This window comes from Chryseobacterium lactis (genome assembly GCF_003815875.1).
In the GTDB taxonomy this organism is placed as follows: Bacteria; Bacteroidota; Bacteroidia; order Flavobacteriales; family Weeksellaceae; genus Chryseobacterium; species Chryseobacterium lactis.
Genome location: NZ_CP033924.1, coordinates 2,594,984 through 2,710,326, shown reverse-complemented (window position 1 = coordinate 2,710,326; position 115,343 = coordinate 2,594,984). Strand labels below are relative to the sequence as shown.

Annotated in this window: 108 protein-coding genes (1 of these 108 cut by a window edge); 58 read left to right on the top strand and 50 right to left on the bottom strand. The window is 36.2% G+C overall.

Annotation, left to right across the window (positions count from 1 at the left end; all coding sequences use genetic code 11):
* Positions 1-33 precede the first annotated feature (33 nt).
* The 3 genes from EG342_RS12075 to EG342_RS12065 all read right to left on the bottom strand — a co-directional run bounded on the left by EG342_RS12075 (position 34) and on the right by EG342_RS12065 (position 4,316).
* Complete coding sequence (locus tag EG342_RS12075; RefSeq protein WP_103294378.1) at positions 34-1,110, bottom strand: GNAT family N-acetyltransferase; 1,077 nt, start codon at positions 1,108-1,110, stop codon at positions 34-36.
* Entirely contained in the window at positions 1,107-2,108 is a 1,002-nt protein-coding gene (locus tag EG342_RS12070) for a polysaccharide deacetylase family protein (protein ID WP_103294377.1), read from the bottom strand. Before EG342_RS12070 ends, EG342_RS12075 begins: the two co-directional genes overlap by 4 nt.
* Before the next feature lie 69 nt (positions 2,109-2,177).
* Positions 2,178-4,316 carry a S46 family peptidase gene (locus tag EG342_RS12065; RefSeq protein ID WP_103294376.1) on the bottom strand — a complete coding sequence of 713 codons (2,139 nt, stop codon included), beginning with the start codon at positions 4,314-4,316 and terminating at the stop codon, positions 2,178-2,180.
* A 233-nt stretch (positions 4,317-4,549) separates the two neighbouring features.
* Here EG342_RS12065 and EG342_RS12060 point away from each other — a divergent pair, with 233 nt between their 5' ends.
* Entirely contained in the window at positions 4,550-5,041 is a 492-nt protein-coding gene (locus EG342_RS12060) for a copper resistance protein NlpE (protein WP_103294375.1), read from the top strand.
* 36 nt (positions 5,042-5,077) lie between these two features.
* Here EG342_RS12060 and EG342_RS12055 read toward each other — a convergent pair whose 3' ends face one another.
* Positions 5,078-5,725, bottom strand: a complete 648-nt coding sequence (locus tag EG342_RS12055) for an MgtC/SapB family protein (protein ID WP_103294374.1) — start codon at positions 5,723-5,725, stop codon at positions 5,078-5,080.
* Positions 5,726-5,910: 185 nt separating this feature from the next.
* Here EG342_RS12055 and EG342_RS12050 point away from each other — a divergent pair, with 185 nt between their 5' ends.
* The 3 genes from EG342_RS12050 (at position 5,911) to EG342_RS12040 (ending at position 7,556) form a co-directional block, all read left to right on the top strand.
* Positions 5,911-6,309, top strand: a complete 399-nt coding sequence (locus tag EG342_RS12050; RefSeq protein WP_103294373.1) for an immunity 22 family protein — start codon at positions 5,911-5,913, stop codon at positions 6,307-6,309.
* 124 nt (positions 6,310-6,433) lie between these two features.
* Positions 6,434-6,895 (top strand): hypothetical protein, encoded by a 462-nt coding sequence (locus tag EG342_RS12045; RefSeq protein ID WP_246008780.1) that lies wholly within the window; start codon positions 6,434-6,436, stop codon positions 6,893-6,895.
* 73 nt (positions 6,896-6,968) lie between these two features.
* Positions 6,969-7,556, top strand: coding sequence for a hypothetical protein (locus tag EG342_RS12040; protein ID WP_103294371.1), 588 nt, complete (start codon positions 6,969-6,971; stop codon positions 7,554-7,556).
* A gap of 59 nt (positions 7,557-7,615) precedes the next feature.
* Here EG342_RS12040 and polA read toward each other — a convergent pair whose 3' ends face one another.
* From polA to tssO, 15 genes are all read right to left on the bottom strand, one after another.
* Positions 7,616-10,450 (bottom strand): DNA polymerase I, encoded by a 2,835-nt coding sequence (gene polA / locus EG342_RS12035; RefSeq protein ID WP_103294370.1) that lies wholly within the window; start codon positions 10,448-10,450, stop codon positions 7,616-7,618.
* Between the two features lie 259 nt (positions 10,451-10,709).
* Positions 10,710-11,123: a type VI secretion system tube protein TssD gene (gene tssD / locus EG342_RS12030; protein ID WP_084086641.1), complete on the bottom strand. Its 414-nt coding sequence runs from the start codon at positions 11,121-11,123 to the stop codon at positions 10,710-10,712.
* A 271-nt stretch (positions 11,124-11,394) separates the two neighbouring features.
* Positions 11,395-12,678 (bottom strand): hypothetical protein, encoded by a 1,284-nt coding sequence (locus EG342_RS12025; protein ID WP_103294369.1) that lies wholly within the window; start codon positions 12,676-12,678, stop codon positions 11,395-11,397.
* Positions 12,671-13,381, bottom strand: coding sequence for a hypothetical protein (locus EG342_RS12020; protein ID WP_123868088.1), 711 nt, complete (start codon positions 13,379-13,381; stop codon positions 12,671-12,673). The genes EG342_RS12025 and EG342_RS12020 overlap by 8 nt, the downstream gene beginning before the upstream one ends.
* A 298-nt stretch (positions 13,382-13,679) precedes the next feature.
* Positions 13,680-14,744 carry a LysM peptidoglycan-binding domain-containing protein gene (locus EG342_RS12015; RefSeq protein ID WP_103294367.1) on the bottom strand — a complete coding sequence of 355 codons (1,065 nt, stop codon included), beginning with the start codon at positions 14,742-14,744 and terminating at the stop codon, positions 13,680-13,682.
* 85 nt (positions 14,745-14,829) lie between these two features.
* Entirely contained in the window at positions 14,830-16,989 is a 2,160-nt protein-coding gene (locus EG342_RS12010) for a type VI secretion system Vgr family protein (protein ID WP_103294366.1), read from the bottom strand.
* 223 nt (positions 16,990-17,212) lie between these two features.
* The gene (gene tssD / locus EG342_RS12005; protein WP_103294365.1) at positions 17,213-17,626 is read right to left on the bottom strand and encodes a type VI secretion system tube protein TssD; all 414 of its coding nucleotides are present in this window, start codon (positions 17,624-17,626) and stop codon (positions 17,213-17,215) included.
* A 386-nt stretch (positions 17,627-18,012) separates the two neighbouring features.
* Positions 18,013-18,879, bottom strand: coding sequence for a lytic transglycosylase domain-containing protein (locus EG342_RS12000; RefSeq protein ID WP_103294364.1), 867 nt, complete (start codon positions 18,877-18,879; stop codon positions 18,013-18,015).
* 76 nt (positions 18,880-18,955) lie between these two features.
* Complete coding sequence (locus EG342_RS11995) at positions 18,956-21,451, bottom strand: ATP-dependent Clp protease ATP-binding subunit (RefSeq protein WP_103294363.1); 2,496 nt, start codon at positions 21,449-21,451, stop codon at positions 18,956-18,958.
* A gap of 277 nt (positions 21,452-21,728) precedes the next feature.
* On the bottom strand, positions 21,729-22,400 hold the full coding sequence (locus tag EG342_RS11990) for a hypothetical protein (protein WP_103294362.1): 672 nt from the start codon (positions 22,398-22,400) through the stop codon (positions 21,729-21,731).
* 194 nt (positions 22,401-22,594) lie between these two features.
* Positions 22,595-23,002, bottom strand: coding sequence for a type VI secretion system tube protein TssD (gene tssD, locus EG342_RS11985; RefSeq protein ID WP_103294361.1), 408 nt, complete (start codon positions 23,000-23,002; stop codon positions 22,595-22,597).
* Positions 23,003-23,377: 375 nt separating this feature from the next.
* Positions 23,378-25,783: a type VI secretion system protein TssR domain-containing protein gene (tssR, locus tag EG342_RS11980; RefSeq protein ID WP_103294360.1), complete on the bottom strand. Its 2,406-nt coding sequence runs from the start codon at positions 25,781-25,783 to the stop codon at positions 23,378-23,380.
* 47 nt (positions 25,784-25,830) lie between these two features.
* Entirely contained in the window at positions 25,831-26,742 is a 912-nt protein-coding gene (locus EG342_RS11975) for a PKD domain-containing protein (protein WP_103294359.1), read from the bottom strand.
* 51 nt (positions 26,743-26,793) lie between these two features.
* A complete protein-coding gene (locus tag EG342_RS11970) occupies positions 26,794-27,318 on the bottom strand; it encodes a type VI secretion system transmembrane protein TssO (RefSeq protein WP_103294358.1) in 525 nt (174 codons plus the stop codon).
* Positions 27,319-27,331: 13 nt separating this feature from the next.
* Positions 27,332-27,865 (bottom strand): type VI secretion system TssO, encoded by a 534-nt coding sequence (gene tssO / locus EG342_RS11965; RefSeq protein WP_103294357.1) that lies wholly within the window; start codon positions 27,863-27,865, stop codon positions 27,332-27,334.
* A gap of 248 nt (positions 27,866-28,113) precedes the next feature.
* On the opposite strand from tssO, the gene EG342_RS11960 reads away from it, so the two are divergent.
* The 5 genes from EG342_RS11960 to EG342_RS11935 all read left to right on the top strand — a co-directional run bounded on the left by EG342_RS11960 (position 28,114) and on the right by EG342_RS11935 (position 32,961).
* A complete protein-coding gene (locus tag EG342_RS11960; RefSeq protein ID WP_246008779.1) occupies positions 28,114-28,716 on the top strand; it encodes a response regulator transcription factor in 603 nt (200 codons plus the stop codon).
* 262 nt (positions 28,717-28,978) lie between these two features.
* Positions 28,979-29,269 (top strand): HU family DNA-binding protein, encoded by a 291-nt coding sequence (locus EG342_RS11955; RefSeq protein ID WP_002984212.1) that lies wholly within the window; start codon positions 28,979-28,981, stop codon positions 29,267-29,269.
* A 368-nt stretch (positions 29,270-29,637) separates the two neighbouring features.
* Positions 29,638-31,197: an Rne/Rng family ribonuclease gene (locus tag EG342_RS11950; RefSeq protein WP_103294355.1), complete on the top strand. Its 1,560-nt coding sequence runs from the start codon at positions 29,638-29,640 to the stop codon at positions 31,195-31,197.
* A 421-nt stretch (positions 31,198-31,618) separates the two neighbouring features.
* Positions 31,619-32,086, top strand: a complete 468-nt coding sequence (locus EG342_RS11940) for an OsmC family protein (RefSeq protein WP_103290522.1) — start codon at positions 31,619-31,621, stop codon at positions 32,084-32,086.
* Positions 32,087-32,310: 224 nt separating this feature from the next.
* Positions 32,311-32,961, top strand: a complete 651-nt coding sequence (locus EG342_RS11935) for a response regulator transcription factor (RefSeq protein ID WP_246008778.1) — start codon at positions 32,311-32,313, stop codon at positions 32,959-32,961.
* Positions 32,962-33,157: 196 nt separating this feature from the next.
* Here EG342_RS11935 and EG342_RS11930 read toward each other — a convergent pair whose 3' ends face one another.
* The 6 genes from EG342_RS11930 to EG342_RS11905 form a co-directional block, all read right to left on the bottom strand.
* Positions 33,158-34,669: a carboxypeptidase-like regulatory domain-containing protein gene (locus tag EG342_RS11930; RefSeq protein ID WP_103290525.1), complete on the bottom strand. Its 1,512-nt coding sequence runs from the start codon at positions 34,667-34,669 to the stop codon at positions 33,158-33,160.
* A gap of 11 nt (positions 34,670-34,680) precedes the next feature.
* Positions 34,681-36,045: a CsgG/HfaB family protein gene (locus EG342_RS11925; RefSeq protein ID WP_103290527.1), complete on the bottom strand. Its 1,365-nt coding sequence runs from the start codon at positions 36,043-36,045 to the stop codon at positions 34,681-34,683.
* 23 nt (positions 36,046-36,068) lie between these two features.
* On the bottom strand, positions 36,069-36,482 hold the full coding sequence (locus tag EG342_RS11920) for a curli production assembly/transport component CsgF (protein ID WP_103290530.1): 414 nt from the start codon (positions 36,480-36,482) through the stop codon (positions 36,069-36,071).
* Positions 36,483-36,493: 11 nt separating this feature from the next.
* Positions 36,494-37,225 carry a curli production assembly/transport protein CsgE gene (locus EG342_RS11915; protein WP_246008777.1) on the bottom strand — a complete coding sequence of 244 codons (732 nt, stop codon included), beginning with the start codon at positions 37,223-37,225 and terminating at the stop codon, positions 36,494-36,496.
* A 10-nt stretch (positions 37,226-37,235) separates the two neighbouring features.
* A complete protein-coding gene (locus tag EG342_RS11910) occupies positions 37,236-37,634 on the bottom strand; it encodes a hypothetical protein (protein WP_246008776.1) in 399 nt (132 codons plus the stop codon).
* Between the two features lie 133 nt (positions 37,635-37,767).
* Positions 37,768-38,586 (bottom strand): hypothetical protein, encoded by an 819-nt coding sequence (locus EG342_RS11905; RefSeq protein WP_103290532.1) that lies wholly within the window; start codon positions 38,584-38,586, stop codon positions 37,768-37,770.
* A gap of 403 nt (positions 38,587-38,989) precedes the next feature.
* On the opposite strand from EG342_RS11905, the gene EG342_RS11900 reads away from it, so the two are divergent.
* Genes EG342_RS11900 through EG342_RS11885 form a run of 4 tightly spaced genes read left to right on the top strand, consistent with a single transcriptional unit; the run spans position 38,990 to position 42,250 of the window.
* Positions 38,990-39,619: an NUDIX hydrolase gene (locus tag EG342_RS11900; protein WP_103290535.1), complete on the top strand. Its 630-nt coding sequence runs from the start codon at positions 38,990-38,992 to the stop codon at positions 39,617-39,619.
* A gap of 27 nt (positions 39,620-39,646) precedes the next feature.
* Positions 39,647-40,453, top strand: a complete 807-nt coding sequence (locus EG342_RS11895; protein ID WP_045493822.1) for a lysophospholipid acyltransferase family protein — start codon at positions 39,647-39,649, stop codon at positions 40,451-40,453.
* A 15-nt stretch (positions 40,454-40,468) separates the two neighbouring features.
* The gene (locus EG342_RS11890) at positions 40,469-40,906 is read left to right on the top strand and encodes a hypothetical protein (protein WP_103290537.1); all 438 of its coding nucleotides are present in this window, start codon (positions 40,469-40,471) and stop codon (positions 40,904-40,906) included.
* 6 nt (positions 40,907-40,912) lie between these two features.
* Positions 40,913-42,250: a UDP-N-acetylmuramate--L-alanine ligase gene (locus EG342_RS11885; RefSeq protein ID WP_103290540.1), complete on the top strand. Its 1,338-nt coding sequence runs from the start codon at positions 40,913-40,915 to the stop codon at positions 42,248-42,250.
* Between the two features lie 152 nt (positions 42,251-42,402).
* On the opposite strand, the gene EG342_RS11880 is transcribed toward EG342_RS11885, so the two are convergent.
* Both EG342_RS11880 and EG342_RS11875 read right to left on the bottom strand, forming a co-directional pair.
* On the bottom strand, positions 42,403-43,464 hold the full coding sequence (locus EG342_RS11880) for an NAD(P)H-dependent flavin oxidoreductase (RefSeq protein WP_103290541.1): 1,062 nt from the start codon (positions 43,462-43,464) through the stop codon (positions 42,403-42,405).
* Between the two features lie 172 nt (positions 43,465-43,636).
* Positions 43,637-44,512: an aldo/keto reductase gene (locus EG342_RS11875; RefSeq protein ID WP_103290542.1), complete on the bottom strand. Its 876-nt coding sequence runs from the start codon at positions 44,510-44,512 to the stop codon at positions 43,637-43,639.
* 1,002 nt (positions 44,513-45,514) lie between these two features.
* Here EG342_RS11875 and EG342_RS11870 point away from each other — a divergent pair.
* Positions 45,515-45,949, top strand: coding sequence for a GNAT family N-acetyltransferase (locus tag EG342_RS11870; RefSeq protein ID WP_103290544.1), 435 nt, complete (start codon positions 45,515-45,517; stop codon positions 45,947-45,949).
* Between the two features lies 1 nt (position 45,950).
* The gene (locus EG342_RS11865) at positions 45,951-46,415 is read left to right on the top strand and encodes a GNAT family N-acetyltransferase (protein WP_103290546.1); all 465 of its coding nucleotides are present in this window, start codon (positions 45,951-45,953) and stop codon (positions 46,413-46,415) included.
* On the opposite strand, the gene EG342_RS11860 is transcribed toward EG342_RS11865, so the two are convergent.
* Genes EG342_RS11860 through EG342_RS11850 form a run of 3 tightly spaced genes read right to left on the bottom strand, consistent with a single transcriptional unit; the run spans position 46,395 to position 48,612 of the window.
* A complete protein-coding gene (locus EG342_RS11860) occupies positions 46,395-46,913 on the bottom strand; it encodes a GNAT family N-acetyltransferase (RefSeq protein WP_103290548.1) in 519 nt (172 codons plus the stop codon). The two genes, EG342_RS11865 and EG342_RS11860, sit on opposite strands and share 21 nt — an antisense overlap.
* 9 nt (positions 46,914-46,922) lie before the next feature.
* On the bottom strand, positions 46,923-47,825 hold the full coding sequence (locus tag EG342_RS11855; RefSeq protein WP_103290549.1) for a LysR family transcriptional regulator: 903 nt from the start codon (positions 47,823-47,825) through the stop codon (positions 46,923-46,925).
* A 40-nt stretch (positions 47,826-47,865) separates the two neighbouring features.
* Positions 47,866-48,612, bottom strand: a complete 747-nt coding sequence (locus EG342_RS11850; RefSeq protein ID WP_103290552.1) for a metallophosphoesterase family protein — start codon at positions 48,610-48,612, stop codon at positions 47,866-47,868.
* Between the two features lie 254 nt (positions 48,613-48,866).
* Here EG342_RS11850 and EG342_RS11845 point away from each other — a divergent pair, with 254 nt between their 5' ends.
* From EG342_RS11845 to EG342_RS11830, 4 genes are all read left to right on the top strand, one after another.
* Positions 48,867-49,484, top strand: a complete 618-nt coding sequence (locus tag EG342_RS11845) for an NAD(P)H-dependent oxidoreductase (protein ID WP_103290555.1) — start codon at positions 48,867-48,869, stop codon at positions 49,482-49,484.
* Positions 49,481-50,365, top strand: coding sequence for an NAD-dependent epimerase/dehydratase family protein (locus EG342_RS11840; RefSeq protein WP_103290557.1), 885 nt, complete (start codon positions 49,481-49,483; stop codon positions 50,363-50,365). Before EG342_RS11845 ends, EG342_RS11840 begins: the two co-directional genes overlap by 4 nt.
* Before the next feature lie 14 nt (positions 50,366-50,379).
* The gene (locus tag EG342_RS11835; RefSeq protein WP_103290560.1) at positions 50,380-50,670 is read left to right on the top strand and encodes a putative quinol monooxygenase; all 291 of its coding nucleotides are present in this window, start codon (positions 50,380-50,382) and stop codon (positions 50,668-50,670) included.
* 312 nt (positions 50,671-50,982) lie between these two features.
* Positions 50,983-51,966: an aldo/keto reductase gene (locus EG342_RS11830; RefSeq protein ID WP_103290563.1), complete on the top strand. Its 984-nt coding sequence runs from the start codon at positions 50,983-50,985 to the stop codon at positions 51,964-51,966.
* Positions 51,967-52,142: 176 nt separating this feature from the next.
* Here EG342_RS11830 and EG342_RS11825 read toward each other — a convergent pair whose 3' ends face one another.
* The 3 genes from EG342_RS11825 to EG342_RS11815 form a co-directional block, all read right to left on the bottom strand.
* Entirely contained in the window at positions 52,143-52,586 is a 444-nt protein-coding gene (locus tag EG342_RS11825; protein ID WP_103290566.1) for a carboxymuconolactone decarboxylase family protein, read from the bottom strand.
* A 7-nt stretch (positions 52,587-52,593) separates the two neighbouring features.
* A complete protein-coding gene (locus EG342_RS11820) occupies positions 52,594-53,025 on the bottom strand; it encodes a DoxX family protein (protein ID WP_246008775.1) in 432 nt (143 codons plus the stop codon).
* Between the two features lie 63 nt (positions 53,026-53,088).
* Positions 53,089-53,661: a Crp/Fnr family transcriptional regulator gene (locus EG342_RS11815; protein WP_103290571.1), complete on the bottom strand. Its 573-nt coding sequence runs from the start codon at positions 53,659-53,661 to the stop codon at positions 53,089-53,091.
* Positions 53,662-53,725: 64 nt separating this feature from the next.
* On the opposite strand from EG342_RS11815, the gene EG342_RS11810 reads away from it, so the two are divergent.
* From EG342_RS11810 to EG342_RS11795, 4 genes are all read left to right on the top strand, one after another.
* A complete protein-coding gene (locus tag EG342_RS11810) occupies positions 53,726-54,091 on the top strand; it encodes a DUF1304 domain-containing protein (protein WP_103290574.1) in 366 nt (121 codons plus the stop codon).
* Between the two features lie 546 nt (positions 54,092-54,637).
* Positions 54,638-55,888 (top strand): quaternary amine ABC transporter ATP-binding protein, encoded by a 1,251-nt coding sequence (locus tag EG342_RS11805; RefSeq protein WP_103290576.1) that lies wholly within the window; start codon positions 54,638-54,640, stop codon positions 55,886-55,888.
* A gap of 1 nt (position 55,889) precedes the next feature.
* Positions 55,890-56,717 carry an ABC transporter permease gene (locus EG342_RS11800; RefSeq protein WP_103290579.1) on the top strand — a complete coding sequence of 276 codons (828 nt, stop codon included), beginning with the start codon at positions 55,890-55,892 and terminating at the stop codon, positions 56,715-56,717.
* Position 56,718: 1 nt separating this feature from the next.
* Entirely contained in the window at positions 56,719-57,573 is an 855-nt protein-coding gene (locus EG342_RS11795) for a glycine betaine ABC transporter substrate-binding protein (RefSeq protein WP_103290582.1), read from the top strand.
* Positions 57,574-58,107: 534 nt separating this feature from the next.
* Here EG342_RS11795 and EG342_RS11790 read toward each other — a convergent pair.
* Positions 58,108-58,485, bottom strand: coding sequence for a winged helix-turn-helix transcriptional regulator (locus EG342_RS11790; RefSeq protein ID WP_103291699.1), 378 nt, complete (start codon positions 58,483-58,485; stop codon positions 58,108-58,110).
* A gap of 105 nt (positions 58,486-58,590) precedes the next feature.
* On the opposite strand from EG342_RS11790, the gene EG342_RS11785 reads away from it, so the two are divergent.
* The gene (locus EG342_RS11785; RefSeq protein ID WP_103290584.1) at positions 58,591-59,580 is read left to right on the top strand and encodes a quinone oxidoreductase family protein; all 990 of its coding nucleotides are present in this window, start codon (positions 58,591-58,593) and stop codon (positions 59,578-59,580) included.
* A 3-nt stretch (positions 59,581-59,583) separates the two neighbouring features.
* Positions 59,584-60,054 carry a cupin domain-containing protein gene (locus EG342_RS11780; protein WP_103290587.1) on the top strand — a complete coding sequence of 157 codons (471 nt, stop codon included), beginning with the start codon at positions 59,584-59,586 and terminating at the stop codon, positions 60,052-60,054.
* A 955-nt stretch (positions 60,055-61,009) separates the two neighbouring features.
* On the opposite strand, the gene EG342_RS11775 is transcribed toward EG342_RS11780, so the two are convergent.
* On the bottom strand, positions 61,010-61,471 hold the full coding sequence (locus EG342_RS11775) for a redoxin domain-containing protein (protein ID WP_103290590.1): 462 nt from the start codon (positions 61,469-61,471) through the stop codon (positions 61,010-61,012).
* Entirely contained in the window at positions 61,468-63,537 is a 2,070-nt protein-coding gene (locus EG342_RS11770) for a TonB-dependent receptor plug domain-containing protein (protein ID WP_103290593.1), read from the bottom strand. The genes EG342_RS11775 and EG342_RS11770 overlap by 4 nt, the downstream gene beginning before the upstream one ends.
* A gap of 121 nt (positions 63,538-63,658) precedes the next feature.
* Here EG342_RS11770 and EG342_RS11765 point away from each other — a divergent pair, with 121 nt between their 5' ends.
* The 9 genes from EG342_RS11765 (at position 63,659) to EG342_RS11725 (ending at position 73,750) form a co-directional block, all read left to right on the top strand.
* Positions 63,659-64,810, top strand: a complete 1,152-nt coding sequence (locus EG342_RS11765) for a homogentisate 1,2-dioxygenase (protein WP_103290596.1) — start codon at positions 63,659-63,661, stop codon at positions 64,808-64,810.
* 182 nt (positions 64,811-64,992) lie between these two features.
* Positions 64,993-66,504, top strand: coding sequence for a succinate CoA transferase (locus EG342_RS11760; protein ID WP_103290599.1), 1,512 nt, complete (start codon positions 64,993-64,995; stop codon positions 66,502-66,504).
* Between the two features lie 222 nt (positions 66,505-66,726).
* Positions 66,727-68,001, top strand: coding sequence for an acetyl-CoA hydrolase/transferase family protein (locus EG342_RS11755; protein WP_103290601.1), 1,275 nt, complete (start codon positions 66,727-66,729; stop codon positions 67,999-68,001).
* 137 nt (positions 68,002-68,138) lie between these two features.
* Complete coding sequence (locus tag EG342_RS11750) at positions 68,139-68,930, top strand: hypothetical protein (RefSeq protein ID WP_103290603.1); 792 nt, start codon at positions 68,139-68,141, stop codon at positions 68,928-68,930.
* Positions 68,931-69,167: 237 nt separating this feature from the next.
* Entirely contained in the window at positions 69,168-70,298 is a 1,131-nt protein-coding gene (gene hppD, locus EG342_RS11745) for a 4-hydroxyphenylpyruvate dioxygenase (protein WP_103290605.1), read from the top strand.
* Between the two features lie 72 nt (positions 70,299-70,370).
* Positions 70,371-70,838 (top strand): hypothetical protein, encoded by a 468-nt coding sequence (locus tag EG342_RS11740; RefSeq protein ID WP_103290608.1) that lies wholly within the window; start codon positions 70,371-70,373, stop codon positions 70,836-70,838.
* 58 nt (positions 70,839-70,896) lie between these two features.
* Positions 70,897-72,144 carry a fumarylacetoacetase gene (gene fahA, locus EG342_RS11735; RefSeq protein ID WP_103290610.1) on the top strand — a complete coding sequence of 416 codons (1,248 nt, stop codon included), beginning with the start codon at positions 70,897-70,899 and terminating at the stop codon, positions 72,142-72,144.
* 162 nt (positions 72,145-72,306) lie between these two features.
* On the top strand, positions 72,307-73,128 hold the full coding sequence (locus EG342_RS11730) for a flavin reductase family protein (RefSeq protein ID WP_103290613.1): 822 nt from the start codon (positions 72,307-72,309) through the stop codon (positions 73,126-73,128).
* A 13-nt stretch (positions 73,129-73,141) separates the two neighbouring features.
* Positions 73,142-73,750, top strand: a complete 609-nt coding sequence (locus tag EG342_RS11725; protein ID WP_103290617.1) for a hypothetical protein — start codon at positions 73,142-73,144, stop codon at positions 73,748-73,750.
* A 96-nt stretch (positions 73,751-73,846) separates the two neighbouring features.
* Here the strand turns inward: EG342_RS11725 and EG342_RS11720 are convergent, their stop codons facing one another.
* Both EG342_RS11720 and EG342_RS11715 read right to left on the bottom strand, forming a co-directional pair.
* The gene (locus EG342_RS11720; protein ID WP_103290619.1) at positions 73,847-74,365 is read right to left on the bottom strand and encodes a hypothetical protein; all 519 of its coding nucleotides are present in this window, start codon (positions 74,363-74,365) and stop codon (positions 73,847-73,849) included.
* Positions 74,366-74,431: 66 nt separating this feature from the next.
* A complete protein-coding gene (locus EG342_RS11715) occupies positions 74,432-75,274 on the bottom strand; it encodes an alpha/beta hydrolase family protein (RefSeq protein WP_103290620.1) in 843 nt (280 codons plus the stop codon).
* A 71-nt stretch (positions 75,275-75,345) separates the two neighbouring features.
* Between EG342_RS11715 and EG342_RS11710 the strand changes: the two genes are divergently transcribed.
* The 3 genes from EG342_RS11710 to EG342_RS11700 are packed head-to-tail and all read left to right on the top strand — an operon-like array spanning position 75,346 to position 77,543.
* On the top strand, positions 75,346-76,119 hold the full coding sequence (locus EG342_RS11710; protein ID WP_103290622.1) for a HipA family kinase: 774 nt from the start codon (positions 75,346-75,348) through the stop codon (positions 76,117-76,119).
* Positions 76,106-76,489 (top strand): DUF3037 domain-containing protein, encoded by a 384-nt coding sequence (locus EG342_RS11705; RefSeq protein ID WP_103290623.1) that lies wholly within the window; start codon positions 76,106-76,108, stop codon positions 76,487-76,489. The genes EG342_RS11710 and EG342_RS11705 overlap by 14 nt, the downstream gene beginning before the upstream one ends.
* Positions 76,490-76,511: 22 nt before the next feature.
* Positions 76,512-77,543 carry an alpha/beta hydrolase gene (locus tag EG342_RS11700; protein ID WP_103290625.1) on the top strand — a complete coding sequence of 344 codons (1,032 nt, stop codon included), beginning with the start codon at positions 76,512-76,514 and terminating at the stop codon, positions 77,541-77,543.
* A gap of 64 nt (positions 77,544-77,607) precedes the next feature.
* Here EG342_RS11700 and EG342_RS11695 read toward each other — a convergent pair whose 3' ends face one another.
* The 5 genes from EG342_RS11695 to EG342_RS11675 form a co-directional block, all read right to left on the bottom strand.
* The gene (locus tag EG342_RS11695; RefSeq protein ID WP_246008774.1) at positions 77,608-80,394 is read right to left on the bottom strand and encodes a TonB-dependent receptor plug domain-containing protein; all 2,787 of its coding nucleotides are present in this window, start codon (positions 80,392-80,394) and stop codon (positions 77,608-77,610) included.
* A 287-nt stretch (positions 80,395-80,681) separates the two neighbouring features.
* On the bottom strand, positions 80,682-83,012 hold the full coding sequence (locus EG342_RS11690) for an ATP-dependent helicase (RefSeq protein WP_103290628.1): 2,331 nt from the start codon (positions 83,010-83,012) through the stop codon (positions 80,682-80,684).
* Between the two features lie 138 nt (positions 83,013-83,150).
* On the bottom strand, positions 83,151-83,975 hold the full coding sequence (locus tag EG342_RS11685) for a peptidase associated/transthyretin-like domain-containing protein (RefSeq protein ID WP_103290631.1): 825 nt from the start codon (positions 83,973-83,975) through the stop codon (positions 83,151-83,153).
* A gap of 583 nt (positions 83,976-84,558) precedes the next feature.
* On the bottom strand, positions 84,559-85,122 hold the full coding sequence (locus tag EG342_RS11680; protein WP_123868087.1) for a DUF6705 family protein: 564 nt from the start codon (positions 85,120-85,122) through the stop codon (positions 84,559-84,561).
* A 17-nt stretch (positions 85,123-85,139) separates the two neighbouring features.
* The gene (locus EG342_RS11675; protein WP_123868086.1) at positions 85,140-86,483 is read right to left on the bottom strand and encodes a hypothetical protein; all 1,344 of its coding nucleotides are present in this window, start codon (positions 86,481-86,483) and stop codon (positions 85,140-85,142) included.
* A gap of 176 nt (positions 86,484-86,659) precedes the next feature.
* Here EG342_RS11675 and EG342_RS25715 point away from each other — a divergent pair, with 176 nt between their 5' ends.
* The 5 genes from EG342_RS25715 to secG all read left to right on the top strand — a co-directional run bounded on the left by EG342_RS25715 (position 86,660) and on the right by secG (position 91,246).
* On the top strand, positions 86,660-86,770 hold the full coding sequence (locus EG342_RS25715) for a helix-turn-helix domain-containing protein (RefSeq protein ID WP_103291701.1): 111 nt from the start codon (positions 86,660-86,662) through the stop codon (positions 86,768-86,770).
* Positions 86,771-86,917: 147 nt separating this feature from the next.
* Positions 86,918-87,061: a hypothetical protein gene (locus EG342_RS25155; RefSeq protein ID WP_164465176.1), complete on the top strand. Its 144-nt coding sequence runs from the start codon at positions 86,918-86,920 to the stop codon at positions 87,059-87,061.
* An 87-nt stretch (positions 87,062-87,148) separates the two neighbouring features.
* Positions 87,149-88,462 carry a M16 family metallopeptidase gene (locus tag EG342_RS11665; RefSeq protein ID WP_103290642.1) on the top strand — a complete coding sequence of 438 codons (1,314 nt, stop codon included), beginning with the start codon at positions 87,149-87,151 and terminating at the stop codon, positions 88,460-88,462.
* Positions 88,463-88,470: 8 nt separating this feature from the next.
* Positions 88,471-90,501, top strand: a complete 2,031-nt coding sequence (locus EG342_RS11660; RefSeq protein WP_103290643.1) for a M16 family metallopeptidase — start codon at positions 88,471-88,473, stop codon at positions 90,499-90,501.
* A 391-nt stretch (positions 90,502-90,892) separates the two neighbouring features.
* Positions 90,893-91,246 carry a preprotein translocase subunit SecG gene (secG, locus tag EG342_RS11655; protein WP_103290646.1) on the top strand — a complete coding sequence of 118 codons (354 nt, stop codon included), beginning with the start codon at positions 90,893-90,895 and terminating at the stop codon, positions 91,244-91,246.
* A gap of 108 nt (positions 91,247-91,354) precedes the next feature.
* Here the strand turns inward: secG and EG342_RS11650 are convergent, their stop codons facing one another.
* Positions 91,355-92,188 (bottom strand): glycosyltransferase family 2 protein, encoded by an 834-nt coding sequence (locus EG342_RS11650; RefSeq protein WP_103290649.1) that lies wholly within the window; start codon positions 92,186-92,188, stop codon positions 91,355-91,357.
* Positions 92,189-92,190: 2 nt separating this feature from the next.
* The gene (recR, locus tag EG342_RS11645) at positions 92,191-92,802 is read right to left on the bottom strand and encodes a recombination mediator RecR (RefSeq protein WP_103291702.1); all 612 of its coding nucleotides are present in this window, start codon (positions 92,800-92,802) and stop codon (positions 92,191-92,193) included.
* 318 nt (positions 92,803-93,120) lie between these two features.
* On the opposite strand from recR, the gene EG342_RS11640 reads away from it, so the two are divergent.
* From EG342_RS11640 to EG342_RS11615, 6 genes are all read left to right on the top strand, one after another.
* The gene (locus tag EG342_RS11640; RefSeq protein WP_103290651.1) at positions 93,121-93,726 is read left to right on the top strand and encodes an LURP-one-related/scramblase family protein; all 606 of its coding nucleotides are present in this window, start codon (positions 93,121-93,123) and stop codon (positions 93,724-93,726) included.
* A gap of 19 nt (positions 93,727-93,745) precedes the next feature.
* Positions 93,746-94,237 carry a hypothetical protein gene (locus EG342_RS11635; RefSeq protein ID WP_103290653.1) on the top strand — a complete coding sequence of 164 codons (492 nt, stop codon included), beginning with the start codon at positions 93,746-93,748 and terminating at the stop codon, positions 94,235-94,237.
* A 122-nt stretch (positions 94,238-94,359) separates the two neighbouring features.
* On the top strand, positions 94,360-95,802 hold the full coding sequence (locus tag EG342_RS11630; protein ID WP_103290655.1) for an aminoacyl-histidine dipeptidase: 1,443 nt from the start codon (positions 94,360-94,362) through the stop codon (positions 95,800-95,802).
* 60 nt (positions 95,803-95,862) lie between these two features.
* Positions 95,863-96,387, top strand: a complete 525-nt coding sequence (locus EG342_RS11625; RefSeq protein ID WP_123868085.1) for a hypothetical protein — start codon at positions 95,863-95,865, stop codon at positions 96,385-96,387.
* Between the two features lie 3 nt (positions 96,388-96,390).
* A complete protein-coding gene (locus EG342_RS11620; RefSeq protein ID WP_103290661.1) occupies positions 96,391-96,972 on the top strand; it encodes an LOG family protein in 582 nt (193 codons plus the stop codon).
* Positions 96,973-97,091: 119 nt separating this feature from the next.
* Positions 97,092-99,242, top strand: a complete 2,151-nt coding sequence (locus EG342_RS11615; protein WP_103290664.1) for a prolyl oligopeptidase family serine peptidase — start codon at positions 97,092-97,094, stop codon at positions 99,240-99,242.
* Between the two features lie 78 nt (positions 99,243-99,320).
* On the opposite strand, the gene EG342_RS11610 is transcribed toward EG342_RS11615, so the two are convergent.
* Positions 99,321-99,650 carry a 2Fe-2S iron-sulfur cluster-binding family protein gene (locus EG342_RS11610; RefSeq protein WP_103247743.1) on the bottom strand — a complete coding sequence of 110 codons (330 nt, stop codon included), beginning with the start codon at positions 99,648-99,650 and terminating at the stop codon, positions 99,321-99,323.
* A gap of 12 nt (positions 99,651-99,662) precedes the next feature.
* Positions 99,663-100,718: an NAD(P)/FAD-dependent oxidoreductase gene (locus EG342_RS11605; protein WP_103290667.1), complete on the bottom strand. Its 1,056-nt coding sequence runs from the start codon at positions 100,716-100,718 to the stop codon at positions 99,663-99,665.
* Positions 100,719-100,871: 153 nt separating this feature from the next.
* On the opposite strand from EG342_RS11605, the gene EG342_RS11600 reads away from it, so the two are divergent.
* Positions 100,872-101,639 (top strand): DUF3108 domain-containing protein, encoded by a 768-nt coding sequence (locus EG342_RS11600; protein WP_103290670.1) that lies wholly within the window; start codon positions 100,872-100,874, stop codon positions 101,637-101,639.
* 274 nt (positions 101,640-101,913) lie between these two features.
* Here EG342_RS11600 and pheS read toward each other — a convergent pair whose 3' ends face one another.
* Positions 101,914-102,924 (bottom strand): phenylalanine--tRNA ligase subunit alpha, encoded by a 1,011-nt coding sequence (pheS, locus tag EG342_RS11595; RefSeq protein ID WP_103290673.1) that lies wholly within the window; start codon positions 102,922-102,924, stop codon positions 101,914-101,916.
* Positions 102,925-103,051: 127 nt separating this feature from the next.
* Positions 103,052-103,711 carry a YceI family protein gene (locus tag EG342_RS11590; protein WP_103290676.1) on the bottom strand — a complete coding sequence of 220 codons (660 nt, stop codon included), beginning with the start codon at positions 103,709-103,711 and terminating at the stop codon, positions 103,052-103,054.
* 75 nt (positions 103,712-103,786) lie between these two features.
* Between EG342_RS11590 and EG342_RS11585 the strand changes: the two genes are divergently transcribed.
* Positions 103,787-104,722, top strand: a complete 936-nt coding sequence (locus EG342_RS11585) for a sulfate/molybdate ABC transporter ATP-binding protein (protein ID WP_103290678.1) — start codon at positions 103,787-103,789, stop codon at positions 104,720-104,722.
* A gap of 282 nt (positions 104,723-105,004) precedes the next feature.
* On the opposite strand, the gene EG342_RS11580 is transcribed toward EG342_RS11585, so the two are convergent.
* The gene (locus EG342_RS11580; protein ID WP_103290681.1) at positions 105,005-105,349 is read right to left on the bottom strand and encodes a zinc ribbon domain-containing protein YjdM; all 345 of its coding nucleotides are present in this window, start codon (positions 105,347-105,349) and stop codon (positions 105,005-105,007) included.
* A gap of 416 nt (positions 105,350-105,765) precedes the next feature.
* Here EG342_RS11580 and EG342_RS11575 point away from each other — a divergent pair, with 416 nt between their 5' ends.
* The 8 genes from EG342_RS11575 to EG342_RS11540 form a co-directional block, all read left to right on the top strand.
* Positions 105,766-106,971 (top strand): RsmB/NOP family class I SAM-dependent RNA methyltransferase, encoded by a 1,206-nt coding sequence (locus EG342_RS11575; RefSeq protein WP_103290686.1) that lies wholly within the window; start codon positions 105,766-105,768, stop codon positions 106,969-106,971.
* Positions 106,972-107,134: 163 nt separating this feature from the next.
* The gene (locus EG342_RS11570; RefSeq protein WP_103290688.1) at positions 107,135-108,802 is read left to right on the top strand and encodes a GLPGLI family protein; all 1,668 of its coding nucleotides are present in this window, start codon (positions 107,135-107,137) and stop codon (positions 108,800-108,802) included.
* Positions 108,803-109,121: 319 nt separating this feature from the next.
* On the top strand, positions 109,122-110,792 hold the full coding sequence (asnB, locus tag EG342_RS11565) for an asparagine synthase B (protein WP_103290691.1): 1,671 nt from the start codon (positions 109,122-109,124) through the stop codon (positions 110,790-110,792).
* A gap of 270 nt (positions 110,793-111,062) precedes the next feature.
* Positions 111,063-111,875, top strand: coding sequence for a hypothetical protein (locus EG342_RS11560; protein ID WP_103290693.1), 813 nt, complete (start codon positions 111,063-111,065; stop codon positions 111,873-111,875).
* Positions 111,876-112,015: 140 nt separating this feature from the next.
* A complete protein-coding gene (locus EG342_RS11555) occupies positions 112,016-113,419 on the top strand; it encodes an MFS transporter (RefSeq protein WP_103290696.1) in 1,404 nt (467 codons plus the stop codon).
* A 130-nt stretch (positions 113,420-113,549) separates the two neighbouring features.
* On the top strand, positions 113,550-114,425 hold the full coding sequence (locus EG342_RS11550) for a pirin family protein (protein WP_103290700.1): 876 nt from the start codon (positions 113,550-113,552) through the stop codon (positions 114,423-114,425).
* A gap of 144 nt (positions 114,426-114,569) precedes the next feature.
* Positions 114,570-114,881, top strand: a complete 312-nt coding sequence (locus EG342_RS11545; RefSeq protein WP_103290702.1) for a GNAT family N-acetyltransferase — start codon at positions 114,570-114,572, stop codon at positions 114,879-114,881.
* 54 nt (positions 114,882-114,935) lie between these two features.
* A protein-coding gene (locus EG342_RS11540) for a pirin family protein (RefSeq protein ID WP_103291703.1) crosses the window boundary here: on the top strand, positions 114,936-115,343 show its start. It continues 492 nt past the right edge of the window; only the first 408 of its 900 coding nucleotides appear in the window; its start codon is at positions 114,936-114,938; its stop codon lies off the right edge, out of view.

The window sequence follows — 115,343 nt, the reverse complement described above, 5'->3', positions numbered from 1 at the left end:
TTTTTATGGTATCAATATCAACTAAAAATTATATCAGGTCATCATACAATCTCCGTCTCCATCCTGGTAATGCGGATCAAAATTTTCAGGAAGATCTTTCAATAGCTGTTTGTGGAAAAGATATTCTCTTTTAAAATCACGCTCATGAATTTTAGGAAATGTCTTCGAATGGCCGATTGCCTCATTAAGCGAAGTCTGATAACAGGTGAAACCTTTCACCTTATTTTTAGTAATAAAATAATTTAAAAATTGAATGACCCTTTCAAAACCTGTTTGGGTAAAGAGATAAGGTATTTTAAGATATCCATTCCGAAGCTGCAGTAGTACACATGCGGTAAGCTGATTGTTTTCGTCGAAAATTTTAATCCAGAAGTATTTAAAAACGTTTGCATAGCTTGAAAAGAGATACTTTTCATTCTTCTCCCCTTCCAATACCCACGGATGTTCTATAAAAGTATTGATTTCTTCCGGCGTACGATTGGATGAGAATTCACTGATAAAATCTGAACTTTCCTTATCGATATGGTTAAGAATCTCATAATGAAAGTCCGGTTTTCTCACCATCATATTCTTTACTGAAATGAATGAATTGGCAACAACGTCCAGGGTTTGAAATAAAGGCTTCAGCTTTTTTGTCTTAGGTTTTTTCTCCGGAATGATCGCTGCTGCATCAGCTCTGAAGTAATATCGTTTTCCTTCTTTGGGAAAAACATATTCAAAAACGCCCATAATATTATAAAGCGCCTCGGCTTCTCTGGTAAACTCTGTGATTACAATTCGGTCCTGATATTCTTCAAAGACTTTTTTCAACAATGCTTTTGCCGGTCTTTTTTTTCGAAATTCGGGATTTGCATACAGTGTGCTGAGCCACGCATAGCGGATCTTCTCGCCATCAACGATAAAATAGTCGGGAAAGCAACCGACGTAGCCAATCAGTTTTTCTTCATCAAAAGCAAGAATCAGAAGAGTCTGTTCATCTGAAGCTTTGGGATTATTAATCTGAGAAATCGCCCGATGCCTTGTAATAGGTAGAAAATCGTACTGCTCAAAACTACCGGATGATATGAATTCTTCCAGTTCTTTTTTATTGAATGTCTTCAGCTCTGTCATTCCCGTTCAATGGTATTTTTATGGATCAGTTTTTTCAGTTTAAAATAGGCAATTTCTTTTTTCAATATTGTTTCTGCACTTTCACCCATTTCCATTGGAATTCGTTGAAAATTTCTTTTAACGCTATCGAGTTTCACCCCAGCACATCCAAAACTACAGTATATTTCTTCATTTTTAAAAAGCTCATTAAAAAAGTCTCTTTTAACCCCAAAATCCGTGAAAGGAAACGCAAAGCTTTCATATAGAAAATTATTTTCTTTTAAATAGGTAAAAGTTTTGTCCGTGGTTTCCATCTGCTGTTTCAAAGATAAATCTTTATATTTTGGATGATCCCAGCTGTGAGAGGATATCCCGAAACCTTTATCGGTCAGTTTTTTTAATTCTTCCGTGCTTAAATACGGACTATGCTCTTTTGAGTATGCTTTAAAATCAACCATAAGCTTTTCAGCAAGCTGTTCCAGAATCTCTTTTTCCTGATACTTTATTTTTAAAATATGTTTTTGTAAAGTTTCATTTGTTACCGTATTTTCAAGAGATAATAACCGATATACTTCCGGATTGATGGTCTTGACTTTCTGAATGGCGTCCACAAGAAGGCTTTCCTTACACCGGAACATCATATCTTTATTGTCTATGAATGCAGGATTTACAAAGTTACAGGCATAAATTCCCTTACGTTCTAAAATAGGAGCTATTGTGTGGTAAAATTCGCCAAACCCATCATCAAAAGTAAGAAGGGCAATCTTTTTCTTTGGTTTAAAATTCCCGGAAGTAAAATCTTTGAACTCTTCCCAGTTTACAAATTGAAAATGTTTTGAAAAACAGTCCAGGTCTTCTTCAAACTGCTTTGTACTTTTATAATCAATTACATGTTTGATGTGTGGAAGATCTTTATCAGAAACACTATGATAAAGCGGCAGGCAGTAATCTAGCGGAAATGATTTCCCGATATGATCTGTTTCAAAGGCTGCCAGCAAATTGATGATTCTGTCTTTCATCCTGTTAAAATAAAAAGAATCTATTCAAAATAAATTTAAATAGATTCTTAAAGGTATAACTTTTAAAGTTTATTTTACAATCTTCATCTCATCAACAATCCACTTTGAATCAGCAAATTTATCAATGATGAAAAGGATATATTTGGTATCTACCATAATGTTTCTGCTGAAGCGAGGGTCATAATTGATATCACTCATCGTTCCCTCCCACTGTCTGTCGAAGTTCAGGCCTACCAGATTTCCGTTCGCATCAAGTGCCGGACTTCCGGAGTTTCCTCCTGTTGTGTGGTTGGTTGCAGTAAATCCTACAGGAACATCACCGGTTTTATCTTTATAATTTCCAAAATCTTTTTTGTTGTAAAGATCAATCAGTTTTTTTGGAACATCAAATTCATAGTCTCCAGGGACATATTTTTCCATTACTCCTGCAAGGTGCGTCTGATATCCGTAAGAAACGGCATCTCTTGGTTCAGAACCTTTCACTTTTCCATAGGTTACACGAAGCGTTGAGTTGGCATCCGGGAAGAATTTTCTGTCTTTATCCGTTTCCATCTGCTGAGCCATAAATTTCTTCTGCAGGGCATCAATTTTTGCCTGAAGTGAAGAGTATTGAGGATCCGCAGTTTTCATATATGTTTCTCTCATGGTAACATATAATTGATAGATAGGATCTTTCTTCAGTGTTTTAATCAGTTTATCCTGATTAGAAAATGCTTTATCAATATCGGTAGTTAATGCAGCACTGTTTACAGCGGTTCTTCCGGTAATGATGGAATTTTTAGACATATCCTCTACTACAGGAATATTTGCATTTTCATCTTTATATTTGTTGAAACCTGCCGGTAAAAACTGTGGAGCTGTTTTATTGACATAGAGAGCCAATAATTTTGCTGTTACTTTAGCATCCAATTCTGCACTGTAATCTTTGTAGAAAGAAGTTAATTTCGTTTTCAATTTTGAAAGTTCCTTCTCATCCATTCTGCCTGCTTCTACAGAAGTTACAAAATCATAATAATCACCTGCTAACTTTAATGTTTCAGCATTTCTGATGACCTCAGTGTAATAGGCATTATTTAAAGCAAAAGGAGCCTGATCGTTGTACAATTTGTTCAACTGATCTAAAGTCGTCTTAATCTGCGAGTTTTTAGCTACCAAAGAACCTTCGTACATTATTTTCTTTTCAACGGCATTGGATTTTTTCAACCCTTCTACTTCACCGATCCATTTTTTCCAGTAATTGGCTACTGAAGCGTATTTAGAAGCATATTTGATACGTGTTTCATTGTCTGCACGCATTTTTTCGTCCAATGTTTTTAACGCTACATCACGTACAGCAATTCTTGCAGGATCTATCTCTTTCATGATTTTATCCACCGCTACAGCAGGAAGATATTCTGTAGTTCTTCCCGGGAATCCGAATACAAAAGTGAAATCATTTTCATTTTTATCTTTTATGGAAACCGGTAAGTAATGTTTTGGAACGTAAGGCACGTTGTCTTTTGAATATTCTGCCGGTTTATTGTCTTTCCCTGCATAGATTCTGAACATCGAGAAATCTCCTGTATGTCTTGGCCAAACCCAGTTGTCTGTATCACTACCGAATTTACCGATACTTTGAGGCGGAGCCCCTACCAAACGGATATCTTTATAAGTCTCGATCGTGTATGCATAATACTTGTTTCCATAATACATCGGCTTTACGAGGATCGATTGGTAAGATTCAATTTTCTGAGAGTTTTTGTATACCTCGATATTGTTGTTGATCTTTTTCGTCAACTCAGGTTCTGTAAGGTTGTCTGTACCTTCCAGTACCTGATTGGTAACTTCTTTTATATCTACAATAAAGTCTACTTTTACACCCGGATTAGGAAGTTCTCCATTGATATTCTTCGCCCAGAATCCATTTGAAAGAAGGTCATTTTGCACTGTAGAGTGTGCCTGAATCTGGCCAAAACCACAGTGGTGATTCGTTAATAGCAGACCTTTTGGTGAAATAATCTCTGCGGTACATCCACCATTAAATTGTACTACTGCATCTTTTATGCTCGGTTTCTGAGTGTTGAAAATGTCTTTGGCAGAAATCTTCATTCCCAAATCCTTCATTTCCTTTTCATTCAGCTCTGTAGGAATCCACATTCCTCCATATTGTTGTGCAAATGCCATTGCTGCCGGCAAAAGAAATACGGATAAAAGTATCTTTTTTGTCATAATCAAAATTTTGCCCGAATTTACGAAGAAAAATAAGAATAGACTTTATAAAAAGGGTTGAAAATTTAAAACAAGAATAGAGTTGTTAATTGCTATAAATTTGCCTGCCACGGATTTCAAGTTTCAAATTATAGATCTTAAAATCTCACATTGGCATTTTCTATTCGCTGCATGGCTCGGTTTTTGTTCCTAGCTAGTCATTCAAATTAAAAAACATACTTAAATTTATTACGATGAAAAACAAAATGTTTATAGCAGGAATGGGAGCGGCTTTATTACTTGCCTCGTGTTCCAAAAAAGAAAAAACTACTGAAACGACGGGTGCTGCAACAGATTCTACAACGACTTCAGTGCAGCCTGCAACTACAGACAGTGCAGCCCATCCTGTAACCAGTGTTATCGGTGATACTTCTGAAAATGCAGTAGACTGGAATGGTACCTACGAAGCGGTAGTTCCTTGTGCAGACTGCCCGGGAATAAAAACGTCTTTAACATTGAATAATGATAAGACATTCAGCATCAGTGAAGAGTATATCGACCGAAATTCGAAGAACCAGGATAAAGGATCTTTTACATGGGATGCTACAGGAAGTATTATTACTTTAAAAGGGAAAACAGCCAACTACAAATATAAAGTAGGTGAAAACGCCCTTTACCAGCTGGATATGGAAGGAAAAGAAATTACAGGTCCCAACAAGGACTTATATATATTTAAGAAAAAATAAAAATAAGGGCTTCGGTCCTTATTTTTTTGCATTATTTTAAAATTGGTAAGCGATAATTTTAGGATCGTCTACAAGATTTTTCATCAACTCTTCATGATGGGTATTATTTCCGGTAAGCCTCCAGGTAACGGTTAAATTCCCCTGCGTATACTGCTGCTTGATCTTCATGTATTGTAAGTGGTATTTTTTAAAAATGTCCTCGCAGTGCTTCACATCTACCGCAGCAATGACGGTAATTCTATATTCTCTGATTTTATGGTAATTGTCTATAAAACTCTGAAGATAGGTAAGAGCACTCAATACAATAAGAACCAGAGCAGTTCCCAACAACGAAAAATAGACGTATCCGGAACCTATGGCCATTCCGATAGATGCGGTAGCCCAGATGGTGGTGGCAGTGGTAATTCCTTCAATTTTATTTTCTCCTTTAAAAATTACTCCTGCTCCAAGAAATCCTATTCCGGTAATGATATTGGCAGCGAGACGATCCGGGTTGGCCACACCAATTTTGATAGACAGAATGGTAAACAGGCACGAACCAAAACAAACTAAGATAAAAGTCCGAAGACCTGCCGATTTATTGCGATACTCCCGTTCTGCACCAATAAGCAGCCCGAGAATAACAGAAATAAATATCAATACCAGTTCATTTTTAACGGTATAGTGATCCTGAAGAAATTCCATTTTTTTAAAATTTAAGCTTAGAATAAAATTACAATAAAAAATTTACCATTCATTTCGATTGTTACACTTTGTTTCTGCCCTGAAGATTTTATTTGCCTAAAAAACTTTCGTAATATTACACTTTCAATAGGTATTGGCATAGAAAACCAATACATAAAAAATTAAAACAATCAATATATTTTCCCATGGATAAAGAAATTTCCCACTTCTGGTTAGGGTATTTTAAAAATGAAGAGGACTTTTATGACTTTGTAGAAGAGGATGAAAGTTATTATATGGAAGAGGAAACAGATGATCAATATGTTTCAAAATTTGCCGAATCACAAAACATTAAATGGTTTGATGATGATTTTATAGAATACGGTTTTGAAGACGAAAGACTGGGGCTTTATGAAAAATTTTCAGAATATTCGTATGCGGATGAATGGCTTCCTATTCTGGAACAAAAGCTTAATGAAATGAGTCTTGATACCCCTGTAAATGCTATTATTTTCGCCAGCAGATTTGTGATCCCAAATCCTGTTTCTGTGGATGGAGAGGAAAACAAGCTGTATTATGTTGGTGAGATTGAGTTTGCAGTATAATCATCATCAAAAAATATAGGTTTTAAAATACCTTGTTTCAATATTTCAATTAAAACAAGGTATTTTTCTTTATGAATACTTCTACAAATCTAAGATTACCATATCAATCCTTAGAAGCAATACCTTGAATAGCACAGAATCAAAATATCCTAAACTAATTTCCTTTTTAAAGAGGATCTCCATCAGCATACTCATTATCTTCATGATCACCTTGGTAGAAATCTACTGGTCTATGGGAGCGCTTTCCAACCAGATTTCAAGTGGTTGTATGACCTGTAGCTTTTTGGAAGATGCCTTAATGATGGCGTTTTTTACAGGAATATTTCTGTCTGTTGTCTTTGCATTATTATATAAGGTCAAAAAGTTTTTTATAAAGGCTATTATTGAGTTCTTACTGCTTGTTATCCTTTGGTTTTTCTGGAACTACTCTATTTTCGTGGATAGAGAATCTTCCTGGAGCACTTATGACCTTCGTTCAGAAATGTACTATACGATTACTCTGTCGCTTTTCCCGGTTATTCTTCTTGGATCTGTCTGTATTTTACTGTTGAATTATAGAAACGTATTTCAAAAAAATAAAAATTAATGATCAGATTATGGTAAACCGTAAGTAATTTTTTTATGTTAAAAATATTTTTGCACATAAAAAAATTATAATTATGTCATTAACTAAATGTCCCCAATGTCAGAATCAGGTAAATTCTACTGATATTTTTTGTGCCGAGTGTGATTATTTACTCAAAGATCATTCAACAAAGCAAACCTCAACGATTCCCTCTCCTCAAACTCCCAAAAAACAAAATAACGGATGTGGCATTGTGATGTTATTTATAGGCTTACTTTTCATGGTATTTTTAATTAAAACTTGTTCTAAAACAAAGGATGAGTCTGATTTTAGTACAAACTCGGTGACTCAATTATCAAAGGAAGACAGCATTAAAAATAAAGCCCGAATTGACAGTATAGATAATCAACAAAAAATTGAGGATGAAAAGTTCTCAAAAACCAAAGCAGGGAAAATTCATAAAAAACATCCCGAATGGTCAAAAGAAGATTGTGTTAGCATTTCTCAACATAAAATATGGATAGGAATGCATTACGACATGTTGGTCTATATGAGAGGTAAACCCGATAATGTAAATACTTCAAATTACGGACATGGTCCCAATTATCAGGCCTGTTGGCATGATTATGACGCATCATGCTTTTATTTTGATGAAAGTCAAATTATTACTTCATATAACTAAAAAACAAAGGTGAGTCTAAGTGACTCACCTTTGTTTAATTTATCATTATACGATAAAAATTAATGTGCTTCTAACCAGTTGTCACCAACTCCAATCTCTACCAGTAACGGAACTTGTGTTTTTAAAGCACTTTCCATTTCTTTTTTAATTAATGCTGAAGCCGCTTCAATTTCGTCAGCAGGAGATTCAAACACCAATTCGTCATGTACCTGAAGTAACATTTTTGTTTTCAATTGTTGTTCTTCCAATTCACGGTTTATTTTAATCATCGCCAATTTCACGACATCAGCAGCACTTCCCTGTACAGGAGCGTTTACCGCATTCCTTTCCGCATGACCTCGTACTACGAAGTTATTGGAATTGATATCTTTTAAATGACGTTTTCTTCCTAAAATAGTTTCCACATATCCTACCTGACGGGCTTTGCTAACCTGCTCAGCCATATATTCCTTTAATTTTGGATAGGTTTCAAAATAGGCTTCGATCATCTGCTTGGCTTCCGTACGGGATAACCCGGTTTGCTCTGCTAACGCAAAAGCACCTTGTCCGTAGATAATTCCAAAGTTTACAGTTTTAGCCTGGCTTCGCTGTGTTTTGGAAACTTCCTCCAACGGGATTTTAAACAGTTTCGCAGCGGTAGAAGCGTGAATATCTTCTCCATCCTGGAAAGCCTTTATCATATTGTCCTCGCCTGAAATTTCTGCAATAAGACGAAGTTCAATCTGGGAGTAATCGGCAGAGATAATCTTTTTTCCTTCTCCTGAAACAAAGGCTCCACGAATCTGCTGTCCTCTTAATGTTCTGATCGGAATGTTCTGCAGGTTAGGATTCACACTGGCCAAACGACCCGTTGCCGCCGTCGTTTGTGAGAAGTTGGTATGTACTCTGTTATCTTCTTTAGCAATCTGTGAAGGCAAAGCGTCCACATAGGTTGATTTTAATTTCTGATAAGTTCTGTATTCTAGAATATGGGCGATAATCTCATGTTTTGAAGAGAGTTTCTGGAGTACATCTTCTGAGGTTGCATATTGCCCGGTTTTTGTCTTTTTTGCTTTGGGATCAAGCTGCATTTTTTCAAACAAAATTTCTCCCAATTGCTTTGGAGAGTTCATATTGAATTCTTCACCTGATAGTTCAAAAATCTTGGATTCCAATTGTCTGAGATCATTTTCCAGGTCTACACTCTCCTGTGCCAGCCATTTTTCGTCAAGGGAAATTCCTGCCAGTTCCATTTTTGCCAATACTTCCATCAGAGGCATTTCGATATTGTAGAAAAGTTCCTCCAGATTTTCTTTTTTCAACTGGGGAGCAAATAATTCATACAACTGGAAAGTAACATCTGCATCCTCTGCAGCGTAATCTGTCTGCGTTCTAAGATCAGCATCTCTGAAAGTTCCCTGATTTTTTCCTTTTTTTCCAATGATTGTTTCAATGGAAACCGGTTTGTAATTCAAATATACTTCTGAAAGATAATCCATACCGTGTCTTCCGTCCGGATTCAACAGGTAATGGGCAATCATCGTGTCAAACATTGCACCTTTTACAGTGATGTCATATTGTTTTAAAATTTTATAATCGAATTTTAAGTTATGAGCTACTTTCAAAACCTCTTCTTTCTCGAAAAAGGGTCTGAAAATTTCAAGCGTTTGCAAGACTTCGCCCCTGTCTTCCGACAATGGGATGTAGTAGGCAAGTCCTTTTTTATAAGAAAAACTCATTCCCACCAGTTCTGCTTCCAACTCGTTTAATGAAGTCGTTTCTGTATCAAAACAAACTACTTTTTGTTGCAGCAGGTTATCAACCAGCTTTTTCTGAGCTTTCGGGTTGTTGATAAACTGGTATAGGTGATCATTATGGTCAATTGAAGATTTTGTTGAAGTCGCCTGATCCAGTTCTTCGAAATTGGCAAAAAGATCAAGCTGCATCACCTGTCCTTTCACTTCAGTACCTGTTGGAGTTTGTTTTACCTCCACCTCACTTACCACAAGGGTTTCCGTTGGTGCAGGTGCAAAAGCTCTGTACAGGTTTTCATACAATCTTCTGAATTCAATTTCATCAAAGACTTCTTTTACTTTTTCAAAATCGGGAGTTTCAAGATCATATTGTTCCTGATGGAATTCTACGGGAACATCACAAATAATGGTTGCCAATTTTTTGGACAAAATTCCACGTTCCGCTGAAGCTTCCACTTTCTCTTTCAGTTTCCCTTTCAGTTTATCTGTGTTGGCCAGTAAGGTTTCAATATTACCGAATTCTTTAAGGAACTTCATCGCCGTTTTCTCTCCTACACCTTCCAGTCCGGGAATATTATCCACTGCATCTCCCATCATTGCAAGGAAATCAATAACCTGTTTAGGATCTTCGATTTCATATTTTGCTTTAACCTCATCTACCCCCAAGATTTCTATATCCCCACCTTTTAAGCCTGGTTTATAGATTTTGATTTTGTCGGTAACCAGCTGTGCAAAGTCTTTATCGGGAGTTACCATAAATGTGGTGTAGCCTTCCTTTTCTGCCTTGCAGGCTATAGTTCCTATCACGTCATCTGCTTCATAACCTTCCACTCCTAAAATCGGAATATGCATCGCCTGCAAAATTTTGTGAATGTATGGAACAGCAATTTTGATAGCTTCAGGGGTTTCACTTCTGTTGGCTTTATATTCTGAATAATCATCAGTTCTTACGCTTGCCTGTCCAACATCAAAAACAACCGCTAAATGAGTAGGTTTTTCTCTTCTGATTAATTCAATCAAAGAGTTGGTAAACCCAAAAATAGCAGAAGTGTCCAATCCTTTGCTGGTAAGTCTCGGGTTTCTGATCAATGCGTAATATCCTCTGAAGATCATCGCATAAGCATCGATGAGAAAGAGCCTTTTATCTTGTGTTGCGTCCATATTTTCTATAATGAACAAAGATAATAAAATAGGAATAAAATTGAGCAGTTCGGGAGTGGAGTTTGAGAGTTTGAGTGTGAGAAAGTTTGGGAGTGAAGATCTTTGAATGCGAATGGTTCATCAGCGGGATTTATCATTTTTTAATAGATCCGAATAAAATAAAAACTGAGGTACAATAGAGTTTTATCTTATCATTTCAACATAAAAAAGCAGTATACCCGGTTGGATATACTGCTCTATTTTTTTAATTTTATCCGGCTTATTTACCTGATGAAGGCCAAAGTCCAGCGTACTGAGAAGTACCGTAGTCAATAGTTTCAGCACTAATAACGAAGCTGATCAACATACTGTTGCTATCTACTGCGTCAAAGTCTACTTCGTGTTGAATTACATATCCGTTTTCCCAGTTCAAAGTGATCAATGTTCCTTCTTCGTGAGATTTGTTGAATGTAATTTCACCTTTTGTAGGCTTGTATTTACCGTTTAGTAAGCTTTCAAGGATGTCTGATTTTTCAGTAGCTTCTACTGTCACCTTGATTAATGCGTTAGAAGGATCTGATGCTACACGTCCTGAAACGTCTGTAGATCTAGATACACTGTAGTTCATTTTTAACAGTTTCTGTCCTTCTCCTCCGTTGAATTTTAAAATTCCTCTTGAATTTCTTTCTGCCATGATTGTAAATTTTAATCGTTAGTAATAAATTGTAATTCAATAATTATATAACAAAGATAAAGTCATTGATTTTGAAAAAAAAGCTTTTGAATGGAAATCTGAAAAATTGTAGTAGTTCTACGATTTCTTGTCGTAATTCTACGACAATGGACTTAAGAAACCACACAACCTATTAAAAGTAAACATTTTAACAATATTCTTAATTACGCAGTAAAATATCACTTAATACACTATAAAGAGAAATAAGACTTTATAAAAATCCCTTCTTACATTAATTTTGCTTGGCCGCAATTGTAAATCCACCTCCGGATTGGTTGGCATAAGAATCTGCCAATACTTTGAAAGTCCATTCGCTGAGAGGAGTTACCAGTAAAGGAAGTACAAGACCTACTGCTGCCATTCCTCCAAAGCCTTTGGAAGCTTCACTTTTCATTCCTTTGTTGGTTTCAGCTCTATGTTCATTAATTACTTTATTTCCTTTATTGCTTGTTTTTACTCTTGGAAGGATTTTGCCACTACCCTTTCGCTTCATTGCTTCTACTGCCTGAGCTCCGGATCGTGTTTTCTTCATTTCAGCAACTATTTCTGCGGTTCTGGCCTCACGTTCTGCACGGGTACCCTTCAGATTCATGATTTCCTTGATATACTTTTCATTCTGATTTTGTCTGTACTTATCATAGGAATGATACAAAAGCTTCTCACTGGCTCCGGTCTGAGCTGTTCCAATATAGGGATCGTCCGGCGTATCTACCGTAAAAGGACTTGACATTTCCTGACGGGATTCCAACATCTTATCATACGGAGTACTTCCGTCATCACTGCTGTACAAATATTGCATTCCCTCGCCCTCCAGATAGGCAAGGGGTTGATATACCAAATAGGCTCCTACGAATCCCACACCAACTTCGGCTCCACCTGCCAATAATCCACTTCCAAGGCCTCCTGTAGATCCTGCGGCAAGACCTACTCCAAAACCGAACAGTCCGGAAATAACAGCGGTAAGTCCCAATTCTCCCATATTTCGAAAGGCAACATTTTTCGCTGCTGATTTCGCTTCTTCTTCATCTATGAACGGTGTTAAAATTCCCGGCCCTACTGAACAGGTCATAAACGAAGATAAATTAACTGCTTTATTTCCTTCAAATGCTACGGAAGGGTGCGGGTTTTTCCATTCGACAAGATTGGGATTACATTTTGTAGCATTTGATTTCAGGGCAAATGTAAGCCCCGCGCCAATTACTGCAGTTGCTACTACTCCGATAATTATGGCTCCTACTCCAAAGGTTAAAACAGAAAATGCTACTGCTAGTCCAATCGCAAGTCCTGTGATTAATCCACCCCAAAAGAATCCCCATCCTACGGCTTGTCCCCAGTTGGATTTGCATTCAAAGTCATCTTTAAGAAGTAAATCGGCTTCAGTTAGTAACGGCTTCTTTTCAGATTTATAAACTACAGAAAGATTCCATAAATCCGGATTTGCCAAAATATTACCCGGCGAGGTGTTTACCTGATGCGAGCAAACAATAAATGTTTCTTGTGGAAGATATTTACTCATGAGTGTATTTTTTTTTCATTAACGAACTGCTTTCGGATCCAATTGTAGTGCTGGCCTTTTCAATATCAATGTCAAAATTTTTCACGTATGAATTGATAAATTCCTGATAGGCCAGATTGTCTTCATTTTCACATAAAATCATATATCTTGTACCGTTCTTCCGTTCTATAATAAGCCATTTGGATAAATGAGTAAGTCTGTTTATAAAGAAAATAGATTCTTTAACCTCATTTTTTTCAAACACATATTTTTTGTTGCCTAAGGAAGCTATGAGCTGGTTTTGTGACCAATTTACCTTTATCAGTTGTTTTCTCAATATGGTCTGTTGGTATAAATAATACATTACCAAAAAGAAAACTGCCATAAAAGGTACGGATATCATGATCATCAATAAAGGACTCCTGGCTCTGAAGAGTACCTGCAACGCTTCCATATGAGGAAACAATATTTTGTAAATGCCTATTGCAAAGGCTATATAAAACACAAAACCTAGAGCTAAGGATATATATAAAACGGATAGTGGCAATATAGAACCGGAAAAGGAGTTTTCCGCAGACTGCTGTTTATTTGCTGTAGTAAGATATTGTTCAAAAGATCGGACAGATATCCCTTTTGGATGCTTCCTTAATGTTGTATCTAAAATACCTTTTATTTTAAAACTTTTATCACCAACAAACTGGAAATCATCTTTTTTAATTGACATTTCGTTTTGATTTTTGGCACTGACGGTAAATTGATCATTATCTGTGGTACTGATATAAAAGTCTTTGCACAATCTATTGAATAACAAAATATATAAAATACAGAAAAGGGATATATAAAAAACCAGCAATATCCCCAAAGGAATATACTTCCCAAAGTGATCTTCAAGAGCATCCAGATGAGTATTCAGATAGTCCCATCCCGGGATTATGTATGAAATAAGTCCACAAAAAAGAACGGATATAACCAAGATGATTATCCTTTTAAAAAAATCAGGGTACGCCCGAAATATGAATTTATTAACCGTCATTATTCAATCTTTTTAGGTTAAATATGCATTCAGATTTTATATTGTTTTCTATGTTCTCAATAATAGTTAGCTCTGCTTTTTCTAAAATTTTTGTCTTCACATTGTAGGTGAAAAGATTTCTCATATCCAGTTTATATTCGGAAAACTTATATTTTATCAGAGGCTGATGATACCTTTCATACCCCTGGCTTACTTTTTCCAGCAGCTCCTCAGATTCTACTGTTTCCCATACCTTTCTGACGGTAATAAGATCTCCTTCTTTTTTCAGAATATCATACCTCATCTTCATAGGCACCTGTACATCAGGAAAAAGTTGCGACTGATAGGTATAGTCTTCTCTTCCCAGATTATCTTCATCATTGTAAAGATATTTGTCTAATAATGCCAGGTAAAAAATATCTCTGTTGTAATCTTTTTCGTCATTATATAGATCGGAAAACTGAAAATCTCCTTCTTTCAAAAGGTTCTCATACTCCTCCGGTTTGGTCTGTCTGATAACTTTTACAAATTCAATTTCGTTGAGCTTGTTCTTTTTAAACTGCTCCCAGTTTACCTTTAGTTTATTTTTATCAACAATTTTTGAAAATCTTCCGAGCTGGTTAATTTCAACCGTACAGTCATTTCTTATATAATCAACTTCAGATACAAAATCAAAAACCTTCGAAAGTCCCGGTGGATTAAATTCATAAAAATAATCGCAAAGCTTAACCTCTACCCAATGCTGAGATAAATTGAATTTTACATCATATTCTTTTTTAAGTTGCGAGTAGGTCTTTATATCATCCTCAATTCGGGTTATATTCAGCTGTTCGGTTCTGTATTTGTTTTTTTGATCAAATGTTTTATAATCAATATTCTTTTTCTCTTCTTTATTTTTTTGAAGAGGTATGATCACTTCATTGATATGAATCGGCAGGTAATCTCCAAAGAACTGTTGGGTAACAGGTGAATGTGAGTTGTGAAAAGCCAGCAGCTCCTTCCCTGTCATTTTATATTTTTCTGCTATCGATTCTAATGTGTCTCCTCTTTTTACCTGATGTTTACTATATTCCATAAATGGATTTCTGATTATTTTACAATTAAAAGATATAAATAATATTCCAGCTCACCGTTGCGTCCGGAAGTTATATTTATATGGGTTAATTTATATCTACCTGACCTCCTTTGATGGTAACATTATCATCAATTACCATTCCCGGGGTTCCATTTTCTCTTCCAATATTGGTAAGGCTTTTTCCTTCTATTTTTACGGTATCAGCTTTCACGGTTATGGTATCTTTTGTAATCTCAATGCTGCTGGTTCCTACTTTTAAAGTAACTTTTGCAGCTCCATTGAGATCTATTACACCATCACTCCCCATCGTCAGTATACTCTGCCCTTTTCCTACATCAGTGGTGTGCTTACAGCCTACATTGGTCGTATTATTATTGTTAACGTTCTTGGTATTATCATTTCCTACGTTTACCAATTTATTATTGTTTGCATTGGTCTCCGCATTTCCTGAACCGTCAAAAAACATATTGGCACCTCCCTGATCTTTAAGATTCATGGATCCTGCACCATTATCATATTTCAATTCGGCACCGCTTCTTCCGCTAAAACTCATCACATTATTTCCAGTTCCGCCGCCACTGCCAATTGCTCCATGGAACATACCTCCCATCACAAACGGACGATCCGGATGTTGGTGTACAAAATTCACGATGACCTGATCTCCTACTTCGGGAACAGACATAAAACCACGGTTTTTATTGACTTTATCACTACTTCCTGCATCAGGAGACATCACACGGATAAATTCTGAAATATCCGGGCCGTTTTGCCAATCAAATTGCACCTGAACCCTTCCCTGATTCAAAGGATCGGTATTGGAAGTAACTTTTGCAAATTGAGCTTCTGCTCTTGGTGTTTCAAATTCCGGACGTGGAATGAAACCTGTATCAGCTGCTATAGCTTCAAATCTACCATCATAATATCCTCTTGCATCTACTTCATGAGTTACTTCAATGATCATAAGCTTGGTAAAATAGGAAGTTTCGTTGCTTGAAGATTTACGCATTTCAATATCTGCGGTACATCCCGGATATAGAAAAGGAACGGTAGTAGTACCAGAAGTAATGAAAACTTCTGAGGCTTTACTTCCTGCTGTACCCTTCTGGGAAGCATCAATATCCATAAAAGAAGTTGCTTTTATCGGTGCGACTCTCAAAGAAGGCGTTGTAAATGTTTTTTCTGATATTTCGTAAGCACGTCTTGCAATATCTGAAGCGTGGCTGATCTTCGAACTTCCTGTCGTCAGTTTTTCATTTTTACTGCTGTTATATCCATAAAATGTAGGGTTAACATGCTGTGCTTTCATTTTGATCGCAATATCACTCACACTGCTTCCGTAGGTAAGTTTAACAGGTTTTTCCTGTGGTGGAAGCTTTCCAAAATGTAATACTTCGCCATCGTAATAAAACTGCTCACCATATGCCTCAGCCATTCTTGCCAGGTAGTTATAGTGGGTTTCTTCGTACTGCGAACTGTATGAAACATTTCCATGCTGGGCATCAATTCTGAAATCAAATTTATTTTGTCCCAGCCCCTGCCTGATTACCAGATCTGCGATACTGTTAAGGCTCACCGGCTGGCTGCCTCCAAAACTCTGGATATGAGGAGCGGCATCTAAAAGCACAGTAGGACTATATCCCTTGAGAACAATATTTCCAAGGCTTCCTTTTTCCTGGCTGAAACCTACTTCTGTAATGACTCCCACGAAGTTACGTTCAGCGCCTTTTTCAATGTCTTTATATTTAAAAACTATCGTAATTCTTTTTCCAAGAAATCCCTGGGCTTCTTGCAGGTTATGGTTTTCTGCATTTCCTAAGGTATCATGAGCCAGCGTCAGGCTAAATTCATGATGTTTAGCGGCACTTTGTGTCAGTCTAAAGTGTTTAAAATGCTTGATAATTTTCCCTTCAATAATGACATCCAGCTTTACGACACGGTTGATTCCGGCAATAAAACTATCAGGAATAGCCTCTGCATTATGTATTTTTGAAGTGGGCTGTTTCGCCCATACCTTATTTTCAACGATAGAAGGATTATTAGGAACGAATGTTTGATTCATAAACATATCCCCTCCCTGCGCTGCGCTTAAGCTTTGCTGTCCGGTTTTTGCTACTTTCTTCACTTTTTCGCCTGCTTTACTCAATTTCCCTTCCGCTTTCTTGGCCGTATTATTTTTTAGCTCTTTACCAGTTTTTGTCTCATTTTCTGAGCCGTCTACCTTAATTGTTTTATCATCCTGAAACATAGCGTAATGTGTTTAAGTTAAATATTTAATAAAACTGCAGAACTCTACAGTTGTGCTCAATCAAAAATATACGATTAAAAATCAATAACATACAGGTTTACTTCCTTGTGAAATGTTTCCTGAAAAAATGTCTGATTATCTAAAATGGAAAAAACAGAACAGCATACTCGTTTGAGTGCACTTTTCTGTACCAATTTTATTTTTACTAAGATGATGAATAGGCTTATTTACCTGATGAAGGCCACAGTCCAGCGTATTGAGATGTACCGTAGTCAATAGTTTCAGCACTAATAACAAAACTAATTAGCATACTATTGCTATCGATAGCATCAAAGTCTACTTCGTGTTGGATCACGTATCCGTTCTGCCAGTTTAAAGTAATCAATGTACCTTCTTCGTGAGATTTGTTAAAAACAACCTCTCCTGAAGTAGGCTTATATTTACCGTTTAATAAGCTTTCAAGGATATCAGATTTTTCAGTAGCCTCTACTGTAACTTTGATTAATGCATTGGAAGGATCTGATGCTACACGTCCTGAAACGTCTGTAGATCTTGCTACGCTGTATTTCATTTTTAACAGCTTTTGTCCTTCTCCTCCGTTAAATTTTAAGATTCCTCTCGAATTTCTTTCTGCCATGATTTGTAAATTTTAATCGTTAGTAATATTTTGTGATTCAGTGATTGTGTAACAAATATAGAGGCTCTTTTCTGGTAAAAAAAACTTTTAATGGTAAATCTGGAAAATTGTAGTAGTTCTACGATTTCTTGTAGTAATTCTACGACTTTAGATTTACAAAGCACCTTCTAAACTGCATTAACAAAGGATTTTTTGATATTAAAAAATATCTTTAAAAACAGACATTTTCCACATCAGTGAGAAATATTGGGATTTTATTAGTAAAGTTTAGGATACTTTTAACAGATTATTTTTCGATCGCTACTCAGTTTTTTCACTTAAAAATAAAAGAGCCCACTCCTTTGTATGAGTGGGCTCTGATTTTCATTCTGATTATCTCAATGATTTTACTGTTGTAAGTTGGCGCTTTCTTTTATAGAACGCGTTAGTATTTTGTTTTTTCTTAAAAGGAAATCAGGCATCAGGTCGGTAGGAAGATAAAAAGTACTTTCTCCTTTTTGCTGAAGTTCTTCTACAATGCCAGGATTCCAAGCCAGGATCTCGTCCATATTTACATTTAGCTCGTCCGCAACAACTTTCAGATTAAACCCTGCATTAATTTCTGTTTCTGACAATGTAGCAGCAGTCATCTTTCTGTTTTCGTCTTCAAAGAAAACCTTATTAATCCTTGAAGAATTGTAATTGCTTAAAACACTTTGAAGCTCTCCGGTTGCATAGCAGGCGTTCAAATATTTTTTGACATGATTAATAGTTTCTGCCGGAAGATATTTTGAAAACTCATGATACTGCGATGAACCTGCAACCTGCATTGCTTTTGCAACATTTCCCTCCCCACAGTTATAGGCAGCAACTACCGTTACCCAGTTATTATACTTTTTGTACAGATTGGCAAGGGAAATTACTGCGGTTTTCGTACTCTTATAAACGTCGGTACGATTCTGTTCCGTAAGCCCATATTGATTGGCATGAGCGGTCATAAGCTGCCATACTCCAACAGCTCCGGCTCCTGAAGTAATATTCCTGTTGAAATGAGACTCTATCAGGGCAAGGTTTCTTAAATGTTTTGGAAGGCCCTTCTGAAGCAGCAATTGCTCGATAAATTCAACAAGGTCTTTATTCGCATTGATAATCCCCTGATATTTTCTCACACTACTTTCTGAGGTATCAGAAGCGGCAAGAAACTGTCCGTTCACCAGAACAACAGTTCCCAACAGCATTACACTTGTAAAGATATTTCTGATAATTGTTTTCATTCTTATTATATTTATAAGGCGAAAAGGCTCATTCTTACATTTGCCTTTTCCCCTTTTTGCTTTTTCGTCGTCTAAGTTAATCTACTTTCCAGCTTATCTTTTCTTCATCATTATTCCAATCTACATGGATGGTCTGGCCGGATTTCACTTCTTCTCTAACAATCATTTTAGAGATAGGTCGTGCCAGCTGTGCTCGGATTACTCCTGAGATCTGTCTGGCTCCATATTTACTGCTGAAACCACCTAATGCCAGATTTCTAACTGCATCATCACTGATTTTAAGGGCTATTCCCAGCCTTGTCAATGAAGTATGCAGTGATTTCAACTGGATGTTGAAGATTCTTTCTGCAATAGATTCTGTGATAGGTGCAAACGGTATGATCTCTGTAATTCTTGCTAAAAATTCCGGTCTGAATCTTCCTGAATTCGACATGATCTGCATTAATGAAGATGATTCCGGTACTTTTCCTTCTTCAAACTGCTTTACAATTTCTTCGCTTCCGATATTGGAAGTAAATAAAATCAAAGCATTGCTGAAATCCCCTTCTTTTCCAAGCTTATCATGTACCTTTCCTTCGTCCATAATCTGAAGGAAGACATCAAAAACGGAATGGTGGGCTTTTTCGATCTCATCAAATAAAACAACGGTATAAGGTTGCTGTCTGATTTTGTTAACCAACATACCTCCTTCTTCGTACCCAACATATCCAGGAGGCGCTCCATATAATAATGCGGCTGAATGTTCTTCTTTAAATTCCGACATATCAAAACGAACCATCGCTTTTTCATCGTTGAAAAGTAGTTCCGCCATTGATTTTGCGAGCTCTGTTTTACCGGTTCCTGTGGGTCCTAAAAGGAAGAATGATCCAATTGGCTGTCCCGGTTTATTCAATCCGCTTCGGTTTTCAACAATAGCATCAGAAAGGATTTTTAAGGCATGATCCTGCCCTACCACTCTGTTCATTAAAAGGGATTCCATATTCAGGAGTTTTTCTTTTTCCTGAGCCTGAATTTTCCCGATTGGGATATTGGTTTTTGCAGCCATTACAGCGGCCAGCTCCAGGCGGTCTACTTTTTCTCTTTTCTTGGCAGCATGCTGTAAAAGTTCAGCATAAGTATCTTCGATAATCTTCTGAATCTGATCTACAGGCATAGAATTGTCAATCGCAGGCTGTTCACTTAATGAACCCCACAAGATAGGACTGATCTTATCTCTTAACAGGTTATACGTCCAGATTAATTCGTCTGCCTTATCCTTGTTATCGGCAAATTCTTCTGTTAAAATAGCATCATAACTTTCTTTCCAGCTATCGAGTTCTTTTTCGGAAAGCTCGTCCAGCATTTTGATAGCAGCCATGGTTCTGTCTAAAAGGTCAATAGCAGCATCCGGCAATTTTTTACCTTTTGCATATCTTTTTGCCAGACGTACACATTCCGGAAGGGCTGTTTTTTCCACTTCAATGCCGTGGTGTTTTTTGTAGCCTTCAAGAAGTACGTCGATCATTTTAACACAGGTTTTTTCGTCCGGTTCATTCACGGTTAACACTTCAAAGCGACGGTTGAAAGCCTGTTCAGGTTCTATAATTTTTCTGTATTCTTCTTGAGTGGTTGCCCCGATAACGGTAATTTCCCCTCTTGCTAACTCCGGTTTTAAAAGGTTGGCAACGTTTCCAATGCTTCCTTTTGAATCTAAAAGGGTATGAATTTCATCAATGAAAAGGATTGCTTTTTCAATTTTCTTGCATTCATTGATTACTTTTTTCAAACGGTCTTCAATTTCACCTTTATAAGAAGTTCCTGCCAATAGAGCTCCGGTATCCAGTTCTAAAAGGGTACCATTTTTAAGCATTTCAGGAACATTTCCTTTGATAATTTCAGTAGCAAACCCTTCTACCAAAGCAGTCTTCCCTACTCCCGGTTCTCCAATAATGATTACATTCGGTTTGCTTCTGCGGCAAAGGATCTCCACCAACATTCTGAGTTCTTTATCTCTACCGATGATATTTTCTAAATCTCCTTTTCTGGCCTGAGCTGTGCGATCTACACAATAGCTTTTAATGGACGGAAAGGAAGAATCTGTAAAATCTGATCCATTGGAAAATAATGACGAGAAGTCACCATCTTCTGAAACGGTGAATGGAGTATCTTTTCTGTATAAATTGAAAATTTCGTGTTCTCTCAGCGGAAGTGATTTTAACTGCTGGAGCGAAAATACAACCTGTGGTTTTACAATAGCGGTTAGAATACAGATCGGAGTGATCTCATCCAGTCCTAATTTTAGACGGATATCGTCCGCTTCTTCGATAAGAGTATCTATTGCGTCATCCTGACCTACTTCATCAGGAAGATGAGCCGTTTTTGGGTATTCTTCAATACGAACATCTGCCCATTCGTAGAAATAGCCGGGATCTTTTTCTATGCTTTTTAAAAATTCGTTAAGGCCGATATCTTTATGCATTAAAGCCTGCAGAATATGCGGACCTCCGTAAGTAGCATTATAGTTTTCCTTTGCTATTGACTGAGCAATGTGAAATAGCTGTTTTACTGTTTCGTTGGTTACTAGTACTCCCATTTATAATTTTTCTTATATTAATATAATTTGCGTTCTGATTTGTAATATCCTTTTCAGATTATTTGATGTGTCTGTACTTTTTATCCTTATGGGAAGGAATTGAAGTACTTCTTTTTTTATGTTCCTAAAATTAAATATTTTATTCTAAATGAGATAAAGATAGTTAATTCTTCAATTAGAGAAGTAACAACCGTCTTTTTTTATATTTCCCACTTATTTTTTACTCGGGAAATGATGACCAATTATTATCACTATCTGCATTTTTCTATGAATCAGCTTACCTGTTCAGGAAGTATAACAAAGCTAAACTTATCCATTGCAAACCGATATAGATATAGAACAACAGGGCTGAAGGTTCTGCTAGCTCATTCAACTTTTCCAGCAGCTGAGTTTTAATAATATCAGAAAAATCAGCATTGTCGGCCCCCAGATTTAATTCATCAAATTTTATTTTATTCAAAGCGTACCCTACAATACGTTTCAGAAGTTTATTTTCTGAACTATTTCTGAATTCATTAAGAAGCTTCATCTTTGCAATGGCAAAGTCCCCACTGGTTCGGATGATGGTGGGTTGCCTGGTTTTGAATATTCCGATTACTTTATCAACAAAAGGAACTACGATGGTCTTCGAATGATCCTGCAACAGCTTATTAATCACCACAGACATTGCATATTTTGAGGCAAAAACGATTGTGAAAAATGGAGCAATGATCATCAGCAAATAGAAAATACCCGCAGATACCGGCTTAGCCTGGATAGTTGTTATTATAAATCCAATGGCACTTGTATGCCCTAATGAAGGCCCTAACCGATCTGATAAGATATAAATTCCAGATACCAGGGTTATAATTGTAGAAAGAACTCCTATTCCGTAAATTTTTAATACACTGAAAATAAATGCTGCGGACAGTTTTGAGAAATATTTTAAATGGGTAGTGATGGTATTCATTAATACTCTTTGTTTGATTGGTTTTATGGTTTTGTTTTTTTAGCAATATAGAAAAAAACTTAATAACAAAGTTTCTCTTTATCAGATACCAATTTATAGAAAAAAATCCTGGGCTGTTGTTGTTTTTATCAGGCAAAAAAGACTGTCTACTAATGACAGTCTTTTTTTATGAATGTTGATAATGTGTATCAATTTTAGCTTGATGGCCAAAGACCAGCATACTGAGAAGTACCGTAGTCAATAGTTTCAGCGCTAATAACGAAGCTGATCAGCATACTGTTGCTGTCAATCGCATCAAAATCAACCTGGTGTTGGATTACGTATCCGTTTTGCCAGTTCAAAGTGATTAATGTTCCTTCTTCGTGAGATTTGTTGAATGTAATTTCACCTACAGTAGGCTTATATTTCCCATTCAATAAGCTTTCAAGAATGTCGGATTTTTCAGTAGCTTCTACCGTAACCTTGATTAATGCATTGGAAGGGTCTGATGCTACACGTCCTGAAACGTCTGTAGATCTTGATACGCTATAATTAAGTTTTAATAGCTTTTGCCCTTCTCCGTTGTTGAATTTTAAGATTCCTCTCGAATTTCTTTCTGCCATGATTAGTAAATTTTAATCGTTAGTAATATTTTGTGATTCAGTGATTATGTAGCAAATATAGAACGTCTTATTGTCTAAAAAAAACTTTTAAATATAAATCTGAGAAATTGTAGTAGTTCTACGATTTCTTGTCGTAATTCTACGACAATAGATTTAATGACCTATTTATAACATCTTTTAATAAAGGAATTTAAATCGTTAAAAATAGTAAACAAAAATGAAAATTTTACACGGGAAAGAGAAATAGAATTGCTCCAGAGTCAAAATCCAGGCTTTAATATTCAACCTGAATCTTTTAATTTCAAACTTGTCCCATCAACACAAAAAAAGCAGAAGTTGTGTGGCTTCTGCTTTTAATATTATAAAACCGGTGGTTTAATGTTTTGTATACTCCGGTTGTTCTGTTGGAATTCTTGTTGGTGTAAAGTATTCATTAAGCCAGTAGAATGTTTGTCCATTCTGCTGAATCTTCACAGCAGGGTTGTTTCTGTTGGCAAGCATTCTGTCTGCTAAATCTTTATAGTGACGGAAATAATTTCGTACCGTTTCGTTCGGTACGATCTTAGATTTTCTCCAACCTTTAAGCTTGTATTTATTCATCAACTCTTCCTCAGAAAGGTCAAATCCTGTACTCATTCCAATCGCGTAAGCCATTGGCTGCTCATAAAGCTCACCTTTATCAAGGAACTTGATGGTAGGATTATATTTCTTCAAAAGCTTAACGTATTCTTTAACGGCTCTTGACTGGTTGAAATCTGCTTTGTCAGCATCAGTATTTCTATATACTTCGGTATAGAAGGCTTTAAGGTTATCATATTCTGTTTCAGAAATCAGGATTCCTTTTTCTATTGCCGGGGTAAATAGTTTTAAATCTTTAGGAATATATCCTTTTACAAGGAACGGGCTTCCGTAGTTGATCAGCTGAGCGGCAATTCCTGCAGAAACAGGATTTGTAAGTCCCGGATACAGGTATTTGTATTTTAAATCTACATCTGTTTTTCCTGCTCCTACAGAAGAGTGGAAATATTTATTAAGTGATTTATCAATATTCTCATTATCTAATGTAACCTGAGCTATCAAGCTGTCTACAGACTTTTTCAGGAATCCCGGAGTCGCTACATCTCCTTTTTTAGGGAAAATAACAAATCCCTGAGACATGCTCTGCTTAGGATAGGCTAATGAGAAGAATCCTTCATCACCTTCTACAAGGCTAAAGTTATTTTTTGTAAGAACATCATATTGGTTGATGATCTTTTGTTTTTTAAGCTCGGCAATATTTTTTGCAGTATTGGTTACTACATTTTCCGCCATCAATACAAAATCGTTGTAATTATCTGATGATCTTGCATTGGTCTGGAACATGATTAATCTGGCCTGTGCCTGCGTTAAAGAGCTTATCACGCTATACATATTCCCGCTCTGGCTGGCAGAGGTTCCTACAGTTACCACAATATTGGTTTCATCAGGAACGTTTGAAAGAAGATTTCCAGCTGAAGTAAGAGCTTCTCCTACCGGCTGATAGCCATTATTGCTGGCACAGTTCATTTCATTGGACTTCTGATCAATAAATGTAGTAATCTTGCTATAATCCGTACTTAAATTTGAAACGGAAACATTGTTTCCACATGGGTTATTTTTATATAAAACAACACCGTATTTCACACTACTGAAATAAGACGGTTTTTCAAATCTAAGCTGTAAATCCTGTAGTAATGATTTTACGATAGGTGCATAAGGTGCATTCTGAGCACTGATATCCAACGCAAAAACGATATTGATATTCTTATCTCTATCCGTAATTTCTCTGTAACGGTCAAAATAAATTTCTTCCCCTAATACATTGAATACATAGTTTTTGCTGTAATCTAAAATATTGGTAAAATATTTTGTTTTGGTATCCGGAGCCGGAGTTTCAATTAATGATAGATTTACCGGATAGATATTCTCCAGTGAAGTTCTTTTGTTAACATCGGTAAGAAGAACAGCTGTTTTATTTACCGCATCAGATGATGTTCCACCAGGGTATCCTTCATGAATTCCTAATTCACTCTCGTTGATTCCTGTTGTATTTTTAAGTTTTATTGCGGAACGCTCTCCCCACGTGGAAATTACGTTGGAGCTTACCCATCCGTAAAGGCTTTTCCCGATGCTATCTATATCAACGGAAGGTTTTTTACCTACTAAAAATCGCTTGTTATTTTCAGCTTGTTTGTATACATACACCATCTGCCCGTTAGGAATCTTTACTTTAGCTTCTTCAATAAGGCTTGGTGAATTAAACACCATGATTGAGTCATTTTTATAATACCTTTCAGCACTTCTGATGACCTCACTATTACTTGGTACGACTGCAGCTCTTACAGGATATCCTGTTTTTTCACTTTTTAAAGAATTGCTCCACAGAAGCAGGTCAGATTCTGGAATCCATCCATATGTCTTGATCGATTTTGAAGAAACCTTTTTCATTAAAGCATCCGGAACGTATTCCGCTACTTTTACCATTCCGTCTCTATGCTTTAAAACCATCAAAGGTTCTAAAAACTTAACTTCTTTGTAAGATTTTTCATCACTTTTATCTAAAAATGCAGTATTTCTCGATCTGTCTGAAACAACGATCCATGGAACCGACTTTTTAGGAAAGCCGTTGACAACCGGCGAATTATCTACCTGGCCATATTGAGATGGCTCCGGCGTTTTTTTTGACGGCAGTTTTACCTGACAACTCGTCAATAATACTGATAATCCTATGTAATATGCTGCTAGAGGAAATTTATTTTTCATCCTATTTTATCTTTTTATGATTGGCGCATCCAACTAACTGGACGGTATTATTTGCTTTGGTTAATATCTACTTTAGTTACACAGTTTTGTGTATCGTCTAAATTCACCTTTACAGTCTGAATAACTGTATTTTTATCAAACTGAAGACCTGCACAATACATGTAGAAGTTATTCACTTTGCTGTCATTTACTTTTACTACCGTATTTTCATTATTACACAGATACTTTTTCAGCAGGTAATTGTAGTGCATATTGAAACTGTTTCCGTTGGCGATCTGCTGCAAGTGATATTTAAAATCGTTATCAACTTTTGCATAGGAATCTTCTACGGATACTTCTTCCTCTTCCAACGAATTATAGGCAGGAAGAATTTTGATACGGTGATAGATAGGATCCTGACTTTCTTCAGTATACAATGTTACCAAATAATCTCCCGGTTTCTTGTAGGAATAGATATACATTTTGTCCTTAGAGTCTGTATTTCCGGTTTCCCCGAACTTCCATGCAAATTGTTTTGCATCGGAAACGGCACGAAACTGAACGTTCTCATTTTGCATCGCCTGCACAGGCGCTTCAATGGTTGTCTTAATCGTTGCAGTGTCTGTTTTCTTCTGAAGACTTCTGGCATTTACCATGACAGGGAAAGACTTCGTGTACTTGTTGTCAACGATCAGAATTACCTGATAATATCCCGGTTTATTATAAAAGTGGATACCACTGTTTTTGTCAGAAGTTGTTCCGTCTCCAAAATTCCATCTTTTGGTTTTGGCAAATTGGGTTTTATCTTCAAATAAAAGTGTATCTCCTACCGACAATGAAGACGGATAAACCACCCCAACAATATCATCAGCAGAGTGGATGACCTTTTTCTGCAGCCACAGTGCAACGAGCGCCGCTATGAGCAGCGTCGCAATAACACCAATAATAATGTTCTTTTTGTTCTTTTGAAAATAATTCATAGTTAATAATTGTGATGTGTTTTATATATAGTTCCTGTTATCATTCGTAGATTACTGAGTCCTCGCTTTTAATGCACTTTCACGTTCATAAAGCTTATTTTGCTTGTCTTTAAAGCCAATTCTGCACTCTTCAACCTGTTTTTCAAATTTTTTGATATCCTCAGTAGTGGTTGCAATTACTTTTTTATCTTCGAAATACATTTTATAGAATCTTGCGATCTGTGGATACGCATCTTTTCGGATATCGGCAACATTGGTATTTTTGAAGTAATTGTTCAGATCATTAATATTGGTAAAAATATTATTCTCCACAAAGGGTTGCGGAGTTTCCTCTGTAAGCTTGGTAATCATGGTATAGGTACTGTCCATAATGGGCAGAACTATTTTTTGATGTTGCTCAAACTCTGCTTTTTGTTCAAGGTTTTGAATACCTCTTACATCTTCATCGGAAAACGGTGATTCAAATCCTTTTAAAAAGATAACTCCCAGAAATATCATGGCAGTCACCAGCATCAGTATTAAGTAAAAAAACTGATAATGCCTTTCTTTTTTGGATAATGTGATTTGTCCTTGCATATCTTTTTATTTTTTATCTTCTTCTACCTCCGGTAAAGTTTCTGGTAGGATCTTTTCGAAGTTGGTTATTTGCTCTATCTACTTTACCCATACATTCCTCCAGATCTCTTCGAGCTGTTTTTTTTCTGTATTCTACTCCGATGATTTTCGTTTTCAGGTTAATCATGGGACCAATCTGTTTCATAAGCATCGCATAATGCTTAAAGTTTCCTGTGCTGTCTTTGCCCATAATATTCTTAGCATCGCTCACGTTATCCATAATATTGGTTCTGAGAAACACGTCATTCTCCACCTTGTTCAGGTCGAGTTGGGTCATTCGCTCATAAATATTATCTACGTGTTCTCTGAGCACATCGCTTCGGCCCATCAGCTCCTTATAAGCTTCGGCTTCTCTGCTGATCCCTTCCCGTTGCATATCATAGCTTTTAAAGAAGAGAAACAAACACGTAAAGGAAACGGCCGACAAAACGACAAAAGACAGAATAAACCTCCAGATGCCCATTCTGACATCAGATTTGTTTAATTTTTTTTCCCTGGTTGAAGACATAATTTGCGATTTGTTTGGCCTGTGAAAATATAAAAAAAAAATTTTATGCACAATACGTATTTTCCCCATGGCTCTTTCGTGAAAACCCTAATTAAATTAATATTAATTTCCACTTTAATAAGTTTTTCATAAATTAGGCCTCAGAATTTTAAATATCAATAGCCAAATCGATATTAAAAGTGAGTAAAATATTATCTAATACCGTGCGTTTTTCTATTGCTGACAGCGATTTTTATTTTAAAAAAATAATGATCAAAACGCTTATGGAAAACCCTTTCTATATGCTTCTTAACGATTGCAATAATGGGCACGAACTTGTCAACAGAATCTACAGAAGACAGGAAGATGTATTCATTATTGAGCTGTTTATGCCGGTATTGAGTGGAATTGAAGCCATCAAATACATCAGAAAAAACAACACAGAAACTCCTATTATCACCTATTCCGGGACTTACCAGGAAGATATGGCTGATATTCTTTCGAAAATTCCTAATATCTATTATTGTCAGAAGAAAAGTAATATTATCAAGGATATTATCAAAGGAAGTATTGCCTCTGAGGAGTTCGATTACCATGCTTATTCCAAGGAATGGGAGCAGCAGCCACTCGCTGTACAGGAATACATGGACAGGCAGAAAAAAGGTCAGGAAGAGCTTTCTTCGTCAGAAATACAGCTGATGAGATTCTGTTATGAAGGCTTCAGTAATAAGGAAATTGCAGAAAAACTTAATCTGAGTACCAGAACTATTGATACCTATATCAACCGGCTTACAGAAAAACTGGGATTAAAAACAAAACTTCACCTGATTCGTTTTTGTGTTGAAAACGGGTACTACAATTCAAGTATGTAAAAAATATACATCCACTGATCCGGGATACAAAAAACCGTGTTACAGCCTTCTACCCGGTTGTTTTCACGAGTTTGATGATTGATTATTTCTGACTATTTTTTAGCGATATTATTAAATCATTAAATTCTCTCAGACCCACGTTAACATAGCATTTATATGAAAAACTCAACGAGTTGAATAAAAATAATTTGCCACTAATTTGCTAGTATTCAATTTTTTTAACTAAATTTGCACACCTAAAATTTAAAATTAAAATAAGGAAATGACAAAGGCAGAATTGGTAAACACCATCTCAAATAAGTTGGGAACAGAAAAGAATGAAACACAGAAAGTTGTAGAAGCTTTTATGCAGGAGATCAGAACTTCTATGTATAATGGGGATAACGTTTATCTGAGAGGTTTTGGATCTTTTATCATTAAAACAAGAGCTGCTAAAACAGGAAGAAATATTTCTAAGAACACTGCAATCGAGATTCCTGCTCATAACATTCCTGCTTTCAAACCTTCAAAATCTTTTGTTGAGAAAGTAAAAACAAAAGTTGCAGTAAAATAAGAACATTAACTGAATATTAACTAGTTACTAAAAAATTAAAATTATGCCAAGCGGAAAGAAAAGAAAAAGACACAAGGTTGCGACTCACAAAAGAAAGAAAAGAAGAAGAGCAAACAGACATAAGAAAAAATAATCTCTTCTTCTCGAGATTTACAATATAATAATATAGTTGGTGGATTTAAGTTTTTAAAGTTCACCGACTATATTTTTGTTTGCAACTATAAGATTCCACGGAAAATGGACGGTTTCAAATATTATTTTAATAAAAATATAATGGTTTTCATTCTAAATCCTTATATTTAATAAATGAATTAATCGAGAAAAAACGTCAAATTCCTATAATCTTAACAATTTTATCTTATAACAAAATGAAGAAAGAACTAATAGTTTCGCATGAAGATGATCTTACAAAGATTGCACTGCTGGAAGACGGAAGACTATGTGAACTTCATGAGCAAGAGGACAAAAGCGATTTTATAGTTGGAGATCTGTTTATAGGAAAAGTAAAAAAACTGGCCCCTAACCTGAATGCAGCATTCGTGAATATCGGATATGATAAGGATGCTTTTCTGCATTATCAGGATTTAGGCCCACAATATCTTACATACAGAAAGTTTTTAAAAGATACTATTTCTAAAAAACAAAGCACTTCAAGCTTAAAAAATTTCGAGATACAACCCGAAATAGACAAAAACGGAACGGTAGATAAAGTAATTGCAAAAGACGACCTTGTTTTGCTGCAGATTACCAAAGAACCTATTTCTACCAAAGGACCCAGGATTTCTACCCAGGTTTCTTTAACAGGACGTTTTCTAGTTCTGATCCCATTCGACAACAAAGTTTCTATTTCTAAAAAGATTAGAAGTTTTGAAGAAAAAGAAAGACTCAGAACGCTGATAGACAGTATAAAACCTGAAGGTTTCGGAGTTATTATCAGAACCGTAGCCGAAGGAAAAAAGGTAGCCGACCTTCACAACGATATGAACCAGCTGGTTCAGAAGTGGGAAAGCACTTTTAAAAATATCCAGAGAAATAAAGTTCCGTCTAAAGTTTTAAGCGAAGAAGACAAAGCTTCAGCTATTTTAAGAGACAATTTTAATCAGGATTTCGTCAATATCATGTGTGATGATGAACAGATGGTGAGCGAGATGAAAAATTACATTGAAGTAATTGCTCCTGAGAAAAAAAATATTGTCCAGTTTTACGATTCCCATATTCCACTTCTGGAATATTATAATGTTGAAAAACAACTTAAACAGAGCTTCGGAAAACACGTAAACATTCCAAGTTCTAAAGGAGCTTATCTTGTTATTGAACACACAGAAGCACTTCACGTTGTCGATGTCAACTCCGGAAATAATATTACTACCGGGGCCGCTGTCAATAAAGAACACGCATTGAAAGTGAACAAAATGGCAGCTACAGAGATCGCTAGACAGCTACGCCTCCGCGACATGGGAGGTATCATCGTGATCGATTTTATCGACATGCCAAACTCTGAACACAGAAGAGATCTCTATGAGCATCTTAAAGAGGAAATGAAGCGCGACAAAGCTCGCCACAAAATCCTTCCTCCAAGTAAATTTGGTTTGATCCAGATCACCAGACAAAGAAATCGTCCGGAAAAACAGATCGAAACCAAAGAAGAAAACCCGAACAAAGACGGAGAAATTGTAGCTCCAATTGTTATCGTGGAAAAAATGGGTGAAACCTTAAGAAATATTTTGCAGAAAGAAAAAGGAAAAGTCTACCTGCATGTACACCCATTTGTGGAAGCCTACCTTACCAAAGGCATCAAAAGTATCCAGATGAAATGGTTTATCAAGTATAAAAAATGGGTAACCATCGTACCAAGGGATTCTTTTAAATATTTAGAATACAAAATCTACAATTCCAAAAAAGAAGAATTGATAGAATTCTCTAATTAAGACAAAATTTAGACCTCCGGCAAAAAGCCGGAGGTTTTTTTATATTAACCAGACTAAAGTTTTGGTTAAATCATTTGTTTATTTCATTTTGGCTTGGCTAAAGCCAAGCCCTATTGATGTAGCCAAGCACATTTTGAGATTTAGGACAAGATCTTTTATCTTTTATCTTTTATCTTTTATCTTTTATCTTTTATCTTTTATCTTTTATCTTTTATCTTTTATCTTTTATCTTTTATCTTTTATCTTTTATCTTTTATCTTTTATCTTTTATCTTTTATCTTTTATCTTTTATCTTTTATCTTTTATCTTTTATCTTTTATCTTTTATCTTTTATCTTTTATCTTTTATCTTTTATCTTTTATCTTTTATCTTTTATCTTTTATCTTTTATCTTTTATCTTTTATCTTTTATCTTTTTACCTATGAAAAACCATTATTACAAAACAACGATTCAGTGGACAGGAAACAAAGGAACCGGAACGAGCGGTTATAGAGATTATGACCGGAGTCATATCGTTTCGATAGAAAACAAAACAGATATACAGGGTTCTTCAGATCCTTCTTTCCGTGGAGATAAAACGAAGCATAATCCGGAAGAAATGTTTCTGTCATCTCTTTCTTCTTGCCATATGCTCTGGTATCTTCATTTTTGTTCTGAAGCAGGAATTATTGTAACGGATTATAAAGATGAAGCCAAAGGAATAATGGCTGAAACGGCCAATGGAAGCGGTCATTTTACGGAAGTCACATTGTATCCTACCGTTACTGTAACCGAAGAATCTATGATTGAAAAAGCTGAACAACTTCATCATAAAGCCAATGAATATTGTTTTATTGCGAATTCGGTTAATTTTCCGGTACAACATATCCCTATTGTGTTAGTTAAATAACTTTCCGTTAAAAACAAATTAAGCTATCTACTACAAATAAAGAGTTTTAACAGTAATAACTCTACAATAGATCATCAAAACTCAACAAAACGTGATTTAATTATCAAATAATTAATAAAAACAATAAATAAATATAAATAATACCAATAATATTGTAAATTATTTCTAAATTTATATAAAAATGTGAATATTTTTTTATACTTTTATATAAATAAAACCAAACCATGATGAAACCAAGATTAACTATTTTTGATGAGCCTATGCTGTATACTGAGGGGCTCTCAAAGTTGCTGATGCAAAGTAAAATTTTTAATACCATTGGCATCTGTAATTCTTTAGAAACTCTTTCCCAAAACTTAAAAGACCAACCTCCGGAAATTCTTGTTATGAGTTCTAATATGCTTATGCTTACGGAACTTTACAAATCTATAGAAGACATTATTACCAGATATGGAAATATTAAAATCATTGTCCTGGGCAACAGCTATGATGTCATTGATATCCGTAAATTATTCAACAAAGGAATAAAAAGTTATCTCGACAGAAACTCCAGATATGACGAATTCCTGAAGTCGATTAATGCTGTTTTATTGAATGAAATTTATATCTGTGATCATGCCAAGGAAAGGATGATCAGTTTTATAAGCAATGAACAGGACAAACGAAACCTTCATATTAAAGAACCTCTGACCCGCCGCGAAATGGAAATCCTCAGATTCATCTGTGACGGTTTCAGCAGCAAGGATATTTCCGGCAAACTCTTTATCAGCATCAATACAGTAGAGACCCATCGCAAAAAAATCCTGTTAAAATTAAATGTGAAAAATTCCGTTGGAATCGTAAAATACGCCCTTGAAAACCATATTATTGACTAAATTGACTTATTACTATTAACCAAAAAAATTCCAAACTTTATAGTCTGGAATTTTTTTTGACTGAACTAAAAAAATAAATGATAAGTGATAAGTGATAAGTGATAAGTGATAAATGATGAGTGACAACTTATTTACTTTTAAACCTTATACGAATCTATTATCTATTATCTATCATCTATCATCTATGTTTCCCTCATCATTCATAATCAGGCATTTCGCCGTTGGTAAATAACGAGTTTCGGGAAAGATCCGTCATATTGCTGTTAAGATCGATGACCATTATATTTTTCTGTGAAATATTATCATTTGAAGTGTTCATAAAGATCACCTGTGCATTGTTTGGAGAGAATCTCGGATCCAAATCGTTGGTACCCAAAGGTTTTTGACTTTCGGAAGAAATATCATAGACGGCATTAGTCGTCAGATTGTAAACGAAAATATGGGAGTCCAGCTGGCGATAATTTCCGCTTCCATCCTGATATCCTGAAACATCCCGGGTAAACAGAAGGAGCTGACCATCGACAGAGAAGTTTAAGCCTCCACTCGCTCCGGAATTTCCTGATGCTATTGTTTTAATAACATTTCCAGTGGTATCGATAACATAAATTTTGGTGTTGTATCCACTGTAATCATTGGTTTTCAATGCAATTTTACTTCCATCATAGCTCCAGTCGCATTCTGAAATCATACTCCCGTCAGGAGTAGCATAGACCTGCGTCAGGCCACTGCCATCCTTATTGATCCTATACAGCTTGTTGAAGTTGGCATACAGAAGTTCCTGTCCATTGGTACTCCAGGCAAAATCAACTTCATAATTATTAAAACCGGCAACCGGCACGGTTGTTACTTTAAAAGGATTGGAACCATCAGGATTGGCGGTGTAGAGATGCGTACTTCCTCCTTCTGTACGAAGAAATGCGATAAGCCCGGCATTGTTATTTTTCCTTGGCCTCCAGCTGTTGTAAGATGAGTTTGTCAATTGGAAATTATTTCCCTGCGCATCACTTGATATAATTACTAAATTGCCGTTCTGCTTCTGTACGTAATGATACCTGTTGGCTGGAACCGTATTGGTAGTAAATTTACCGGTAGAACTTAAAACTGGCTGGTGAATGCCGTCCGAAACAGACACCTGCCAGAAGTAACTTACACCAAACTTAAGATTTGAAAGCGTATAATGATTAGCCGTCAAATCATTCACCTGAATCACGTTAGTGTCAAGATTATTTTTAATTGCTACACTATATTTTAAAACATCTGTTGTATCAGGATCTGTGGCACTCCAGGTAAGTTCTACACTTAAAGGCTGGTTTACCGCATTGTCTATCGGACTGAGCAACTGCGGGGTCATGGGTGGAGAATTTAATGAAGTGTCATCATTCATTTCAAACACGACGGTTACCACCTGATTCTGATTTTGTATATTGACTGCCTGAAAATTGGTTAAATATCCGGAAAGTTCTGCTTTTACAGAATAATTCCCCACAGGCATTGCATCAATTTCAAATGAACCATCCGTACCGCTAAAAACAGTCTGTGTGGTAGGAGTGGTAAAGATTTTTACATTAGGGATCGGAACATTACTTCCTCTTTTTACGACTTTCCCTTTTAATATTCCTGTCTGAGCCTGCTCTACAAGGTCTTCATTACATGAAAACAGACAAAAAGCAAGAATGAATATGCTGATTAGGTTGATTAAAGTTTTCATAGCTCATGATTTTATTTGTTTCCAAGATAGAAGTTGATTCCCAGCGCAAACCGCAAAGCCTGATCTTTTCTTTTTCCGTTCACCAATCCTTCCCAGTCATCTTTAAATCCAAGATCGTATTGTGCCGACGCCCTTAATGAGACGTTATGGTCAATCATATACTCAAGTCCGCCTCCAAACTGACCTTTATACTGAGGTGTATATTTTGAATACATCGCCCCTATTCCACCATAGATATAAGGAGTAAGCCGGTATTTTGGAAGAAGCAGATATTCCAGATTGACTTCAGGTCCGAAATAGTTCCTTTTTATAATATTCTCATTTTCAAGGGTAAAATAACTTCCGTTAACCTCAACATTAAAATTAGGATTAAGAAAATATTTAAATCCCAACTTTCCACCGATATTCATTTTAGCGTTCACATAGTCATCCTTAACTTTTTGCGCTTCGACGTTACCAAAGACGGCAAACTTCTGTCTGTAATTCTGTGGAAATCTATTTCCAATGGCTCTTCCGTTATTCTGATCCTGTTCTTTATTATATTCATTGATTAAAGTCTGATAATCGGTTGTATTTTCAGCTGCTTTTCCCCAAATCTTATCCCTTACTCCTTCAACAATTAAGGATTTTACAGCTTTTTCAATCGCTTCGGTTACCGCCAGTTGTACAGGTTCATTTTGAGTTAAGCCTACTTCAGCTTCAAGCAGTCTTTCTGTGTCGATGTATCGGAAAAAGCTTCCGTTTACACTTGTAGAAAGGATTGTTTTGGAGGTATAAACTGTTTTTAGAATTTCGCCATTAAGAGTAGAAACGGCTCGAAGGTAAATGGTTATCCGATCCTGACGGTATTGGGTAGACGCTCCAATGCCGAAGTATCGGGCTCCCAATCCTCCGGTCATAATGTTGCTGTCATATGAAATGACACCGCCTTCAAGAAGAATTCCGGCGTATAAAAGTGGAGGTAGCGACTGGGTATTTTTATCAGCGTCTTTATTATATTCCTGTCTTGTGGAACGGATGATTTGCCTTTCATTAAGGAGATTGGCAATATTTTCTCTTTCAATCGGAATAAACCATCGGCTGTCTTCCAGCGCCTTGATAAGAATGGTGGTGGTTCCCTGCGGCACAGCTGTACTCCAGTTGTTACCGTTCTCAGAAGGTTTATATTGTCCCGTTTGATCTCTGAATTTGTAGACTCCTATGACAATTTTTTCTTTGGGAAGCGGAAGATTTTTGAGTTCCGTGGTAGAAGGTGTGGTTTCTCCCATTGTCGATTTTTCAGGATCGGAAGGGAGACCAAAGATTGAACTGCACGCCTGCATAATACTCAGCAGAACAGTACAGAAAAAAATTCTGGTGTAAGTGTAAGTTCTCATGATAAGTTTGGTTTTAGTTATTTTTATTTTGGAATTACGATCTCGGACTGATCGCCTGTGCTGGTATCCAAAATATTTATCAAAAGTCCCTGATTGGTCGTTGTAATCTGAAGGTAAAGTGATCCGAAAAGATAATTTCCGGGTTTTATACTTTGGCCAGATCCAAACTGGTCTTCAAACAATTTCCTGGAAAGCTCACTCAATATCTGCCTGTTGAGGCTTTGGGTAAAACTGTCTAGCGAATTCATATTATTTAGAAGACTGCTGTAATCTTTTTTTTCAGCAAATTGATTTTGTGCATTGGCTGAGCTTAAAAGCCATTGGTAATTAAAAGTATCTCCTCCGAATGCCGGGTTGATAGGTTTATAAACCAGCTGCTGGGATTTTCCGAAGAAAATACCTGCCATAAAGCTCAAAATGATGATACATGTTTTCATGGCTGATTTTTTTAATAGATAAATTCATTTTTAATAAGGTTTTTCCTGGCATTAAATTCTTTGATATATTTTAAGCTGGCTGCCAGCTGTTCCTGCAGGTAATCGTCACTTGGATTGGTCATAAAACTGTAGATGATTTTATCATCAATCTGAATGTTTATCTGACCGCTCGTACCGCGAAGTGGAAGTTCTGAAATCGTAATAGCACTGCTGCTTTTATCTGGAAGCTGACTGTATTGAATATAAAACAGATCGTAAAAATCTTTTCCTACTTTGGTTTTGGTGTCATCAATAGTAAGTCCTTTTAATTCAAAAACAGCGTCCTCTTCTACTTTGGCTACTTTCTTTTTAAAAAGATCGTTATTCAATTCCAGGCTATCTTTTGCGATTAACTTTTGGGTTTCTTCGTCCTTGATATACAGAAAAGCCTTAAGAGCGTCCTTTGAGCCAAGATTCACATTAATCTCTGACAAGACTTTTACTTCGCTGGGATTAACTGAGAATTTTCCGCTTTGCCGGTTATTGGAAAGATTTCCATCATTGCTTTTTTTTATGGCGATCAGTAGATAATTTAATTCTTTATAAACAGCAGTATTATTCACGATGACAGCCTTTAGCTTTATTTGATTTTCAAGAATACTTTTCTCTATTCTTGCATTTACTTTCTTCTCTTCTTGTCCGTAAACCAGTACAGACAAGAAGATGAAAAAAGTGTACAGGCCTTTGGGATATGATAATTTCATCACTTGTGCTTTAATAATTTCTCATGAAAACTGTTTTGTTATCCCCTTTTACATTGATCTGTAATCCTTCTGAAATACTGTTACTGCCCGTAATATCGATGATATTGTTATTTCCTTGCGCAGTAATGTTTGATTTCGTCTCTTTATCAGTAAATGAATTGTTAAAATACAGTGCATTATAATCTCCCAACTGCTTTACATTAATATTTGTTTTAGCATTCAAAGAAAGATCTGCTGTATTATAATCACCCATCTGAATCACATTGGAATAAGTATCCTGATCTGTAATCTGCCTGCCCATCATATTGAAGATTGTATTGCTATTGATCTTATCCCAATCAATCTCTTGTGCATATAAAGGCTTTGTTACCATAAGAAGAATAAAAATTCCCCATTTTAAGTAATCCATGACATTGGTTTTATTTAAATATATTCATCAAAAGGTGGGATCTGAAACTCCTGATGCAATAGTCTTTGTCGTTAAAAAAGGAGAAACCCTGTCGTTTCTCCTTTCATTTCAAGATTTACAGTATGAGATCAAACTAGTTGGATTGAGTCACTACCATTGAATTTCCATTTCCCATTTGTGTTCCTACGTGAATATGAGAATCACCGGTTTGAGTTACCCAGGTAAAGTTATTATTACCCATTTGAACATCGATTGCTGTATTGGAGTTTCCAATCTGGAATTGATACAACTGATTGCTGTTTCCTGTCTGTAACCCCATAGAAGTATTATCGTTTCCTATCTGAAGGGCACCTGCAATATTATTATCTCCTACCTGAGCATTGCTTGCACTGTTGTCATTACCATCCTGATATTGTACCAACAGGTTAGCATTTCCTACCTGAAGTCCGTTTGCATCATTTCTTCGTCCGAACTGGCTTTGATAAGTGATATTACCATTACCTAGCTGAATTGCGGAAGCATCATTTCTTCTTCCGTCCTGATACTGAGTAACCGCGTTACCAATACCAAGCTGTACTGAAGAAACTGTATTTCGTCTTCCGATCTGAGTTTGTTCAGTAGAGTTGAATGCTCCAAGTTGCCAGGTAGTAGCAGAGTTTCTGTTTCCTTGTTGGCTTACATTATTGGAGTTCCCTAACCCAATCTGATCTACATCAATAGAGTTTCTATTTCCTATACTTTCTGCTGTATTAACGTTTAAAACACCCACCTGGTCAATGTCTGCCGTATTACGGTTTCCATTCTGTGACAAAGTGTTGATATTCAAAAGACCTGTCTGATCTACAGTAGCAGTATTTAAGTTTCCGATCTGAGCTGTCATATCAATATTGAATTGAGCAAAGCCGAAACTCATGGCCAGTAGTGTAAATACACCTGCAAATAAATTTTTCATTTTGGTAAAAATTAATTGGTTAATAGTGAGACAAAGGTAGATGCTGCCATAAAGTGAAAAACCACCACCACAGTGTAAATTTTAAAAATCATGGTTTACCGTTCTGAAAGTCACCATTTATGGTATCGGTTACATCACGGCATTCAGTTACGTGAAAATACGGTACTGAAATAATAGTCAAAACAGGTTTACCTTTCTATTACTGAATAAAGTTGAAGGTTGGTATTTATCAGTGAATGGTGAATAGTTAATCCGCGGCGTTTGGCACTTAAGCACATGCCAGTAATTCACTATGCATTGAACAGACAAAATCAATATTAGCTTAGTGTCTTTCGACCACATCACATAGGTTAATTAATGTTAAGCTCCTTATTTCTTCAAGATATATTGTTAAATTTGAGCTATGGAAAATTTTGGAAAAGATTTATTAAGAAAAATAAAAAGTGTAGAACTCCCCGGGGAACATGCCCATGGAGTATTTTCACCTCCGTACCGACCTGTTTTTACTTATGAAGAAGTACTGAAAAAAAATCCCAAGTTTGCTGCTGTCAATATTGTATTATATATCAAAGACAATGAGTGGTATTTTCCTTTAATTCAAAGAACGATTAATGAGCACGACAGACATAGCGGGCAAATTTCATTACCTGGAGGAAAACGTGAAGAGATGGATCAGGATTTTGCTGAAACGGCAATCCGCGAAACCTCTGAAGAAATTGGTATTGATAAACATTATTTAAGAATTATCAGAGAGGTATCTCCGATCTATGTTCCGCCAAGCAATTTTTATGTATACCCTTACATTTCGTATACTACAAAGAATCCGACTTTCGTTCTTCAGCAAAGTGAAGCTGTGGAAGTCATTGAATTTCCTATTACTTCTTTCCTGAATTTATCAGACAGTCCGGAAATTATGGCACTTCCGAGTGCCGGAGGAAAAGAAGTCCCTGTTATCAATTTCAATGGATATATTATCTGGGGCGCCACAGCAATGATATTAAGTGAATTCAGCCAGTTGCTGAAAAAAATGTAACTTTGCACTACCGTGTTTAATTAAGAAATGGCGAAGAAAAATATTTTCACCGATGCATTCGGAACACCTTATTTTTTAAAAAGGTTTATTATTTTCATTTTAGGAGTAGTATCGTACAGAAGGTTCAATGGCTTTAATAAACTAAAAATAACCGGAACAGAACATCTTGTGGATCTTCCGGATTCCAATGTATTGTTTGTTTCTAATCATCAGACCTACTTTGCGGATGTAGCAGCAATGTACCACGCATTTTGTGCCGTAAACAATGGGTATTTAAATACCATTAAAAATCCTATCTATCTGCTGAACCCTAAAATCGATTTTTACTATGTCGCAGCAGAAGAAACCATGAATAAAGGTATTCTTCCTAAAATCTTCAAAATTGCAGGAGCTGTAACAGTGAAAAGAACCTGGAGAGCAGAAGGTAAAAATGTCAACAGAATGGTGGATATGAGTGAGGTGGATAATATCATGAAGGCATTGGATAATGGCTGGGTAGCAACTTTCCCTCAGGGAACTACGTCAGCATTTGCTCAGGGAAGACGAGGTACTGCCAAATTGGTAAAAAACCAACGTCCTATTGTGATCCCGATCAAAATTAACGGATTCAGAAGGGCTTTTGATAAAAAAGGACTCCGTGTGAAGGTAACCGGTGTAAAACCTACCATGGAATTTAAGGCTCCTTTGGATATTGATTATGATAATGAAAAAGCACCGGAAATTTTATTGAAAATCATGACTGCCATTGAGCAGACTGAAGATTTCAATGTATTACACAATTATGATGAAGAACTTAAAGCTAAAAAATTAGAACAAAAGGACTCAAATAATTAAAGACAATTAAAAATTATGAAAAGAATAATAGGAATCTTATTCGCTATCATAGTATTAGTTTCATGCAACAGCCAAAAAGTATATTCGGATTTTGATATCAGTTATTCGAAAAGTGGAGGCTACGCTCCTGTTTACGAAAATCTTTTGATTAAAGGTAACAATGCACACTACTCCTTTGAAGGACAAGGAAAAAAATACAGACAGGATTTCAAAGTTTCTGATGAAGATTTAAAGAAGCTGGATCAGACGCTTTCACAGAATAATTTCAGAAGGATACAGGAAGATCATAAAAAGCTTTATGATAATATTTCTACTTCCATCAACATCAAAAAAGGTCCTAATGAAGGAAGTAAGAGTGATGCCAGTCTGATGACAGCAAATTATCAGACCAATTGGAACAATATTCTTGAAGCCTTCCAGCAGATCATTAATACTAATGTTAAAAAACAGTAAATACAATTGAAAACCCACTTCATTGCCATTGGCGGAAGCGCCATGCATAATCTTGCGATTGCATTAAAAGATAAAGGATATCAGGTTACAGGTTCAGATGATGCTATTTTTGAGCCTTCAAAATCAAGGTTAGAGAAAAAAGGAATTCTACCTCAGGAAATGGGCTGGTTTCCGGAAAAAATCACACAGGATATTGACGCTGTTATTCTTGGAATGCATGCTCACCAGGATAATCCGGAATTGGCAAAGGCAAAAGAACTGGGATTGAAAATATATTCCTATCCTGAATTTTTGTATGAGCAATCCAAAAACAAAACCCGGGTAGTGATCGCAGGTTCTCATGGTAAAACAACCATTACCTCAATGATCCTGCATGTCTTGAATTTCCATCAAAAAGATGTGGACTTCATGGTAGGGGCACAGCTAGAAGGTTTCGACTGTATGGTAAAACTTACTCAGGATAATGATTTTATGGTATTGGAAGGAGACGAATATCTGTCTTCGCCTATTGACCTTCGTTCAAAATTCTTGTTGTACCAACCGAATATCGCTTTAATGAGTGGTATTGCCTGGGATCACATTAATGTTTTCAAAACATTCGACGATTATATTGAACAGTTCAGAAAATTTGTTGCAAGCATTACTGCAGGTGGTGTTTTGGTCTATAACGAAGAAGATCCTGAAGTGGTGAAGGTAGTGGAAAATGCTGAAAATTATTTCAGAAAGATCCCTTACAAAACTCCTGAATATGAAATTAACAACGGAAAAGTCTATTTAAAAACTGAAATGGGTGACGTACCTCTTTCCGTTTTTGGGGCGCATAACCTGTTAAATCTGGAAGGAGCAAGACATATCTGCCGACAATTGGGGATTATGGACGAAGATTTCTATGAAGCTATTATGAGTTTCAAAGGAGCTTCCAAACGTCTTGAAAAGGTAGAAAGAGAAGATAAAGGAACACTTTATAAAGATTTTGCTCATGCTCCCAGCAAAGTAAAAGCAGCAGTAAAGGCATTCGTTGAACAATTTAAAAACGAAAAAAAATACGGTTTCCTCGAGCTTCATACCTATTCCAGCTTAAATCCTGTCTTTTTAGAGCAGTATGACCATGCGATGGATGGTTTAGATGAAGCAATAGTTTTCTATTCTGAAGATGCATTGAAGATCAAAAGAATGGAACCTATATCTCCTGAGTTTATCAAAGAAAAATTCAAAAACGAGAATTTAAAAGTATTCACCAATGCTGAAGATCTTCATGCCTACTGGAATACGTTGGATAAAGCCAATGGTGTTTATTTAATGATGAGTTCCGGAAACTTTGGAGGACTGGATCTGACCAAGTAATTTCAAATCTGAGAATAGAGTAATTGATATCAGATTATAGATAAAAATAAACACTCCTTTCAGGTTGAAGGGAGTGTTTGTTTTTAATTGTTTTGTATAAGAAAATGAAACTCGTTTCAGCAGTCTGATTCCCATGCATAAATCTTTCGATCTTAGTTTTCTTCTGCCTGATTAATTAGATTCCTCAGTATTTCCTCTGTAGAAAGCTCACTATAATGATGAATCGACTGCCCTGCCCACAATCCTACAAAATCGACATTCTGCTGAGATTTAGCAGCTTTACGTAATCCGTTGGTCAGCTTATTCTGATACGGATAAGGTAAAATATATTCCGAATTTTCAACTTTTTCAATAAATTTATTCTTTACTCCTCTTGCATATCGCCCGGAAAAGCTTTTTGTTAAAACAATTTCATCCTCGTTTACATTTTTAAGCCTCTCTTTTTCAAAAGGTTCTAAAGCACTTTCCTCAGAAGCTAAAAGAAGATTGCCCACCTGGAATCCCTGGGCACCCAAATCTTTTACGGCCTGCAAAGTCTTTGCATTGTAAATTCCTCCCGCATAAATCAACGGAACTGCTACCTGCTCGTAAACCTGTGATAATAATGAAAGACCTCCGATTTGCAGAACATGATTTGGATCAAAAGTTCCCCTATGTCCACCGGCCTCTGTTCCCTGAACACAAATCATATCAATTCCTGATTCTTCAAGGATTAAAGCCTCTTTTACAGAAGTACACGTTCCTATCAGCGTAACTCCATTTTCTTTCAGCTTCTGTATACTTTTTCCATCAAGATTTCCAAAGGTGAAGCTTACAATCTTACCATTTTCCCGGATAATTGCATCAATCAGCTCATGATAACCGTTTACTTTTATATCTTCAAAATAAGGAAGGCTGACCTCAATATTATTTTCTCTGGCCAACTGTTCTAAAAATGTCCTGACCTTTACAAATTTCTCTTTTAAAGCTGATGTTACAACAGGAATCTCATGGGCAAAAATATTGATTGCAAAAGGTTGATTCGTTAGTTTCTTAGTTTCTCTGATTAATTTAATACATTCATCCGCTGAAAGATCAGCTAAAGCCAAAGATCCCAGACAGTCTGCTTTTGCCGCTGCTGCGACCATCTGTGGCGTACTCACTCCAAACATCGGAGCCTGAATTAAGGGATATCGTATTCCTAATTTTTTACTGATTGTATCCGGCCAAAACATAAGAATTATTTTAATTAAAAAGTTACGAATAAACGGATAATACTATTCTCTCATCAGCATGATATTGCTCACAAAGAGTATTTATAATGAAAATCCCGCAGATTACACAAGTTTTACAGACCAAAAATCTGTCATTTGTGAAATCTGCGGGAGATATATCATTGGCTTAGATTTAAATATCTGCTACGGAATTAAGCATTTTCTGTTCCCATTCCGGGTCTTTCGGATCAAAGAATAATCTTTTTCCTGTATCTAAAGAACGTACCGCATTCATCTCATCTTCTGTCAGCTCAAAATCAAATACATTAAAGTTTTCTTCAATTCTGGACGGTGTTACTGATTTTGGGATTACCACAAAACCTTCCTGCAGATGCCATCTTAAAATCACCTGAGCAACCGTTTTACCATATTTTTCAGCAATCGCCTTTAATGAATCATTAGCCAAAAGGTTGGCATTTCCATTCCCAAGCGGACTCCATGGCTGTGTTACGATATTGTTTTCTCTGTCATATACCTGAAGCTCCTTCTGTTGAAATACAGGATGCAGCTCAATCTGGTTGATCACTGGTAAAACCTTTGAATTCGCTTTTAGCTCCTCCAATTTCTCAATGGTAAAGTTACAAACCCCTATCGCTTTTATTTTCCCTTCCTGATTCAATTCTTCTAAAGCCTTCCATGTTCCTAAAAAGTCACCGTAAGGCCAATGAACAAGGTACATATCAAGATAATCCATCTGTAATCTGTCCAGTGTTCTTTGAAATGCACTTTTTGTTTTTTCATATCCGTGATCCTGAACCCAAACCTTAGAAGTAATAAACAACTCATCTCGGTCTACTCCACTATTCTTCACAGCAGCCCCCACAGCAGTTTCATTCTGATAAATCGCCGCAGTATCAATCATTCTGTACCCCGTCTGAATTGCTTTAACAACTGCTTCCTCACATTCTTTCAGGTTTTCCATCTGCCAGACACCAAATCCCAAAGCCGGAATATCTATTCCATTATTTAAAGTAACTACAGGCTGCCCTGCATAGATTTTCTTTTGCATACCTCTTTATTTTATGATTATTATATAATATTCAAACAAATTTGCAACAAAAATTCGGAATTTTCGCCTAGCAATTTTACTGATTCTGTTAAAAAAATGTTATTTAACAGGCCTTTTGAAGTATTGATTTTTTGAGATTATAAAGTATTGGAAAAATGCTGAGACGCAAGTTCTTTTTCCGTTCAACTCTTTTTAAGGCGCTAGGATTTTATCTGCGATAAAATTGAATTTTGTTAATTATTTCATCTCACGCTGATTTTGCAGATTACGCTGATTTTTTTATTTATCTGCTTAATCTGCCTGATCTGCGAGAAACTTTAATCAGTATGCATTTCCATCGTGCTGAAAATCTTGATTTTCTTGCGCCTTAAAAACTGGATAATGTTGTTAATCCTTTGCGACTTAGCGTTTACCAACAAATGTGATAAAGTTCATTGGGATAGTGCAATTCATTTTTTAAGTTTTGGCTAAAGCCAATGGATGGGGCTATTAAAGAAAGCGGACTAAAGTCCGCTCCTATTCAATTTTGTTACCGTGTTTTATCTCACGCTGATTTTACAGATTACGCTGATAGATAAAAAATCTGCGTAATCTGCGAGAAATTTTAATCAGTATCTATTTCCATCTTTGCTGAAAATCTTGATTTTCTTGCGCCTTAAGAACAGAATAATGTTTTTAATTCTTTGCGACTTAGCGTTTACCAACAAATGAGATAAAGTTTATTGAAATAGTGCAATTCATTTTTTAAGTTTTGGCTAAAGACAATGGATAGGTTTATTAAAGAAAGCGGACTAAAGTCCGCTCCTATTGAATTTTGTTACCGTTTTTTATCTCACGCTGATGTTGCAGATTACGCTGATAGATAAAAAATCTGCGTAATCTGCTTGATCTGCGAGAAAACTTAAGCATATCGTTACATCTTTATCTCCTTGCGTTCTGACAACGCATTACAAACTTTTTTTCCTACTTCTAATTTTCTATTTTTGCTTAAAATTTTAAATCATGCCACACCAGATCAGACTTGCCACCGCCGAAGATTACCCAAGGATTATGGAAATTTGGGAATCTGCAGTCCAAGCTACTCACGATTTCCTTGCTGAAGAGGATTTTAATTACTTTAAAGAAGCTATCCCAAGAGATTATCTGCCCAATCTGGAGGTTTATCTGATTACCGAAAATAATGATGCTAAGGGATTTGCTTCAGTAGCTGAAGGCAACCTGGAAATGCTCTTTATCCACAACGACATGCGTGGAAAAGGTTATGGAAAGGAACTTTACCTATTTATGAAAGAACAAACAGGTCTTACCAAAGTAGATGTCAACGAGCAAAACCCACAAGCGATCGGATTCTACGAAAAAATGGGTTTCACAAAAGTAGGAAGATCTGAAAAAGACGGCTCCGGGAAAGACTATCCACTTATTCACATGAGTTTGTAAAATGGAAGAATTGACCTTCAAAAAAATAGATTCCGGTTCAGAAATACCTTATGAATTACTTCTGTTGGCGGATGAAACTGCTGAAGCTATTGACCAATATATCTTTAATTCTGATATTTATCTTTTGGTTGATGGTAAGCAAAAAGTTGCAGTCATGGCTTTATATAAAAATAGCGATATTGAACTGGAAATCAAAAATATCGCTGTTATTGAAGCCTATCGTAGTAAGGGAATCGGAAGTATTTTAATTCAAAAAGCAAAGGAAATTGCGAAAGAAAATCATTATAAAACAATGACTGTCGGAACTTCAGATACCGGATTTCAGCAAATCAGGTTTTATGAGAAAAACGGTTTCATTAAAAAAGGGATACGTAAAAATTTCTTTGTAGAAAATTACCCATCTCCGATTTATGAAAACGGGTTGCAGATGCGGGATATGATTATTTTAGAATATACTTTGTTTTGATTTTTCAATGCTATAAATTACTCCTTTTTGTCCGTCAAAATCAAATTCTTTATCGAAAATAAGACCTAGCTTTTGTAATACCTTTATGGAAGCTATATTTTCAGACATTGCTCTTCCAACGATCTTTTTAAGATGTAGCTGATCAAATCCGTATTTCAGACAGGCTGCAGCACTTTCTGTTGCCAACCCTCTGCCCCAGTTTCTTTCAAAAAATCTGAACCCAATATCTGTTTCATCCTTAGATGTATCATATTTTAATCCACACCATCCCAGAAACTCAGTGTTTGATTTATCAATAACAGCCCATCTTCCATATCCATTCTCCCTATAATCTTTATAGTTTTGCAGAAAAATCAGTGCTTCTTCCACATTCCCAAAAGGTAAATCACCTGTATATTGTATTACATTGGGGTTTGTATTAAGTTCATAAAAATGATAAGCATCTTCAATAGTTAACTCTCTCAATAAGAGCCGGTCAGTTTCTAATATTTTCTTCATAATAATGATTTAATGTTTACCCATCACCTTGCGAAATAACCCTTTAATATGTTCTATTTCCGTTTGATAATTCGTATTTTTTCTACATCCGAAATAAAGTGTATTTTCCAGCTTTTTCTTCCCTTCCCAAATCAGTTTAACATCACCACCTTCTATGTCACTTTTGCATAGAAAATCAGGAACAACAGCCAATCCTGTCCCACCTTTCAGGCAGCGGATGATTGAATTCATGTTCGGAACAATATAATTGGGACGAAAATTGGGTTTATGCCCAAAATTCAATATCCAGAACTGAAAAAGATGCTCCATATCTCCTGTTGTTCCATACCATTTTTCATTCTTTAGCCATTCTTCTATTTGCTCTGTGTCTTTTGTTTTTAAAATTTTATTGAAAGCGGCTTTATCAACGTCCTTTCCACCTACCAGAATAATCTGCTCTGAAGAAAATGCTTCATGTTGTATATTGGGTGAAGAGCCTTTTTTAGGTGTAATGATCAGATCCAGAATTCCCTTGTCCAATTGATCCAGCATTTCCGGATATTCTCCAAAACTGATAATCAGGTTGAAAGGTAATGTTGAAACATATTGCTCCAAAGTAGTCTGAAAGGTTTCAAAACACATCCCAACGCTAATCGTCGGAGTATGTTTCTCCGTTGACTTCTGAAAATTCTTTTCCACATCTTCCAGTTTGGTAAGAGGCTCCGCCACAGCATTAAATAATACTTTTCCTCTTTCTGTCGGAATCATTTTTCTTCCCGTTCTGTCAAACAGTTTATATCCTACATAAGCTTCCAGCGAACTTAAATGAAGACTTACCCCAGGCTGCGATATAAATAAAGAATCTGCAGCTCCGGTAAGGGTTCCTGTTTTATATATGGCTTTAAAAGTACGGTACCATTCTAAATTAACCATAATTTAAGTATTAATATTATAATACAAAATTACAAAATAATTACAATACTGATATTATTTCATTTCTTAAAAAAGAAGCATAATAATCTGGAATTCCACTTTTCTCAATCTGGCAGGCAGTTTCTTCGAGCGGATAATTTAATTGTACAATTTCAGGAGTGATCTTATTTTCATCTAACTTCAAAATAAGATAAGAGGCCAGACGATTTTCTTCTTTTGAACGTCCCACGGAACCACAATTGATGGCCCATTTCTCATTTTCAAATTGTTTTTTAAATGAAAGATGAGTATGCCCCATGACAATTACATCAGACTTTGAATCTTCCAGCATAGCATTAAAAACCTCATTATTTTCCGATTCGTACAGATAGGTGTCATTACTATCCAGACTGGAATGAACCAACTGAATATTCCAGTGTTTACCACCAATTTTGTAATTCAACCTCAGATGAAATGGTAACCCGGAAAGAAATTTTTTATTCTCCCCGGTAATATGTTTTTTAGAATGGCCTATGGCAAGAAATCTTGCCTGAGTTTCTTCCTTAGAATGCTTGGACAAAGGAACAACAGGAATATCGAAAGCAATTCTTTCATCATGGTTTCCCAGTAAACAGGGAATATTTAAATCTCTGATTTTCTCTATTACCTCATTGCCCCATGGTGCAAAATCAACCAGATCACCCAGGCAGAACCTCTGACTAATTCCTCTTTTCTCTATATCCTTCAACACAGAATCCAATGCAGGAAGATTACCATGTACATCACTAAAAATCGCTATCTGAATCATTGTCCTTCAATTTGTTAAACAAATGTACATGACAGAAGTCAAAATAAATTGACCGGGAATATGATATTTAACCATAAAAAGGGAATTTTTAGTACATATTTAAATGGAGAGTTAAGACAATGTCAGTAAATATTAACCTCAAAATTTGAATTTATAACTATAATTATTCTGATAGTTTACTATAATTTATACTATTTTTATTATACAAAGATCCCTCCTAACTTTGCAGAGTAAAATTTAAACAATCATAAAAAATGAAAAAAGTACTTATCATCAACGGTGGACAAAATTTTGGACATTCAGGAGGAAAATATAATGAGACTATTACAGAAAATACGATAAATGTTCTTAAAGAATTTGAAAACGTAGAAGTAAAGATCACGAATGTGAGCGAACATTACGATAAAAATGAAGAGGTTCAGAAATTTGTCTGGGCAGATTATATTATTTACCATACTCCGATCTGGTGGTTCCAGCTTCCCAATGGGTTAAAGAAATATATTGACGAAGTTTTCACAGCCGGACATGCAAAAGGAATTTATATGAGTGACGGAAGAAACGCTGCAAATCCTGAAATTAATTATGGTACAGGAGGAATGCTTGGAGGAAGAAAATATATGTTGACAACAAGCTGGAACGCTCCTGCAACGGCCTTCACTTTACCCGGAGAGTTCTTCAATGAAAAAAGTGTAGATGATGGACCATTATTTGGATTCCATAGAATGAACGCCTTCGTTTCTTTAGAAAAAATGAAAAGTTTTCATTTCCATGATGTGGAAAAAAATGCCAATATAGAACGTGACATGAAACTTTACAGAGATCACGTAAGAAACGTATTCGAAAAGGAATTTAAACCAGAATTTGTATCATGAAAAAAATATTAATCACAGGAGTTACCGGGTATATCGGAGGTACCATTGCCCAGAAATTACTTAAAAAGAATTATAGTGTAAAAGGTTTGATCCGCAACGAAAACCAGGCAGAAGCATTGAAACTATTAGGAATCGAACCCATTGTAGGAAGTATTCATGATGAAATATTTTTAAAAGAAGCTGTTGCAGATGTTGATGCGGTGATGCACAATGCCGATTCAGCGGATGATGCCTATGCAGCAGACAGTTTTGTGAATATATTACAAAATACCGGCAAAACACTGATCTTCACTTCAGGATCTGCCATTTTTGGAGGGAAAGAAAACGGAGAAGGCAACAATTTTGTTTTTACAGAGGACATCCCCCTCAATCCAAGACTGGAAATGGCTTCCAGAGTTTTGATTAATGAGTATATTCTTCAGTCTTCCCAAAAGAATATCAGAAGTATTGTGATTGTACCTACGATGGTATATGGAGAAGGTTTAGGACTGAAAAAAGACAGCATCCAGATTCCTGCCCTGCTCAATTTTTCAAAAGAAAAAGGGCACGGTGTATTTTTTGGAAAGGGCGAAAACATCTGGTCGAATGTACATATTGAAGATCTGGCGGATCTGTATGTTCTGGCTTTAGAAAAAGCACAGGCAGGCTCACTTTATTATGCGGAAAATGGCTCCTCTACCTTAAAAAATATTGCAGAAAATATGAGTAAGAAATATGACTTGCAACCCGCCCGTTCATTAAATGTACAGGAAGCGGTAAACAGATTCGGGCCTGCAGGCGGGTATTTTGGTTTTGCCTCAAACAGTTTGTGCAGCGCTAGCAAAGCAAAAGAAGAACTGGGATGGAACCCTCAATATGACTCCATTGAAACATTTATTTAATAGATTATTTAAGTATGAAAATTCACCTTACAGCAATTATTAAAGCTAAACAGGAACATCAGGCAGAAGTCTTTGAAGTTCTTCAGAATATGGTAAAAGAAACGAGAAAAGAAGAAGCGTGTGAGCTCTATAATCTTCATCAGGGAATTGAGAACAAAAATCAATTTGTTTTCTACGAAATCTGGAAAAACGAACAAGGATTGGCTCAGCACAATCAGCAACCCTACATCCAGGCTTTTGGAGCTTTGGTAGATGAAAAACTTCAGGAAAAACCACAAATTTATACGACGCATATCATTGAGTGATTACAGGCCGCAATCCGCTAAGAGCGCTGGTGAAGCAATTTTAAAAGAATTAAATAACGAATAAATTTTTTAACCACAAATTTTCAGATACTTTAAGTACAGAAAAGTTATAATAAAGACTGTGTAGAAGAATACTAAAGTTCCTTACAACTCAAAAAGCCCCTTACAAATCTCACCATTGAAACGAGGAGAATTCCCCTTCTCCGGAGGGGTGGCGAAAATTCAAAGAATTTTTGACGGGGTGGTTTACAAAATATCTACAGTATTTTTCATGTCTTTCGTGGTTTAACACATCATAAATTTTAAAACAAAATGGAATACAGAACATTAGGAAACACCGATCTTGAACTATCCGTTATTACCCACGGCGCCTTTGCTATCGGCGGGAATATGTGGGGTGGAAATGAGAAAAAAGATTCCATCGACTCTATCCACGCTTCATTAGATTATGGAGTAACATCTATTGATACCGCACCATTTTATGGTTTCGGACTGAGTGAAGAAATGATCGGGGAAGCAATCAAAGGAAAAGATCGATCAAAAATTCAGTTATTAACTAAATTCGGGTTGGTCTGGGATGGAAGCAACAATGGAAAAGGAGAATTTTTCTTTGATGCTGAAGACGAAGGAAAAGCTATTCCGGTTTATAAATTCGCTTCTAAGGAAAATATCATCAAAGAAGTTGAAGAAAGCTTAAAAAGATTGGGTACTGATTATATTGACCTGCTACAACTTCACTGGCCGGACAGTACAACACTCATCAGCGAGACTATGGAAGCCATGGAGCTATTAATCCAGCAGGGAAAAATCCGTGCTGCAGGAGTAAGCAACTACAGCGTAACTCAAATGGAGGAGGCAAGTAAAACGCTGCAATTAGCCAGCAATCAGGTTTCTTACAGTATGCTGAACCGTGCCATAGAAAATGATCTTGTCCCTTATTCTTTAGAAAATAATTCAGGAATCATTGTGTACAGCCCGATGGAAAGAGGTCTTTTAACAGGTAAATATTTCAAAGAAACCCAATTAAAGGATAATGACCACAGAAATGGCTATTTCTCCCAGTTTGATTTGAATAAAGTAAAAACTTTCTTGGAAAAAATTGAGCCTATCGCTCAGGAAAAAGGAGCCAGCTTATCTCAACTGGTCCTTCGATGGACAACCCTTCAACCTGCAATAACCGTTGTATTAGCAGGAGCTAGAAATGCTCAACAAGCGATTGAAAATGCAAAAACAATGGACATCAATATCTCTCAGGAAGAATTGAACTTTATCAACTCTGCCTTGAACGAGATTTAGGATAAAGCTGGAGGCTGGAAGTAATATCAGTGTATTTCTTTTAATTCAAATTAAATAAATATAGTCTTCTTTACCTATTAGAAGTTAAAAAGGAATAGAACTCAATACTCAGAATGTAAGATATTGACCTCACTTCAAGAACTTCCACCTTCCGCTTCCAGCCTTTTATTGCTTTCCTATTTTGCAACCGGAAGATGCGTACTCACTGCAATTCTGTTCCATGCATTGATTGTCACGATAGCCATAATGATCTGTGCAATCTGGTTATCATCAAAAAATGACTTCGCTTTCTGATACGTTTCTTCAGTTAAACCTTTGTCGCTTATCAGTGTAATTTCTTCAGTCATCGCCAAAAGTGCCTGTTCTTCTTCTGTAAAAAACTCTTTTGCTTCTCTCCATCCATCAAGGATAAAAATTCTCTGAGTGGTTTCACCATATTTGATAGCATCTTTGGTGTGCATATCCAGGCAAAAAGCACATTTATTGATTTGTGAAGCTCTGATTTTAATTAATTCTTTCTGAATGTGGTTTAAAGAGATCGTTTGTAAGTATCCTTCCAATCCCATCATAGCTTTATAAGCTGCTGAATCTACTGTTGCAATATTTAATCTTGCGCTCATTATTATATTATTTTTTGGTTAAATGATCTATACTAAAAGAATACTGTGACTGAACAGCCAGTAAAAAGGCTGCGGCACTTCCCACCCATACTGAGTAATCAAATGGAGCCTTCACTCCCAATGCCATTGTCATGGATATCGCAAAAATCAATAGCAAGATACTGCTTCCATAGGCGGCTAGCTTGGTTTTAAATCCCAAAATCAGCATCAGAGGAAAAATTATTTCCAGACATGTAGCTGCATAAGCTGAAAAAGTACTTAGGGTTTCCGGAAGAAAAGAGGTAAGCTGCCTGGTATATTTCTCAAAACTGGCCATATTCCCCCACGCTGAGTTTTCTTTGCTCCACCATCCGAACCGGTCTGCCACCGCAGAAAGCATCGTTACAGCAATAGCTAGTCTTAAAAATAGTTGCGGAAATTGATTTTTTGTATCTGTCATTGCATTCGCTTTTAATAACATGACAAATTTCCGGTTTATAAATCGTAAAAAACTTAAACTGGTTTAAGAACGTAATTTTGCTTTAATTTCACTGAGATATTCCGGAGTAAAACCTAAAAATGAAGCGATAAGATATTGAGGAATCCTCTGAATAAACCATGGATATAGTGTACTGAAATGAACATACAACTCCTCTCTTGAATATTCATATAAATAGCGGATCTTTCTTTCCGAAGCAGCATAAGCCCTTTGATAAACGATTCTGAAATACCGTTCCATCTTGGGATGCTTCTCTAATAACAGTTCCTGAGTTTTTAAATCAATTACCAAAACGGTAGAATGTTCTACAGCCTGAATATTAAAATCTGTCTGCACTTCTCTTTCATAGGCAAATGTATCCGTAATCCACCAGTTTTCAATTGCAAATTGAGTCGTATGCTCCACCCCTTTTTCATTAATAAAAAACTTTCTAAGGCAACCTTTAACCACAAAATAGATATTTCTGCATACCTCACCTTCAAGCATCAGATCTTGTTTTTTCTTTACATCCAATACCTTAAAAAAAGTGACAATAGAAGAATATTCTTCGTCGGTTACTGTAATAAACTTATTTAAATGTGCTTTGAAAGAATCCATCTTGAGAATTAATACTCAAACTTAACTTTATTTTTTTAGTTTTACAATGACAAAATACTAAATCATGGAACTTGTTTCTAAAATTCTGATCGCAGTCGTTGCACTGGAACATCTTTATATTCTCTGGATGGAAATGTTTGCCTGGGAAACTAAAGGAAAAGAAGTTTTCAAAGCGGCTCTTCCTCCGGAAATGTTTAAACCTACCAAGGGATTGGCAGCTAACCAGGGATTATATAATGGTTTTCTGGCAGCAGGACTCATCTGGTCTTTTTTGATTAAAGATCCGGAATGGCAGACCAATGTAGCCTTATTCTTTCTGGGATGTGTAGCAATAGCAGGAATTTATGGCGCTGTCTCAGCCACAAAAAAAATATTTTTCGTTCAGGCGCTGCCTGCTATTCTGGCCATTATTGCTGTTTTACTGAAATAATTTTATCGTTTCTATTTTTAAAGATCCTCTTAAAAATATTTACATTCTAATTACCCTCTTATCCTTAATAATGAGGGTAAAATGCTCATGAGTATTTCATTCCGGCATCAGGCTTAAAACCAGCTTTTTGAGTCTCAAAAAATCCATTTAATATAAAATTCGTAAATTTGCACCGTCATAAAAAATTGATACACAGCTTTTTTATGCTGGCCTGCATTTTGATGCAATGTAGGAATTCTAGTTGTTCAGTACACATATCTTTAATTACTTCATCAGTAATTTAATTGTAGAATCTATGTAAAAAATTAACTCGTTTTTACATGAGACACTCTTTTTCTAGAGTATAATCTATTGAAATATTTAAAATAAATACAAGGTCCCCTAGGGCTCTATGTACTTATTTTTTTTGTTAAAAAGCTTTTATCATTATAAGCTTTACAGATTATTTTGCACTATCGTCATCAGCAGAACAACAAAACCAAAGGTATTATAATGAATTGATGTACAATTTTTTATAATCATTTATTAATTGAAAAAATTCTGAATATGGAAAAAAATGAAAACAGTAGAAAAGTAAAACTTAAAGTTGAAGACCTGACTATTATTTTTGGCAAAAACAAAGAAAAAGCACAGGAACTTTTAGACAAAGGTTTTTCCAAAAAGGAAATTCTTGAAAAAACAGGTTGCACGGTAGGGATCAACAAAGCCAGTTTTGAAATCTATGAAGGCGAATTTTTTGTCATCATGGGATTATCAGGAAGTGGAAAATCTACTTTACTGCGTTGTCTGAACAGGCTGAATGAGCCTACTTCAGGAAAAGTATATATCAATGATGATGACATTACCGGTAAAAACAATAAAGAACTTCTGGAGGTAAGAAGAACCGAAATGAGTATGGTATTTCAAAAATTTGGATTACTGCCCCATCATACGGTTTTAGACAATGCAGGTTTCGGACTGGAAATCAGAGGCGAAGACAAAGCTTCCCGTGATGAAAAAGCACAAAAAGCTCTGGATATTGTAGGATTAAATGGCTTCGAAAACCAATATCCATCCCAACTTTCAGGAGGAATGCAGCAGAGAGTAGGATTAGCAAGAGCGTTAGCTAATGATCCAGAAGTACTGCTTATGGATGAGGCTTTCTCAGCACTGGATCCTTTGATAAAATCTGAAATGCAGGATCAGATGCTTGAATTGCAAAATACATTGCAAAAAACTATTGTCTTCATTACACATGACCTGGACGAAGCCATTAAAATCGGTGATCGTATCGTCATTATGAAAGACGGCGTCATAGAACAAATAGGAACAGCCGAAGATATTTTAACCAATCCTGCAAGTGACTATGTAAAGGCCTTTGTAGAAAAAGTGGATCGTAAAACAATTATTACCGCCAGATCTCTGATGTTCGACAAAGCTACCGTGGTACGTTTCAGAAAAGACGGCCCTGAAGGAGCTTTAAGAAAAATGAGAACAACAGGGCTTGAAAATTTACCCGTTGTCGATTTTCAAAATAAATTTCTTGGTTTTGTAACATTGAATGATGTGGTCCGGATTGCCAAAAAGAAAGAACCTACAGTAGAATCAATTATCAATAGTAATGTTCCTTCCGTATATCCGGAAGTCACTGTAGAAGAAATGTTACCGTTAATTTCCGGCAGCAAATCCGCCATCGCTGTGGTAGATGAAAATAATAAATTTTTAGGTCTTATCACCCAATTATCTCTCATCATAGAAGCTACAAAGTTTAACGAAGAAGAGATCATTGAATTAAAAGAAATCGCAAACAATCAATAAGATGAATAAAACTATAGATATAGGTCAATATGTAGAAACTGCAATCAATTGGCTCACACAAAATGGAAAACCTGTATTTGATATCATAAAACACGTAGGAAACTCCTCTATTATGGGGATTGAATGGGTTTTGATAAACACACCCTTTTATGTTATCATCCTCTTCTTTACACTACTGGCATTATGGAAAGCCGGAAAAGGTATTGCCGTCGTGACTGCAGCAGGATTAAGTCTGATATTTTTAATGGGATTATGGAAAGAAACCATGGAAACGCTGGCATTGATCTTTGTAGCAACGATTACTGCACTTGTCATTTCTATCCCTCTGGGAATTTTTGCAGCGAAAAGCAAGATCGCTGAAAAAATCATTCGTCCTTTATTGGATTTAATGCAAACAATGCCTGCGTTTGTCTATCTGATTCCTGCAGTATTATTCTTCAGTATCGGTAAAGTACCAGGTGCTTTTGCAACCATTATTTTTGCAATGCCGCCTGCCGTACGATTAACAACACTGGGGATTGAAGCTGTTCCTAAGGACATTGTTGAAGCAGCCAGAGCTTTCGGAGCAACCAACCGTCAGATTCTGTTTAAAGTGGAACTTCCTTTAGCCATGAAAACAATATTAACGGGGATTAATCAAACCATACTATTATCATTATCCATGGTAGTTATTGCAGGAATGATTGCCGCTGGTGGTTTAGGTGAAAAAGTACTGGAAGGAATTAATAACCTGGATATCGGATTAGGATTTGAAAGCGGACTATCCGTCGTGATTTTAGCCATTATCCTAGACAGGATTACCCAGGGATTTGTAAAGAAAAAACAATAAAATGAAACCATTAAAATACCTATTTTTTCCCATTTTAATTGTGGTATTCGCTGCACTAAATTCATGTGGAAATATAAAAAACTCTAAATACATAACCATCGGAATGGTTGATGGCTGGGCAGAAGATGTTGCCATGACGCATGTTACCAAAGCTATTTTAGACCAGCAAGGATATCATGTTATTATTCAAAAAGCATCTACCGATATGATTCTTGCTTCGATGAATAATGAAGATACAGACCTTTTCATGGGAGTCTGGCTTCCTTACACCCATGCTAAAAAGCTGGCTAAATTTTCAGACTTAGTTCATCTTGGAACAAATTATGACAATGGTCGTATAGGATTGGTGGTTCCTGAATATGTGACAATAAATTCGATTGAAGAACTCAATCAGCATAAAGAGCAATTTAACCACAGAATTATCGGAATTGAAAAAGGTGCCGGTTTGACCTCCGGAACAGATAAAGCGATTGTGGATTATAAACTGGATTATAAACAGATCAACTCTTCTACCATTGCCATGATCACTGAATTACAGAATGCCATGCAACAAAAACAATGGATTGTTGTCGCAGGATGGCAACCTCACTGGATGTTTGGTAAAATGAAACTTAAGTTTCTTGACGACCCCAAAAAGGTTTTTGGCGAAGCAGAAAAGATAAAAACGTATGCAAGAAAAAGCTTTGGGAAAGATCATCCGGAATTGGCAAAGTTCTTTTCTAAAGTACATTTTGATGATCAAACAATGGCTGACCTTTTAATCAAAATGGAACAAAGTAAAAATAAAGAAGCCACCGCTCAACAATGGGTGGAAGAACATTCTGAACTGATAAAATTATGGTTAGATAAAAATTAATATAACGATACAATTTGGTATTACTTAAAATCCTCAACTCTACATGAGTCTGAGGATTTTTTATTGATACCTCTATGATTCAGAAGAACTCATAGATTCTTTGATATTTTCTCTATGAAGCAATATGTGTTAGTAATCGCAAAGGCGCAAGGAAGTTTAATAATATAATGCTGCAAGGCGCAAGAAAATCAAAGATTTTCAGCAAAGGTTTTGTAAAATAAATAAACAGCATTCCCTTGCGTCTTAAGGCATGTTTAAAGGAAAATTATTGCGTCTTTGCGTTTTCCAATATCTCATAACTATCCCATTGATTCCTTGATCTTTTCCCTATGAAGCAATATGTGTTAGTAATCGCAAAGGCGCAAGGAAGTTTAATAATATAATGCTGCAAGGCGCAAGAAAATCAAAGATTTTCAGCAAGGGCTTTGTAAAATAAATAAACAGTATTCAATTTTATCGCAGATAAAATCCTTGCGCCTTAAGGCATGTTTAAAGGAAAATTATTGCGTCTTTGCGTTTTCCAATATCTCATAACTACCCCATTGATTCCTTGATTTTTTCTCTATGAAGTATTCCCCAGTTTACCAAAGTTTCCGTTACCGGAAATACTGATTTTCCGTATTCAGTTACCGCATAAATTACAGTAATCGGTTTTGTATCCTGAATTGTTCTGGTAATCAGGAGATTTGTTTCCAACTCTTTCAGTTCCTTACTCAGCATTTTAGCAGAAATCCCTTCAATGCCACGTTCCAGTTTTTTAAAATGAATCTTTTGATCAGGTCTGTTGGTGAGATATCGTAGGATCATTAGCTTCCACTTCCCCCCAAGAACATCCAGGCTGTCGCGCATTGCGAACAATTCTTCCGTGCAGGTAGCCTCTCTTTCTTTTCCGTTTTCTGTGATTTTTGCCATAATAGTTTCATGAAGGTAACTAGTTACCATTTGTTAACTAGTAGCAAATATAAACTATTCCCGTTTTACATTTGTGTATCCAATTAACAATCTAAAGATCTACCTATGAAGGCAGTTATTTTAAATAAAAACGGAACACTTGAAGATGCCGTTGTGGAAAACCCCCAACCCAAAAACAAAGAGGTTCTCATCCAAATCAAAGCCAGTGGTTTCAACCCCATCGACTACCAGATGCTGGAAAATGAACTGGAACGAAAACTCATCAGCTCACCCATTTTAGGACGTGAATTATCAGGAATCATTGTAGACAAAGGCTTAGAGGTTTCCGAATTCAATATTGGCGATGAAGTATTTTGCGGAAGCGGTTCCATGGGAAGCAATGGTACCTATGCAGAATACATCTCTGTCCCTGAAGCAATAGTTTCGCTTAAACCAAAAAATATTTCTTTTGAACAGGCGGCAGCCATTCCTTCAGTTGGACTGACTTCTTTACAAATCTTTAATCGTTTACAATTAAATCCAGAAAATACAATCCTTGTTACAGGAGCTACCGGAGGAGTCGGTTCATTTTTAATCAAACTATTATTGGCTAATAATATCCGACAAATCACAACAACTGTAGGGAGTGAAGAAAACAGACAGATTCTATTAAAAATGGGCTTGAAAAATCACCAGATCATCAATTATAAAGAAGAAAATCTTATTGAAAATATTTTAAAAGCCAATAATAATCAACTTTTTGATATAGGAATTGACCTGGTAGGAAATAAGATGGCTGAAATCACTGCTCAGGCTTTAAAAATCAATGGAATCTATGTAGACGTAACCGCTCTTGTTACTAAAGAAGCTCATGAAATACTCTTCAATAAAGGAAATCTTATCATGAATATTTCAAATTACACCTACAGCATGATTAAAAAGTACAATTATTACCAAAACAGTCTGATCGAGATTAAAAATCTTATCGAAACAGGAGTCATTATACCTCCTCAATACAAGGTCATTGGTGAACTATCTTTAAAAACTGTCCTACAAGCACATTCTATTTTAAAAAACAATCAGACCCAAGGTCATAAATTGATCATGAAACATTAATCTATGAAGACAATACCAAGACGCATCTTAACAGGGATTAAAGATGGAAAATCCACCATTGTAGAAGACCGGCAGGTAGAAAATGCTGTGGAACATTTCCCAGGTTTGATTATTTCAGATGTTTGGAATACACAAAAGACACCGGCAAGTTTAGCTATTGAAACAAGGATTCCCAATACCGGATTTCCACAAACACCTAAAAACGGAACCTATTTCAGGTATGTAGTTGTTCCACCTGACAAAGACCTGGGCATTGACTTCAAGCCCGGAAAACCTCATCCGATGATGCATCAAACCTCAACACTTGATTATATTATTATTCTTTCAGGAGAATTGTACCTGATTATGGAAGAAGGAGAAACCCTGCTTAGACCCGGAGATATTGTGATCCAGAGAGGAACCAATCATGCATGGAGCAACAGATCTGATGAACCATGTATACAACTGGCAGTCCTGATTGATGCAGAAAGCTAGGATGGAAAGATCAAAATACCCTACTCGTTTAAATTCAATAGGAGCGGACGTTAGTCCGCTTTCTTTTAATAAGCCCATCCATTGGCTTTAGCCAAAGCTTAAAAAATGAATTGCACTATCTCAATAAACTTTATCTCATTTGTTGGTAAACGCTAAGTCGCAAAGGATTAACAACATTATTCTGTTCTTAAGGCGCAAGAAAATCAAGATTTTCAGCAAGATGGAAATGCATACTGATTAAAGTTTCTCGCAGATCAGGCAGATTAAGCAGATGGACAAGAAATCAGCGTGAGATAAAACACGGTAACAAAATTGAATAGGAGCGGACTTTAGTCCGCTTTCTTTAATAAACCCATCCATTGGCTTTAGCCAAAACTTAAAAATTAATCTTAATTGTAATATTTAAATAAACCTTATCTTTTTGTTGGAAAAACTCTAAGGCTCAAAGAATTTAAAATATTGCACTGTCTTTAAGGTGAAAGAAAATAAGGGGTTTTCAGCAAAATGGTACTACAATCGATTAAGTTTTCTCGCAGATTACGCAGATTACACAGATTTTTATTCATCTGCGTAATCTGCAAAATTTGCGTGAGATAAAATAAATTAGCAAAATTCAATAGGTGCGGACTTTAGTCCGCTTTCTTTAATAAACCCATCCATTGGCTTTAGCCAAAACTTAAAAAATGAATTGCATTATCTTAATAAACTTTATCTCATTTGTTGGAAAAGCGCTAAGTCGCAAAGGATTAACAATATTATCCAGTTTTTAAGACGCAAGAATATCAACGATTTTCAGTAAAAATAAAACTGCATACTAATTAAGTTTTCTCGCAGATTACACAGATTTTTATTCATCTGCGTAATCTGCAAAATTTGCGTGAGATAAAATCCTTGCGCCTTAAAATCTATCAAAAGAAAAAACTTTGCGCTTTTGCGATTCCAACAAATGACAACATCACAAAGCCGAAATCTCCAACAGCTTCTGCTTCATTTTTTCGGGAGTTAATCTCCCTTCCTGATAATACACTAAATTTTGGCTCTTATCCAGAAATACCCACAACGGATAAACTGGTTGGTTTTTATTTTTTGACAATGCCAGAGCTAATTCATGAATTCCGGAATTACCATTGGATAAATATTCAAACTCCTGACCCTGAAAATAGATTTTTTCTTTTGTCTTTTCAGCTTCAAAATTGATGAAGTAAAAGTCGTCATTCATCATTTGAACCAGTTGTTTATCTTTATTCAATTGAAAATATTCAATTTTACAGATAGCACACCAACCTGTATAAAGGTGAATAACCACAGGCTTCCGAACTTCCTTTTGCAATGCCTCTATTTTAGAAAAAGTGCCTGTCTTCATCTGAGACAGATAAAAACAAGGCACTAACATTAAAAATAAAATAAAAGTTTTCATTTCAAAGTATATTTCACTCCAAGAAAACCTCTGATACGCTGCATAGGTGAATATCCATATGCTGTATCAAAAGTATAATGGTTAGGATTATTGACAGGATCATCAACATGCTTGTCTAACGGATCAAAAGGCCTCATCAGAGGATCTTTTGGAGTAAAATTGAATAAGTTTTTAATACCGCAATACACTTCAAATCCGGATTTGAAACTCTTTGAAACCTGAATATTAGCCAAAGAATAGAAAGGTGAATATTCCGGACGGTAATCATTTGGCAAAACAGGAAGTCTCATAGGACCATAAAACTGACCGGTAAAATCTATCGTCAGATTGTTTGGAAATTTATACGTCAGATTGTAAGTTCCACTCCACTTTGGAGCATGCAATTGTTGTGTTTTCTGATTTTCATTATCAAATTTCTGGTAGACATCCAGATAAGTTACTCCCAGATTCACACTCAAAGGAAATTGGAAAGTGAAATCCACGTTCAGAGAAGCTCCTCTGGAAATTCCATATCCGTGGAGATTGTCATAAATAATTTTATTGGGATCAGAATCAAAATCACCAACAATTTTATTACTGAAATAGGTGTAAAATGCAGAAGCGTCCAAATTCAGCATACGGTTTCCTACAGGAATTTTCCAGATATAGTTTAAATTACCATTGACTGATTTTTCCGGCTGAAGATCAGATTTCACCACAACTTCCCGTGATCCTGTCAGTGCTGCGTGATCTTCTGTGAAAAGATTCACCACCCTGAATCCTGTTCCAAAATTGAACCTCAAAGTATGGTAAGGATTCGGTGAAAATTTCCACGCCAACCTTGGTGAATGCACGGAATGATGTACTTTATCATAATCATAGCGGTATCCCAGCAACAAAGTATTCTTATCATTGATTTCCCATTGATCCTGAATAAACGCTCCCCAGATCGGGGACCTCATCGGCGCATTAGTCACTCCGTCCGACGCCAGAGTTCCCGGTGTATTGTCATCGTAAAAAGTTCTTTTAAAAGTAAGTCCCGCGGTGATATCATGCTTTCCAAAACTTCTGTCCCAATAGGTTTGTACAAAAGCTACTTTTTGAGTTGCATTAAAAGGCTTCGCTCCATAAAAAGAATTCTGGTCGTGGTAATTATAAGAGAGCTGAGTCACAATATGTTCTTTCATCGGCCATTCATACAACCCGAACACTTCGGCTCTGTTGGTATAAATACTTTCACCGTACACCTCATTACTTCCACGGAAAGACTTATTCCATTGCATTTCCCCTCCAAAACGGTCTTCATACAAATATCTCATGGCAAAACTCGCCTGGCGGTTTTCATTTCGTTTAAAATTCCACTTATTAAAAACGGAAATTCTGCTTTGTAAAGTGGTATCTGTAAAATTATCTTTATTCTGATCTATTTTTTCCTGAAAGCTGAAGTAATTTAAACTTAATAAAGACGCAGCATTCTTTCCTACATTGAACTTGGTAGAAAGATCCAGATTATTCTCAGCCCATGTACTGGTCATCAGATCAACACTTAGCTTAGGAGCTGTCAGTGCATTTTTGGTAATAATATTAATCACTCCACCCATAGCTTCAGAACCGTAGATAGAAGAAGCCGGTCCCTTTACCACTTCAATCCTGTCTACCAGACTATTAGGAATTCCACTCAACCCATATACCGTGGAAAGAGAGCTTACGATGGGCATTCCGTCTATCAGAATCATAGTGTAAGGACCTTCCAGACCGTTAATGTGAATATCTCCCGTGTTACAAACCGAGCAATTCAGCTGGGGCTTTACTCCATTAACCATAGCAATCGCTTCAAAAATACTCGGGGTCGGATTTTTCTGAAAGAATTTCTGGCTATAAATTTCTACCGCCACGGGGCTTTTTGATCTACTCATCGGTTTTATTGTACCGGTAACCACCACATCCTCTATCGTACTCGTTTTGATTTCTTTTTTGATAACCCTTGCAGAATCCAGGCTTTTATTTTGATTTAAATGTAAACTATCTGTCTCCTGAGCATAGCAATATGAGGATAAAAAAGTAATAGAAAATAATATTCGCTTCATGAAATTAAAATTGTTAGACAAAACTAACAATTATTTTCGAAACACAAAACACTTGAATGAATATTGATATTTTCAATTCATGAAAAATGATTAAATTTGAGAAACTACATATGAAAGTAAAATGAGATATCATCAAGCGGGAAATATCCCACAAAAAAGACATACAGTCTTTAAGTCTCCAGAAGATAAATTTTACTATGAACAGCTTTTCGGAACCGAAGGCTTTCACGGTATCTCTTCTCTGTTGTATCACACTCACCGCCCAACACAGATCAAGTCTATCGGCGAGCCAAAAGACGTCACTCCTAAAATCGCGGTAGAAAAAAATATAGCGCCAAGAATGTTTAAGGGAATGAATGTCACTCCTGAAGATGATTTTATGGACAGCCGCAAGATCCTTCTGATGAACAATGACCTGAAAATGGGATTGGCAAAGCCAAGAAAATCAATGGATTATTTCTATAAAAATGCTGAGTGTGATGAGCTTTTATATGTTCATCAGGGAAACGGAATTTTAAAAACATTCATCGGAGATCTTGAATTTGTAACGGGCGATTATCTTATTATTCCGAGAGGAACGATTTATCAGGTGGAACTGAAATCAGATGACACCGTATTCTTCGTACTGGAAAGCCACTCCCCTATTTATACTCCCAAGAGATACAGAAATGAATTCGGACAGCTTTTAGAGCACTCTCCGTTTTGTGAAAGAGATATGATTGCTCCTACCTTCAAAGAACCTAAAGATGAGAAAGGAGAATTTTTAATTAAAGTAAAAAAAGAAAACCAGATTACAGACTTCATCTATGCCACACATCCGTTTGACGTAGTTGGCTGGGATGGCTATTTTTATCCTTATAAATTCAATATCAAAAATTTCGAACCGATTACCGGAAGAATTCACCAACCGCCACCGGTTCACCAGAATTTTGAAGGACATAACTTTGTCGTTTGTTCGTTCTGTGCAAGAATGTACGATTACCATCCACTGGCTATTCCTGCCCCTTATAATCATTCTAATATTGATTCTGATGAGGTATTGTTTTATACAGAAGGAGACTTCATGAGTCGTAATCATATCGACCTGATGGATTTCACGCTTCACCCGGGAGGGATTGTACATGGACCTCATCCTGGTGCGATGGAAAGAAGTATCGGTAAAAAATTCACTGAAGAATATGCCGTAATGGTAGACCCGTTCCGTCCTTTAAAAATTACTGAAGAAGCTTTAAAAGTGGAAGATCCATCATACAAAACTTCATGGCTGGAATAAAACAATAGCAATACTTTCTTTTAATTAAAAAAGTATTACTGAATACATACAAAAGACGCTTTAAATCCTTTATTTAAAGCGTCTTTTTTCGTAAATTTGTGAGGCATGGTTAATAGTACAACCATCATTATTTTTCATAACGCATCCTAAGTAATGGTGGTTTAAACCAAAATCAAGATTACATGTTAGAAAGAATCAGATTAGAAAGTCTACGCCAAAAGGTAACAACAGCTGAAAACGCTGTGAAAATGATTAAAGACGGGATGACCATTGGGTCCAGCGGCTTTACGAAAGCAGGTGACAGCAAAGCAATTTTGCCGGCCCTTGCAGAAAGAGGAAAAACAGAAGACCTTAAGGTCACGTTAATGACCGGAGCTTCACTGGGGCACGGTACCGACGGAAAGTTAGCAGAAGCTAATGTACTCAGGAAAAGGATGCCGTTTCAGGTAGATCCTATTTTAAGAAACAAGATCAATAATGGTGAAATCCTTTTCATCGACCAGCATTTAAGCGAAAGTGCCGAACTTCTTCACACCAAAAATCTTCAGAGTATTGATGTGGCTGTCATTGAAGCTGCTTATATTGAAAGAGACGGAAGCATTGTTCCTACCACTTCTGTTGGGAATTCTGTGACCTTTGCCGCATTAGCGAAAAAAGTAATCATCGAGATCAATACTGAAGTTCCTGAAGAAGTATATGGAATTCACGATATCTATCAGGCCGAAGATTATCCTTACAGGAACGTGATTCCCATTGTTGCTCCATGGAACAAGATCGGGAGAAAAAGTATTCCGGTAGATCCCAATAAAATTGAAGCAATTGTCTTTACCAATCTTAAAGACAGCCCTGCAGATATTGCGGAACCGGATGAAAAGACAACAGCGATTGCTAAACATCTTCTCCGTTTCTTTGAAAATGAAGTACAGTTAGGACGTCTTACCGACAGATTGCTTCCTCTTCAGGCAGGTATCGGGAAAGTAGCCAATGCCGTTCTTACAGGTTTTAAAGACAGTAATTTTTACGACCTTACTATGTTTTCTGAAGTGCTTCAGGACAGTACTTTTGATCTGATTGATTCCGGTAAATTAAGCTTTGCATCCGCATCGTCTATTACCGTTTCCAAGGATTGTTATGAAAGAGTTTTAGGAAACCTTTCCAAATACAAAGAAAAATTTGTTTTAAGACCACAGAATATTTCCAATACGCCGGGACTGATCAGAAGATTAGGAGTTATCGCGATCAATACCGCTATTGAATTTGATATCTATGGAAATGTAAACTCTACTCATATCGGAGGAACAAAAATAATGAACGGAATCGGAGGCTCCGGAGACTTTGCAAGAAATGCTTACTTAAGTATTTTTGTAACTCAGGCAGCTTCTAAAGGAAATAATATTTCACACGTCCTTCCAATGGTTTCTCATACAGACCACACGGAGCATGATGTTGATATTCTGGTAACAGATGTAGGATTAGCTGATTTAAGAGGGTTAGCACCTAGAGAAAGAGCTCAGAAAATCATCGACAACTGTGTTCACCCGGATTATAGAGAAGAACTGCAGTCTTATTTTGACCGGGCATGTGAAAGAGGCGGGCACACACCGCATTTACTGGAAGAAGCATTCAGCTGGCATTTGCGTTTTTCTGAAACAGGAAGTATGAAGCAGACAACAGCAGTCGAGGCTCCGAATTAAGAATTTTACAATCACATATAAAAGGATCAGATGTTATGCATTTGATCCTTTCTTTTTTACGGATTTATTTAAGTAACAAATATGATAAAAGTCTCCTGATTTCTATAAAATATTTACAATAAATAAGAATAATAAAGGCTATCTTTGAAAGAAGACAGGTATTTTATACACTAAAAAATAATATGAACCTCAGTCATGAATATTATTAAAAAACAATAAAATATGCATAATTACATCAGCGCAGAAGAAGCAATATATACAATAAAAAGCGGTAACCGCGTATTTTTTCATGGAAGCGCCTGTACGCCCAATTATCTGATTGATGAGCTGGCAAGGCAATCTCACCGGCTCGAAAATGTTGAAATGGTTTCCATTACCCAACAGGGAAATATAGAAATTGCAAAGCCGGAATATAAAGATAATTTCTTTATTAATTCACTATTTGTATCAACACCGGTACGGGATGCGGTAAACTCCGACAGAGGTGATTTTGTTCCTGTATTTTTAAGTGAAATTCCGATCTTGTTCAGGAAAGGCATTCTGCCATTGGATGTAGCATTGATAACAGTTTCTCCACCGGACAGACATGGTTTTTGTACATTGGGAACTTCTGTCGACATCGCAAGAGCAGCAGTAGATACAGCGAAAATCATTGTTGCAATTGTTAATCCGAGAATGCCGAGAACCCATGGAGACGGAATGATTCACATCAGCAGAATTAACAAACTGGTCTGGCACGAAGAAGAACTTCCTACGGTGGATTACGGCTCAAAAGTAGGTGAAGAAGAAATGCTTGTGGGAAAAAATGTCGCTGAACTTATTGAAGACAGATCTACCCTTCAGATGGGAATCGGTACTATTCCCGATGCTGTTTTAAAATGTTTAACCAATCACAAAGATCTGGGAATTCATACAGAGATGCTGAGTGACGGCGTTATTGATCTGATTCAGAATGATGTTATCAATAACAAGTATAAAGGGTATAATGATAATAAAACCATCACAAGCTTCTGTTTTGGAACCAGGAAGCTCTATGATTATGTGGATGACAATACTGTTTTTGCCTTCAGGGATGTAAGTGAAGTCAATTTCCCGATCAATATCATGAGAAATAAGAAAATGGTAGCCATTAATTCAGCCATTGAAATAGACCTTACAGGACAAGTCTGTGCAGACTCCATCGGAACACTGCAATATAGTGGCATCGGTGGCCAGATGGACTTTATGCGTGGTGCAGCATTAAGTGATGACGGAAAGCCTATCATTGCCATTACTGCAAGGACTAAAAAAGGGATTTCACGAATTGTTCCCTACCTGAAACAGGGAGCAGGTGTTGTTACAACAAGAGGTCACATCCACTACGTCATTACAGAATACGGGACTGCTTATCTGTATGGAAAAAATCTCCGTCAGCGGGCACAGGAACTGATCAGCATTGCCCATCCTGATGACAGAGAAATGCTGGAAAGAGCAGCCTTCGAAAGGTTTAAACACTGATTATCAAACAATAACATATTTTAACAACTATTTTCTCTTAAAATTTAAACCAATTTTTCAAACCAAACAAATAATTCATAAAAAAGCCTTAACTTTTTGGCAGTATTTTTGATAAAACTCTTTCTAAAACAAGGAAATTGAAGACTATATATAATTCGATACGAGAAGAAGTTGTAAAGCATTCTAAAGTAAGGAATTCTGTTTTGGGGAATGTGAATGAATGGAAGAGAAGCCATTATATTATTCTTTCCGAAATTATTAAAGAAGAACTATCTGAAGCAGAGGAATTAAAAGGAGGAAAAAAATTCGAAATAGGAACTACTATTTCGCATGTCACCCTGCAACGATTTTTTGAAAATGACTATCAGGATAAAACCCACAGTGATCTGAGGTTTTTAAAAACATTGGACAAAATCTGTATCTTCCTGGGATACAAAGACCTCAATGACTATATTCTTTTTGTCAGACATCAAAAAAACAACATACAAGAGACAGATGATCAGTCATTTCTGACTCAATTAGTGTATAATTACTGTGCTACAGCTTTTGAATTCTGCAGACAGTTTCCCAACCATAATACCGTACTTTTCAAAGATCTGGTATTCGATGATTCACCTTTTTTAGAAAGAGTTTCACAGTTCAGTAAAGAATTGTGTGAAAAAGAATTTCAACTGGTCACCAAAAACAACCGTTCGAACTATGAAGTTTTTGATATTCATATCGTTACTGATGAACCGGATAAAAAAATTCTGGAGTCTCAGGAATTCTGGAATCTGTTATTCAAAGTAGGTGAAACCGGTGAGGAACATTTTGTCAATCAACTGAGTACCCAGATTTATTTCTTTAAGAAAATTGATAATACCTGGAAAATATGGGATAATTATAATCCCGATGCCGGAAGATTAAATAAAATGATTGAATCCGTTTAACATAAGAAAGCCGCAGATCATCTCTGCGGCTTTCATGTTCGAAAACATTTTTTTTCACTTGTCTTTTGTATTACAAATGTAGGCACCCTATTTCAAACGTAAGAAACTTAAATATACTTAAGTGAACACTTCTTTAACTTTATGTTAAATATATTCAAGGAAATTCCATGAATACTTTCGCTATATCTAAGATTTTTGTAATTTGCATACCAATAAAATAAAAGTAAAAGAGAAAATATGTCAACACTTACATTTGCCGAAAAAATTGCTCAAGCAGAGAATTTTTTACCGATTAACGGTACAGATTATATTGAGTTTTATGTAGGAAATGCAAAACAGGCTGCCCATTACTATAAAACCGCTTTCGGTTTTCAGTCTGTAGCATATGCTGGTCCTGAAACAGGAGTAAGAGACCGTGCATCTTATGTGCTTCAACAGGGAAAAATCAGATTGGTACTAACAACAGGACTTAATTCTGATTCTCCTATCAACGAACACGTAAAAAAACATGGTGACGGAGTAAAAGTTTTGGCACTATGGGTAGATGATGCTTACAAAGCTTTCGAAGAAACGACTCAAAGAGGTGGAAAACCTTATTTGGAGCCTGTAACTCTTACTGACGAGCATGGTGAAGTAAGAATGTCCGGAATCTATACATACGGAGAAACCATTCACATGTTTGTGGAAAGGAAGAATTATAACGGACCTTTCATGCCTGGATATGAGAAATGGGAAAGTAATTACAAACCTGAAGAAACCGGTTTATTGTATGTAGACCACTGCGTAGGTAATGTAGACTGGAACAGAATGATCCCAACAGTAGAATGGTACGAGAAAGTAATGGGATTTGTAAACATCCTTTCTTTTGATGACAAGCAGATCAACACAGAATATTCAGCATTGATGTCTAAAGTAATGTCAAACGGAAACGGATATGCAAAATTTCCTATCAATGAGCCGGCAGAAGGCAAAAAGAAATCTCAGGTAGAAGAATATCTTGATTTCTATGAAGGCGAAGGGGTACAACATATTGCGGTAGCAACAAGAGATATTATCCACACCGTAACCGAATTAAAAAAACGTGGTGTAGAGTTTCTTTCCGCTCCACCAGAGGCTTACTATGATATGGTTCCTGAAAGAGTGGGGCATATCGATGAAGATCTAAAAAAATTACAGGACTTAGGTATACTTATTGATCATGATGAAGAAGGATATCTTTTGCAGATCTTTACCAAGCCTGTAGAAGACCGCCCTACTCTATTCTTCGAAATTATTGAAAGACACGGCGCACAGAGTTTCGGTGCCGGAAACTTCAAAGCTTTATTCGAAGCACTGGAAAGAGAACAGGAAAGAAGAGGTAATCTTTAATTTTACATTTAAAAATAGTAAGTTTTGTCAGGATGCAAAGTCTTGACAAAACTTTTTTATAAAACACAGCATATGAAAAAATTTTTGATTGGAATTCTATTCTTTGGTACCTTAGGCGTAAAAGCACAATATGGATCATTGAATGCAATTCTAGACAGACTTGAAGCGAGAAAAGGCATCAATCAACATCTTGAAAATGTAAATATTGATAACAAAAAGTTTGTTTTCATTAAGGATGAGGCAGATCATACGGAAAGGGATTTCATTATCATTAAAGGAAACAATGCCACCTACGTGGAAGTTTTTGATGATAAAGCAACCGGAGAAAGCAGTTCGAATGTATTTACCGGAGATATTATCAGGAAAAAGAATATTGTTTCTTTAAGAGCAGATATGCTTGAAGGTAAGAAAGTTCCCCTACCTGTTACTAAAACTTTATTGTTGACCCAGCAGGACAATATCCTTTACCTTATTGATGTCAATACCAAAGACAGATGGATTGATGAGCAATCTTATTCAAAACCCAAAAAGGCAAAATAAACATCTTGAGGAATTGACTTCTCGGGATGATATTTTCATCTAACTAAAATCTAAACTTATGAAATCATTTGTAGACTATTCCTCAAATTCGGATTTTTCTATACACAATATTCCTTTCGGAGTTGCAGTTTTTAACAAAGAATATATCGGATGCTGTACAAGAATCGGCGATCAGGTTATTGATCTTGCCACCTTGTATGATCTTGGCTATTTTGAAGATATTGAAGGATTAGACGACAATGTTTTTGAAGCGTATACCATCAACGAATTCATTGAACTGGGTAAACCGGTTACCAATGCTATTCGTACAAAAATTCAGGCTTTATTGCAGGAAGATTCAACGTTGTCTAAAGATCAGAAAACGATCGAAGAAGCTTTTTACGATCTGGATAAAGTAAAAATGATGATGCCTGTTCACATCCCGAATTATACGGATTTCTACAGCAGCATCGAACATGCAACCAACGTTGGAAAAATGTTCCGTGATCCCGCTAATGCTTTGTTACCGAACTGGAAGCACTTACCGGTAGGATACCACGGAAGAGCTTCGTCTATCGTTGTTTCTGGAACCGAAATTAACCGTCCGAAAGGTCAGATGAAACCTGCCGATGCAGATAAACCGGTATTCGGACCTTGCCAACAATTGGATTTCGAACTGGAAATGGCTTTCATCATCAACAAAAATACCGAGATGGGCGAAAGCATTTCTACAAAAGATGCTGAAGATTCCATTTTCGGAATGGTCGTTTTCAATGACTGGTCTGCAAGAGATATCCAATCATGGGAATATGTTCCGCTAGGACCATTCCTTGCTAAGAATTTTGGTTCATCTATTTCGCCATGGGTTGTTACCCTTGAAGCACTTGAGCCATTCAAAACTGCTTCTCCTACACAGGATCCTGAAGTTTTAGATTATCTGAAATTTGAAGGAGATAAAAATTACGATATCAACCTTGAAGTATATATCCAGCCTGAAAACGGAGACCAAAACCTGATCTCTGAAAGCAACTACAAGCACATGTACTGGAATATGACCCAGCAACTGGCTCACCATACAGTAAACGGATGTAATGTAGAAGTGGGTGATATGTACGCCAGCGGAACAATTTCAGGAAGCAATCCAAAATCTTTCGGTTCTATGCTTGAATTAACATGGAGAGGACAAAATCCTTTATCACTAAGCAATGGCGAAGAAAGAAAATTCATTGAAGATAACGACACCGTTACGATGAAAGCCTGGGCTGAAAAGGATGGTGTGAGAGTTGGTTTCGGTGAAGTTTCCGGTAAAATTATTCCTACACTTTAATATAAAAAATTAACCGTTAGATGCTTCGACTTCGCTCAGCATGACATCACTGAAAATATACTGCAAAACAGTTGGTATTAGAAGTGTCATGCTGAGCGTAGCCGAAGCATATTTTTTAACATAATTTGAATACTTAGTTTAATTAAGTGGTTAAATAACAATATGAAAACAGTAATTCCTTCCGAAATAACTTCCGTACAATTACAAATGATCATGCAGACTGCTGTTTCGCCACGCCCGATCGCTTTGGCTTCTACGGTGGATAAAAACGGAACTATTAATTTATCTCCGTTCAGCTTTTTTAATATGTTTAGTACGGTTCCTCCGATTTTGATATTTTCACCATCAAGGAGAGTCCGTGACAACACGACAAAACACACCCTGGAAAATGTTCACGAAGTTCCTGAAGTGGTTATTGGAACTGTCAATTTTCCTATTGTACAGCAAATTTCGTTAGCGTCTACGGAATACGAAACCGGAGTGAATGAGTTTATCAAATCCGGCCTTACGATGAAAGACGCTGATCTGGTGAAACCGAAACTGATTGAAGAATGCCCGGTTAACTTCGAATGTAAAGTTTTAGAAGTAAAATCCTTGGGAGATCAGGGAGGTGCAGGAAATCTGGTCATTTGTGAGGTTCAGAAAATTCATATCAGAGAAGAATACCTGAATGAAGCGGGAAACCTGGATCAGAAAAAATTGGATATGGTAGCACGTTTAGGAGGCAACTGGTATTCCAGGAGCAATGAAAACAGTCTTTTTGAAGTTCCGAAACCTTTGGTAACGAAAGGAATTGGTTTTGATCTGTTACCGGATGCTATTAAATACAGCAAAACCTTTACAGGTAATGATTTAGGAATGTTGGCAAATGTTGAGATATTACCTTCAGGAGAATATCATTCAGATGAAATCGTCCATCAGAATGCCCAGAAATTACTTCTGGAAAGCAGAATCGAAGAAGCATGGAATATTTTACTTAAATAATCCAAATGTAACCATGAAAAAATATATTTTCTTATTCATTTTATTCATCTCTTTACAGTCGTGCTATTATCCTGTAAAAAAAGATTACGGGATCTACAGCAAATCTTTAGTCTTTTCAAAAGACAAAAAGTGGCTGATTAACAATATCAAAACAGGTGTTGATTCGCACCACAGAGAAATGATGAGTAAAGAAGCGCTACAGGTGTTTCGGGATCTAAGCAATGGTAAAGCTTCTGATCTAAACACGGCAAAGGCAGAAAATATAATCCAAAACAGCATTCCTTTTGAGCCTGAAATTGAAGACTTTGAGATGTTAAAAAACAATACTGATTTTAGTTTTCTGGTAAATATTTATACATTAAAAGTTAGAAACAGTTTAGACAATTCAATTGGCCAGCAATATGAATATAAAAAAAATGAAACTTTTGCAATGATGGATGTTTATGATATTGCAACCATGAAAAAAATATATTCATTCAAAGCCTATTCAGATGTTTCGGTGGACAAAGATCAAAAGGCAACCATCTTCACTCCGACAACCGAAATGATGACTATGAAAAACTTCAGAAGTCTGTTAAAATCGGTCAAAAAGAATGCGGTAAAAACCGAAAATATTCAATAAAAAAAGGAGTGAAAATTTCACTCCTTCTCTATTTAAAAGTCTGTAAAGTAACGTAATCAGAATTACATGAAGGTATTATACAAACCGGGTTTTCTATTACTTAGCTTTCAGCGATTCTGAAACATTAATCTTTCCTTTTTCTGCAAAATCAGTTATTTTACCGTTTTTATCAATGGAAACATTCAGGTTGTCATTTTTAGAATCATAGTAAATGGAGGTAGCATATCCGGGGCAATCATGCTGTTTGCATCCGTGTATTTTATAAATTCCATCCTCAGAAACAATAGGACTTTCTACGTTGAAGCTTTTTACCATTTCATCATAGTCCTTCCCTACCATCTTTTTCAATCTGTCTGTTAAGCTTTTATCTTCAAATAGTTTAATATCATGAGGGTACTTTCCAGCATTTTTAGTGATAATATTGTCTTTGCCTGTTGTAGCAGTAGGTGCAGTAGTAGAAGTTGAATCCTTCTTCGGTGTTGCAACCGAATCTGTAGGCATTTTAGTGTTTAAAGAGTCTGTTGTGGCAGAAGTTTCAATTTTAGTTTCTTTTTTACATGAAACAACTGTTGCACATAATGATAACGCCAATGCGCCGGCAATTACTTTTTTCATAATTAATTTATATGGTGATTAAATATTATAACGTTTTTTAAATAGCTTTATTTTAAGAAAAATTTCTCAGATCATCTTTATTTTGATAAAATCGATACACTTTTTTACCACAATATTCAAATCTTCAGGTAAATCTTTTTCTATCCACGGTTCTTTGGCTCCAAAAGTATGATTGCCATTTTCAATAAGAAAAAGTTCAGAATTAGGATGAAGAATATGCAGATGTTCCGCCTGTTTTACTTCTACCGCCTCATCTTCTGTTCCGTGAATAATCAGCATATGTGCTTTGGCCATTTCAGCAGCCATCTCCACATCGAACCGATGAATATTTTGCTGGTAATTTTCATAAAACTGATAATAATGAGGCATTTCTTGTTTGGTGCGCCCGTTCAAAGCATAATATACTCCATTCTCTTTCCATTTTTCAAGTGCTTCACCAGTTGGAAAACGATCTAAAGTATCAACGCTTGCCAGCGTAATCAACCCATTGATTCTTTCGTCTTCAAATGTTTTAATAATAGAAATCCCACCTCCTCTGCTATGCCCGATCAGAACAATTCTTTGAGCATCCACATGAGGATCTTCAGTAAAATAATCGATCACCACACCAAGATCAGAAAGCTCTTTAGAATAATTATTATTTCCAAATGCTTCCAGATCCGGAAAATTCACAGGATCTTCTACGGTTGTTCCATTATGGGAGTAATTAAATTTCACGAAGAAAAAGCCCGCTTCTGCAAATTTTTCAGCCATTATATTCCATGCTCCCCAATCTTTATACCCTTTATAGCCATGAACAAAGATAACCAGTGGTAATTTTTCATGAGTATCCGTGTGAAAGCTGTCTGCCAGAAAACTTCTAGTATCCGGGTTTTCCAGATGTATATTCTTTTTAATAATCAAATTCATAAAGCCAATACAATTAATCTAAATCGAAATTAATGAAAAAAACTCTCAAAAAATAACCTTATTTTTGCTTCATGCAGAATTTAAGAACTGTAACCGTGATGCGTTACATTCTGCCACTAAGAGAAGGAGGCTCACTTCCCGCTCTGGCAGAAGCTGATGATGATTTCAAATATGTATTAAAATTCCGTGGCGCAGGCCATGGAGTGAAGATGCTGATCTCTGAACTTTTGGGAGGAAAGATTGCCGAAGCTTTAGGATTGAAAATTCCTGAACTGGCTTTTGTAAATCTTGATGCAGACTTTGGAAGAACGGAGGCCGATGAAGAAATTCAGGATCTGCTGAAGTTTTCAGAAGGTTTAAACCTGGGACTGCACTATCTTTCCGGTTCTATTACCTATGATCCCGGAGTAAGTGTTGACCCGCTTCTGGCTTCAAAAGTGGTTTGGCTGGATGCTTTTATTACCAATATCGACCGTACTTTTAAAAATACGAATATGCTCATGTGGCATAAAGAACTCTGGATCATCGATAATGGCGCATCGTTCTATTTCCACCATTCATGGCAGAATTTTGATGCTGCGGCGAAGACACCTTTCAAATATGTGAAAGATCATGTACTGCTGCCCAAAGCTAAAATGCTGGATGAAGCAGATCAGTTTGCCCATGAAGTATTGAATGACACAATTTTCAGGGAAATTGTCAATCTGATTCCTGAAGACTGGCTTCACTGGAATGATGCTGATGAAACTCCGGATGAAATTCGTGAGATTTATTTTCAGTTCATGAAAACCCGATTAGAAAATTCTCAAATCTTTGTAAACGAAGCGAAAAATGCAAGAGGATAAAATATATGAATACGCGGTAATACGCCTGGTACCTAAGGTTGAAAGAGAAGAATTTTTCAATATCGGATTGGTGATGTTTTCTAAAAAAGAAAAATTCATTAAGGTAGAATTTTATTTGTGCCCTGATAAATTCAAGCTGATGCATAGCAAACTGGATTATGATGACATCATTCAAAACCTGGAAAGCTTTCAAAAAATTGCTGATGGAGATAAAGACGGCGGGCCAATTGCCCAATTTGATATTCCTGAACGTTTCCGTTGGCTGACGGCTTTAAGAAGTGCTGTGATTCAAACATCCAGACCTCATCCGGGAAAATCTAAAGACTTGAATATTACTTTTGGTAAACTTTTTGAGGAGTTAGTAAAATAAGATTCCCTCAAAAAAATTTACGATGACAAAAATCAACAACATATCAATGAACAGGTTTCTTACAAACCTGTTTTTTGTTTTATTTTTAAGTACTTCTCATTTACTTTTTTCCCAATCATTTTCACAGTCACCGGTCAAGACAGAACGCGTAAAAAGCACGCTACTCCCTGAAATTGCGACGGTTTCCGAGAATATTGAGTATAAAATCAATAAAAAAGGAAAATCTCTGGCTTTGGATCTCTATATTCCAAAAGCTGCTACAGCCGAAAAATTACCTGTACTCATCTACGTTCATGGTGGTGGATGGATAGAAGGTGATAAAACAGTACATGCCGATGATTACCTGGAAAGCACGATTGTAAAACTGATGGCAAAGCAATACGCGGTTATCAGTATCAATTACACTCTTCTGAATGACAGCACTCATTTTCCATTACCACTGGAAGATACCAAAGATGCGATAAGATGGGTAAGAAAGAATGCTGAAAAATATAATTTCGACACCAATAATATCGGGCTGTTTGGAGCTTCAGCCGGAGCCCATCTGTCTCTTCTTGCGGCCTACACTCCGGATAATACTTTTATAGGGAGCCCTGAGCTTTCAACTTATTCGGCAAAGGTAAATTATGTAGTAGATCATTACGGTCCTGCCGATATGAATAAGCTTTTTCACACCAGATTAGGTACAATTCCGGTCGCACTCATTGGTATGGTTTCAAAAAAGATTGTCAGTTTACAGCAAGGACTGGTGAAGGGACTTTCAGGGTATGATATCCAAAAAGATCAGGATAGAGCAATAGATTATTTAAAAACTATCTCTCCCGTTACCTATGCTGCTGATGGCGTTCCTACTTTAATTGTACAGGGAAATAAAGACAAGATTGTTCCGCTAAGTCAGGCTAAAAAGCTCCACCGAAAATTAAACAGAGCAAAAGTACAGAACTCTTTAGTCATCATTGACAATGGAGTACATAGTTTTTCCACAACAGATAAGGCGGGGCTTGACAAGATCACAGACCAGACTGTAGATTTCATTGTTTCACAGAAAAAATAATTCTTTATCAAGTATAAAAAAAACGGATCTCAAATTAAAGATCCGTTTTTTTAAGCATCAACTATTAAAAATTAAAATTAAGTCTCGAGAAAACATATCTTCCGTTCTGCCCAAACTGAGACGTAGAACGGGAATAGATAAACTGATCGTTATTCGTTGATGCAGGAAGATTTTTAGTAGGATAAATATCAAATAAATTATTCACTCCTAATGTCAGGCCTATATTTTTGGTAAACTGATAGGCTATTGAAATATCTGTAATGATTTTATCTCCTATTTTCTGGTGTTCATTAAAACCTATGATACCATCTCCGTTCGCATCAAGAACATCGGCTCCCGTTACTTTTCCAAAATAGGTATTTCTAAGATAGAAACTTGCATTCTTCCAGGTCAGCGTATGAGAAAGGCTCGCTTTTACTCTTGGTACAGCTTCTTCCAGATATACTCTTGATTTTTCGGAGAAGTATACTTTTTCCAATTCAGGAGCTTGCAACAATCCTGAAGAGTGGATGTCACCAACCTGTTTGGTTTGATTAAGATTAATGGCGAAGTTATTATCCAGTTTTATCCCTGAAAATCTTGCGTTATGAGAAATTACAACATCAAGTCCTTTCGTTTCTGTATCAATGGCATTGGTAAAGAACTGCGCTGCATTGATGTTCAACTGTTCGTAAATCTTTTTGGCATCATCAGGTACACTTGCCTTTAAAAACTGATCAGTAAGAAGAATTCTGTTATCTATCCTTGTAAAATAGCCATCAGCAGTAAATGTCAAATTAACAGATGGAATTTTATAAGTAAATCCTACGCTTGCAGATTTTGAAGTTTCCTGCTTCAGCTTCGGCATTTCCAATAATCCGGCCACTTGTGAATCATTACTGAAAGTTCCTACCTCCAAAAGCTGGCCATTCGGAAGCTGAGGAGAAGTGACAAACAACGTGGAAGTCACATTGTAATAAATCTGATGAATGGAAGGCGCTCTGAAGCCAGTAGACCCAGCAAATCTTACATTAAAATTTGGAGCAACCTTGATTCTTGAAGCCAGTTTATAGTTAAAAGTAGAACCGAAATCTGAATAATTTTCATATCTCGCCGCAGCGTCTACCAAAAGCCATTTGGTAAAGTTAAATTCGACATCTGCATAAGCTGCTACCGACTGTCTGTTTTTATTCACAGCATTTTCAGGTCTGAATCCACTAAATACCTGTGAACCTCCAGGCAAAGCAGCTCCGAAGAAATCAGTAGGTCTTTTGGTGTTTCCGTTCCACACATTTCCGAAAACATCATATGTTGCGTAAGAAGCCTCTTCTCCAGCGGTCATCTTAAAGTTTTCAAAACGATGCTCTCCTCCAAAAGCGATATTTAGTCCTTCCCAAACATCATATTTTTTAGAAAAATCTAAATTGATTGTATTTTGAGTAAATCTTAAACCGCCTGCATTAAATTCATTGGGAGAAGCAAAGCGTAAAGAGGTATTTCCGGTATTTCCAATATTATAGGTAAATGAATTTTGTCCGAAAGTATTGCTAAAATCAATATGCCAGCCATCCCATTTTCCTTTGATTCCCGCCGCCAGGGAGATATCCTGAATATCTGTGCTGATCTGTGGAAGATATCCATCCGGGTATAATCCTGTAAAAGTTCTGCTTTCACTCGGCCTTCTGTAAAACCCTCCTGAAGTACCGTGTCTCAGGCTATATCCACCGAAAGAATATACTTTCCAGTCATCACTGATCGGCACCTCAGCATTGATAAAAAACTGATGATTATTGAGTTTAGACTGTCCTACCTGCATATTAAAATCCTTTCTTGTCTGACCTCTGTAGGCCAGCTCCTGATCCGTGAAGTAGTTTAGCTGATCTCTTGTAAAACTTCCGGATTTCAACACATTTTGTAACGCAGCAATGGTGTTGGCGCCCTGAATATCATTCTGTAAAGTTTGGGAAAAGTAACTGACATTCTGTGCATACTGATGAATGTAATTGACCAGCTGCTGAGAATTGGGAGTATTCCCGATATCATTGAAAAGCGAAGAAAGGTTCACTCCGTCATTTAATGCACGTCGCTCGATGGCATTATAGGCATTGTAGATAGGTGCGTTTTCTGTTCCTGCTCTATAGGTAGGATTTCTGAACTGTGAAGACCAGGTAATATTGAAAAAACCTCCTTTTGTTCCGATTTTATTCCCGTAGTTCAAATCCAGCTGAATGTTCTGTCCGTCGAAGTTTCCAGTGTGATCATTGGCTGCGGGCGTTAAATTTCCACCGTAGCTGATCTGACCTGTCAGTTTTCCTGTATCTCTTTTAAGTTCAAGGTTCATCACGCCGGCGATGGCATCTGATCCGTATTGTGCGGCTGCTCCATCCCTTAATACTTCAATCCTGTTTAAAGCAAATGAAGGAATCGCATTCAAATCCGTTCCCACCGTACCTCTTCCGGGTGTTCCGTTCACATTTACCAAAGCGGAAGTATGTCTTCTTTTCCCGTTTACCAAAACCAAAACCTGATCAGGTCCCAATCCTCTTAATTGTGCAGGATCTAAATGATCTGTTCCGTCTGAATTGGTCTGAATAGTGGAAGTAAAAGAGGGCGCTACAGCGTTCAATATTTGACCTATGCTGGTTTGTGGTAGTATTATCGAAGATTCTTTCAGATTGAAAACATCTACAGGAACCGGGCTGTCCATTTTTGATCTTGCACCGGCTCTGGATCCTAAAATCACAACTTCTTCTACACTATTGGTTTTTACGGTGTCTTTTTTTGATTGTATATTACCTTTTTCCTGACCGTACGTGTATACGCCAAGAAAAAACAGAACAGAGGCCGAAAAAATAGTTTTTTTATTTCTCATATAGTTTAGAATTTGATTGAACATTTATGTTTTTTACAAGGTGCAAATCTAAAACTTATTCATTAGTCTACAAAATCAATAGACTTTATTTTATAAAAAATAATTATCGTTTCTTTCTATCCCTTATTAAAGATACGGTTTTTAAGACAATAAAAAACGGATCCAATATTGAATCCGTTTTTTATTGATATTCTGAATACAGACTAAAGCAGTTCTGAATTGAATTAAAAAATCTGAGCTATCTGAGATTCCTCCTTTGTCGGAAGTAATTGTAGAAGCTTCTTATTTTAAATCTTGGTCAGTTTTGCATATTTAAGAATCAGGTTTTTCTCTCCTTCATGGATGAAAATTACTTTTGCTTTGATATTCTGAGGATCGGTTCCGTCTAAAAAGGAAACTTCACCAATTCCAAAACGATCATGTCTTACTTTATCTCCCACTTCAATATCCTGAGAGGATGCTCCGCTTGGATTAATAATTTTTGCAGTGCTTACCGGTTTAAGTTTTCTTGCTTCCGGAGCAGGCTTTGAGTTATCTCCTTTTTCAATTGTCTTTTTCTCAACTTTTTTGAACCCTTTCACTTCGGAAGGATGTTCGTCAAAAATATTAGATTTCACCCCGGAGTTATTGATAAATCTTTTTTCCAGTGCAGGATTTAAGAATTCAATATATTGATCATCAATTTCACTTAAGAATCTTGAAGGCTCTGCATCAGTAATTTTCCCCCATTGAAAACGGGAAACAGCGTACGAGAAAAATGCTTGTTTCTCGGCTCTTGTTAAAGCCACATAGAACAGTCTTCTCTCCTCTTCCAGATCTTCTCTGGTTGCAGAACTCATAAAACTCGGAAAGAGATTTTCTTCAAGTCCCACAAGATGTACAACCGGGAACTCCAATCCTTTTGAAAGGTGAATGGTCATCAGAGAAACCATATCGTCTTCAAGGTTTTTATCTTGAGTATCGGCAGAAAGTGCAATATTCTCAAGGAAATTAGAAAGACTCGGATCTCCGTCTTCCAACTGCATCTGTTCTTCAATGAATCCCTGCATTGAGTTCATCAATTCCTGAACGTTTTCTACTCTCGAAATTCCCTCCGGAGTCTGATCATCCTTCAAAAATTTGATTAATCCGCTTCGTTTTGCTACTTCCATAGCCACACTATAAGCCGTTTCTGTTTTCAGCAATACCTGAAAAGCCTTGATCATCGACCAGAAGTCATTCAATTTATTGAGAACGCCATTGTTCAGTCCCAATTGAGGAGCATACATCGGAAGGTTATCCAAAATTTTTGAAATGGAAACATTTTGTGCATCAGCAAAAACAATCAGCTTATTCTGAGTTGTTTCGCCAATTCCTCTTGTTGGATAGTTGATAATTCTCATCAACGCCTCAGAATCGTTTTCATTGATCAGAAGGCGTAGGTATCCTATTAAATCTTTCACCTCCTTCCTTTGATAGAAAGAAAGGCCACCATATACCTTATATGGGATATTTTTACGTCTCAAGGCATCTTCAAATGCTCTGGTCTGAGAGTTTGTTCTATATAAAATAGCGAAATCACTATATTTTCTCTGGTCACGGTTGCGGAGTTCCCAGATATTTCCGGCTACGAAGTTCGCTTCATCGGCATCGGAAAGGGAACGATATATCTTGATTTTATCTCCTTCTTCGTTATCACTGAACACATTTTTCTTGAACTGCTGTAAGTTTTTAGCAATAACAACATTAGCGGCATTAACAATATTCTGAGTGGAGCGATAGTTCTGTTCCAGAGATACCGTTACTGCATCAGGATAATCTTTTTTAAAGTTTAAGATATTATAAATATTGGCCCCACGGAAAGAGTAAATAGACTGAGCATCATCTCCCACCACACAGATATTCTCGAATTTTGAAGCCAGTGCTTTTACAATAAGATACTGAGAATGGTTGGTATCCTGGTACTCATCTACCATGATATACCTGAATCGATCCTGATATTTGGCCAGTACTTCCGGAAAACGGGTCAATAATTCGTTGGTTTTCAATAACAAATCATCAAAATCCATGGAACCGTTTCTGAAACATGCGTCTACATACCTTTGATAAATCTGCCCGATAAATTTCATATTGGCCTTTTCATCAGCTTCCATCAATTCTGGATTATTGAAATAGGCTTTTACCGTAATCAGGTTGTTTTTGTAGGTGGAAATTCTTGCCTGAACTTTTTTGGGTTTGTAAAGGTCAGCATCAATATTCATGTCTTTCAACACTTTCTTAATCACATTCAAAGCATCCTGCTGATCATAGATGGTAAAGTTGGAAGGATATCCCAGAACATGCGCTTCGATTCTTAAAATTCTGGCAAAAACAGAGTGAAAAGTACCCATCCAAAGGCTTCTTGCATTGCTGTCACCTACTACTTTTGCAATACGGTCTTTCATTTCCCGGGCTGCTTTATTGGTAAATGTCAGAGCCAGGATATTGAAAGGATCTATTCCATTGTGTATTAAATGGGCAATACGCATAGTCAATACACGTGTTTTTCCGGAACCTGCTCCTGCAAGCACCATCAAAGGTCCTTGTAAAGAGGTAACGGCTTCATATTGTGATTCATTGAGTCCTTTCAAATAGTCCATACAGCAAAAAAATTTTTGGGAACACAAAATTAATGTATTCAGAGGAGAATTCAAACTTTCATTGGAGAAGTTGGAAATTAGAGATTGAAGACTATGAGAAAAGACATTGGAGGCAGCAAGCTAGAGGATGGTTTACTTTTAATCTGAATACAGTAAATGTAAAGTATCTAAATAATCAATCTTAGAAACCACCTTTGCTTCCTTACCTTCAAAGGAAAAATAGGGATAGTGAGGATTTTTCTTTCTCAGCTTTAAAAATTTTTCCCGGCTCATACTTTTGCCATTGAAGCAGTAATAATCTGGCTGTGGATCATTTACAATAACAACAGCCCCAATCGTAAATCCTCCATAACCGATTTGAAATTCCTTATTTTCAATTTTTTCATTTCCCTTGAAAATTACTGCCTGATTCCCATAACTATAGCCACTTATAGTATCTCCTACTTTATTTCCTTTCCTTTTTGCTTCATTAAGTTTGTCAAAATTAAAGTACAATACATTTTCATCCTCAATAAGATCATTAGGAATCTTCAATAAAAAATATCCATTTTCATTGGTAGTGGTTTTTATCAATTTACTTTTGGTGATCAATAATACTTCGGTGTTGGGAATTATTTTTTTGGTCTCTTTGAAAATAAGTCTCCCTGATAATCTGGTAACATCTACTGCCTTTTGCTCTGTAGCTGCCTTAAAGTTGTTTTCGATCTGAGCTTGAACAAAAGTAAAATTTGTGATTAAAATAATACCGGCTGCAATTTTAGGAATGGAAATTGAAGGTATCCTCCCACAAATTTCCTTACCATTAGCAGTATCGAAAACATTCTGAATCTGTTCGTCCGTTTTCTCTGCAAAATCTACTATGTATTTAGAACATTTTTTGCAAAACTTTCCTTCCTGAGAGTCTTGCATATTCTCCCATTTTTCAGGACAGGGATCGTTGATTTTAATATTCTTTCTTATCATTTTTAAATGTTTTTATAATCAGCAAGTTCACTGTAGTTTTCAATTAAAGCCTCTGTCATTATCTGGTTACAATATTGATATATTAATGGGGTCATGAATTAGTTCTCTTTTTAAAGCTTGTAATTATTTGATTTTCATACACATAATAACTCAAAAAAAAAAAAAAAAAAAAAAAAAATAAAGGATGCTCCCATTAATAAATTATCCCTTCTGGCAGGCTTCTACCGTCAGACTGCGTGGGATAAGCTGCAGCTTGTTCTAGGCTAATAATTTGAGATTTGAACGAAATTAATCCTATGTTTATAAGTAATAAGAGTATTATATTTCTTTTCATAATTTATATTTTTCTAGTTAACCCGGATTTTACTTTTTTTATCATCATTTAGTTTTATCTCATAATTGGTGCCATTAGAATCCATTTTATAGAGATTAACAGCTTTTACATTCATTGTTTCGCTGATAAAGTTTAAGAATGTAAGTTCTAGATCTCTAGATTTATTCATTGTAGGTTTTAAATAACAATGATTAGCCTTACCTGTCTGTGGTAGAGCCAATCATTTTGTTATTTAAGGATAATTTGAAATTATTGTTTTGTTAAATGTATAATCTGATTGTCTGGCAATGTAGTTTTAAAATTACTACAGTCTTGGGTAACAATATCGTTATCAGGATGGAAATTAATGGACATTAGATTTGGTGTTTCCGGTTTTATTCTTAAATATGTATATCCATAATCTATACAGCCTAATCTTCCACCAAAAAAACTCATCAAATATGCCTTTAAATCTTTTTGAAAATTAAAACCTCTAAAATCTTTTTGTAACTCAATATCTGTTTTATTAAAACTATCAAACTCTACAAGACCATTGGCATTTGTAATTTTTAGTCGTCCAATTAATCTATCCCATTTTCGAGTTTCTCCAACATTTTCTTTTTTAATAAAATTAAACTCATAAATTTTGCCATTAAGAGTTCCTTTCCATGTTCCGACATATTTATTTAAAGAATTATTGATATCTTTTACATAGGTAACAGGGGGACATGTCTGGTCATTAAAGCTGCATTGCGCTATTGTTTCAAGAGAAAGGGTTTGTGCTGTACAAGCTGTAAAAACTGTAAAACAGATAATACTTAATATATTTTTCATAATTTTTATTTTTCTAGTTAGCCCGGGCATCCAGTTGTAATTTTACCTTTTTTATCATCATTTAGTTTTATCTCATAATTGGTGCCATTAGAATCCATTTTATAGAGATTAACAGCTTTAACATTCATTGTTTCGCTAATAAAATTTAAAAAAGACAATTCTAAATCTGTAGATTCTTCACCCATAAGTCCTTTATATGATTTTGTAAAATCTTCAATCTGTTGTTTTGTGAAGCTTTTAATCTGATACTGATTTCCTATAAATCGGATCTGATAATTCCCTTTACTTGTAACCATTACTGCATATACATCGGATAAAGGTCTTCCCTGTTCCTGGGCATTTCTCAGCATATCCATTAAATACCAAACATCGGCCGGAGAAAACATTTTTATTCCTGTTCTTGTTTCTTCATCTCCATCAGCGTTTGTATAAGTATAATCATTAATATGTGTATGAAGATAAGCCATTATATTTTTATTCTCGGGCAGGTCAGGTCTTGGAAGAGATAGGGTATTTGAGGTTTCAGTTTGTCCGGAAGTATCTTGATATATATAACTTCCATCAGCTCTCTGGATATAGCCGGTTTCTCCTTTCATTCCTGTTTTTCCTTCTAAATTAGTAACATTACTTTTAAATGTTGCGTTATTTCTCAAAGTCTTTACTTTTGCACAATTATCTATAAATTCTTTAAATTCAGGAGTATAAGGATAACCTCCGCTACCTCCAGAACCACTTCCGGGGGGGCCTCCTGCTGTAGCCCCCCCGCAGTTATTATTTACTTCAACGCTTTGACAGGGTAAATAAGGACCCGAGCCTTTGCATGTTGTCTTATTATAGGAAAAGGTTTCTCCCGCACTTCCGTCATCATTTGTCCATGTCCATGTGACCTCTACGGTGTAACACAATTGTCCTTTTGAAGAAGCTCTATCATTTACTATTCTTCCCTTTAATTGTTTTCTTTCTTTAAAGACCAGAACATCAAAAAATTCGTTTGAATCTCTACCTTCCTTTCTTTTAAAAAAAACTCTGTCACCTTCTCTATATGCGACAAGAACAAAGCTTACTTTACCATCTTTAATAACAGGAGCTTCTAAGAAACTTTCATCAAAATTTCCCATTGTGAGCGCGTAATCCCAGTTTACAGTTCCAAAGTTGGTAGTAAAATAATTCTTATCAGCATACTTTTCAAATACTTTTTTCACATTCCCAATATATTTTTCATCTTCTTTCCAGAGACTTTTGTTCGTATATTCGTTAGAAGTCAGGTCAGGAGAAGCATAAATTTCATCATGCATACATGAATATAGAGAAATCGTAAAGACTGCCAGCAATAGAAACTTGAAAATAATTTTGTTTTTCATAGGCATTTGAATGTTTTTTAAGTTGTTAAATATAATTGTTTTTCAAATTCACTCTGATGTGAAATTAAACAAAACTAAAATTAAATCTCAATGTATACAACAACTTTTGTTTTAAAATCCACAACATTTGTTTTAATTTTAAAATCTAAAAAACAGTAAATTAGCAAAAAAAATACATCCATTATGTCTTAGGAACTAAACTTCGTGAGCTGAGAAACGAAAAAAAACTATCACAAACACAGATTGCCGTTGAACTTGATGTTTCACAAACTGCATACGGAAAATGAGAAAACGACCAGACAAAACCTGGAATAGATAATCTTCTGAAAATCTCTGAGTTTTATGAAATAGATATTTATGAACTTTTAAAGCCAGAAGAAGCTTATACACAGATAAATAAGAAAAATTCAGCTAATGAAAATTCCAGTAATAATATGATTCAGAATCAGACTAATAACTACAATACCTCTGAAAAATTGGTCGAGCAATACGAAGCCCGTATCAAAGAGCTAAAAGAACTAAATAAAGAGCTTCGCAAGCAACTTTCTTTCTGGAAAAATAAGAAAGAAGAACAGTAACATATTTCCTGTCACCCAAGAGAGATGTACAATATTGTAACATCTTACCTATAGATTCTACTAATTGACAAAACAATTTCTAAGTTTATGAAAAAGCGATTTCTTTCTGCTGCTGCCGTAGCTTTCTTCGGGCTCATGCTGAATGCACAGCAAATCAAATTCGAAGAGTATGACCTTCCCAACGGTCTTCACGTAATTCTTCATCAGGATAATTCAGCGCCGGTAGTTACCACAGGGGTAATGTACCACGTAGGAGCGAAAGATGAAGTAAAAGGCAGAACAGGTTTTGCACACTTCTTTGAACACCTTCTTTTTGAAGGAACACCTAATATTAAAAGAGGTGATTGGTTCAAGATTGTTTCTTCAAATGGAGGACAAAACAATGCAAATACCACCAACGACAGAACATATTATTACGAAACTTTCCCATCGAATAACGAGCAACTTGGACTTTGGATGGAATCTGAAAGAATGCGTCACGCGGTTATCAACCAGGTGGGTGTAGATACACAAAGAGAAGTTGTAAAAGAAGAGAAGAGATTGAGAATGGATAATCAGCCTTACGGAAATCTTTTCCCGACTATTCAAAAAAATCTGTTCACGAATCACCCGTACAACTGGCCTACAATCGGTTCTATGGAAGATCTGAATTCAGCAAAGCTTGAAGAGTTCCAGGCATTTTATAAAAAATATTATGTTCCTAATAACGCAACTTTGGTCATTGCAGGTGATATTAAACCTGAACAAACTAAAAAATGGGTTGAGGAATATTACGGAGGAATTCCAAAAGGAACGATCTATCCAAAGGATTTCCCAAAAGATGCTCCGATTACTCAGGAGAAAGAGGTAACAGCAACGGATCCTAACATCCAGCTTCCGGCTTATATTTTTGCTTACAGAACACCTGCTAATAAAGAAAAAGACGCTTATGTTTTAGATATGCTGTCTTCTTATTTAAGTAATGGTAAATCATCTGTTTTATATAAAAAATTAGTAGATCAGGAGAAAAAAGCACTTCAGGTAGCAGCTTTCAACCAGGGGCTTGAAGATTACAGTATTTTCGCCTTTTTTGCAATCCCGATGGGACAAACGACCAAACAAACATTACAAGCTGACATTGATGCGGAGATCAAAAAGCTTCAGACGACTTTAATTTCTGAAGAAGATTATCAAAAACTTCAAAACCAGTTTGAAAATCAGTTTGTGAACCAGAATTCAAGCATTCAGGGAATTGCGGCTTCTTTGGCTACCAACCACGTATTGATGGGAAATACCAACCTTATCAATAAGGAAATCGACATTTACAGATCTATTTCAAGACAAGATCTTCAAAATGCAGCTAAAAAGTATCTAAATTCTAACCAAAGAATCATTATCAACTACGTTCCTGAGAAAAAATAATTTTACCAATGAAAAAGCAATTCACCTATATAGCAGCGGCATTTTTATTTGCAGGAATGCTTAATGCCCAAAAAATAGATATCAATGCAATGCCAAAACCAGGACCTACTCCTGCCATCAACATTGCTAAACCAAAGACCTTCCAGCTAAGCAACGGGCTTACGGTAATGGTCGTTGAAAACAACAAACTGCCAAGAGTAAATACTACTCTTTCCATGGACAGACCTCCTTATTATGAAGGAAATATCAGCGGAGTAAGCTCCATCATGGCAGATCAGCTTGAAAACGGGACAACTCATTTAAGCAAAGATGATTTTAACAAAAAAGTAGACTTTTTAGGAGCCAACCTGAGCTTTAGTTCTAATGGAGCTTCTTCAAATTCTCTTTCAAAATATTTTCCTGAAGTATTGGGATTAATGGCTGATGCTATTGTAAATCCTAAATTTTCAGCAGAAGAAATTCAAAACTCAAAAGAAAGAACGATAGAGGGTTTAAAAGCTGATGAGAAAAATGCTTCTTCCATTGCTTCAAGAGTCTCTACTGCTTTGATGTATGGGAAAAATACCTCAAGAGGAGAATTTGAAACCATTGAGTCTATTAATAAAATTCAATTGGCAGATGTTCAGAATATTTACAACAAATACTATTCACCGGACAATGCCTATTTGGTTATTGTGGGAGATGTAAAATTTGACCAGATAAAGCCATTGGTTGAGAAAGCTTTCGGAAGCTGGAAAAAATCAAATACAAAATTTGCGGCATTGGAACCGGCTTCCAACGTTGCTAAAACTGAGATTAATGTGGTTGATGTACCTTCAGCAGTACAATCGGTATTATCCGTCGGCAATCTGAACACACTTAAAATGAAAGATCCGAACTACTTCCCTGCTACGATCGCCAATTATATTCTTGGCGGCGGCGGTGAAGCAAGACTTTTTATGAATCTTAGAGAGAAAAACGGATTTACTTACGGAGCCTATTCCAGCATGACGCCAAGCAAATATTCTCCTGAATTCTCGGCTGAAACAAGTGTAAGAAATGAGGTAACAGATAAGGCTGTTAAAGAAGTGATGAATGAGCTTAATGCAATTTCTACGGTAAAACCTGAAGAACTGGATAATGCAAAGGCAAAACTAAAAGGGGCTTTTATTATGTCTTTAGAAAAGCCGGAAACGATTGCAAGGTTTGCTTTAAATCAAAAAGTTCAGGATCTTCCTGCTGATTTCTACACCAACTATTTGAAATCTATTGATAAAGTAACTGCTGCAGATGTTTCAAATGCGGTAAAAGCAACGATTCTTCCCAACCAAAGCAGAATTTTCATTGCCGGTAAAGCTTCTGATATTTCTGAAGGACTTGAAAAACTGGGCTATTCTGTAAAATACTTTGATAAAGAAGCCAATCCTGCAACCAAACCTACTACGCAGAAAATCGATGCTAATGTAACAATCGGTTCTGTAGCTGATAAATACATCAATGCCATCGGAGGTTTGGCAGCCGTTCAGAAAGTAACTTCCATTACTGCTGATGCCAATACCAAAGTACAGGGAATGGACATGAGTATGAAACTCCTTCAGGCAAAAGGCGGAAAGATGATGATGGAGATGAAAATGATGGGCAATACGCTTCAAAAGATCGTTTTTGATGGTAAAGACGGCTATATGGAAGCACAAGGGAAAAAAATTCCTTTGAATGACAAGCAAAAAGCATCAATGACTGAGCCTGAGCTTTTCCCGGAATTGACTTTTGCCAAATCAGCAGAATTAAAGCTGGCAGGAATAGAAAAGTATAACAACGAAGATTCTTATGTGGTAAAAGGACCAAAACAAACCTATTATTACAGTGTAAAAACGGGTCTGAAAACCGGTGAGATAAAATCTGGTGAAGGAGGTTCTATCCCAACGAGCTATGCCGATTATAAAGATGTTTCAGGTGTAAAGTTTCCATTCACCATTATTCAGAATATGGGCGGAATGGATATTAATATGGCCGTACAGTCTTATCAGCTGAACCAGGCTAAAGATTCTGATTTTAAATAAGAAAGATTTTCTTTATAAAAAAGGGCTGTCTCACTTTTGAGACAGCCCTTTTTGTTGGGAAATTAGTCTGTTTTTAGGAAGCTAGGATCTTATCTGCGATAAAATTGAGTACAGCCAATTATTTATCTCACGCTGATTTTGCAGATTACGCAGATAAATAAAAAATCTGCTGGATCTGCGAGAAAAAGTAATCTAACCATTTTAGCTCAACCTTACATCACCGTTCTCCAGGTCATAAAAATAAACCTGAACCCTATCTCAACCTTATTTTTAGCGTAAAATCATTGTCTGATTTATAAACTTTGGCAGTTAATCCATATTTACCAGCATCTTTTTTTGTTGTTCAGTAAAAAAAGATTAAATTTGCCCATTCAAAAAGATATCAGAATTAATGGACACTATATTTACACTATTGATGGTTCTTATTATGATTGCCAGTGTTTTATTGGTAATTATCGTTATGGCTCAAAATCCTAAAGGAGGAGGCCTTTCCAGTACTTTCGGAGGTGCATCATCTGCACAGTTTGGAGTACAGAGAACCAATGATTTCATGGAAAAAGCAACATGGACTCTAGGCGGAACTATCATCGTTCTGATCCTTTTAAGCGTTGTTATTACAGGTAAGCCATCACAAGTGGCACCAGGTCAGCAACAACCAGTTAAAAAAGAAGCTCCTGCTAAAAAGGCTCCTGCTTCTTCTACAACAACTACTCCGGCGCAGGCTCCTGCAACACCGGCTAAATAAGAAGGTAATCATTAGATATACAATAAAAGCAACTCAATTGAGTTGCTTTTTTATTTGAACCGACATCAGATTTTTGATTTTGTAAGAAGAGAAGAGAGTTCCAAAGTACTATTTCAACTTGATCTTTTCAATCTGATGGCGAAGTTTTAAACCAGCTTTTAAAAATGAATATTGCATTGGTTTTGCTTCCTTATAATATTTATCAATGAAAATCTGCATGGCTCCATAAAACCGGCTTAAATAAACTTCATCTTTCACGGTGCTTTCCCCTTTATGATGAAGAATTGAAGCCTTTCCATAATAATAGTTCCTGTAGCCATTTCTCAACAATGTATAGCAAAGATCAATATCTTCTCCATACATAAAATAAGCATCATCCAGCCCGCCAATATTTTGGTAAACCTCTCTTTTAATCAATAAAAAAGCACCTGTTACCACTTCTACTTCAGCAATGGCTGTTTCTTCTATATCATTTCTGTAATAAGACCTGGAGTTTTTCTTTTTAAAACTTGTAAATAATTTCTCAAAAGAATTGAACATATCGGGAACCGAACGCTTGCTTTCCGGCAGAAAGTTTCCTTCTGCATCATGCATGTGTACTCCCATACCTCCGAAGTCAGTATGAGAATCTGCAAAATCAATAAGTTCTTTCATATAAAATCCTTCCAATTCCGTATCAGGATTTAAAAGTAGCAGATATTCTCCTGTGGCAGTTTGTATCGCTTGATTATTGGCTTTTGAAAACCCTCCGTTATTCTCAGAAGAAATAAAGTGTACAGTAGGAAATTCGGGGATAAGATCTCCCCATGAACTATCTGTAGAGGCGTTATCAATCACAATTATCTCATAGTCCAGCTCTTTTACGTATTTCTGAATTGATAAAAGACAGCTTTTTAGTAATTGGGTAACATTATAATTAACAATAATAACAGACAGCTTCATAATTAATCCTTTTCGTTGTATGGCAATCGGTTGATAATGGATCTTCCTAAAGAAATTTCATCAGCATATTCCAACTCATCTCCTACTGAAATTCCTCTTGCAATGCTTGAAAAATTTACATTAAAATTTTTAAATTTTTTATAAACATAATAAGCTGTGGTATCTCCTTCCATCGTAGCACTCAACGCAAAAATAAATTCCTTCACTTTCCCTTCATTCAATTTTCTTTCAATACTTGGAATGTTTAATTGATTGGGACCAACTCCTTCCATCGGAGATATCTTTCCACCCAGAATCAAGTATTTTCCGGTGTATTTTCCTGTATTTTCAATTGCAATAACATCACGTACATCTTCAACGATGCAGATCAGCTCGCCGTTTCTTTTTTCATTGCTGCAAATTTCACAGATCTCAAAATCTGAAAAATTATGACATTCTTTGCAGTATTTTATTTCGTTGACAAGATTGATCAGGGAATTTCCAAGACTTACTGCTCTGGAACTGGGTTGCTTCAATAAATGCAGTGCTAATCTCAATGCAGTCTTCCGCCCGATACCAGGTAATCCCGAAATCTCATCCACTGCTTTTGCCAAAACTTTACTTGGGTAATCCATAAGCACAAAAATAAGGATTAAAGTTGAAAATTGATTGTCGAAAATGAAAACAAAAACATGATAATCCATAGGGAATACTCAATTCGCTTTGTTGCAAATTATCTATCCTGAAGCAAATCGGGTATCTTACAGTTCTCAGATCTTTACCCCATTTATCTATCATCTATCATCTATTATTTCTAACCCTATCTCTACAACTTCCACCCGCACAATGTCCCGTCTGATAATTTAATCTTTTCATGACATCTGCGATACTTAGAACTCTAAAAAAACCTTTATATTTGCGGCTCGAATTAAATATGAAAAAAATAAACTAACATGGTACTTAACAATCTTAATTATCCACTGGATTTCAAATTCAAAATCACTACCTTAGCCAGCGACTTCAACATTACAGACAGAAATGGAAACTACGTAGCCTATGTACGTCAGAAAATGTTTAAACTGAAAGAAGATGTAATCGTTTTTAATGATGAGAGCAAGTCGAAGGAGCTTTTTAGAATCAGAGCAAATAAATGGATCGATTTCAATGCTTCCTACTCGTTAAACGATGTGGCAAACAATAAAAACTTCGGCAGATTAGCAAGAAAAGGCATGCGTTCTATCTGGAAAGCCAGCTATGATGTTCTTGATGCCAATGATCAACCGAAATTCAAAGTTCAGGAAGACAATGCCTGGGTAAGATTTTGGGATAGTTTTGTAGGAGAACTTCCTATCATCGGAATGTTTACCGGATATTTTCTGAATCCATCGTATACTGTAATGGGAATGGATGGAAAAGCTTATTTTAAATTAAAAAAAATGCCTTCGTTCTTCGGAAGAAGATTCCAGTTGGATAGGTTAATTGATATTGACGATGAGGAAGAAAGCTTAGTAATCCTTTCATTGTTAATGATGACCCTTCTTGAAAGAGCCAGAGGCTAAAAAATAAAACCACAAACAAATGAAATACCTAATTATCTTATTTTCTGCGTTTCTTTTGATTGCTTGTAAAAAAGAAAAAGAAACTGTTTCCACTTCCAATCCCGGCGACTCTTTAAGTATTGTTAAAGATTCTGCAGCTGCAAAACATTCTGAGGGAAAAATTCTGGTTGGAAATATTCCATTTCCAAAGGAGATTAAAGAATGTTCATGCTACTTTGCGATCAATAAAGCTGATTTTGAATCAGAAAAATACATCTACGCTGATGATGCAGGCAAAACTGCTTATATGATGCTGGATGGCAAAAGAGTGGCAATGAATCTTATTTCTTCAAGCGATATGGAAGTTGACGAAGAGCTTACCAAAGAAATTGAAAATGATAATTATAAAATTTCCGTAAAAGGTAAAAAAATAAAAGGCGAGGAAGCTTTGTTATTTGAAGGGACCCTGACGATTGAAAAACCTGATGGTACAGTCTTCACTACACCGATCTACGGAGAATGTGGATGTTAAAAACAAAAAGAAAACAGGGGCATTTGTAAATTTACTTATTCGCCTTTAGCTACTCATAAAAAATGCTTCTGTATCTCACGGAAGCATTTTTTATTTCGTAAATTTGAGAAAAATAAAATTCAATGGAATTATCTAACATAGAACCGCAGATTATCTGGAAAAATTTTTCCAAGTTAAATGCAGTTCCAAGACCATCAAAAAAAGAAGAAAAAGTAATCGCTTTCATCAAAGGATTTGGTGAAAACCTCGGACTGGAAACGACAGTAGATGAAGTAGGAAATGTAATCATTAAAAAACCGGCTACTGCAGGAATGGAAAACCGTAAATCAATTGTGCTTCAATCGCACCTTGATATGGTTTGCCAGAAAAACAATGATGTCAATTTTGATTTTGAAACGGAAGGAATCAAAATGGAAGTGGATGGTGACTGGGTAAAGGCAAAAGGAACTACTTTAGGAGCTGACAACGGCTTGGGAGTGGCGACGATTATGTCTATTCTTGAAAGTTCAGATATTCCACACCCTGCTTTGGAAGCTTTATTTACTATTGATGAAGAAACAGGAATGACAGGAGCTTTAGGTTTAAAACCGGGGCAATTAAAAGGAGATATCCTATTGAATCTTGACACCGAAGAAGATGATGAGATCGACATCGGTTGTGCAGGAGGTGTTGATGTAACGATCACTCAAAGCTACAGTACTGAAGCTTCAAAAGGACAGGTTGTGAAAATCGGAGTAAAAGGTCTTCAGGGAGGTCACTCCGGAATGGATATCCACAAAGGTTTCGGAAACTCCAATATCATTTTAGGAAGACTCCTTTACAGTGGTTTGGAAAAACAAAATATTGAAATCATCTCTATTGACGGTGGTGGCTTAAGAAACGCTATTCCAAGAGAAGCTGCTGCACTTATCTCTGTAAGAAATGCACAGGAATTCATTGAAGAAGCAACTGCTCTTAAAAAAGATATTTTAGAAGAATTCGCTTCAGTAGAACCGGGTATTCAAATTAATATTGAAAACTCTACATCCTCTGACAAATCGATTTCAGAAGCAGATTCAAAAAAATTGATTCTTACTCTGAAAGCTCTTCACAATGGAGTGTACAGAATGAGCCCAGATGTTGCAAACCTTGTGGAAGCTTCCAACAACGTGGCAAGAGTTGAATTGAAAGGCGGAGAACTTAAAATCTTAAACCTTACGAGATCTTCTGTAGATTCATCTAAATATTCTGTAGCAGAACAATTAAAATCTGTAGCAGAATTGGCCGGAATGAATGTAGAATTCAGCGGTTCATACCCAGGGTGGAAACCAAAACCGGGTTCTGAGATCGTACAGATCATGGAAAAGATCTACACCGAAAAATTCAATGAGAAGCCTCATGTAGTGGCTTGTCATGCCGGCCTTGAGTGTGGAATCATCGGAGCCAATTATCCTGAAATGGAAATGGTAAGCTTTGGGCCAACAATCAGAGGAGCACACTCTCCTGATGAGAAGGCAAATATCCCTTCTGCTCAGAAGTTCTGGAGCTTCCTGAAAGATATTTTGGCGAATATTCCTCAGAAATAAAATAGAAAAAATAAAATATCCAAAGTCTTTTGATTTTGGATATTTTTTATTCTAAAAATAATGAAAAAACTATACATAACCATGCTGTACTCCGCTGCAGTATTACTGGCAATCAATTTATTGGATGGATTCATCATACTTAAACGGGGTTCCCGTATCACGCCCGATGGATATCCTCACTGGTTAAATCCCTTAATTGGAGTTTCTATCTTCTTGGTTTATTTCTTATTTGTGATAAAAGCCTATCAACAAATTCGTAATAAGAAAAACATCTATTTGAAATTGGTTTCCTGGAGCTTTCTCCTTAGTGTTATTACCTATATCCTATTTTATATCCTACAGCTTATTACCTTTAAATACTTCCCGCAATGGGATCCTTCTATTGTTTCATACAAAGAACTGGGAGCAGAATATTCTGGACCTCAATTCAGACCATTTTATGATTTATTAATTGGACCTTTTGAAATACTTTATTATGGAAGCTCCACCTTTTTGCGAACATTCTTTAACTTCATACAGCAGAAACTCATCCTTTCTTTACTTATTCCCGGATTATTCCTTTTTTTCAAAAAAATAAAATCTTAAAAAATGAAAAACATAACAGTTTTCTGCGGCTCAAGTTTTGGCACAGATAAAATTTACGAAGAGCAGGCATTTTTGCTTGGTCAGACTTTAGCAAAACAAGATATACAACTGATTTACGGTGGTTCAGAAACCGGTTTAATGGGAACAATCGCCAATGGTGCTTTAAGTGAAAACGGAAAAGTAACCGGTGTTCTTCCTCAGTTTTTACAATCAAAGGAAATTGCTCACAAGAATCTGACAGAGCTTATTATCGTGGAATCGATGCATGAAAGGAAAACCAAAATGAACGAGCTTTGTGATGGGGTTATTGTCCTTCCCGGCGGCTATGGTACATTGGAAGAATTCTTTGAGATGATCACCTGGTCGCAACTCGGGCTTCATAAAAAACCGATCGGTGTATTGAATATTGATGGCTTTTATGATGATTTGATTAACCTGGTTCAGAAGATGGTGGACAAAGGCTTTTTAAAGCAAGTTAACCAGGATATGCTGCTCATCAGTGATACCATCGATAATTTGTTAGAAAAAATGAGAAACTATGAAGCTCCAACGGTTGGAAAGTGGATTTCTAAAGATGAAGTTTAATAATAAAAGAGGGAATATTTTTTAAAGTATTCCCTCTTTCTACAAATCTATTGTCATTCTTAGTCATAGTTTAGTATTTTTGTAGCTAAAGTTTTATCACTATCAAAAGAACTACCCCCATGAAATACATATTTCTAACAAGCTGTTTACTAGCGAGCCAGATTTGTTTTGCCCAGTATAATTACCCAAAAACTGCTGAAAAGCCAGCAACCGATGACTATTTTGGAAATAAAATCACCGATAATTATCAATGGCTGGAAGATCTGAAAAATCCTGAAGTAAAAACATGGTTTAAAGCTCAGTCGGATTACAGTCACAGTATTATTGATAAAATTCCCAATCGTGATGCACTTTATAACCGTATGAAGCAGGTTCAGGAAATGGGTGGTGACTCTTACGGCTACGCAAAACAAATAGGAAATCTTTATTTCTATGTTAAAACTAAAAAGAATGAAAAGCTCTCAAAGCTCTACACTAAAGATATTTCCACAGGAAAAGAAACATTAGTTTTTGATCCGGAGACGTATAAAAAAGATGCTCAGATCACCAATTTCACAATAGATTCCAAAGGGAATCAAATAGCTCTGTTATTCTCCAAAGCCGGAAGTGAAATTTGCGAGCTTAGAATTTTAGATGTAAAAACTAAAAAATTCCTTGATGATGTGCTGGCTCCCATATGGAGTGAATTTAATTTTGAATTTACCCCTGACGGAAAATATATAATCTATACTAAAATGAGTACAGGAGATCCCAATAGCAATATGCTTTTGAAAGAAATGAAAGCTATGATTCACCAGATAGGTACCAGCCAGGACAAAGATATTGTGTTGGGATCAAGAGAAGAATATCCTGAGCTAAATATATTGACAGAACAATTCCCTAAAGTTTCCTTTACAAATGATTATAAATCCATCATTTTAAAAATAGGTTCTACGAAATCTGAAAATCCTGTATTCTATGCTCCTTTCTCTTCCATTAAAGATAAAAAAATCAAATGGAAACAAATCATAAAATCATCTGATGACATCATACAAACATACATCAGCGGAGATCAGTTGTTTTTCCTTAGCCATAGGGATTCCCCCAATTATAAAATAGGATTGACAAGTCTGTCCAATCCCGATTTCGATAACGCCAAAGTTATTGTTCCTGAAAGCAGTTCGGTAATCACCTCTATTCACAGCTCTAAAAATTATTTATTCTATTCATTAAGCAATGGGATTACTCAGGATAAATATCAGATAGATCTTAAAACATTGGCCATAAAAAAAGTTCCTCTACCGGACGGAATCAATCATTCAAATGCCTTTAACTCCCGTGAAAATGATCATCTGCAATGTTATAACAGCAATTGGCTTACTCCCGGTACCTTTTACGATTATAACCCTGAAAATGGTAAAGCTGTAATGAGCAAATATTTCAACGGGGACAGCAGCTACCCCGATTACAATGCATTATACGAAGTAAAAGAAACTGAAGTAAAAAGTCATGACGGAACCATGGTTCCTCTTTCTATTATTTATCCCAAAAACATAAAAATGGATGGCAATACTCCAGCTTATATCACAGGATATGGCGGTTATGGAATATCTTATACACCTCGTTTTTCCAATAGATTATCAGTATTGCTGGAACAAGGTGTAATATTGGCCGTCGCCCACGTAAGAGGAGGAGGTGAGAAAGGCGACAATTGGCATAAGGATGGCATGAAAGCTAAAAAATCTAATACCTGGAAAGACTTCATTGCCTGCTCTGAATATCTTGTTAGCCAAAAATATACCTCCCCTTCAAAACTCATTGGAAATGGAGCAAGTATGGGTGGGGTTCTTATCGGGCGAGCGATTACTGAAAGACCTGATCTATACGGAGCTGGCATTGTAGAAGTAGGAATGACCAATGTTCTCCGTTCTCAAAACTCGGCTAACGGAGCCAATCAGATTCCGGAAATAGGAAGCTTAAAAAATCCTGAAGACACCAAATACCTTATCGAAATGGACGCCCAAAGTAAGGTAAAAAAAGGGATGAAATATCCGGCCGTTATTGTTAGTACCGGAATGAACGATTCCAGAATTACACCATGGGAACCTGCAAAATTCGCTACCGTTTTACAAAACAGTACATCTTCAGGTAAACCTGTTTTATTGTATGCTAATTATGAAAACGGTCATTTTACAAGTGATCAGGATGTAGTTTTCCACGAATACTCAGATATATTTGCTTTCGCATTATGGCAGGTGGGACATCCAAAATTTCAACCCTTAAAAAAGTAAATACAAAATAAAGTAAAAAAAACAAAGCCCGTTCGAGAAAACTCAAACGGGCTTTGTATTAAGATTAAAAAATATTTTCTAAGGATAAGGAGCAATTTCCACTTCAAGTCCTTCCATTTGATCTGCAATATGTAACTGACATCCCAATCTGCTGTTATCTTTCACATGGAAAGCTTCCGCCAACATAGCATCTTCTTCATCTCCCATCGGTTCCAGACCCGGATCATTGATTACATACACCTGACATGAAGCACACATCGCCATTCCTCCACATACTCCAATCGTACCTTCTTCTGCCAATTCATAAGAACGGATAATTTCCATTAAGTTCATGGACATATCCGTTGGAGCAATAACATCGTGGGTTACACCTTCTCTGTCGGTGATTTTAATATTAATATCTGACATAATTTTGCAAAATTAGTCAATTTTTTTCACAACTGCCTTCTCTGCTTCTTTACGGCTTCCGTCAAATCCGTCTACACCACTTACCGTTGTATATTTTAATACGAATTTTTTACCGGGATTCAATCTGTTATACACACTTTGACACATTAAAGTAGCTTCATGGAAACCACAAAGAATTAACTTTAATTTTCCAGGATAGGTGTTGATATCTCCGATCGCATAAATCCCATCAATATTGGTTTGGTAATCAAGAGCATTGTTTACCACAATAGCATTTTTCTCGATATTCAATCCCCAGTTTCCGATCTCACCCAACTTTGGAGTCAATCCGAATAAAGGAATAAAATAATCTGTTTCAATATCAAAAGCCTCCTCACCATCTTTTTGTACAACGATAGCTTCTACTTTTCCGTCACCTTTAATACCTGTAACTTCAGCCGGAGTAATTAATTTAATTTTCCCTTGGTTTTTAAGATCCTGTACTTTTTCTACTGAATCCAAAGCTCCTCTGAACTCATTTCTTCTGTGGATCAAAGTCACCTCGCTGGCTACATTAGAAAGGAAAATACTCCAGTCAAGCGCAGAGTCTCCTCCACCTGCAATCACTACCTTTTTATTTCTGAAGTGCTCAGGCTCTTTAACGAAGTATTCAAGACCTTTTTCTTCATAATCAGCTACATTTTCGAAAGTAGGCTTTCTAGGTTCAAAAGTTCCCAATCCACCAGCAATGGCAATAGCCTTACATCTGTGAACAGTTCCTTTGTTGGTGATCACTTCAAACCACTCATCATCAACCTTTGTATAAGAAACGGCAGTTTCTCCCAGCGTAAATCCAGGTTGGAACTGCTTGATCTGTTCCATTAAATTATCCACCAATTCTCCAGCATTCACTGAAGGATATCCCGGAATATCGAAAATAGGTTTTTTAGGATAAAGTTCTGCCAACTGCCCTCCCGGCTGTGGAAGCGCATCAATAATGTGACACTTCATTTTTAAAAGACCAGCTTCAAAAACTGCAAAAAGTCCTGTAGGCCCTGCACCTATGATCAATATATCAGTGGTTATCATAATATTTAAGATAATTTAATTATACATGTAGCTGCAAATTTACTAATTTTAATGCGAAGCATATTTAATTGATTCTAAATAAAAACCTGAGATTTGTCAAATATCTATCTTTTAAGATTTTAAATTTGGCAATGTATTTGTAAATGTCATATCATGAAGAAAATTTTCAACCTCTTTGTACTCTTTATATTCTTCCTGGGTTCCGCTCAGGTTGATAATATTGCAGACGGCGAATCTATCACTTTCAGGATCCATTACGGGTTTTTGAATGCCGGTACCGCAAATCTTACTACAAAAAAAACAACTTACAAAGGTGTTCCTCACCTGTATGTAAAAGGAACCGGACAAACCACCGGCGCCGTAAAGGCATTTTTTAAAGTAGATGACCTTTATGAAAGCTTTATCAATACAGAAACAGGACTTCCAAGTTTTTATGTAAGAAATGTACGTGAAGGAGGCTATCGTCAACATTTTGAAACAGTTTTTAATCATGATAATAATACCTTAATTTTAACAGATAAAAAAGAACCTGCCAATGGTTCTAAAGTTTTAAAATCGGTAAAAGGTGTTCAGGATATGCTTTCCTGCTTTTATTATTTGAGAAGCAAAAGCCCTGATGAGCTGAAAGTAGGAACCATTATTAATATGAATGTATGGATTGATGACGAAATGTTCCCCTTCCAGCTGAAAGTAGCAGGAACGGAAGATCTGAATACCAAATTTGGAACGATTAACTGTTTAAAAATCATTCCGTCTGTGAAAAGCGGAAGAGTATTTAAAGAAAAAGAAGGCGTAACGATGTGGGTTTCCAATGATATCAATCATATTCCTATGCTGTTGAAAGCCGAACTGGCAGTTGGTTCACTGAAGGCCAGTATCGACGATCTTAAAAATGTAAAGTATCCTTTGAAGTTTAAATAAAACTATAAATAATTTTCAAAAATTAAAAGTCTGTAATTTTTTACAGACTTTTTTATTTTTGATGTAATACATTCTGATTTCCGATTGTCTTATTAGTAGAGACAGCAAAAAGGCTGCCTGTGCATGAAATACTTTAATTGCCTTTAAGCAGAAGTATGAACATAAGAAACAGGACACGTGTAAATTTTTCAATAAAATCAGTTTTTAATTACCGTTTTGTTTCTTAGGTCAGTAATTAAAAACAAGAACCTCCGGAATTCCGGAGGTTTATTTTTTATAATGTCTTGAATTGTTCTAATGTTCTGATATCATTTTCAAAGAACATTCTGATATCACTCATTTGGTAAAGAAGCATCGTAATTCTTTCAATACCCATTCCGAATGCATATCCTGAATATTTCTCAGAATCAATATTCACATTCTTCAGGACGGCAGGATCTACCATTCCGCAGCCCATAATTTCCAACCAGCCTGTTCCCTTTGTGATTCTGTAATCGGTCTCAGAGTTTAATCCCCAATACACATCAATTTCAGCACTTGGTTCGGTGAAAGGGAAGAATGATGGTCTCATTCTGATTTTAGACTTCCCGAAAAGTTCTGTGGTAAAGAACTGAATCGTTTGCTTCAAATCTGCAAAACTTACATTCTCATCAATATATAATCCTTCAATCTGGTGGAAAATACAGTGAGAACGTGAAGAGATAGCCTCGTTTCTGAATACTCTTCCTGGAGATAAAATTCTGATCGGCGGCTGATTTTCTTCCATATAACGTGTTTGTACGGAAGATGTATGCGTTCTCAAAAGAATATCCGGATTCTGCTCAATAAAAAACGTATCCTGCATATCTCTTGCCGGATGATATTCCGGAAGATTAAGCGCTGTAAAGTTATGCCAGTCATCTTCAATCTCAGGGCCGTCTGCAACTGCAAAGCCGATAGATTTGAAGATTTCAATAATTCTGTTTTTTACCAGGTTGATCGGATGTCTTGAACCTAATTCCAGCGGAAATGCAGGTCTTGTAAGATCTTCTTTTTCCAGGACAATAGAAGATGCAGAAGCATTTTTCAAATCTTCTAATTTCACAGCAACTGCCTGTTTCAAAGTATTGATCTTCTGTCCGAAATCTTTCTTCTGGTCGTTAGGAACTTCTTTTAATGTTTCGTAAAAATCATTAAGAACCCCTTTTTTACCGTTGTACTTAATTCGGAAGCTCTCTATATCTTCCTTAGAGGTAGCACTGAAGCCGTTTACTTCGATCAGTAGTTCTTCTATCTTTTCTATCATTATTTTACCCTTTCAAAATGTTTTGCAAAAATACGATTTTTAAGTTTAATAATTAATCTGTCATAAAAAAATCTGCCCCTTTTTCTGGAGGCAGACTTCAATCACTTATTTCACTTAAATAAAAAAATTATTTCTTTTCTAAAGCTTTAACGCTGATTTGAAGAGTTACCTCGTCTTTAATCACTCCGTTTTCAGCCGGAGCCTGGAATTTTACTCCAAACTCTTCTCTTTTGATATCTTTCGGTTCAGTAGCCACACTCACTTCTCCATCTTTCACAGAAATATTAGCTTTAAACTGAACTGGCTTTGTAATTCCTTTAATTGTTAAATTACCATCTAAAAGAGTATTATAATCACCTTCCGTAGCAGGAGTTACTTTTGTAATTTCATAAGAAGCTGTAGGAAATTTTTCAACTTCAAAGAAATCTCCGCTCTTAAGGTGACTGTTTAATTTCCCCATATCTTCCGGACTGTCTTTCAAATCCACAGAAGTAAGAGAGTTCATATCAGCAACAAATTTACCGCTTTCCAGTTTTCCATCTTTCACTGTAACATCGCCACTTTCAAATTTAATTGTTCCGAAGTGACTTGTGTTTTCAGATTTAAATACTTTATATCCCTTCCATTCAACCTTACTGTTTAGCGTATCCAAAGAGTACTGGCTACCTTCTTTGGTAGTCGTTACTTCATTACCTTCGCTGGTAAGAGGTTTATCTTTTTTACAAGAAACCATCACCGCAGCAATAAATAAAGCAGGAATAGCTAACGAAAACAGTTTTTTTCTCATTTTTGATTTATTTTTATTACTTCCGCTAATATAATAAAAAAAATTGTGTTTTCATAAAAACCTTACATTTGTAATATGCTATTAGAAATAAACAATTTATTTTTCTCTCACACCCAAGATAAACCCCTGTTTCAAAACTTAAATTTAAGGTTTGAGGCCAATAAAATTATAGCTTTAGCGGGAGAAAGCGGATGTGGAAAATCAACACTTCTCAATTTAATTTATGGACTTCTTGACTGGCAAAGTGGTGACATTATTTTTGATGGAACCCGACTTTTAGGTCCAAAAGGAAATTTGGTTCCGGGAGAGACTGAAATGAAGTTTGTCGCTCAGAACTTTGATCTGATGCCTTATGCTACCGTTGCTGAAAATGTGGGAAAATTTATTTCGAATATCAATTTAAAACAAAAGAAAGAAACCGTCATGGAACTGCTCGAAGTTGTAGGACTTCAGGAGTTCGCCCATGTTCTGCCTAAATATCTCAGTGGAGGCCAGCAACAAAGGGTTGCTATTGCCAGAGCGCTTTCTGTACTTCCAAAACTCCTTATTCTTGATGAACCGTTCAGTAACCTTGATTTTCCAAGAAAAATTGAACTTCGTGAAAGATTATTCCGGTATGTAAGCCAACACGGAATTTCTTTGATTATCTCTACCCACGAACTTCAGGATATTATGCCGTGGCTCGATCAGATTGTCATCCTTCAGGATGGACGATTAATTCAGAATGACAGCCCGGAACAAACCTACAGATACCCTTATAATTCATATGTTGCCAAGCTTTTTGGTGAAGTGAATATTTTTAGTGAAACTGAAGCAGCAGATTTTCAGCTTCAAAAATTATCTTATTATCCAAAAGAAATCAGAATCACCGAAAACGGGCTTGACGCAGAGGTAATGGAAAGCAGATTTGCAGGAAGCTACTACTGGAATAAGATTAAAGCTAAAGATAAGGAACTGGTGCTATATACCGACGAAAGGTTAGACGGATCAATTAGAATTTCTTTCATTTAGACTTCCCCATAACTAATACATTCCCTTATACTTATCCACAATTTGTGGATAAAAAAACTACAAATATAAGAACCTGTTCTGAAACTTTTTCTTACATTTGTAGTTACACAGCATAAGGAAATTTTTGGTTATTTCTCTTTCTGCCTTCCAGACGGACATTAGCAATCTTGCAATTAAGTCTTTTGAAAGATTACACTGTCCAATTTTTTCCTTTTCTTATGCACTTATGGCAAATAATTTCTGGACAACCTGTTAAAGTTGCCAAAAACTAAAGCCATTGCTTTATGCTTTCTTTACAAATTCTGATTTTAAAGCCATCGCTCCGAAGCCATCAATTTTACAATCAATATTATGATCACTTCCAGGTCTTAAACGGATATTTTTCACCTTTGTACCTGCTTTCACCGGCTTTGGCGCTCCTTTAACAGGAAGGTCTTTAACTACCACTACAGAATCTCCGTCCTGAAGTTCATTTCCGTTTGAGTCTAATATCTTTCCTTCGTTAGCAGTTTCAGAAGCTACTTCTTCAGGATTCCATTCATAGAAACACTGAGAACATACCATCATATTATCGCTTGGATAGGTAAACTCAGAGCTGCATTTCGGACAAAGTACTGTATCACTCATATTTTTAATTTTTGCAAAGGTAGGGCTTTAGAAGGTTGAAGTCAAGAGCAGATAAAATGACGGATAATAGACTTGGAGATGATAGAGAAATAATGATATCAATTGTCAATTTTTGCTTCGCAAAATGAATAGTGAATCTGGATGCAACTTAGAAACACCTTTACGATCTTAAAAATCATGAACAACTCCAAGAAAACCCTGCGTTCTGCGTCAAAATTTATGGCAGTAAAATTTAATAGCAACCCAAACCGGCTATTGACTAAACCTCTTCAATTCCCCGTCTCTCCAAACTCTCCCACTGTTAAACCCTCTTTACTCTCAAACCCAAACCCTCAAACCCTCAAACTCACCAGCCAAATTCCAAACTCTCAATTAAAAGTCGTACTTTTGCAGATTCAAAACAGCGAAGCAAACTTATGGAACTTATTCACAGAAACTTAGCGATCGGAATTCACGATGCTTTACAAGAAACATTTTTCGAGAAAAATAAATACGCAGATAAAGTAATCGAAAGACTTTTAAAAGCTAACAGAAAATGGGGAAGCCAGGACAGAGCTGTTGTTTCTGAGATTTTCTACAATATCATCCGTTGGAAAAAGCGCCTTGAGTATTATATGGGTGAAGGGGTAAAACCGAATAACATCTATAAACTTATTATCGCGTATCTTCTTTGGAGCAAAACCAATTATAAAAAATTTGAAGAGTTTGACGGAATCAAAATTGCAGATATCCTGACTAAACTTAAAAAGAACACCGTACCTACCAAAGCAATAGAACATTCTATTCCTGATTGGTTGGCCGAGACCTTGGAGAAAGAATTGGGTGAGAACTGGGAAAGAGAAATGAGTGCATTGAACGAGCAGGCACCTACCGTTTTAAGAACCAATTCTTTAAAAACAACTACCAAAGAACTGATCTCTGATCTTTCTGATGAAGGAGTTGTTTCATTCTCTATCAAAAATTATCCGGATGCAGTACAGTTGGAAGAGAAGAAAAACGTTTTCCTTACCACTGCTTTCAAAGAAGGTTTATTTGAAGTTCAGGATGCTTCTTCACAAAAGATCGGGTATTTCCTTGATGTAAAGGAAGGCCAGAGAGTTGTGGATGCATGTGCAGGTGCAGGAGGAAAAACACTTCACTTAGCAGCATTAATGCAAAACAAAGGTCAGATTATTGCGCTGGATATTTTCGAGTGGAAATTGACAGAATTAAAGCGTCGTGCTAAAAGAGCAGGAGCTCACAACATTGAAACCCGTTTTATTTCTGACAATAAAGTGATCAAGCGTCTTCATGAGAAAGCAGACAGGCTTTTGATCGATGCCCCTTGTTCGGGTCTTGGAGTTTTAAAAAGAAACCCTGACAGCAAATGGAAAATTGATCAGGATTTTATCGACAGAATTAAAAAAGAACAGCAGCAGATCCTTCAGGACTACTCTAAAATATTGAAGATAGGTGGACAAATGGTATATGCCACATGTTCTATCCTTCCCTCTGAAAACAATAAGCAGGTAGAAGAATTCTTAAAAAACAATCCGGGATATAAGATGATCAAAGATGAAAAAGTAATGCCTAGTACAGGGTATGACGGATTCTATATGGCTTTGATCGAAAGAGTCTCTTAATCTTATTCAAATATACATACAAGAACTACTCCTAAGGGGTAGTTCTTTTGTTTTATGCTTAAAATCTGTAACATTTTCATATTTTCCTCTACTAACTGTATTAGAGTACACCACTTAGAAGCTGTAAGAAGTTACGATCATTTTGCAGCAAATTTATTAATGTATGTATAAAAAAATTACCTTCAGTTTTTTGGCTATTTTCTTATTCTGTCTTGCTTCTGCGCAGACTTATGAGATTCAATATACAAGCTCATATAATGGAAAAACCGTATCTGACCAACCTTCTACCATAGTTTGGGCTAACGAAAAGGAAAACTTTATTTTAAACACTTCTATTAAAGAACAAAAAGGCAACTATCCATTTGAAATCACAAAGGTTGAAAAGCCTTCCAACATCATCGTTTCCTATGGTTTTTTAAAGCCTGGCGAAGTCATTTCAACATCTGATGCTGAGGCTGTAGGAAAACAGATTTTTGAGTTTACAAATGAGACGAAGAAAATTCTGGGTTATAGCTGTAAAAAAGCAATCACCAAAGTCAATTCAAATACAATAGAGATTTGGTACACTAATGATTTAAAAATTCAGGGAGGCCCATCAAATTTAGGACAAAACCTCGGACTTGTTCTGGAAGTGGAGAGAAATAAAAACTCACTTGTTACCGCTGCTTCAATCAGGAAAATTAAGAATACAGAAATCAATAATCTGATAAAAGGATCTGTTCAGTCTACCGATCAGTTAACGTATAAAGATCAACTCTGGAAAAGCAGATTTACGACTTTAAAAGTTTTCGACAATGAAACGATTAATTTTTCTGATGCTTCAAAATCAGATAATACCGTAAAAAGGTATGCTAACGGAACTATCATTCTCAGAAAAGTTAAATTCCCGGCAATCACGGAAGGTGAAAATATTTTCGTAGAGTTGAAACAACATTCTAATGGCGATGCCTATGACAGAACCGGAACGGTATTTTTTATTCCTCAGGATAAAGAAAAATCATTTTTTGACGGATTGGAAAAAGGAGCAAAAACGCTTCCTGTTTTTGAAAACGGAAACGGAAAACAATATTACGGGGTAACCGCCACAGATAATTACAGCCCGGCTATGGAAATGATGAGATTTTTTACTCCGTTTGGAATTCAGAAATTTAATCATAATCAGCTTAAAGATAAAACCTGGCAGACTGTAAGCCCTTACCGACAGGATATTACAGAATTGAAACCTTCATTATCCGGAAAAGAGCTTTGGATAGGTACTTTTATCGGTAATTACGATAAAGGAGGACATCAGGTAAGTCTTGAAATCACGATTCATAAAAGCGATCAGACTGTTTATAAAAATAATGTTGCGATTCCTCTGTTCAATACCTTAAATATTATGGAAATGGCAGGACAGGATTATGCAACGATGTTCAACGAAGACAAAGGGCTTTTGGTTGACTTTACTTTAAAGAATGATCTCAAAAACGCTCAGTTACGATATACAACCACAGGACACGGAGGTTGGGAAAACGGCGATGAGTTCGTTCCTAAAGCAAATACGATTCTTGTGGATGGGAAATCCGTTTTTTCTTTTACACCATGGAGAACAGATTGTGGATCTTACCGACTTTACAATCCGGCTTCTGGAAATTTCCAGGATGGACTATCTTCATCAGACCTAAGCAGATCCAACTGGTGTCCGGGAACGGTGACCAATCCTAACTTCATTTCTCTTGGAGATTTGAAAGCAGGAAAACATACGATACAGATAAAGATCCCACAAGGCCCTACAGAAGGCACAAGTTTTAGCGCATGGAATGTTTCGGGAGCGTTACTTGGAGCCCAATAAAAACAAAACCTTCTTGCATGAGAATTGCAAGAAGGTAAAAACACAAATGATGAAAAAAAATTATTTCGAGCCACAAAGTAAGTGCTAAAATTAATATAATAAATTACCATATATTAATAAATATGTCATTTTTATTTCGTATAGAGAACTTAACTATATTACCTAACGAAAAAAATTAATCAAAAACATAATAATTGATTGAAATAATTTATATTTTTCTTTAAAACAAACTATTTAGTTAAAAATTTTCGCTTTTAAATATTTTTTATTGTTATTTATAAACATCAACTCTACTTTTGTTTTATAAATAATAAAAAATATGTGTGGAATTGTATGTTTATTTGATGCCAAACAGAAAACTGAGACATTAAGACCTCAGGTATTGGAAATGTCAAAAAAGATCCGTCATAGAGGACCGGATTGGAGCGGGGTTTTTCAGGATGAAAAAGTAGTTTTCTCTCACGAAAGGCTAGCCATTGTTGATCCTACTTCAGGAAAACAACCTCTATTTACGAAAGACGGAAAAGTAGTACTCGCTGTAAACGGTGAAATCTACAACCATAGAGAACTAAAAGAAGAATTCCCGGATTATGAATTTCAGACTCAGTCTGATTGTGAAGTCATTCTGGCACTCTACAGAAAATACGGAAAAGATTTTGTTGAAAAACTAAACGGAATTTTTGCCTTCGCATTATACGATACTGAAAACGACGTTTACCTCATCGCCCGTGATCATATGGGGATCTGCCCGCTTTACCAGGGTTGGGATAAAAACGGAAACTATTATGTAGCTTCAGAATTAAAAGCATTAGAAGGTGTTTGTAAGAAAATTGAAACATTCTTACCAGGACATCTATTATATAGCAAAGACGGAGAAACGCTTCAGCAGTGGTATACCAGAGACTGGGAAAGTTTTGATCATGTAAAGGATAGTGAGACAGACATTGCTGCCATAAGAAAAGGACTGGAAGACGCCGTTCACAGACAATTGATGAGTGATGTTCCTTACGGAGTTCTTCTTTCCGGAGGTTTAGATTCTTCTGTTATTTCAGCCATTACCGCAAAATTTGCAAGACAAAGAATTGAAAGCGGTGATACTCAGGAAGCATGGTATCCAAGACTTCACAGCTTTGCAGTAGGATTAGTAGGTTCTCCTGATCTTGCAGCAGCACAAAAAGCTGCGGAACATATCGGATCTGTTCACCATGAAGTTAATTTTACGGTTCAGGAAGGATTGGATGCGGTACGTGATGTTATCTACCATTTGGAAACTTATGATGTAACGACGATCAGAGCATCCACCCCAATGTATCTTTTAGCAAGAGTCATCAAGTCGATGGGAATCAAAATGGTTCTTTCAGGAGAAGGTTCAGATGAACTGTTTGGTGGATATTTATATTTTCACAAAGCTCCGAACGCGAAAGAATTCCATGATGAGACGGTAAGAAAACTAGGAAAGCTTCACCTTTATGATTGTTTAAGAGCCAACAAAGCGTTGATGAGCTGGGGAATTGAAGGAAGAGTCCCTTTCCTCGATAAAGAATTCATGGATATTGCCATGACACAGAACCCTAAAGATAAAATGATCAGTGTTTCTGAAGGAAAAATTGAGAAATGGATGTTGAGAAAAGCCTTTGAAGATCTTCTTCCGGAATCTATTGCATGGAGACAGAAAGAGCAGTTTTCAGATGGTGTAGGCTATTCCTGGATCGATACTTTGAAAGAAGTTGCTGAAAAAGAGGTTACTGATGAAATGATGACCAATGCAAGATTCAGATTCCCGCTGAACACTCCACAAAACAAGGAAGAATACCGATACAGAACTATTTTTGAAGAACATTTCCCTAGTGAAACTTCGGCAGCTACGGTTCCATCTGTTCCGTCAGTAGCCTGCTCCTCTCCTATCGCTCTGGAATGGGACGAAGCTTTCAAAAAAATGAATGATCCCAGCGGAAGAGCTGTGAAGGTACATGAAACTTCTTATAATTGAGAATTGAAGGTGGAGAGTTGAAAATAAAAACCTCATGAACAATCTATGTAGCGGGCAATTTTGAAATTCAAGATTCAAAAGTTATTACAAAAAGAATCTAATTTCCAGCTTCCATACTCTAACCTTAAGTGCAAAAATTTATTAATCCTGTAGCAATACAGGATTCTTTTTTGAATTAACGACAATAATATAGCATAATTTAACTGACAATCAAAAATAATATCTAATAAATAATTATATTTGGACAACGAAAATATCAATTATAAAAAAATGAGAAGAAACCTTACTGTTTTATTTGCCTTATTATCCATAAGTTTCGCCTTCGGACAAGGAAAATACGGCAAGTATTTGAATTCCAAAAAGCTTGCTTTAGCTTATAAAAGTGTGAAAGATGTTGATAAGGATGATTACTACCAACAATTTTACTGGCTTGTAAAAGCAGAACAACTTAAAACCTATCCTCATCTTAAAGATATAAAACCAATTGTTTTATACGAGTTTGTAAAATATGTAAACCCTCAGAATCCAACGAAAAAACTGGATAGCAGAGGCAAGGAATTAAGAGCAACTGCAGAATTATCTTTAAATCAATATTTTAAAAATAAAAAATTTGAAAACAATTCTGTACTGATGTACAATCTTGAAACCTATGTAGACCCTTCCAAAGGACAATATTACACTAAAGTAGATCCTGAAAAAATCAAGGAACTGGTTCCAAAAGAATTGTTTGCCTTTAATTCACTCAACAGAAATATAGGTGAAGAAAAAACATATTACCTTTGGATTGACAAGAAAAAAGATGATTTAAATATTGTAGACATCATCCCTAGCGAAAAAGAGGACAAAGCTTTCTACACAAGATTGAAGCAATATCTTCCAAGCTATAAGTTTTCAAAATATGTTCCTTCTGTAAAAAAGGGAAACAAATCTGACAAAACAGACCTTGACTACTACTATATTATGCCGTTTGAGCAGAATACAGATAACATCGAATATAAAACCAAAGACTTTAAAAACTTTACGTTAAGCCAGTACCGAAAAGCCGGTGATGAATGGAAAGGAGTTGAAAAGCCTAGAAAATAAATCAAAAAGTCCTGTGATATTTCACGGGACTTTTTTAATTTTATATGGATTTCTTTATCTAAAGATTGAAACGGCTTAAAGCAAGCCCGTTTTTCAAACAAAATAAGCCTGGAAGTTGTAGACATTCCAGCCTGTACAAAATGACAGAAATAACTCCTCAACAGACATCCATAAAGAAAATTCTTCCTTTGATTCTGGCCACCGCTATTTTCATGCAAATGCTGGATTCCACCATTCTGAATACCTCATTACCTTCCATTGCAAAGGATCTTAATGAATCTCCGCTCAATATGCAGAACGCCATCATCAGTTATGTTCTGACTTTAGCGGTTTTCATGCCAGCCAGTGGTTTTTTAGCAGACAGGTTCGGAACTAAAAAGATATTCATTTTCTCTCTGATCCTCTTCAGTCTGGGTTCCTTATTTTGTTCATTATCCCAGAACCTTACCCATCTGGTAATTTCCAGGGTAATTCAGGGAGTCGGTGGAAGCTTGATGACTCCGGTCGGAAAACTGGCTCTGATTAAGACCTTTGATAAAAGTGAACTTCTTAAAGCCATGAACTTTGCCATTATCCCGGCATTGATCGGGCCTGTACTCGGGCCGTTAGTCGGAGGATATATGGTCGATTATCTTTCCTGGCACTGGATATTTCTGATTAATATACCGATTGGTTTGTTAGGAATTCTTTTAGGTTTAAAATTTATGCCTAATTATAAGTCTGATGATGTAGATTTTGATTTAAAGGGCTTCTTAATCTTTGCAGCGGCCTCTCTCCTGCTTTCTGTTTCATTGGAGCTTTTTGGAGACATGCAGAATATTACTCCGGTGCTTGTGGTCTTTATTCTCGGATTCCTTTTTCTTTATTATTATTACAAACATGCTAAAAGAGGAGGCAACCCTATCTTTCCGTTAAACTTATTTCAGGTAAGGACATTTCGTGTAGGGATTGTCGGAAATCTGGCTACGAGATTAGGGATCAGCTCTGTGCCGCTGCTCCTTCCGCTGATGATTCAAATTGCATACAAACAATCGGCTGTAACTTCCGGCTGGATTATCGCTCCGATGGCGCTAACCGCAATATTCGGAAAATCATCGGTTATTAAAATATTAGATAAATACGGCTATCGCCAGACTTTAATGGTAAATACCTTCATTATAGGAACATTGATCTGTTTGCTGGCGATTCCTGATATACACACCTCTTTATATTGGTTTATTCCTATTATAGCCGTTTTAGGATTTTTCAATTCTATCCAGTTTACCTCAATGAATACGATTTCCATTGCTGATCTGCGTAACTTCCAGACCAGCAGTGGTAATTCTTTGATATCAGTAAACCAGCAGCTTGCCATCGGGTTTGGGATTGCCTTCGGATTGATTGTTTTAAAATTATTTGAAAATACCGACCTCATCAAAGGAGAAATTCACAATGCCTTCCGGTACACTTTCCTCACAGTAGGAATCTTGACCATCTTATCCGGATTTGTATTCAGAAGGCTACACATTTCGGATGGGAAAAATATGAAGTCTAAGGAAGACTAGTTTAGAACAAAATCATAAAAAAACAAGAAGGTAAACCGATCATCAGTTTTCTAGTCCTACGAACTTATCACAGATCAATGCATTTCATCTGTAGCTATGGTATTTTTGTGTATATAAAATCAACAATATTATGGCAACTAAAAAAATAGAAATCGTAGTATCTCCAAGACCTGCACACTTTGTAGGTGATGGTTTTAGAGTTCATAATTTTATTCCAGGCGTACATGGATTAGATATGAAAAGAATGGATCCTTTCATTATGCTTGATTACAATTCAAAATTTCATTTCAATGGTTCAGACAGACCCAGAGGTGTTGGGGTACATCCACACAGAGGTTTTGAAACGGTAACCATCGCTTATAATGGAAAAGTAGAACATCATGACAGTGCCGGAGGAGGTGGAATTATCGGAGAAGGCGACGTACAGTGGATGACAGCTGCAAAAGGCGTTCTTCATAAAGAATATCATGAAACGGAATGGGCAAAAAAAGGAGGAATCTTTCAAATGGTTCAGCTTTGGATTAACCTTCCTGCTAAAGATAAAATGAGCAGTCCAAAATATCAGGCGATCGAAAATTCTTCTATGGAAACGGTAGATCTGAAAGAAAACGGACTGATCGAAGTTATTGCCGGAGAATATAACGGACATAAAGGGCCTGCTACGACTTTCACTCCTGTTCATATGATGAATGCCAAGCTTAAAGCAGGAGGAAAAGCGGAATTTAATTTCCCCGCTCATTTCAACACTGCTGCTTTAGTCATTGAAGGAAATATCACCATCAACGGCGAAGAAAGGGTGAAGGCTGATCATCTTACTTTGTTTAAAAATGAAGGAGAAACATTCACTATTGAAGCAAATGAAGATTCAGTGATCTTAATTATCAGTGGAGAGCCGATCAATGAGCCAATTTATCCTCACGGTCCTTTTGTAATGAATTCCAGAGAGGAAATTATGCAGGCTTTTGAAGACTTTAACACCGGTAAGTTCGGTTATCTGGAAGACTAACAAAATTAAATTTATCGTAATCTTCTGTTATTCCTTTTTTATTAACTTTATATAATATTTGGGTAACCATAAAGAATTAACAACCTAACAGGTTTTAAAAACCTGTTAGGTTTAATCTCCACAAAAAATATCTTTTAAAAAATAATGAAACAAGAATTTGAAAATATCGCTCTGGTAAAAACTGATAAAAGATTTGAAATAGAAGTCAACGGACATTATGCATTCATTGATTATCGTGAAACCATGCATCAGATTGCCCTGGTACACACGGAAGCTGAACCAGAGCTTGCCGGAACAGGTGCTGCTGCGGCCGTTGTAGAAAAAACACTTAACTATATTGAAGAGAGTGGCAAAAAACTACTACCATTCTGTCCTTATGTTTTGGCATTCATCAAGAAACATCCGGAGTGGAAACGTATTGTAGATGAGAGATTTGAAGGGTATGACAAACTTTAAATGTTCTGCACAACCATTTCAATCTATTTAAACAACTCAAAAAAGAATTATTTTATGTCAAATATTGGACTTATCATCGAAGAAAAAGCTGCTGATATCGGTAATTTCCTGGTAGGAAGGCTACTTCCTTTCCGTGAAAAAAGAGCAGTAGGGCCTTTTGTTTTCATCGATCACATGGGACCTTCAGAATTAAAAGATTATCAGAATCTTGATGTTCCTCCGCATCCGCATATCGGATTATCAACTTTAACGTATCTGCTGGAAGGATCTATCTTCCATAGAGACAGTATCGGAAGTGCTGTTGAAATCAAACCCGGTGCTGTGAACTGGATGACTGCCGGTAAAGGTGTTGTACATTCAGAAAGAACCCCTGAATATTTGAGACACAGTGATAAAAGACTTCATGGATTCCAGATATGGGTAGGTCTTCCCAAGCATCTTGAACAGTCTGAGCCTACTTTT

Coding starts and splice junctions, on each gene's coding strand:
- EG342_RS11740 (WP_103290608.1), top strand. CDS start 70,371: ATGAAAAAATTTTTGATTGGAATTCTATTCTTTGGTACCTTAGGCGTA.
- EG342_RS11770 (WP_103290593.1), bottom strand. CDS start 63,537: ATGAAGCGAATATTATTTTCTATTACTTTTTTATCCTCATATTGCTAT.
- EG342_RS11910 (WP_246008776.1), bottom strand. CDS start 37,634: ATGGATTACTTAAAATGGGGAATTTTTATTCTTCTTATGGTAACAAAG.
- EG342_RS11825 (WP_103290566.1), bottom strand. CDS start 52,586: ATGAGCGCAAGATTAAATATTGCAACAGTAGATTCAGCAGCTTATAAA.
- EG342_RS11640 (WP_103290651.1), top strand. CDS start 93,121: ATGGTACTTAACAATCTTAATTATCCACTGGATTTCAAATTCAAAATC.
- EG342_RS11760 (WP_103290599.1), top strand. CDS start 64,993: ATGTTAGAAAGAATCAGATTAGAAAGTCTACGCCAAAAGGTAACAACA.
- EG342_RS11990 (WP_103294362.1), bottom strand. CDS start 22,400: ATGAATACCATCACTACCCATTTAAAATATTTCTCAAAACTGTCCGCA.
- EG342_RS12060 (WP_103294375.1), top strand. CDS start 4,550: ATGAAAAACAAAATGTTTATAGCAGGAATGGGAGCGGCTTTATTACTT.
- EG342_RS12015 (WP_103294367.1), bottom strand. CDS start 14,744: ATGGAATATAGTAAACATCAGGTAAAAAGAGGAGACACATTAGAATCG.
- EG342_RS11970 (WP_103294358.1), bottom strand. CDS start 27,318: ATGCAAGGACAAATCACATTATCCAAAAAAGAAAGGCATTATCAGTTT.
- EG342_RS11865 (WP_103290546.1), top strand. CDS start 45,951: ATGGAAGAATTGACCTTCAAAAAAATAGATTCCGGTTCAGAAATACCT.
- EG342_RS11550 (WP_103290700.1), top strand. CDS start 113,550: ATGGCAACTAAAAAAATAGAAATCGTAGTATCTCCAAGACCTGCACAC.
- EG342_RS11915 (WP_246008777.1), bottom strand. CDS start 37,225: ATGAAATTATCATATCCCAAAGGCCTGTACACTTTTTTCATCTTCTTG.
- EG342_RS11875 (WP_103290542.1), bottom strand. CDS start 44,512: ATGCAAAAGAAAATCTATGCAGGGCAGCCTGTAGTTACTTTAAATAAT.
- EG342_RS11780 (WP_103290587.1), top strand. CDS start 59,584: ATGAAGACAATACCAAGACGCATCTTAACAGGGATTAAAGATGGAAAA.
- EG342_RS11685 (WP_103290631.1), bottom strand. CDS start 83,975: ATGATAAGAAAGAATATTAAAATCAACGATCCCTGTCCTGAAAAATGG.
- EG342_RS11840 (WP_103290557.1), top strand. CDS start 49,481: ATGAAAAAAATATTAATCACAGGAGTTACCGGGTATATCGGAGGTACC.
- EG342_RS11860 (WP_103290548.1), bottom strand. CDS start 46,913: ATGAAGAAAATATTAGAAACTGACCGGCTCTTATTGAGAGAGTTAACT.
- recR (WP_103291702.1), bottom strand. CDS start 92,802: ATGGATTACCCAAGTAAAGTTTTGGCAAAAGCAGTGGATGAGATTTCG.
- EG342_RS11575 (WP_103290686.1), top strand. CDS start 105,766: ATGGAACTTATTCACAGAAACTTAGCGATCGGAATTCACGATGCTTTA.
- EG342_RS12020 (WP_123868088.1), bottom strand. CDS start 13,381: ATGTCAATTAAAAAAGATGATTTCCAGTTTGTTGGTGATAAAAGTTTT.
- EG342_RS11680 (WP_123868087.1), bottom strand. CDS start 85,122: ATGAAAAATATATTAAGTATTATCTGTTTTACAGTTTTTACAGCTTGT.
- EG342_RS11940 (WP_103290522.1), top strand. CDS start 31,619: ATGAAAAACCATTATTACAAAACAACGATTCAGTGGACAGGAAACAAA.
- EG342_RS11930 (WP_103290525.1), bottom strand. CDS start 34,669: ATGAAAACTTTAATCAACCTAATCAGCATATTCATTCTTGCTTTTTGT.
- EG342_RS11715 (WP_103290620.1), bottom strand. CDS start 75,274: ATGAATTTGATTATTAAAAAGAATATACATCTGGAAAACCCGGATACT.
- EG342_RS11650 (WP_103290649.1), bottom strand. CDS start 92,188: ATGAAGCTGTCTGTTATTATTGTTAATTATAATGTTACCCAATTACTA.
- EG342_RS11630 (WP_103290655.1), top strand. CDS start 94,360: ATGGAATTATCTAACATAGAACCGCAGATTATCTGGAAAAATTTTTCC.
- EG342_RS11675 (WP_123868086.1), bottom strand. CDS start 86,483: ATGAAAAACAAAATTATTTTCAAGTTTCTATTGCTGGCAGTCTTTACG.
- EG342_RS11775 (WP_103290590.1), bottom strand. CDS start 61,471: ATGAAAACTTTTATTTTATTTTTAATGTTAGTGCCTTGTTTTTATCTG.
- EG342_RS11710 (WP_103290622.1), top strand. CDS start 75,346: ATGCAGAATTTAAGAACTGTAACCGTGATGCGTTACATTCTGCCACTA.
- EG342_RS11665 (WP_103290642.1), top strand. CDS start 87,149: ATGAAAAAGCGATTTCTTTCTGCTGCTGCCGTAGCTTTCTTCGGGCTC.
- EG342_RS11635 (WP_103290653.1), top strand. CDS start 93,746: ATGAAATACCTAATTATCTTATTTTCTGCGTTTCTTTTGATTGCTTGT.
- EG342_RS11975 (WP_103294359.1), bottom strand. CDS start 26,742: ATGAATTATTTTCAAAAGAACAAAAAGAACATTATTATTGGTGTTATT.
- EG342_RS11660 (WP_103290643.1), top strand. CDS start 88,471: ATGAAAAAGCAATTCACCTATATAGCAGCGGCATTTTTATTTGCAGGA.
- EG342_RS11755 (WP_103290601.1), top strand. CDS start 66,727: ATGCATAATTACATCAGCGCAGAAGAAGCAATATATACAATAAAAAGC.
- EG342_RS11895 (WP_045493822.1), top strand. CDS start 39,647: ATGGCGAAGAAAAATATTTTCACCGATGCATTCGGAACACCTTATTTT.
- EG342_RS11620 (WP_103290661.1), top strand. CDS start 96,391: ATGAAAAACATAACAGTTTTCTGCGGCTCAAGTTTTGGCACAGATAAA.
- EG342_RS11810 (WP_103290574.1), top strand. CDS start 53,726: ATGGAACTTGTTTCTAAAATTCTGATCGCAGTCGTTGCACTGGAACAT.
- EG342_RS11765 (WP_103290596.1), top strand. CDS start 63,659: ATGAGATATCATCAAGCGGGAAATATCCCACAAAAAAGACATACAGTC.
- EG342_RS11845 (WP_103290555.1), top strand. CDS start 48,867: ATGAAAAAAGTACTTATCATCAACGGTGGACAAAATTTTGGACATTCA.
- asnB (WP_103290691.1), top strand. CDS start 109,122: ATGTGTGGAATTGTATGTTTATTTGATGCCAAACAGAAAACTGAGACA.
- secG (WP_103290646.1), top strand. CDS start 90,893: ATGGACACTATATTTACACTATTGATGGTTCTTATTATGATTGCCAGT.
- EG342_RS11730 (WP_103290613.1), top strand. CDS start 72,307: ATGAAAACAGTAATTCCTTCCGAAATAACTTCCGTACAATTACAAATG.
- EG342_RS12040 (WP_103294371.1), top strand. CDS start 6,969: ATGTCATTAACTAAATGTCCCCAATGTCAGAATCAGGTAAATTCTACT.
- EG342_RS11880 (WP_103290541.1), bottom strand. CDS start 43,464: ATGTTTTGGCCGGATACAATCAGTAAAAAATTAGGAATACGATATCCC.
- EG342_RS11815 (WP_103290571.1), bottom strand. CDS start 53,661: ATGGATTCTTTCAAAGCACATTTAAATAAGTTTATTACAGTAACCGAC.
- EG342_RS11555 (WP_103290696.1), top strand. CDS start 112,016: ATGACAGAAATAACTCCTCAACAGACATCCATAAAGAAAATTCTTCCT.
- EG342_RS11950 (WP_103294355.1), top strand. CDS start 29,638: ATGAAGAAAGAACTAATAGTTTCGCATGAAGATGATCTTACAAAGATT.
- EG342_RS11725 (WP_103290617.1), top strand. CDS start 73,142: ATGAAAAAATATATTTTCTTATTCATTTTATTCATCTCTTTACAGTCG.
- tssD (WP_103294365.1), bottom strand. CDS start 17,626: ATGGCAGAAAGAAATTCGAGAGGAATCTTAAAATTTAACGGAGGAGAA.
- tssO (WP_103294357.1), bottom strand. CDS start 27,865: ATGTCTTCAACCAGGGAAAAAAAATTAAACAAATCTGATGTCAGAATG.
- EG342_RS11690 (WP_103290628.1), bottom strand. CDS start 83,012: ATGGACTATTTGAAAGGACTCAATGAATCACAATATGAAGCCGTTACC.
- EG342_RS12025 (WP_103294369.1), bottom strand. CDS start 12,678: ATGAGTAAATATCTTCCACAAGAAACATTTATTGTTTGCTCGCATCAG.
- EG342_RS11720 (WP_103290619.1), bottom strand. CDS start 74,365: ATGAAAAAAGTAATTGCCGGCGCATTGGCGTTATCATTATGTGCAACA.
- EG342_RS11580 (WP_103290681.1), bottom strand. CDS start 105,349: ATGAGTGATACAGTACTTTGTCCGAAATGCAGCTCTGAGTTTACCTAT.
- EG342_RS12070 (WP_103294377.1), bottom strand. CDS start 2,108: ATGAAAGACAGAATCATCAATTTGCTGGCAGCCTTTGAAACAGATCAT.
- EG342_RS11625 (WP_123868085.1), top strand. CDS start 95,863: ATGAAAAAACTATACATAACCATGCTGTACTCCGCTGCAGTATTACTG.
- EG342_RS11615 (WP_103290664.1), top strand. CDS start 97,092: ATGAAATACATATTTCTAACAAGCTGTTTACTAGCGAGCCAGATTTGT.
- EG342_RS11955 (WP_002984212.1), top strand. CDS start 28,979: ATGACAAAGGCAGAATTGGTAAACACCATCTCAAATAAGTTGGGAACA.
- EG342_RS11560 (WP_103290693.1), top strand. CDS start 111,063: ATGAGAAGAAACCTTACTGTTTTATTTGCCTTATTATCCATAAGTTTC.
- EG342_RS11960 (WP_246008779.1), top strand. CDS start 28,114: ATGATCAAAACGCTTATGGAAAACCCTTTCTATATGCTTCTTAACGAT.
- EG342_RS11785 (WP_103290584.1), top strand. CDS start 58,591: ATGAAGGCAGTTATTTTAAATAAAAACGGAACACTTGAAGATGCCGTT.
- polA (WP_103294370.1), bottom strand. CDS start 10,450: ATGGACGCAACACAAGATAAAAGGCTCTTTCTCATCGATGCTTATGCG.
- EG342_RS12065 (WP_103294376.1), bottom strand. CDS start 4,316: ATGACAAAAAAGATACTTTTATCCGTATTTCTTTTGCCGGCAGCAATG.
- EG342_RS11585 (WP_103290678.1), top strand. CDS start 103,787: ATGCTATTAGAAATAAACAATTTATTTTTCTCTCACACCCAAGATAAA.
- EG342_RS11795 (WP_103290582.1), top strand. CDS start 56,719: ATGAAACCATTAAAATACCTATTTTTTCCCATTTTAATTGTGGTATTC.
- EG342_RS11870 (WP_103290544.1), top strand. CDS start 45,515: ATGCCACACCAGATCAGACTTGCCACCGCCGAAGATTACCCAAGGATT.
- tssD (WP_084086641.1), bottom strand. CDS start 11,123: ATGGCAGAAAGAAATTCAAGAGGAATTTTAAAATTCAACGGAGGAGAA.
- EG342_RS11905 (WP_103290532.1), bottom strand. CDS start 38,586: ATGAAAAATTTATTTGCAGGTGTATTTACACTACTGGCCATGAGTTTC.
- EG342_RS11700 (WP_103290625.1), top strand. CDS start 76,512: ATGACAAAAATCAACAACATATCAATGAACAGGTTTCTTACAAACCTG.
- EG342_RS11610 (WP_103247743.1), bottom strand. CDS start 99,650: ATGTCAGATATTAATATTAAAATCACCGACAGAGAAGGTGTAACCCAC.
- EG342_RS12000 (WP_103294364.1), bottom strand. CDS start 18,879: ATGAAAACAATTATCAGAAATATCTTTACAAGTGTAATGCTGTTGGGA.
- tssD (WP_103294361.1), bottom strand. CDS start 23,002: ATGGCAGAAAGAAATTCGAGAGGAATCTTAAAATTCAACAACGGAGAA.
- EG342_RS11545 (WP_103290702.1), top strand. CDS start 114,570: ATGAAACAAGAATTTGAAAATATCGCTCTGGTAAAAACTGATAAAAGA.
- EG342_RS11850 (WP_103290552.1), bottom strand. CDS start 48,612: ATGATTCAGATAGCGATTTTTAGTGATGTACATGGTAATCTTCCTGCA.
- EG342_RS11790 (WP_103291699.1), bottom strand. CDS start 58,485: ATGGCAAAAATCACAGAAAACGGAAAAGAAAGAGAGGCTACCTGCACG.
- EG342_RS11800 (WP_103290579.1), top strand. CDS start 55,890: ATGAATAAAACTATAGATATAGGTCAATATGTAGAAACTGCAATCAAT.
- hppD (WP_103290605.1), top strand. CDS start 69,168: ATGTCAACACTTACATTTGCCGAAAAAATTGCTCAAGCAGAGAATTTT.
- EG342_RS11890 (WP_103290537.1), top strand. CDS start 40,469: ATGAAAAGAATAATAGGAATCTTATTCGCTATCATAGTATTAGTTTCA.
- EG342_RS12075 (WP_103294378.1), bottom strand. CDS start 1,110: ATGACAGAGCTGAAGACATTCAATAAAAAAGAACTGGAAGAATTCATA.
- EG342_RS11605 (WP_103290667.1), bottom strand. CDS start 100,718: ATGATAACCACTGATATATTGATCATAGGTGCAGGGCCTACAGGACTT.
- EG342_RS11805 (WP_103290576.1), top strand. CDS start 54,638: ATGGAAAAAAATGAAAACAGTAGAAAAGTAAAACTTAAAGTTGAAGAC.
- EG342_RS11920 (WP_103290530.1), bottom strand. CDS start 36,482: ATGAAAACATGTATCATCATTTTGAGCTTTATGGCAGGTATTTTCTTC.
- EG342_RS12010 (WP_103294366.1), bottom strand. CDS start 16,989: ATGTTTCAGGATGATAAAACAATTAAGGTAGACGGCTCAGAAAATGAG.
- EG342_RS11855 (WP_103290549.1), bottom strand. CDS start 47,825: ATGGTTAATTTAGAATGGTACCGTACTTTTAAAGCCATATATAAAACA.
- EG342_RS11925 (WP_103290527.1), bottom strand. CDS start 36,045: ATGAGAACTTACACTTACACCAGAATTTTTTTCTGTACTGTTCTGCTG.
- pheS (WP_103290673.1), bottom strand. CDS start 102,924: ATGATAGAAAAGATAGAAGAACTACTGATCGAAGTAAACGGCTTCAGT.
- EG342_RS11570 (WP_103290688.1), top strand. CDS start 107,135: ATGTATAAAAAAATTACCTTCAGTTTTTTGGCTATTTTCTTATTCTGT.
- EG342_RS11705 (WP_103290623.1), top strand. CDS start 76,106: ATGCAAGAGGATAAAATATATGAATACGCGGTAATACGCCTGGTACCT.
- EG342_RS11900 (WP_103290535.1), top strand. CDS start 38,990: ATGGAAAATTTTGGAAAAGATTTATTAAGAAAAATAAAAAGTGTAGAA.
- EG342_RS11820 (WP_246008775.1), bottom strand. CDS start 53,025: ATGACAGATACAAAAAATCAATTTCCGCAACTATTTTTAAGACTAGCT.
- EG342_RS12055 (WP_103294374.1), bottom strand. CDS start 5,725: ATGGAATTTCTTCAGGATCACTATACCGTTAAAAATGAACTGGTATTG.
- EG342_RS11935 (WP_246008778.1), top strand. CDS start 32,311: ATGATGAAACCAAGATTAACTATTTTTGATGAGCCTATGCTGTATACT.
- EG342_RS12050 (WP_103294373.1), top strand. CDS start 5,911: ATGGATAAAGAAATTTCCCACTTCTGGTTAGGGTATTTTAAAAATGAA.
- EG342_RS11600 (WP_103290670.1), top strand. CDS start 100,872: ATGAAGAAAATTTTCAACCTCTTTGTACTCTTTATATTCTTCCTGGGT.
- EG342_RS11590 (WP_103290676.1), bottom strand. CDS start 103,711: ATGAGAAAAAAACTGTTTTCGTTAGCTATTCCTGCTTTATTTATTGCT.
- EG342_RS25155 (WP_164465176.1), top strand. CDS start 86,918: ATGATTCAGAATCAGACTAATAACTACAATACCTCTGAAAAATTGGTC.
- EG342_RS11830 (WP_103290563.1), top strand. CDS start 50,983: ATGGAATACAGAACATTAGGAAACACCGATCTTGAACTATCCGTTATT.
- EG342_RS11835 (WP_103290560.1), top strand. CDS start 50,380: ATGAAAATTCACCTTACAGCAATTATTAAAGCTAAACAGGAACATCAG.
- fahA (WP_103290610.1), top strand. CDS start 70,897: ATGAAATCATTTGTAGACTATTCCTCAAATTCGGATTTTTCTATACAC.
- tssR (WP_103294360.1), bottom strand. CDS start 25,783: ATGAAAAATAAATTTCCTCTAGCAGCATATTACATAGGATTATCAGTA.
- EG342_RS11995 (WP_103294363.1), bottom strand. CDS start 21,451: ATGGGAGTACTAGTAACCAACGAAACAGTAAAACAGCTATTTCACATT.
- EG342_RS11695 (WP_246008774.1), bottom strand. CDS start 80,394: ATGAGAAATAAAAAAACTATTTTTTCGGCCTCTGTTCTGTTTTTTCTT.